Below are 113,463 nucleotides of genomic sequence, written 5' to 3' on the forward strand. Positions count from 1 at the left end.
TCAGCGTCAGCGGCGCAGTGCCCGTGATCGTGCCGTCGTTCGTGATCCCGTTCAGCCCCGTCAGCGAAACGCTCTGCCCGCCGTAATTCCACGTGCCGCCGACGTTCACGTACCCGGCCGTGATCGACAGATTGCCACCCTGGCTGATCGTCCCCTGCGACGGATCGAACGCCATGTTGACCGCGCTGATCCCCATGTTCCGTTGCGCGAGCAACTGTCCGCCCGCGTTGTAGAACGCGCCGTTCCCGCCATTGATCGTCAGCGACACGTCGCCGGTCGCACCGGTCGCGGCCTGCGGGTTGCCGGCAAAGACGATCCCGTTCTGGTTGTTCAGCGTACCGGTATTGACGTTGAGCGCGTTCACGGCCATCAGCGAGCCGCCGACGTTCGTCAGCGCGCCCCCGACGGTGACGTTGGTCGTCGTCCCGTTCACCAGCCCGGCGTTCGCAAAACTCGATGCATTGATCGTCGTCGTGCCGATCGACGCGAGCGACGCACCGGCCGCATTCGTGAGGTTCGGTGCAGACACATCGAGCGATCCGGCCAGCACGTTCGCGGCGTTATACAGCCCGTTCTGCGAAGTCAGCGTCGCGTTGCCGACGACGTTCACTGCCTTGCCGCCCGCCAGCGTGAGCTGGTTCGATGCCTGCGCGGTGAGCGCGCCGCCGACCGTCGCATTGCCGAGCGTCACGTTCGAGCCGTTCACCTGCAGGTTCTGCGATGCGACGAGCGAAGCATTGCCGGCATCGACCGTCCCCTGCGCGGAAACGGTCACGTTCTTCGACCCGACTGCCGAACCGCTCAGCGTGACGTTGCCGCCCGACACACCGAGTTGCCCCGCAACGATGCTGTTGCCGCTCAACGTGACGGTCTGCCCCGCATGCAACGTCGTATCGCCGTTCGACGACACGCCCGCGACCGACACGTTGCCGTTGATGCCGTTGACGTTGACAGTTCCCATCGATGCAGCACCGCCCGAGAGCGACACGTTGTTCGCAGCCTGAACCGTGACGTTGCCGCCCGACTGCAACAGCCCGCCGAACGTCACGCTGCCGGCATTCGACTTAGCCGATACGTCGCCGACCGCGGTGGTCGCACCGAACGACATGTCGCCGCCGGACACCGCCGTAAACTTCCCGGCCCCCTGAATCGCGCCGAGCGCAATGCCGCCGCCAGCATTGACGGCGATGTCCTTGCCGTACGTCAGCGCCGCGCCGCCGGCAATCGCACCGCCCGCGTTGATGCTCGCGGCCCCGAGGCCGAACAGCGCGCCGCCGAGCGTCATCGCGCCGCCCGACGTCAGTGCCGTGTCGCCGTTCACGAGCCCGCCGGAAAGCAGCGCCAGTCCACCGCCAGCATTTGCCCGGAAATTCCCGGTCGACACGACCGCCCCGCCGACGCCGAGATTGCCCGTCGTCGCGGTCAGCGCCGCATCGCCGTTCGAATTGATCGCGCCCGCGACACCGAGATCGCGTCCCGCGGTCACGCTCAGCGCGCCACCGCTCGACGCCGCACCGATGCCCGCGTCGCGCGCGGCCGTGATCGTCGTCGCGATGCCCGATGCCACCGCGCCGTTCACCATCACGTCGCCGGCGCCGTTGCGGCCCTGTGCCTGCAAACCGATTGCACCGCCCGCCTGCACCGAGCCGGCCGACAGATCGTTACCGGCGATCATCGCGAGATCGCCGTTGGTCCCGACGCTGCCCGCGACCGCGATACTGCCGCCCGCATTGACGGTCGCCTGCTGGGCGAACGCGATTGAGCCAGCGCTCACCGAGCCGCCGGCCGTCAACGTGCCGCTTTGCTGCGCGCCGATACCGCCAGTCAGCGTCATGTCGTGACCGGCGTTCAGCAATGCATTCCCGCCCGCGACGGCTTGTCCGGTGACCGCAATGTCCTGCACGGCACTGACGTTGAGGTTGCCCTGTGTCGTCAGGCTTGCCGCCGTCGCATTGCCGCTCAATGCGGTTATGCCGAGATTCCCCGCCGAATTGACCGCCGAAAGCGCGACACCGTGCGCCGCATTGATCGTCGCCGTGCCGCCGGTGTTGATTGCGCCCGCAACGGATACGTCATGTGCGGCTTGCAGCTGCATCGCTCCGAACGCGGTTGCCGCCCCGCCGATCGTCACGTCGCCGCCACCCGCACCGCCCTTCGCCGTTACGTCGAGATTGCCGCTGACGGCCTGAACCGTGCCGAGCCCCGCATGGTTCCCGCCCGTTACGTTGACGCTCGCGCCTTGCAGCGCGCCGGTCAGCGCCACGTCGTGCGCCGCGTCGAGGGCCGCCGCCTGCGCGAATGCCGCCGACCCCGCACCGCCGATGTCGCGCCCCGCGCTCAGCGCGCCGTCAAGTTGTCCCGCGAGTGCCCCGGTCAACGCGATATCGCGGCCGGCCTGCACGCGGGTCTGCTTCGCCACCGCGATCTGGCCGCCGAGCTGCGTATCGAGCCCGGACATGCTGTTGAACGCGCCCGCGGTCGTCGCGGAGCCGGTCAGCAGCACGCTGCCGTTCGTCGCGGTCGTGTTCAGATCTCCCCTCGACTCCACGCCGCCACTGACCGACACGTTGCGTTGCGCAGTCAATGCCAGCGCATCGCCGCTGCCGAGCGTGCCGCTGATCGACACGTCGCGCGCGCCCGTAATGCTCGCCGCGCCCTGCGCCGATGCCGCGCCGGTGATGCCCGCATCGCCTTCGCCGGCATTGCCGTTCGCGGTCAGCGTCAGCGTGGTGGACGACGACGCGTCGTGCAGCGATGCATTGTTCCCTCCGATCACCGTGATCGCAGCCGCCTGCATGCCGCCCGTCAGCGCGACGTCACGCTGCGCCGTATAGTTTGCGGTCGCAGCAAACGCCTGCTTGCCGCCGCCGTTGATGTCGCGGCCGGCCGTCACCGTGCCGTTCGCCTGTCCGACCATCGTGCCGTTCAGCGTGGCATCGCGGCCGGCCGTCAGCATCGCATCGCCGATCGCGCTGGTGCTCGCGCCCAGCGACAGGTCGAGGCCGGTCGCGATATCGAGCCTGGCGCCGCTGTTGATGCCGCCGGTTGCGTTGAGGCTGCCTTGCCGGGCAGCGAGCACTGTGTCGCCGACCGACTCGATCGCGCCGCCCACTGCGATGTTCCGCTGCGCGTTGACGCCGACCGTCGAACCGCTCGCGACCTTGCCGCCGATCGCAACGTCGTTCTGCGCGAACGCCGTGATCGCGCCCGCGGCGGCGACCGAACCGTCGATGCGCAGATCGCCTGCGCCCGTTGCGGTGTTCGTACCGTTCGCGCGCAGCGCGATCGTGCCGGTCGACTCGACGTTGTTCACGGCCGCATTGCCGGCCGCCGTCACGCTGACCGACTGCCCCTGGATCAGCCCTCGCTGCGCGACGTCGCGCCCGGCTTCGAGCGTCGCCTGCTGGCGGAACGTCAACGTGCCTGCACCGACGATGTCGCGCGCCGCATTGACGACGCCTTGTCCCTGTCCGGCCAGCGATCCGCTTACGTTGACGTCGCGTCCTGCCGCGAGCGTCGTGTCGCGCGACACGGTCGTGTTGCCGCCGAGGTTGATGTCACTGCCTGCCTGCGCGTCGAACGCGCCATTGCTCGCGATCGCACCGGTCGATCCGACACTGCCGCCCGTCGCCAGCAGCGACGTGTTGCCGGCCGACTGCAACGAACCGCTGATGTCGATATTGCGCGCGGCGGCGAGCACGACGTCCGCGCCGCCCGTCACCGCACCGGTCACGCTCAGGTCGTTCGCCGCGCCGAGCGCGAGCGTCGTTGCAGCCTGCACGTCGTGCAGCGTGGCCGATCCGCCGGCCGTCGTCCGCACGTTGCCGCCGCGCAGCGAACCGGTGAGATTCGTATCGCCGCCGGACCCGAGGTTCGCCGCGAGCCCGAACGCAACGGCGGCCGCACCGCCTATCGCGCCGCCGGCGTTCAGCGTGCCGTTGCCCTGCGCGACGACGGAGCCGTTCATCGTCAGGTCGCGTCCCGCGTTCACGGTCAGGTCGCCGAGCGACGACGTCGAATGCGTGCCCAGATCCACGGACTGCGCGGCGTTCACCGACAGATTGCCGCCCGACTGGATATTGCCGGTGCTCGTCAGTGAGCCGGCCGCATTCGTCAGCGCGACGTCGCCGTTCGACTGGACCGTCCCGCCGATCGACGTATTGCGGCCGCCACCGATGACCAGGCCGCTTGCCGTGCGCAACGTGCCATTGACGATCACGTCGCGCGCCGCGTCGATCGTCCCGCTCGTCAGCGAATTCACGTCGCCGCCGATCGAAACGTCGCCCGTGCGCGTCGCGAGCCGAAGCCCCGCGTTGGCCTGCACGTCGTTCAGCGCGATCGAACCGGCTGCCGTCATCGAGACGGCGCGCCCCTGGAACGCACCGGTCACGCCGATATCGCGCCCCGCGCTCAGCGTCGTGTCCTGCACGAAGCCGCTGGTGCCGCCAGCGACGATGTCGCGCGCGGCCGTGAGCGTCGCGACACCCTGCCCGGCCAACGCACCGCCGATCACGAGATCCCGGCCAGCCGTTGCGGTCACATCGCCCGTTACGGTCGTCGCGCCGGTCAGCGCGACGTCCTGCGCGCCCTGCGCCGTCAGCGCGCCCGCGCCGTTCAACGTGCCGGCCGACGTGACGCTGCCGCTCGCCGCCGTCATCGCGAGATCGCCGACGGCCTGCACGGTGCCGCTGCCGTTGACGATCACGTTGCGCTGCGCGGCAAGCGCGACCTGCGCGCCGCCTGCGAGCGTGCCGTTCACGACGACGTCGCGCGCCGCGTGCACGTCGGCCGCGCCGAGCGCCGCCGCGTTGCCGTTGAACGCGACGTCGCCGCCGCCGGCGCTGCCGTTTGCCGTCACGCCGAATGCGCCGCCCGACTGGACCGCCGCAAGGCTCGCGCTGTTGCCGGCGTCGACTTGCAGGCCATTGGCGAGCAGCTTGCCGGTCAGCGCAACGTCATGCGCGGCATTCAACGCGCCGTTCTGGCCGAACGCGATCGAACCGCTTCCCGTGATGTCGTTGCGTGCGCTCAGTGTCCCGTTGCGCTGGACGATCACGACACCCGATGCGTCGACGTTGCGCCCCGCGTCGACACGCGCGTCGGTCCCGACCATCAGCGAGCCGCCGACCGACGCATCGCGCGCGACATCGGCCGCGAACGTCGTTCCGCTCGCGAGCGAACCGCTCACGCTCAGGTCGCGCCCCGCGTGCACGCCGACCGCGTTCTGCGCGGTCGCCTGCGATGCGACGAGGGTGTCCTGTCCGGACGTCAGCGCCAGATTGCCGCCGCTCTTCACTGCCGCATGGGCGGCGACATTGCCCTGCGTGGCCGTCAACGCCAGATCGCCCGACGTCTGCAGCGCCGCGTTGACCGTCGCATCGCGTTGCGCGGTGACTTGTAGCGTGCCGCTGTTCGTCTGCCCGTTCACGTTGACGTCGCGGGCCGCCTGCACGGTGGTTGCGCCGGTTACGACCGACGTGCCGTTCAGGTTCACGTCGCCCGTGCCGTTCGTGCCGCGCGCGACAACCGACAACGCACCGCCGCCCTGTACGTCGCCGAGCGCCACATTCGTGCCGCCTGCGATCGTCATGTCGCCGCTCGATTGCGCGTTCGCGACGTTCACGTTACCGCCGGCCGAAACGGCAAGCTTGCCGCCCGACTGGATCGTGCCGGTCGACGTCACGTCGCCGTTCGCATCGATCGCATAGCCGCCGACCCCGATGTGTGCGCCGGTCATCGACACATTGCCGGTGCTATGAACCGTCGCCTGCCGCTGCGCGGCCGAACCGGCAACCGACACGTCGCCGTTCGCCGACAGCAGCAGGTCGCCCGCATTCGCGGCAAGCTGCGCGTCGGCACGCACGCCCATCCCTGCCGCGGTGCCGATCACCTGGATCTGGCCGGCCGTCATCGCGCCGAATGCGGTCGCGTCGATCGCGAGCGAACGGTTCGCGCCGCCGTTCGCGGCATTGATCGCCGCGGCGGAATTGTCCGAGCCGTTCGATGCCGTACCGTACGTGGTGCCGTATGCGTCCACGACGGACGGCGTCACGAACTGTCGTCCAGCGATCGCGTTGATGCGCGTGCCCGCATAGAGCGGGGCATTGATGCCGATCGTCTCGCCGATCAGGTCGATCGTGCCGACGGTCCCCTCGATTCCCGCGCCCGGCCCGTTGACGCCGGCATTGCCCTCGATTTGCAGGTGACCGCCGGTCACGTTGTAGCCGAGCGCCTTCGCGTTCGCGAAGTCGGTCGCGCTGCCGCCGACGCCACTGAGGAACTGCGGCGCGCCGGTCGACAACGTCACGCCGATCGTGTTGGTAAAGCCAGTGCCGCGCGTCGTGATCCCGTTCGGGTTCGCGATCACGACGGCCGCGGGTGCGCCGAACACTTCGAGCGGGCCGTTCAGCAAGCTCGCGTACGCATTGCCCGTCGACGTGACCTGGTTGACGATCACGCTCGCCGTGCGGCCGTTCAGGTTCGGGTTGGCCTGCACGTTGCCGCCCGTCAGCGACGTGCCCGACATCAGGCTGTTGTTCAGAATCAGCCCGACCGGATCGATATTGAATTGCTGATACTGATTCAGAGAAATGCCGGCCGCGTTCGGCGCGGTGATATTGACGATCGGCACGCCGCCGCCGGCGCCGGTCGACTGCGTGATGGCGGGCTGAAACGAGATCGGCGCCGTCGGATCGGTAATCGGCGCGGCAGCCGCAAGCTGCATCGAGAATCGCACGCGCAGCGACGCGAAATCGAGCAGCCGCTGCCATGCGTCGTCGTCGACACGGCGATTGCCCGCGCCGAGCACGCCGGCCGCATCGCGGCACTGCTCGACGGTGACCGTAATCGGGCCGATGAACATCGTCAGCGCAACGAGCGCGCTGGTCGCGCGCTGCCACCAGCGGTACGAACCCGCGACCTGTGCAACCGCGAGGAAACGCGGCGCACATGCCGCCGATCGCGCACGCGCACCGATTCGCGCCGCACCGGCGGCGGCAAGCTGCTGCAAGGTCTTACGCTTGGACGTGTTCATCTTCTGTTGTTCGCTTCGTTTTATGACTTGCGCCGTGCGCCATCGGCCGGCCGACCGTGGCGCCGCGCGATGCCGGGATTTCCCCGCCCGGCATCGCATGCGTGTTCGCCGGGCCGTTGCCCGACGCTGCTACCTGCTACCTGCTACCTGCTACTTGCTGCCTACTGCTGAATCCGCGCGTTGCGAATCAGGTCCGCGACCATCTGCGCGGTCGCCTTCTCCATCGCGACCTGCTCGAGTTGCTGTCGCAGCGTGTCCTTCGCCTGATCGAACGTCGGCACCTGCGTCGGCCGCTTGTCGTCGGCACGCAGGATCCAGTACGCGTCACCGACCTGCACAGGCTCGCGCGTCAGACCGCCCTGCGGCAGCTTCACGAGCGCTTCGGCGAGCGGCTGCGGCCAGTTTTGCGTATGACCCGCTTCGATCGGCGTCTTGAACGAGATCCAGTTGAGCGCGCCGCCCTGCGCTGCGGCAGGCCCCTTGCTGAACTGCTGCGCGAGCTGGCCGAAGTCCTCGCCCTTCTTGAGTCGCGCAATGATCTGTTTCGCGGTGTCGGCGTCGTTGACCGCGATCACGCTCGGCTTGTATTCGTTTTCGCCGAGTGTCGCGACGACCGCGTCGTAGCGCGCCCTGACGTCCGCTTCCGCGACGGGTGCCGGCTTGACCTGATCGCGCAGGTACGCCTGCGTCATCGCCAGCGCCTTCGCCTGCTCGACCGCGGCAACGACCTGCGGTTTCGTGTCGTAATGCTGCTTCAGCGCCGCCTGGCGAAACAGCTCGCGCGCAATCAGCTGATTCTTCAGCGCCGCGCGCAGCGCGGGCGTATCGGGCGCCTTCGACATGCGCACGGCTTCGTCGATTTGCGCCTGCGCGATCGGCACGCCGTTCACGCTCGCGACCGCGCCGGCGGGCATTGCGGCGGCCGCGTCGACGGGTTTCTTCTCCGCCTTGTTCAGTGCGTACGCTTGCTGTGCCGCAGCGCCGCAAAGCGCCGCAGTGGCGAGCGCGATGCCGATCTTGCGAACAAGGGCGGAAAGGTTCGATTGCATCGCGACCGTGCGGCCGCTCGACAGGCGATTCATGAGGTTCTCCATCAGTCTGACCAGTTGAGTGTTGCCAGCAGCACGGTAGCCTTCTTGCCGAGCGCCGCCGGTTGCGCGAGCGCTTGCCCGACCAGCACTTCGGCCGACACCGTCCCGCTTTTCAGGCGCCATTGCGCGCGCGCGCCGACACCCGTTCCGACGAGCGTCGGCCAGCCGCCCTGCGCGTTCAGGTGCGTCTTGCCGCCGTCGAGAAACACGTACGGCTCGATGCGTGCGTCATGCCACGCGGGCACGTTCTGCCACGCACATTCGTTGCGCGCGAACACGCCGCTGTCGCCCGCGATCCCGCCCTCGGTAAACCCGCGGACCGAGCTCATGCCGCCGAGAAAGATCTGCTCGTTGCCGAACAGCGCGACGCGGCTGTACTGCGCGCGCAGCGTGCCGCGATAGGCCCACGCGGATCCCGCGAGATTGCCGAGCGCAAACTGCAGCGTGCCGGTCGCGTCAAGCTTCGTGAACTGGCTGTGCGCATCGTCGATGCCGATGTCCGATGCGTCGTGGCTGGCCGCAAGCCAGGGCAAGCCCTGCGATACGCCGACATCCCAGGTCGCGGCCGCGCCCTGGTCGCGCATGACGAACCGGGACAACCCGTTCAGCGCGACGCGCAGCACCGTCAGGTTCTGCGGCGACAGCGGGATGCCGTTGACGTCGCGCTCCGTGCGCAGCTTGTTGAGCGTCACGTCGACGCTCAGGCGCCCGCGCGGCGAGCGCACGAGCACGTCGTTCCAGCCGAGCATCTGGCTGAACGTGCGCCCCGCGAGCAGCGCGACGTCGCCGATCGTCTGCTGGTACTCGGACATCGACGCCGTATAGCTGAAGGTCTGATACCCGTACGGCACCGCCGCGGAAAACACGAGCGCGTTCGTGTCCGTCGTCCCGACGTAGCTGAACGACAGCGACTCCTGCAACCCGATCACGTTGTCGGCTTCGATGCCGGCCCGATAGCGCGTCGTGCCGGTCTGCGAGCTGCCGTAGTTGTCGATGCCGAAGTCGTAATGCAGACGATCGCCGTAGCGGTTCGAAATCGCGACGATCGAATCGCCCGGCGCTTCGCCCGGCAGGATCCGGATTTCCGCCTGATTGCGCCGCAGCCGGTTGATCTGGTCGACACCCTGTTCGAGATCGGGCAGGCGCAGCAGGTCGCCCGGCGCGCTCGCAAACGCCCATGCCGTGCCGGCTTCGGTCAGCAGGCCGCCGCCACGCACCTCGTACCACTTCTCGTCCGGATCGCGCGGCCGCAGCGGCTTGCCGTTCAGCGTCAACGCAGCCACGTGGCCCGGGACGAGGTTGATCTTCAGAGCGCCGGATGCGAGGTTCTGCGGCCCGAGGTATGCACGCGTCGTGATATAGCCGCGCGCAATGAACGCTTCGGTCAGCCGGCGCAGCAGCAGGTTGATCCGGTTGCGCCCGAGTTGCCTGCCGATGAACGGCGCCGCGATACGGTCCAGTTCGGGCTGCCCGAGGATCGTGTCGCCGGCGAATTCGATCCGCTCGATCAGGAACGTCGGCGCGACGTCCGGCAGCGTGTCGACGTCGGCGCCCGGCGGCAGGTCGGGCATCGCCGGCTGCTCGGGCAACGCGATCTGCGCGGGCGGCTGCGCGATCTCGTCGCGGCGCTGCCGGTCGCGCTGCTCCTGGAGCAGACGCTGCGCGGGGTCCTGTTCCGCACGCGGCACCGCGAAGCCGGGCGGCAGCGCGCCAAGGCCCGGCACCGGGCCGGCCGGCGGCACGCCCGCGAGCTGCGCGTGCGCGCCAGGCGACGCCGCGCCGATCGTCAGCGCAAACGTTGCGGCAATGCGGTGCGGCACGCGCAACATCACAGACCGAACCACGACACGAGGCCCATGTGATTGCCGTTGCCGATCGTCACGAGATCGCGATGCGGCGGCCGAATCGTCACCATGCCGCCTGCCGCCAGCACGCCTTCGGGCGCGCTGTACGCGCCGCCGTCGATGTCGGCCTCGCCGGTCAGACGCACCTTGCCGGTTCCGCCCGTGAAGAGGCCGCCGGAATCGGCGGCATAGATGGCCGCCCAGCGATTACCGAACCATGCCTTCAGGTCGTGGTTGCGGTTGACGACCGTGTAACCGGGTACGCCCTGCGCAAGGGTTTTCGGTGCATCGAGCGTCAATGCGCCGAGCGCCAGCACCGTTCCACCGGTGTTCGTGATCTGCGTACCGGCTTTCAGCAGGATGTCGGCATTGGCTTCGATCACGCCGCCGAACGCCTGCACGCTCGACGACGCGCTCGCGCGGCAGAACACGAAGCACGCGCGCCGGTACGATGCCTGTCCCGTGAAGATCGCTTGAGCCAGGATGCGGTCGCGCGCGGCGATGTCGATGGCGCCGCCGTTCGACAGGATCGATCCGCCGATATTCGTCACGTTCGCGGCGCGCACGGTCACGTTCCCCGCGTCGGCCGTGATGTAGGCGAGTTTCGATGCGTCGGCCAGTGCCCCGTAGTCGACGCTGAAGCCGTCGCTGCGATGCCGGAAGAACAGGAAGCGGCTGCCCTGTTCGGAGAATCCGACCACCGCGCCGTTCTGCACGCCGGTGCTGTGGTCGACGATGTTCTGCAGGTCGCCGCCCGCGTCGATGCTGACGTTCCGGTTCGACAGGATCCGCGCATTCTGATTGACGATATCGGCGCCTGCGGTCAGCGACACGTCGCCCTTCACGCCGAACAGGATGCCGATCCGCGTCTGCGGCGTCGATTGGTTCAGAATGCGGCCGGCCGCGCTCAGCGTCACCGCGCCCGCCGAATCGGCATCCGCGTCGATCGCGGCCTGCCCCTGCACGAGCGAGCCGACATTCACGATGTCCGCCGTGCTCTTGAGCACCACGCCGCTTTGCGACGAGGCGACGGTCGAGCCTGCCATCGCATCGTCGGGGTTCAGTGCGATCCCCGCGCCGTTCAGCTTCACGCTGCCGGACGCCATCAGGCTGCTGCCGGTCAGCGCGATCGCATCGGCCGCGGACAGGCTTGCGTGGCCGCCGTTCGCCTTTATTTCGGTGTCGGTCAGCGTAATGCCGCCCTGCACGGCAACGTCGAGATCGCGCGCGACGTCGATCTTCGCGTGCGACATCTCGACGTTGCCGTTTGAAGTCAGCGTGAAGTCACCGAGCGACGCGTTCATCGCGCCGGCACTGCGCACGCCCGGTCCGCGATCCGTGACGATCAGTTGCACGCGCCCACTTGTCACGCTGCCCGCAGCGGTGATGTCGATCGCATAGGACGATCCGGTTTCCGGGTTCGTCGTCGCAGTGCGCGCGAGCCAGTCGTTGGCGTTGTCGGTCGGCGACAGCCCCGTGTTCAGCTCGACCCGGCTGCGGCCGGCCAGCAGGCGCACGCCGGCCGTCGCCGACGAAAACGTGTTGTCGATCGCGCCGTCCACGATGATGTTCTTCGCGATCAGATCCAGCCCGATCAGCGCGCCGGCCAGGCCGCCCGGACCGACGACGATCGTGCCGGTCGACGTATCGAGCACGACGTTGCGCTGAATCACGCCGGGCGCGATCTGCAGATCGTTGAAGGTCACGTTGCCGGTGGACAGCGCGACGTGCCCCGTATTGACGAACGAGCCGCCGTTGACAGTGATGCCGTTCGGATTGGCCAGCACGACGTTCGCACGCGGCCCCGCCACGGCGATCTCGCCTTCGATCAGGCTCCGGTTCGTGCTCGTCACCTGGTTGACGATCGTGCGCGCGTTGATGCCGACGTTGTTCAGCGTGGCGCCGGCGGCCGTCACGTTGAACGACGAATACGTGTTGCTCGATACGCCGGCGACCGCCGGTGCAAGATTGACGAGCTGCCGGCCGTTCGGCGCAATCGACACGCTCGTGGGCGTGCCGCCGTCCGGGACGATCCCCGCGGCGGCGGCGCAATGCGGCAGCAGTCCTGCCGCGGCAAGGCAAAGACACAGCACGCGCCGGCCCCCGATGCCTGCGCGCCCCATCGAATCGGTGCATCCCATTCTGATCCTGCGCACGGCTTCGCCGGCCGTGCGCCCTCGGTTGTCTGGTCGTGTGGTTGTACTGCTTTAGTAATACTTTTGTGAGCTACCGAGGAAGGGTAACGGCGACGCCGCGATTTTCTTTAGGGCGCTTTATCGAATAATTTCTCCAATCGCTTCGCCGCCGACATTACAAATATATTTCACGCCGAGGCACAATGCAGGCGTTCCGCTCAAGCACGCCATCATGATTTCTGCATCGAACCCGTCTCTCACCGTCATCCACCTGAACGGCCCGATCAACAGCGGCAAGACGACGATCGGCAGCGCACTCGCACGCGCGCTGCCCGTTGCGCGCTTCATCGACGGCGACGATCACGATGCGCCCGACGACGCACCGTTCGACGTGCAGTGGGCGATCGCGCTGAAGCGTCTCGTCACGCAAATCACGCAGGCGCGCGAGCGCCATCTGGTGATCGCCTATCCGATCGGCGACGCGGAATTCGAACGGCTGCGCGCCGCCTGCGACGCACGCGATGCGCGGTTGTTCGTCGTGACGCTCGCGCCGCCCGAAGCGGTCGCGGCTTCGAATCGCGGCACGCGCGCACTGACGGATTGGGAGCGGCAGCGTATCGCCGAGATGTATCGGGAAGGGTATGCGGCGCGGCCATTCAGCCAGATGGTGCTGGATACGTCCGACGCGACGCCCGACGCATGTGCGGCGCGCATCGCGCAGCACGTCGCGGCGACGGCGTCGTAACGCCTGCGTCTGCCTGCCCCCTCAAGCCAACACGCGAACGGCTCGTGGCGACTGGCACGATCAAGACCTTCACGACGGATTCGAGCTTCGACGGCGAGCGCTTCTGCTTCAAGGCGAGCGACTACGACTGGACGGCTGTGTCCGGTTCTCTGCCGACGACGCCCGGCACCGTCGTGAAGTTCCATGCGCTGACGCTGACGCACGGCTGATCGCGCGTCACGACGCAGTGCGCCGGACGGGCACGCGATGCACGCCTGCCCGGCGAGATCTCATTTTTTCGGCAAATCCGTCGGGCGCAAAGGTGGCGATGCAGACGGCGGCATCATCCGGCCGATGTCGATGATCTGCTTCTGGATATCCGCGCTGCGCGTCGACAGTTCGTATTTGAAGTAACCGAACAGGCCAAGCAGGATGACCGACAGCACTGTCACCGTGATCCACACCGGAAACTCGAAAAACGACATGCGCTGCCTCTGTTCGTGAGATGTTCCGTTCGGTGACAGCGCCTGAGGCACATGCTCCCGGCCCCGCATGATCTCGTTGTAAACGCGCTGGCGTACGGCGAAATGCTGTCGGGTCATACCGCGATACTGTCCTTCGAACCCGAGACTCAGCACGCGGTAAATCACCTCCAGCAGATCGCGATGCTCATCCGGCTCCTGCATCAACCGGCCGATAAGCAGATAAATTTTCGTCCCGCCCTTGCTGTCTTCCAGAAGCGTTGACGCGAGGCTCTGCCCGGCCCATTCCCCCGCAATCCGGACATCCCGGCCCCAAGCCGACTTCATCACGGCTTCGTCCAGTGCCGTGCACAGGCAGTAACGCGCACCGATCATGTGATCGCGACGGACATTGGCCTGCGTACACAAGCGGTCGAATATATCGATCTCGTCTAACAGCAGTTCTCGCAAACGGATGGCCGAAGTATGTGACGTATCTTCCGGTATATCGGGAATGTCGCCCTGCGCTCTCAGCAGCACGCGTGCCGCTTCGAGCAGCGGGTTCCCGGCTTCTTTCACGGCGACAAGCCGCGCATCGAAACTGGATCCTTCGGCTGAATTCGGTCGAACGACTGTTTGTGCATCGCTCAATTCGTCAACTCCGTTGCATATATAAAGCTGTCCCATGCCGACATGGCGACCATCTCTCCTTGAACGGCAAAAAATGCCATCGCTCAAACGCCGGACCGTCTTGCCTGTGCACGGAAAAAGCCAACGCATCAGACGATGCTCGAAATCAGGTGGCAACCGCACGCTCCCAAGTGGCCGTGCCGTGCGACAGGAACACCTGCGTCCGTCGTTTCAGGATCGCCCTCGATAATCACGTTCGGTTGCACCTGCGGATGCAGTGGGCATTCGATTCTGTCGCCCACGCGCGCGACGGGTATGCCCTCGTAGCTCATATTCTCCGACGCAGTGACCACCCTACCGCCGTGATCGGTCGAATCGCCCAAACGAATGAAGTTGCTCATGTCGATCTCATTGAAGCTTCCAGCCCGTATTCGGAATCCAGCGCACGAAGCGGGCTCGTCAGTGCAAATCTGCCCGCTTATTCGGTACGCAGGTACCAAATCGCCGCGTCCTGCTCAGTCGTTTCCGGTCCCGGCATCGGGTCACCCAGCTTGACGTGAATCCGTTCCTTGATAAACGGACTGAACCATTCGCCTTCCCGCGGGCACGGTTGGCCGGGCAACGCACGGAGCACCGTGCCGCGCGGCGGTTCGGCAGGCGGTTGAGGTTCCAACTCAACAGATGGCTGCGCAGCATATTCGTCGACGGTGGTATCGACGTTATTGAACTCGATCTGATCCGGGGATGGCGGCCAAATCCCCGGCGCGTCGAAACGCTGCGACCATAGTTCGCTCGTGCGTCCGTTGAAATGAATTGCACCGGTCATCGAACCGATGTGGAAACTGCGCATGGGCGTCAGACGCATTGGCTTAATAGTGTCGCTGACGAGCTTGTACAGCGGCGGAATACCGTCGGGCACCGGCCCCAGCATCGGTTGCTCACCCGCTTGTAACACGTACGTTCGCCCCGCCTTCCATATCTGGATGCCCGGTGTCGTTTCCAGCGTCTGCCACTGCTCGCGGGTTATGATCGCCGGATACTCCTTATCGAACATCGTCAGCCAGTTTGCGCCCTTGAGGTGTCGCTGAAGGTGATCACCCAGCGAAAAGGTCCCATCAACGATGTCAAGGCCGAAATACCGCTGCTGTACATCAAACTCACCTGACAAAGACTCGAAACTGTCTTGTGGCAACAGCGATGCCAGACCGGCAGTGCCATGCCACGGCCTTAGTTGTTCACAACAGAACCGGATAAAATCGGTGAACAATTTCGGATTGCCGTCCGGACCATACACGACCTCCACCGGCATCGCGAAATTCATCCATGAGAGCGGATTACGCACCTTGATCTGCCATTGCCGAATAGTCAAAACCGCCATATAGCAATCACTCGCCTCATAAACTGATCGCCCTCCAGAAATTTGCCACTCAAGTAGATCGTCCACATCCATTGTCGCGATGTAATCCCGCATCGCAGGCACTCCGTTATCCGGACCGATCTGAATTGCACGGCGGCTGATGTCTTCGTTGGGTTTGACCCACGCGAGGCGCGAGCCGAACAGTTCCTCAAATCGCTCGAAGCAGCGCGCCACCGCAAGCCGCGTTTCACGCGTTTCGCCGTGCCAGAAATAGAACGTGCCTGACAGGCCCACGCAAAGCTTGATCATGTCGCAGTCATCTGCCGTGTAGATCAAGTCGTCGCGATACTTCTGATACTGGGTCCAGATGTCCATACGTCTTGCTCAGCTATGTCCGACTATTGCGTGCGCAGATACCACGTCACGGCACCGTGCACTGTCGTTTCTGGCCCAGGCATCGGCTCTCCCTGTTTGACGAAGACCTTGTCCTTGACGAAGGGGCTAAACCATTCGCCTTCCCGCGGACAGGGTTCGCCCGGCAGCGCGCGCAGCACGACAGTGCGCGGCGGCTCGGCAGGCGGTTGAGGTTCCAACTCAACAGATGGCTGCGCAGCATATTCGTCGATGGTGGTATCGACGTTATTGAACTCGATCTGATCCGGGTATGGCGGCCAAATGCCCGGCGCGTCGAAACGCTGAGACCAAAGCTCACTTGTGCGTCCATTGAAATGAATTGCACCGGTCATCGAACCAGTATGAAAGCTGCGCATCGGGGTTAGTCGCATTGGCTTGATGACGTCGCTCACAACCTTGTACAGCGGTGGAATGCCGTCAGGTACTGGCCCCAGGGTCGGCTGATCTCCTGCCTGTAATACATACGTCCGCCCGGCCTTCCATATCTGGATGCCCGGTGTCATTTCCAACGCCTTCCATTGCTCGCGGGTTATGGTGGCCGGAAATTCCTTGTCGAACATCGTCAGCCAATTTGCCCCCTTCAACACTCGCTGAAGGTGAGCGCATAGATAGAAACCAGTTGCAGCCGTATCTAGTCCGTAGTACCGCTGCTGTAAATCGAATTCAGCAGGCAACGAGTCGAATCTGTCCTGCGGTAGCAGCGACGCAAATCCAGCGATACCATGCCATGGCCGGAGTTGTTCGCAGCAGAATCGGATAAAGTCGGTAAACAGCTGCGGCTTGCCTGTCGGCCCATAAACGGCCTCGATCGGCATTGCGAAACTAAGCCACGACAACGGGTTACGAACTTTGATTTCCCACTGGCGTGTCGTGAGGGCAACCATGTAACAATCGCTTGCCTCATTCACGGAGCACCCTCCAGAGATTTCCCACTCCAGTTGATCGTCCGCATCCATTGTCGCGATGTAATCCCGCATCGCGGGCACTCCGTTATCCTGGCCGATCCGAATTGCGCGACGGCTGATGTCTTCGTTGGGTTTGACCCACGCGAGGCGCGAGCCGAACAGTTCCTCAAATCGCTCGAAGCAGCGCGCCACTGCCAGCCGGGTTTCCTGTGTCTCGCCATGCCAGAAATAGAACGTGCCAGACAGGCCCACGCACGCCTTGATTGTGTCGCCATCGTCCGACGTATAGATCAGGTCGTTGCGGTATTTCTGATACTGGGTCCAGATGTCCATTTTTTCGATCCCTTCGTTGACCTTCACTGTGCTGCCGCCGTGGCCGCTCCACCGACCGCCAAAAGAACCAGCAGCGGTGGCCCTGCCGTCACCGCGACATACGCGACGGCCAGGCCGCCTATGATCGTCGCACCAGTTTTGAGTACATCAGCTAGCGTAGTGGGTTCGGGGTACTTTGATCCCAGCATGACGCCTCTGTCTACCTCTACGTTGTGTCGGCGGATGCTCGACAAACGACGGCTCAAGTCAGGTGCCGTCAATTTCTCTGGCAAAGTCTTCGTAGCCGGATCCTTCTCAGGTTCCTCACATGTCTTACATGCGCATTGAGACGGTGACAATAGCTTGAGGCGATCCTCGTCGCCAACAATGGAGATATATGCTTGTTCTTGACCAATCTGCCACGAATCACCCGGGAACTTGATCTCGACGACGAATTCGACGTTACGTTGACTGAGGTCGAAATCGCGCATGTTCTTCACGATCACGACATCGGGAATACGCAGCAATCCCTTTTGCGCCCGGCCTGTCAGCTTCGCCAGATCAATCGCCCCCTCCAACGCTTTCGTATCGACACCCAGCGGAAATTGCAGAGGTTGGTTTTTCTTGAGCGAGGCCATGATCGGCGACGGCGGATTGTTCACCATGTTGTAGCCCACCTCGCCTTTGTACTTCCACACCTGCTCTTTGCTATCGCAGTCGTTCCGAATACTCACGGTTACACAGCGCTGCTTGAGCTTGCGGCCCCTACTGGAAATGACCGGCTCGCAGTCGCACCTGCAAATGCGCTGGCACAGATAGGTTGTATCGTCCGGCGGCAACACCGGAATCGTCTTGCCGCGTGCCGTTGGCAACGTGCGTGAATTGCCGATTGTTCTATACGTCGGTCCAGCCATGATTCAGATGCCTGTTATTGAAGGGTGAACGCGTCAAACAGCGTTATCGAGCACATCTCGATACGGGATGTGATAGGTATCGGGTTCGTGCTTCGGCACCGATGTCGTGACCTGCACGTCGCGGCTGGTCGGCGCCAGCACTTCAGCACTCCGCCCCGATCTATCGGCAACACCTTCAACGATTCGCCCACCGCCCGCATCCAGCCGATACGGAAAGTGCTCCACAGGTTTGCCGGTCGCATGATCCACGAACGTCACCCATTCGCTCGTCATTTCACCGGTCGGCAAATCGGGAAGCGGCAGGCGCATGGAATCGGCGGATGCCTTATCCCACTTCGCGCACTTCTCGAGGATTTGTCCGGTCGTGCCACTCACAATGCCGGATGGCGTCATGTGGATATACGAGCCACCGACGCCGATCCAGATTTCCTTGGCCGCATTGAGCACGAGCTTTCCTTCCGTGCTGGTGATCGCGACGTCCTTCAGCGCAGCCAGCGACATTGCATCGCTCTGTGCCTCGACCTCGACCTTGCCCGCCGCCGCAACGAGCTTCAGCCCCAGACGGGCGGCAAAGAAGGAAAGCGCGCCACGCACGGCGACCAGCATCGACCTTCCAGCCGACACGCTCAGATCACGGCCAGCCGTGACGGCATGGTCCTTCATGCTGGCCTGATGAGTGCTCTCAGCCGCAGTGGTCACAATGCCGGCCGCGCTTGCCTGCACCAGATTCGGTCTTGTCATCTCCGGGAACGCGTTTTCCGCCGATACCGCATCACCCAGAACTTCGTCGTTCTGTTCCTTGATGCCGCTGGTAACGTCGTGCTGGCTCAACTCCATGGTTTGCGCTTCGTGCCGCTGCGCCAATTGAGACAAGTCCGCGTGCTGCATATGTGCCTGCGACAATCGCTGAACCGTCTCGGCCATGTCCTTGACCGGCCGATCCGCTCCTTCCCGCGCTTCCGTCGTGATCAGCATGCCCTGGTTCGCACGCACTACGCCCCAAGCCATCGTCGCAAGCTCGAACCCTTCGCCGCGCTCCTGCCGTCGACCTTGCCTTCCTTCGATGCGAGTGTTGTAGCCCAGCACGAGCCGCGATTGCGCATGGTCGCTGGTCACCTGAACCTGCAACTTCTGCGGCGTGTCATCCGCCACCACCTGATTCGCCTGACTGCCCGTCAGGCCCATGCTGCGCCAGCCCATCAACGCCTGGTTCTCCGGCAATTCCCACGGCGGCTGGTTGAACTGGTTGACCTGACGATCCGATACATATGGCTTGTCCGCATCGCCTTCGTGATAACTCACCGTGACTTCTTGCCCGATGCGGGGCAGCGCCACAAAACCGAAACCGTTCCCCTGCCACGGGGACGATACTCGCACCCAGCAACTCGAGTTTTCGTTGCGCTCGCCAACGCGGTCCCAGATGAACTGAATCTTCACGCGCGCGTAGCCGTCGACCCACAGCGGTTGATCCACTGGCCCCACCACCACTGCTGTTTCAGGCCCACAGGGCGGCTTTCGCTTCGGTCGGTTCCGGAAGAATGCGTTGGCCGGCTGCACCACGAAATCCGTCGCGCACTGATAGGCGGCGCCGCCCGAATGCTCGTCGTTATTGCGAATGTCGGTCGCTGCCGCAACCACCAGATATTCGACGATTGCCCGCTGCTGCGGGTGGCCTTCGACGTGGAAGGTGTGCCCCGTCGCGAGTCCGCGCAGGTTGCCGCGCCCCTTTGCACGCAGGCTCCGGCAACGCTCCGCATCCGCTCGCACGCCTGCCAGATGCAGCGCTTCCCGCGCGTAATCGTTCGGCGCTCCGGACAGCCCCATCGTGCCGGACAACGGCTGCGAATAATCGCCCCACGCATAGTGCTCTGCATTGCTGAACGGAATTTCGCTGTATCGATCGACAACGCTGGATAGTGTGGCGCGAGAGCGTGTCGGATCGTAGTCGATCAGGCGGACCGATCCTGCCGTCAGCAAGCGTGACACCTTCAGCCTGTGGATGTGCTCCTCGTCGATGCGTGCGCCATCAGGCGCACGGTAGAGAATCGTGTCGTACATGTTCTCGTGCGGCTGGTGGGCCCCTGGCGAATCGCAGAGAACCAGCGTCGAGCCATCCATGAAGTAATAGATGCCCCACTCACGCCACAGCCGAGTCAGGAATTTGAAATCCGATTCCCACAACTGCCGCACATAATCGCGTTTCGGATAGACGCCTCTCAGGACGCCGGCCCCCAGCCTCGACTCGTACTTGAATGGATAAGCGCTCGAACCGAGAATCGCCTCCGTGATCTCGACGACATTACGGTTCTGGAAGATGCGATTCTCGCGGTTAAGCGTAGCCAGCCACAACCAAGGTCGCACGCGCATCTCGTAGTACGCGCATCGATCGTCTTCGCCGGTAAAAATCACTTCGGTAACCAGGCCGACGATTTCGCGCTTGCCAGCGCCAAGATTGCCCAGCCCAGCGCCGCCGGCAACGCCAGGCTTAAACGTTCCCTTGCCGTCAAACTCGATCGACACCACGATCTCGGTCCCGATCAGCTTGTCCGGCTCGATCCGCTCGCGCGCCTCAAAGACAGGCAGTGCGGGCGAATTCAACGTCTTGAGTTCCAATGAATATTCATAGAGCTTGCCGAGCGCTTCCCTTCCATGAAGCCTCATCGGCAGAAGGATCGGCTGTCCAGCCAATTGGGGCAGCGCGGCGCCCGAGATCGTCACGACACGGGACTGCGTTGGTAAATACATGGATTCCTCGTCTCGACAACCGCGCCTCAGCCCGGCCTCTCATTCAGCGCCTCGCGAGGCTGCATAGTCGCTGAAACGAGAAGCAAGCCCCCTTCCCATCGCGCTGGCCAACCTCCGGAAGTCAATGGTTACGAACAGTCAAAGCAATTTCCAGCGCTGTCGTCAAAATACCGATCGCATCGAAAGATCGAGACACGCCGACAGGAAAGGGGATGTCTCGCATCGCACCGACACGAATAGCGCATCTCGCACGTGACGTATCCAGCAATACGAGCGGACGACGTCACGATTCCGATGAGCGAGCGAATGGTATCTCCAACAGCCATCTCAAAAAATGCCTGGCAAAACTGCGAGGTCGGATCGTAATCCTGAAGAGTTCAGTTATTTTTTGAGATAAATATCCCGCTCGCGGATACAGCCCACTACAGCCGATCCGTCGACGCCATCCCGTTTCGGAACACTTTTCCCGGGGTCGGTTCAGCGCTTCGCGATCGCGAACTTGATGCCGTGCTCGGGCCACACGCGGAAGTTTCGGATGGAATCACAGCCGCCGATCGGCGTAGAGGATCTCGAGCTTTCGAGAGATCGCGTCGACTGCTCGCGGTTCGCGTGAGCTGGCGGACTGAAAAGTGGAGCGGTATCGCCGCGATGGTTTGCGAGGGTTTGTGTCGCGGACGTTCAGCGATCGTTTCGTCGATACGTCGAAAACGACGGCGGACGCATGAACGCCGGACATCGCGCAAAGCATCGCGGCGCGGGACTCATGGCAGCGATACCGGAGCGAACAAAGCACCGCCAACAGCCGGACCAGTCTGCTCGAAGGCCGGCGGGCGAGCCGAATGCGTCGGCGGTGTCAACGCCCACGTGCCATCCGCACTCCTTCATGGGGGCTAGGCGATCTGCAGTATCAAGGGTGATGCCGCACGCCCGGCACGACCGCTTCCCTCGCCCCCTTCCGGCTCAGCATCAGCGTGACGACCGCCGACACCGCGAGCGTGCCCGCCACGACGTAGAGCCCGGCCGCATACCCGCCCGTCGCGTGCTTGAGCCAGCCGATCGCGAACGGCCCGACGAACCCGCCGAGATTACCGATCGAGTTGATCATCGCGATCCCCGCGGCCGCGCCGGCGCCCGACAGGAACGCGCTCGGCATCGCCCACAGCGGCGCCTTCGCGGCACTGATCCCGATGTTGACGACGACCAGCGCGAGCACGGTCAGGAGCGCGGTGCTCGCCTGCCCCGCGAACACGAAGCCGATGCACGCGAGCACGCACGGAATCACGACGTGCCACGTGCGCTCGCCGGTGCGATCCGAATGCCGTGCCCACACGATCATCGCGACGACGGCGGCGATGCTCGGGATGCCGGTCAGCAGGCCCGTCTGCAGCGCGGTGAAACCGAACTGCTGGACCATCAGCGGCGCCCACAGCCCGAGCGTATAGAGCCCGGCCGACGTGCCGAAGTAGATCAGCGCGAGCGCCAGCACGCGCGGATCGCGCAGCGCCTGCCACGCGCCGGCCGTATGCCCGGCATGCGTGTGGCGCACGTCCGCTTCGGCCTTCAGCTTCGCGATCAGCCAGTCGCGCTCGTCCGGCCGCAGCCACGCGGCCTTCGACGGCGAATCGGTCAGGCACTTCAGCACGACGAAGCCGAGCGCGATCGCCGGCAGCGCTTCGACGATGTACAGCATCTGCCAGTCGGCGAGCCCGAACATCGGCGGCATCTGCATGATCGCGCCCGACAGCGGCGAGCCGATCGCGGTCGAGATCGGCGCGGCCGCCATGAACCACGCGGCGGCCACCGCGCGCTGCTTCGTGGGGAACCACAGGCTGAGATACAGGATGATGCCGGGGAAGAACCCGGCTTCGGCCACGCCGAGCAGGAAGCGCAGCACGTAGAAGCTCGTCGGCCCGGCCGCGAACGCGGACACCGCCGACACGAGGCCCCACGTGATCATCACGCGCGCGATCCAGATGCGCGCGCCGACGCGATGGAGGATCAGGTTGGACGGTACTTCGAACAGGAAGTAGCCGATGAAGAACAGGCCGCCGCCGAACCCGAACGCGGTCGGCGACAGGCCGATCGCCTTGTTCATCGTCATCGCGGCAAAGCCGACGTTGACGCGATCGAGAAAGCTGACGAAATAAAGCAGCATCACGAACGGAATGATGCGCCACATCAGTTTCCGCGCGACGCGGGTTTCCAGATCCGTTTGCATGTGTCTCCTCCTTCGAGGTCGAGCCGTGCTCTGTCGGTGAATACTCGCCGGCGCCACGACGAAGCGCGCGGGTCGGCGCCCGGCTCGCGTCGGACGCGCGAGTCACGGGCATAAAAAACGGTAGGACGACGAACGGGTAGCGGCCGGCTACCGGTTGCCGGTTGCGCATGCGCGCCGCCGCTACGTTGCGGCGCGCATGCACAGCGCCGCGTCGATCGTCAGGCCGCGACCGCCGCGTTCGCGACGCGCTCGCACACGGCCGCCGTCACCTGCGCGGTCGTCGCGCTGCCGCCGAGGTCGCGCGTATGCAGCGACGGGTCGGCCGTCACGGCCTCGATCGCCTGCATCACGCGCGCGGCGGCTTCCGTTTCGCCGAGATGCTCGAGCAGCATCACGACCGACCAGAACGTGCCGACCGGATTCGCGAGCCCCTGCCCCATGATGTCGAACGCGGAGCCGTGGATCGGCTCGAACATCGACGGATAACGACGCTCAGGATCGATGTTGCCGGTCGGCGCGATGCCGAGGCTGCCGGCGAGCGCGGCGGCGAGATCGCTGAGGATGTCCGCGTGCAGGTTGGTCGCGACGATCGTGTCGAGCGACGCCGGCCGGTTGACCATGCGCGCGGTCGCCGCGTCGACGAGCTCCTTGTCCCACGTGACGTCGGGGAATTCCTGCGCGATCTGTTTCGCGATCTCGTCCCACATCACCATTGCGTGCCGCTGCGCGTTGCTCTTCGTGATCACGGTCAGCAGCTTGCGCGGACGCGACTGCGCGAGCCGGAACGCGAAGCGCATGATGCGTTCGACGCCGGCGCGCGTGAGGATCGACACGTCGGTCGAGGCTTCGATCGGATGGCCTTGGTGCACGCGGCCTCCGACGCCCGCGTATTCGCCCTCCGAGTTCTCGCGCACGATCACCCAGTTCAGGTCGTCCGGCCCGCAGCGCTTCAGCGGCGCGTCGATGCCGGGCAGGATGCGCGTCGGGCGCACGTTCGCGTACTGGTCGAAGCCCTGGCAGATCTTCAGGCGCAGCCCCCACAGCGTCACGTGATCGGGCACGTCGGGGTCGCCAGCCGAGCCGAACAGGATCGCGTCCTTGCCGCGCAGCGCGTCGAGGCCATCGGCCGGCATCATCGCGCCGTGCTGGCGGTAGTAATCGGCGCCCCAGTCGAAATCCTCGAACTCGAACGCGAAACGATCGCAGCCGCGGGCCAGCGCTTCCAGCACCTGCTTGCCGGCCGGCACCACTTCCTTGCCGATGCCGTCGCCGGGAATCGTTGCGATACGGTAGGTCTTCATGCGGACATCCTCGATTGATCGTGAGCGTGAACGCACTTTACCGAACCAGGAGTGCAGGAACCGGCGCTAGAATCAAAGCATCTTTAACTTCAATTCACGAATCCCATCATGGCGGATACCGTTCAGCCGGCCGATCTCGGCTTCTTCTCGACGCTGGCCGCGTCGGGCAGCCTGAGCGCGGCCGCGCGCGAACTCGGGCTGACCGCGGCGGCCGTCAGCAAGCGGCTCACGCAGATGGAGCGGCGCGCGGGCGTGACGCTCGTCAACCGCACGACGCGGCGGATGATGCTGACGCCCGAAGGCGACGTGTATCTCGACTACGCGCGCCGGATCCTCGACCAGATGGACGAACTCGGCGAGCTGCTCGGCAGCGCGAAGCAGCGCCCGAAGGGGCTGCTGCGCGTGAACGCGACGCTCGGTTTCGGGCGCAGCCACGTCGGCCCCGCGATCTCGCGCTTCGTCGCGCGCTATCCGGAAGTGTCGGTGCAGCTGCAGTTGTCGGTGATGCCGCCGCCGCTGACCGACGACGCGTTCGACGTGTGCATCCGCTTCGGCGAGCCGCCCGACACGCGCGTCGTCGCGCGGCGGCTCGCGCCGAACCGCCGGCTGCTATGCGCGGCGCCCGCGTATCTCGCGCGGCACGGCACGCCCGGCACGCCGCACGACCTGACGCGGCACAACTGCATCGGCATCCGGCAGGGCGACGAAGGTTACGGGATCTGGCGCCTGACGAGCGGGCGCGGCGCGGCACGCCAGACGGAAGCCGTGCGGATCAACGGCAACCTGACGACGAACGACGGCGAGATCGCCGTGAAGTGGGCGCTCGACGGGCACGGAATCCTGATGCGCGCCGAATGGGACCTCCGCGACTATCTCGCCGACGGCCGCCTCGTGGTCGTGCTGCCCGACCACGAAACACCGGGCGCCGATATCTATGCGGTGTACGCGCAACGTCACCAGATGTCCGCTCGGATTCGCGCGTTCGTCGATTTTCTGGCGGACGAGTTGGGGCGGTTGAGGACGGTGTAGGGAAAACCGCACGGATCGTGCAAGCCACCGTCGCTACATGCGTCCGGCACGGACAACGCTCGATGGCCGAATCGCTCTGCACCTGGTCACGCTTCGCTCCGAATGCGCCCGGGCTTGCCTCGCCCGGGCGGACATCAAAAGGTAAATATTCTGGCGAAACATCGCAAATAATCGCCAGAATATTTACATCTGAATGCACCAGACTTCACCCTGCGACGCGACTCGCGCTTCCCGCCCGGGAGCAGGAGCGCATGGCCGGCGCGTTCCATCTCGCGAACGATTGATCGCCCTTCGTTCATCGCCCCTCCTTCACGCCATCGCCACCTGACTACCCTCGCGATCGTTCATCTCGATGGCTTCCGGCACCGGCTGTCGCGCCATGCCCCCCGCGACGACCACCCCCTCCCGGTCCTGCGCAAACCGCTCGGCGATCCAGTCGACGAACGCACGCACGCCGGGCGACACATGCGGGCGCTTCACGTAGACGGCCGACACGGCGACCGCATCGGGCCGCCATTGCGGCAGCACTTCCCGCAAGCGCCCCGCGTCAATGAGCGGCTGCGCGACGACACGCGGCGGCTGGGTCAGCCCAAGGCCGGCCACGCCGCACGCGAGATACGCGTGCTCGTCGTCCACGCTGACGATGGCGTCAAGCCGGACCTTGCGTACCGCGCCATCCACCGTGAAATCGAGTTCGGCCGTGCGCTGACCGAAAACGGACACCACGCCGACCGCGCGATGCGCGGCGAGATCGTCGAGCGTGCGCGGGACGCCGTGGCGGTCGAGATAGGCAGGGCTCGCGCACGTCACGCGCTCGAGCATGCCAAGCCGGCGCGCGACGAGCGACGAATCGGGTAGCGCGCCAAGCCGGATGCTGCAGTCGACCGCGTCGCCGACCATGTCGGCCGCGCGCCCGGACACGCCGAGCATCAGCACGAGATCGGGATGCCGCGCATGAAATTCGCCGAGCGCCGGCAGCACGATCGCGCCCGCCACCGATCCCGGCAATTCGACGCGCAGCGGCCCGCTCGGATGCAGCGCGGCGCCGCGGATGCTGGCCTCGAGTTCGTCAACGTCCGCCGTGATGCGCAGGCAGCGCCGGTAATACGCGTCGCCTTCGGGCGTCGCCCGCAGCGCACGCGTCGTGCGCACCAGCAGCGGCATGCCGAGCGCCGCTTCGAGCTCCTGCACGGTCCGCGTCGCGGTCGCGCGCGAAATGCCGAGCGCCTGCGCCGCGCGCGTAAAGCTGTTCATTTCGACGATGCGCGTGAAGATGCGCATCGCGCGGATCGGATTGTCCACCGGACACCCCTGCGTGGTTGCAGCATGCCGCGGCGCGCATTCGTGCGCCGTGCATGCATGTCGAGGAAAGCCGCGCCGCCGGCGCAGCAGCCGGTTCAGCCGTTCGCGGCCGCGGCGCCGCGCGCCGGTTCGTCGAGCAGCCGTTGCGCCAGCGCGAGTGCATCGTCGCGGGTCGCCGCCGCGTTCAACGGATAGCCCCAGACTTTCTCGAACGCACCCGAGAACGCGTCGAGCGCCACGCGCCGCGCCGCGTCGGGCTCGATCGCGATCATCGCGGGGATCCATTCGCGCGATTGCACGCGGTTGGCCTTGCTCCACTTCGCGAGTTGCTTACGCAGTTCGTGATCGCCGGCGCCGCGATTGTCGCCGGACGGCGCATCGTCGGTCAGGAAAACGAAGCGTTCGCGGCGCGCCAGCAACGCGTCGAGTTCGGCGAGCAGGTGGGCGGGGTCGGTGTGCGTCGAGCCGCTGTAACGCAACCAGACAAACGGGAATTCAGTCGTGACGATCTGCATGTCGGCCTCCAGATGAGAACGATTCTCATTTTATGGGTCGAGGCCGACCGCGTCATTTTTCATCCCGGCCAACTGCTTTCTCATTTCGGCCAAACGTGCGCACAGCGGCCGTTCAGCGTTGCCGGTCGGTCAGGAATTGCGTTGGCGACTTGCCCGTCGCCTTGCGGAACATCGTCACGAAGCTGCTCGCGCTCTCGTAGCCGAGATCGATCGCGATCTGGTGCACGCGGCGGCCGGTCGTCATCATCCGCAGCGACAGCGCGACGTGCAGCCGCCGGCGCCAGTCGCCGAGGCTCATCCCGAGCTCCTTCGTCGCGAGCCGCGTCAGGCTGCGCTCGCTGATGCCCGCGCACCGCGCGAGTTCGGGCAGCGACGACTTGTCGGCCGGATCGTCGAGCAGATGGTCGATCAGCTTGCGCAGCCGGCGGTCGGTCGGCATCGGCAGGTACAGGTCCTCGATCGGCGCCGCGACGAGTTCGTCGAGCAGCGTCGCCATCAGCCGCCCTTGCGGACCGTCGACGTCGTACAGGTTCGGGAAGCTCGCCGCCTTCAGCAGCAGTTCGCGCAGCAGCGGCGACATCGACAGCGTGCAGCAGTGCGCGGGCAAATCCAGCGCGGCATCGGGTTCGACCAGCACCGCATAGAAGGTCGCGCCGGCCGAGCCGCGCGCCGCATGCGGGACGTCGCCCGGAATCCACACGGTGCATTGCGGCGGTGCGCTCCACACGCCGCCGTCGATCTCGCAATAGATGACGCCGCTCAGCGTGTAGAGCAACTGCGCCTGGCGATGACTGTGCCGCTCCAGCCGCCACTCGGGCTCGACGACCGAGCCGCCGAACACGACGAGCGGACGCGGCACGTGGTAGACGTCGGCGTCCGCGGCGGGATCGGTGGTCGGTGGAAGCTTGCGCATGAAACGGTAGGCGGTGGAGGAAGCGGACGCCGTGCCCGCGCGTCGTTTCGTGCTTATACCAGAAAGGCAGCAGCGCAGCCGGGCGGTTCGCGGGATGCGTCGGCAGACGCGCGCCGAACCGAATACAATGCGCCGATCCCCCGCCACCGTGCCAACCTGCCGGAGCCGCCATGTTCGACCTGACCACGCTGACCACCTTCACGGCCGTCGTTCTGGGCCTGTTCCTGATCCCCGGCCCCGCCGTGCTGCTCGTGCTGAGCCGCACCGTGCAGGGCGGGCGCAAGACCGGCATCCTGACCGGCCTCGGCGTCGCGAGCGGCGACTTCGTGCATACGCTGTTCGCGGCGGTCGGGCTGTCCGCACTGCTGATGACGTCGGCGCTCGCATTCAACGTCGTGAAGCTGGTCGGCGCCGCATACCTGATCTATCTCGGCGTGCGCGCGCTGCTCGACAAACCGTCCGATCCGTCGCTGCCGACGGTGTCGCCCGTCACGCCGCTCAACGCGTACCTGCAGGCGATTCCCGCCGAAGTGCTGAATCCGAAGACCGCGCTGTTCTTCCTCGCGTTCATGCCGCAGTTCGTGCATCCGGAACGCGGCTCGACGTTCGTGCAGTTCGCGGTGCTCGGGCTGATCTTCGTCGTCCTCAGTTCGCTCTATACGTCGCTGATCGCATGCTCGATCCGCCCGCTCGGCCGCATCGTGAAGCGGCTCACGTGGCTCACGCGCTGGCAGGGGAAGATCATCGGCTCGATCTTCATCGCGCTCGGGCTGCGCGTGGCCGTGCAGCAGCGCTGATGCACGCGGCCGCATGACGTCCCGCGCGGCGCCCGCCGGCGAAGCCCTCTACACCGACCCGCGCCTCGTCGCGATCTACGACCTGTTCAACGCGGGCGATCGCGACTTCGCGTTCTACGCATCCGTGATCGGCGCCGCGCGGCAACGCATCCTCGATCTCGGCTGCGGCACCGGCTCGTTCGCGCGCCGGCTCGCGACGGCCGGGCACGACGTCGTCGCGATCGATCCCGCGCCGGCGATGATCGATTACGCACGGCGCCAGCCGGGCGCCGACGCGGTACGCTGGATCGCCTGCGATCTGGTCGGCCTGCCGCCCGGCGCGCCGTTCGATGCGGTCGTGATGACCGGGCACGCATTCCAGTGCCTGCTGACCAACGACGAAATCGACGCGACGTTGCACGGCGTGCGGCACGTGCTCGCCGACGGCGGCCGTTTCCTGTTCGACACCCGCAACCCGTGCGTCGAGCCGTGGCGCGCCTGGACGCCGGAGCATTCGACATGCAGCGTCGAATCTCGCGAATCAGGTGGCGTCGATCTCCATCATGCGGTGCGCGCGGTGGACGGCGCGATCGTGACGTTCGACACGTACTACCGTTTCCGTCGCGACGACATGTTGCTGAAGAACACGAGCCGGTTGCGTTTCATCGCGCAGCCCGAACTGCAGGCACGCGTGGCGGCCGCCGGATTCGCGTCGGCCGACTGGTTCGGCGACTGGCAACGCGCGCCGTTCGATGCTGCAACCAGCGCGGAGATCATCGCGATCTGCCGCGCGTGAGTGCGCGTTCGATTACGTCAGCCCGCAACGGGCAGCGTATCCACCGCATACGCATGCCGGAGCGTGCGGCCCGATAATCCGATACTGGAGGCTCACCATGCCCTTCCCGCTTCATCCCGCGCAGGTTCGCGCGCTGCTCGAATGCTATCTGCGCGCGAAGGACCTGAACCGGCCTGCGCTGATCGCCGACTGCTTCGCGGCCGATGCCGAGCTGAGCTTTTCGCTCGCGAACGACGACATCGATTTTCCGCCGCGCGTGACGGGCACGGCGGCCATTGCGCGCACGCTGGTCGAGGAATTCGGCGAGCGGTTCGAGCGGTGCCGGACCTATTACGTCTGCACGGAACCGGCCGTCGACGAACACGGCGAAAGCGGAATGCCGTGGCTCGTCGTGATGCGGCAGAAGGACAACGGTGCGCTACGGATCGGGCACGGCACGTATCGCTGGCAGTTCGCGTGCGATGGCCAAGGCGTTGCGCGGGTTGCCGCGCTGCACATTCATATCGCGCGGATGGATACGATCGACGACCCGCAGTCGGTGAAACTCGATGCGCTGCACGCGGCGTTCGGGTATCCGTGGCTGCCGGTGCAGGCGTTCGCGCGCGGGCTGGCGGATGTTGCCGCGGCGCAGCCGGAATGGGCGTTCCTCGCGCCGTTCCGGGAGGCGGCAGCGGCGTGACCGAACCCGCCCGCGTGCTTGCGGGGCCGTTCGGCTCCGCGCGGCATCCGCGCCGCCGCGCTCACCGCGCCACGTCGAGCGCCAGCCGCACCCCCTCCCAATCCAACCCGAACCGCGCGAGATACTTGCGCAGCCGGTCCGCATCGTTCGGCTGCTTCTTGCTCTGCCGCGACACCGCGAACAGCGTGCGTCCGGCTTCCGACAGGCTCGCCGACACGCGGCACACGTCGAGCACGCGTTCGAGCTGCGCGCGATCGAACAGGTCGAGTTCCGCCGCACGCGCACCGAACACCGCATCGACCCACGTATCGGACGCGCCCGCGCCGCCCGGCGGCGACCACGTGCGCGCCAGCCGCTCAACCTCCTGCTCGGCAAGTTCCTCGGTGATCCGTCCCGCATCGGCCAGCGTCGCCATCCGCGTGACCGACGCCGACAACTCGCGGAAGTTACCGGCCCACGCCGCGCGCGGCGACGCGGCAAACGCGAGATAACGCCGCTTCGCCTCGACGTTGAACCGCACCTGCTCGCCCTGCTCGCGGCCGAAACGGTCGAGCTCGAATTCGAGGTTCGGCTCGATGTCCTCGCGACGCTCGGCGAGCCCCGGCAGTTCGTACGTCCACAGATTGATCCGCGCATAGAGATCCTCACGGAACGTGCCGGCCGCCACCATCAGCCGCAGGTCGCGGTGCGTGCCCGCGATCAGCTCGAAATCGCTGGCCACCTCGACGTCCGCGCCAACCGGCAGGAAGCGCTTTTCCTCGATCGCCTTCAGCAGCATCGCCTGTTCGTCGAGCCCGAGTTCGCCGATCTCGTCGAGAAACAGCAGGCCGCCATCCGCCGCGCGCAGCAGCCCCGTGCGTGCCGACTGCGCGCCCGTGAACGCGCCCTTCACGTGGCCGAACAGTGTCGACATCGCCGCGTCGCCGCGCAGCGTCGCGCAGTTGATCTCGATGAACGGCCCCGCGAGCCGATGGCGGCCGCGCTTCAGCTCGTACACGCGCTTGGCGAGAAACGACTTGCCGGCGCCCGTCGGCCCGACGAGCAGCATCGGCGCGCGCGAGCGCACGGCCACACGCTCCAGTTGCTCGATCAACGCATTGAAGCGCGCGTTGCGCGTCGCGATGCCGGCCTTCAGGAACGACACCGTTTCGTCGCGTTCGCGCGTGAAGCGCTGCGCGATCCGGTTGTAGCGCGACAGGTCGAGATCGATCACCGACACCGTGCCCGGCCCGCTCGGCCCTTCGTCGGTCCGCTGCGGCGGCCCCGTCTGCACGAGGCGCGCGGGCAGGTAGCGCGCTTCCGCCAGCAGGAACCAGCAGATCTGAGCGACGTGCGTGCCGGTCGTGATGTGGATCAGGTAATCCTCGTGTTCGAGGTCGAACGGATAGGCGCGCGCGTAGTCGTGCAGCGTCGCATAGACCTCCTCGAAATCCCACGGGTCGTGGATCGTGAGCGGCGTGAGCCGCACGTCGGTGCGCGGCGACAGGTGCGCGAGATCGTCCCGCACCTGGTTGGCGAGGCGCGTGTAGCTCGGCGGATGCAGCAACTCGAGCCGGTCGATCGGCAGGTCGGGCTGCTCGCACAACGAGATCGTCGGCCGCCATTTGCGGTAGCGGCGCGGCGCGCGCCCGCCCTGGTCGAGCACGGTGCCGAGAAAGCCGATTGCGACTGTCTTTCGCATGTTTATCTCATCGGATAAGAAGCGATCCGATTGTATCGGATTTTCTTGATCCATCCAGGCAGGCAAGGCCGACGCGAACCAATTCGGCGCAGGCAATTCCCCTTTAATTTCAATGAACTGGAAATTTCTTCGGGCACTGAACTCCCCGCTGGCACGCTCCTCGCTAAATAGAAAGCGCCGGATGTCCCGCTGGCCCGCGAGCCAGGGTTCACAAAGCCCTGCTGGTGCGCCGCCGCCGAACCTCGTTCGTCGCGGCAGCGCATGCCGCCATGGACAGACGAAGGCAAAGGGGCGCGCACTGGAGCCTCGCCTGGGTTCGAATCCCGGGGCGCCCACCGTTCGGTAGCTCATTCGGGTAGAGCAGCCGGCGAAAGCCGGTGTGTAGCGGGTTCGAATCCCGCTCGAACACTGTCCGCAACGACAGTCTCTTGATGGAAGCAGTACCCGCCGGTGCGGGCCGCGAGGCCCGCCGCGCGTCGGACCGGTCATGGTTCCGCGCGATCGGCCAGGCGGCCGGACGGCCCGCGCGAACGCACACGACGACGCGATGCAGGATGCGTCGCCGTGCCGCGCCCGCGCCGGCCCCCGCGCCGCCCGCCCGATTGCGTCGCACCGCGATCCGCACGATGCGCGTCACCCGGCGGTCATTGAAGAAAAGGACAAGAATATGTGGAAGCGTCATGTAGTGAAAAAGAACGAACGCGCGCTGCTGATGAGCGAGGGCGATTTCGTGAAGGTGCTGGAACCGGGCGTGTTCAAGGCCTTCGATCCGTTCAATCGCCTGTCGGTGCAGACCGCGCGTCTCGACACGCCGCTCGCCGACCAGGCGCTGGCCGACTACTTGCGTCACGACGCGCAGGACGTGCTCGCGCACTATTTCGTCGCGATGGATCTGGCCGACGACGAAGCGGGCCTGCGCTATGAAGACGACGTGCTCGTCGAGATCCTGGCGCCAGGCACGCGCCGGCTGTACTGGCGCGGCCCGATCGTGCATCGTCTCGAACGCGTCGATCTCGCGCAGCACAGCATGCTGCCGGCCGCGCTCGTGAAGCGCATCGTGCAACCGGCGCTGCGTGCGCGCGGCGTGGCGGGCCTGACGGGCGTGCTGCTGGCGCAGGTGCCGGCGTATCACGTCGGCGTGCTGAAGATCGACGGCAAGATCGAACGATTGCTGGAAGCAGGTGTATCGGCGTTCTGGCGCTTCAACCGCGACGTCGCGGTCGAACTCGTCGACCTGCGCGTGCAGGCGCTCGAAGTCGGCGGACAGGAAATCCTGACGCGCGACAAGGTCGCGCTGCGGCTGAACCTGTCGGCGACGTGGTGCTATGCGGACGTGCTGCATGCGTTCGGCCAGTTGCAGAAGCCGGTCGAGCACCTGTATCGCGAGCTGCAGTTCGCACTGCGTGCGGCCGTCGGTACGCGCTCGCTCGACGAGCTGCTGGAAGACAAGCAGTCAATCGACGAGGTCGTGATCGCACAGGTGCGTGCGCGCCTCGAAAACTCGGGCGTGGACATGCGCAGCGTCGGCGTGAAGGATATCGTGCTGCCGGGCGACATGAAGACGATCCTCGCGCAGGTGGTCGAAGCCGAAAAAGCCGCGCAGGCGAACGTGATTCGCCGCCGCGAGGAAACGGCGGCGACGCGTTCGCTGCTGAACACCGCGAAGGTGATGGAAGAAAACCCGACCGCGCTGCGGCTCAAGGAGCTGGAAACGCTCGAGCGCGTCGCGGAACGGATCGACCGCATCTCGGTGTTCGGCGGTCTCGACCAGGTGCTGAACGGACTCGTCAGCATCAAGGGCGCTTAGGGTATGAAACGGCGCGGCGCATGTGTGCATGTGTACCGCGCCGGGCAAATGAATGAATGGTGAAGCAAATGACTGACATGGATTATCAGGTGATGGAACTGGCGAACGGCAAGCCGGTGAAGATGTGGACGCAAGGTGTCGCCGTCGAGGACGAAGCGCGCGCGCAACTGCGCAACACCGCGCAGATGCCGTTCATCTTCCGCCACGTCGCGGTGATGCCGGACGTCCACCTCGGCAAGGGCTCGACGATCGGCAGCGTGATTCCGACGAAGGGCGCGATCATTCCGGCCGCGGTCGGCGTCGACATCGGCTGCGGGATGATGGCCACGCGCACGACGCTGACGGCGTCCGACCTGCCGGACTCGCTCGCCGGGCTGCGCAGCGCGATCGAACGCGCGGTGCCGCACGGCCGCGCGCCGGGCCGCCGCGATCCGGGCGCGTGGGGCGATCGCACGTCGGCCGCCGTGACCGAATCGTGGAAATCGCTGCTGCCGGGTTTCCAGCGAATCGTCGACAAGTATCCGAAGCTGGAAAAGACGAACCACTACGCGCATCTCGGCACGCTCGGCACCGGCAATCACTTCATCGAAGTGTGCGTCGATGAAGCGGACCACGTGTGGTTCATGCTGCACAGCGGCTCGCGCGGCGTCGGCAACGCGATCGGCAGCCTGTTCATCGAACTCGCGCAGGCCGACATGCGGCAGCACATCGCGAACCTGCCGGACCGCAACCTCGCGTATTTCACCGAGGGCAGCCGGCACTTCGACGATTACGTCGAAGCGGTCGGCTGGGCGCAGGACTACGCGCGGCGCAACCGGCAGGCGATGATGGACGCGGTGATCGGCGCGGCGCGCGGCGTGATCGGCAAGCCGTTCGCGGTCGACGAGCACGCGGTGAACTGCCACCACAACTACGTGCAGCGCGAACGCCACTTCGGCGAAGACGTGCTCGTGACGCGCAAGGGCGCGGTATCCGCGCAGAAGGGGCAGCTCGGGATCATTCCGGGTTCGATGGGTGCGAAGAGCTTCATCGTGCGCGGGCTCGGCAACCCGGAAAGCTTCTGCTCGTGCAGCCACGGCGCGGGCCGGACGATGAGCCGCACCGAAGCGAAGCGCCGCTTCACGGCCGACGACCAGGCGAAGGCGACGCAAGGCGTCGAATGCCGGAAGGACGCGGGTGTCGTCGACGAGATTCCGATGGCCTACAAGGACATCGACGCGGTGATGGCCGCCCAGCGCAGCCTCGTCGAAGTGGTGCATACGCTGCGCCAGGTGGTGTGCGTGAAAGGATAGCGCGGCGCGCGATCCACGCGCTCGTCGAGACGATGCTCGCCGATGCCGAACACGATCGCGAATACAAGCGGCCGTGGGGCGACGTGGCGATGCTCGACACGTTCCTGCGCGACGTGGTCGACGGTCGATGAAAGACGAACGGCGCGATGCCTGTGGGCATCGCGCCGTTTGCACGTCCGCACGCGCCCAGCCGCTGCCGGTGAGCAACGTGCGTGCCCGCATACCACGTGTCGTCGCGTCCGCCGCCATCCGTTGCGGCGGTATACTTGATCCGTTCTGCAAAGCCCACCGCGTCATACGCCGCTGCACTCCATGTGCACCGCTTGCCGACGATGCGCCTGCAGCGCCGACGTCTTCCGCCCGCCCGTTCACAGCCGATACGAACCGTCATGTCGCACCGCCTTTCGCTCGCCCTCGCCGCCCTCCTCGCCGCTTCCTCGCTCGCCGCGCAGGCACGCCCGCTCGCGCGGCCGCCGGTCGAGCGCGACTTCAAGAGCTGGTCGGTCGTCTGCGACAACGGCAACCGCTGCATTGCCGAAAGCCACGCCGACGATATCGACGATGCGCGCACCAATCTCATCCTGCGCGTGACGCGCGATGCCGGCCCCGATGCGCAACCGTCGCTCGACATCTTCGCGTCGGCGCCACTGGATCTGCGCACGGCACGCACCGATGGCCGCCCGTTCGATGCGATGCCGGCCCAATGGCATGCGTTCGGCGACAAGCCGGACAATGACGACGCGCACCCGTTCCGGATCCGGACGAGCGATCCGGCAACGGTTGCCGCGTGGCTCGCCGCGTCGCGCAATGCACAACTGCTGAGCTTCGGCGATCCGGCGTCGGCGCAAACGCCGCGCACGCCGCTGTCGGGATTGAATGCGGCGCTGCTGCTGATCGACGACACGCAGGGCCGCGTCGGCACGGTCACGGCGCTGCTGCGCCCCGGCAACCGGCCCGCTTCGTCGGTGCCGGCCGCGCCGGCACTGCCGCCCGCCGTCGTTCCGGCGCCGCCCGTCGCCGGCCTGTCGGCCGCCGAACAGCGCCCGCTCGTCGATGCCGTGCTCGCGAAGTTCGGCACCGACGTGAAGCAATGCGCGGCCGATGTCGAAGACGAAATGTCGGCCGGCGATCGCAGGAAGGCGTCGCGCGCCGTGGCGATCTCGGCCGACGAGGCGCTCGTCGCGATCCCGTGCCAGACCAGCAGCCTGTATAACCACACCGACCTGTGGTACCGCGTGCGACGGTCGGCGCCGTATGCGCCGATGGCGATGAACTTCGGCGAGAACGCGAACGCGGGTCTCGATTCGGCGTCGTTCGCGAACGAACTGACCGACGCCGGCTACGATCCCGCCAGCGCGATGCTGTCGAGCAAGGTCCGCTTGCGCAGCGCCGGCGATTGCGGCTCGACCGCGTCGTGGATCTTCGACGGCCGGCGCTTCCTGCTCGCCGACATCGCGACGCACGGCACCTGCAACGGCCTGTTCCAGGATCAATGGCCACGCCTGTATCGCCGGGCCGACGCGACGGGAAAGCGCTGACGCGCGTGGCGCGCCACCGTCACGTCACTCGCCGACGATCGAGATCGAGAACCCGTCCCAGCCCTTCTGCCCGACCGTCTGCACGGCCGTCGTCGTGAGCTTCGGCTCGGCCGCGAGACGCGCGAAGCCTTCCCGCACGCCGACCACATCGGGCTCGCGATTGTCCGGATCGGCCACGCGCCCGCCGCGCACGACGTTGTCGACCACGATCACCGTGCCGGGCCGCGACAGCTTCAGCGCCGCGTCGAGATAGACCGGATTGTTGTCCTTGTCCGCATCGATGAAGATGAAATCAAACGGCGCGCCACCCGCATCGACGAGCCGCGCGAGGCTGTCCTTCGCGCTGCCGACGATCACCGACACGACCTCAGCAAACCCGGCGCGCGCGATATTCCGCGTCGCGACCTTCGCATGCTCGGGGTTCAGTTCGAGCGTCACGAGCGTGCCGCCCGGCGGCAACGCGCGCGCGAGCCAGATCGTGCTGTAGCCGCCGAGCGTGCCGACCTCCAGGATGCGCCGCGCGCCGCGTATCGTCGCGAGCAGTTGCAGCAGCTTGCCCTGGTTCGGCGCGACGTTGATCGCGGGCAGCCCGGCCGCGTTACTGACCGCCAGCGCGGCATCGAGCGCATCGTCGGACGGCACGAGCGTCGCGGAAAAATACGCATCCATCCGGTTCCACTGGTCCTGATCCATCGCGCGCCTCCTGTCTGCGGAAAACCGTATTCTATGCGCGGCATCCCCATAAGCAACACACCATTCGGTCTAAGGACAGCAGCACACGTGCTCCTATAATCGCTCGACATCACAACAACAGCTCGCGACGCACCCGGCATCGACGACGCACCGGAAACTGTCGCCGGCCGAGCTCGCGAAGGCCGGCGTGAAGGAGGAAACGGTGCGGCTGTCGATCGGCATCGAGCATATCGACGACCTGCTCGCCGATCTCGACCAGGCGCTCGCGCAGCTTTGACCGGAACGGGCGCGCCGGCTACCGCGTCGTCGCGCCCGCCGGATACGTGTCGACGATGCGCGTGCCGTTGACGGGCGAGACGCCCTCGTTGCGCAACGCGGTCCACAAGTCGATCGCATGCTCGCGCGATTTGCGGCTGCCGTCGTCGGTCAGCACGTTCAGCGCGATCACTTCGTCGCGTGTCGTCAGTTGCAGTTGTTCCTTCAACTTGCGCGACTGATGCGACGCGCTACGAACATCGCCCAGCACGATCCGCTTCTCCGCGACATTCGGCTCGCCGCCCGTGTCGGCCGGCACGAACGTCAGCCGGCCGTTGTCGACCTCGCATTGTCCGCGCATGAATGTCGCGCTCCACTCGCCTGACGGCACGGCCGCGAACTCGCAGCGCATCCGCTCGTTCGCGCGGCGGCCAGCGTCGTGCACCGACGCATGCGACAGCGCCCGTTCCGGCCAGCCGGCCGCCATCGCGGCCGTCGACATCAAACAGACAGCCAGCATGATTCCTGTTGCGATAGTTCGCATGGCATGCTCCTTTTCATATGGAAAACCGGCCGAGCAGCGGCGTCGCAGCCGGCCGCGAATGAACGATCAACGCACCGCGAAGCGGTTGTCGTGCGCATCGACCGCCGGTGCGTTCTCGCCGCGGCGAACCGTCGATCGATGGATTTCCTGATTGCGCGCGACGGCGGCCGGGCTCGCCGGGCAGTCGTGATTCGGGCTCGGGATCACGCCGTCGTGCCGCGCGCGCATCAATTCCCGACGCACTTCCTGCCGGGTCTTCGCCTGCGCGGCCACGGTCTGCGAGGAGGCCGCGATCGACAGCGCGGCAACGGTCATCGCGATCATCGGTCGCGGATTGTTCATGTTGTTCGCTCCTTGCCGGGAATCCGTGACAGGAGCCTTCACTTTGATCCGGCGGCGGTGCGGCATCGTGATCCAGGCATGACGGTTTCGTCATGGTTCGTGCATGTACTGCGTCGCAATACGAATGAAATTCGTCTTGAACAACGGCGCAGGCGCCGATCGGCTCCTATGGCTACGGCGGAACGCGCACGCAAGGCATCGTCAATCCCGGGTTGCGCCATCGATTCTGATCGCGGCGGCGGCACGCTCGCGCCTGCGTGACAAAAATTTCATGTTCCGATCAGGTTCACGATGCGTCGTTTCGCTACGATCGGAACGGTAACGGGCCATGCCCGTTCCCATCCACGCAGCGGGTCGCTGTCGCACGGCACGATCACGCGTTAGGCCCGGACTCATCGAGTACCGGGCCTTTTTTTTGATCGCGACGCAGACGATCACGGCGCTGGATTGCGTTGCGGAAACAAACACGGATGCGTCTTCACGTACAGGTTCGGATTGCCGCAGCGGTGCCCGGCATAGTCGATCTGCTCGCCGGGCATGAGGTCGACCGGCACCGGCTTGCGCGCGGCGGCCGGCGCGGTCGTTCCGGTGTCGGAACGTGGCGATGCGCAGCCTGCGAGAAACGGGACGATCAGGACTGCGATCGACGATAGGCGAATGGCGGGACGATGCAATTTCCGGTCCGAAATGAAAGTCTTAACATGACCGCCCGCTTTCGATTCTGCTGTCGCGAACGGCGCGAATGCCGTCGGCCGCGCGGGCCATCGGCAGGCTTCATGTTCCGCTTCCCGCTCATCGCGCTCATGACGCGAACATGACGATTGCGTCACGTCGATCGAGCGCGTACGGCGCGCCGCCGCGTCACGCAATCTGACGTTTTTTTCATCTCCCGATCACGGTGGCGCATGGCTGCTTTCGCATACTGGGTCCATGGTTCGCCACCCGGCGACCCTGATCAAGGAGAGAGCTCAATGAAAACGGCAAAACTCGCAGCACTGTTCGTCACCGCCACGCTGTCGCTCGGCATGGCCACGCAGGCCGCATTCGCGCAAACGCAAACGCAGGGCAAGACCCGCGCACAAGTCGTCAACGAACTGAAGCAGGCGCAGCACGACGGCATCGTGCCGACGAGCAAGACGCAATACCCGCCGACCAGCGAGATCGTCGCGCGCAACAAGGAGCTTCACGGGATTTCGGTGCATGGCGGCGAGAAGAAGCCACAGGCCGACAATCACGACAACCTGGCGACGCGCTGATGCCGCTCGGGCGTGCGACCGCGGGCACCGTGCCGCTCGCAAACGCCTTGCGGCGAACGTGCGGGCGTGCCCGCCCGCGATGTCAGGTGCGAATGACGGCCGGCCGCGTCGGCTCGGCCGGCCGTCGCGGAAAGCGCAGCCAGAACGTCGTGCGCCGGCCGGGATCGCTGTCGACGCCGCATTCGCCGCCGTGGTTGTCCATGATCGACCGGACGATCGCGAGGCCGAGCCCCGTCCCCGACGCCGAATTGTGCCGCGACGGATCGACGCGATAGAAGCGCTCGAAGATCCGCCCGACATGTTCCGCGGCAATGCCGGGCCCCGTATCCGACACGGCGATCGTCGTCGCACCGCCCTGCTCCACGCAGTCGATCGTGACGACGCTGCCGCGCGGCGCGTAGGCGAGCGCATTGGACAGCAGGTTGCTCAACGCGCGCTGGTACAGCGTGAGATCCGCATCGACCCACGCGTGACCGTCGACCTTCACCGACACACCCGCATCCTCCGCGAGCGGCTCGTAGTAGCCGGCGACACGCCCGGCCTCTTCCGCCGCATTCAGGCGCCGCACGTCGATCGACGTGCCGGCCTGTTCCGAGCGCGCGAGAAACAGCATGTCCTCGATCATTCGCGACAGCCGCTGATACTCGTCGATGCTCGACTCGATCACGTTCCGGTATTCATCCGCGCTGCGCGGCTGCGACAGCACGACCTGTGCGGCCGCCTGCAGGTTCGTGAGCGGCGTGCGCATATCGTGCGCGAGATTCGACGAGAACTGGCTCAGCCGCGTGAACGATTCGCTCAGCCGTGCGAGCATCCCGTTGAACGCATGTTCGAGTTCCTTCAGCTCGCCTGACGTATCTAGCTCCGGCAGCGGATGCGCAAGCCGGCTCGTCGACATCTGCTCGGCGCGCGCCGCGAAACGCCGCAGCGGGCTCAGCCCGAGCGCCGCGATGCCATACGCGATCGCGGCCGCGAGCACCACGCCGAACACCTCGATCACGACGATCGTATAAGCATGCGTACGCAACAGCAGCACGTCGGCGCTGCGGTCGTACTGCACCGCGACGCGTACCACCGGTGCGCCCGCGCCGGCGAGCGGCACGGTCGTCACCAGATACTGGTGCCGCGCGCCGGGCGGCGCGACGCCGACCGGCACGCGCCCCGCGTCCAGCGACAGCAGCGTCGCGTACGGGCGGAATCCTGGCGTGCCGACGAGGCGCGTGCCCGACGCATCGTAGATCGCGAGATCCATGTTCGGATGGCCGTGCAGCTGGTCGATCCAGATGTCGGTGTTGCGGGCGACGTCGGCCGTCGTGCGCGCTTCGGCCAGATGCGTGCCCAGCGCGGCGGAAATGCCGGCCATCTGTTCGGCCGCCGTCGTTTCGACGCGGTTGCTCAGCGCTTCGTAAAGCGCGACGCCGCTCGACGCGAGGATCACCGACGTCGACAGGACGATCAGCGCGGTCAGGCGGCCGCGCAGCGTGCGCGGCAGCAGGCGCGCGATCATGCGGCCGCGCCGCCGCGCGCTTCGAGCACGTAGCCCATCCCGCGCACGGTGTGGATCAGCTTCGGTTCGTATGCGTCGTCGATCTTCGAACGCAGCCGCCGGATCGCCGAATCGACGACGTTCGTGTCGCTGTTGAAGTTCATGTCCCATACCTGCGATGCGATCGTCGCGCGCGGCAGGATCTCGCCCTCGCGGCGCATCAGCAGCCACAGCAGCGCGAATTCCTTCGCGGTCAGCAGGATCGTGTCGCCCTGCCGCGTGGCCTTGCGGCGCGTCAGGTCGAGTTCGAGATCGGCCACGCGCAGGGTGTTCGAATCGCGCGGCTGGCCGCGCCGCAGGATCGACTTGATGCGCGCGGTGAGTTCGACGAAGTCGAACGGCTTCGCGAGATAGTCGTCGGCACCGAGTTCGAGCCCCTTCACGCGATCGCCGACGTCGTCGCGCGCAGTCAGGAACAGCACGGGCGTCGACTTGCTGCGCCGCAGGTTCTGCAGCAGCGTCCAGCCGTCCTGCCCCGGCAGCATCACGTCGAGCACGAGCAGGTCGTATTCCTCGGTCTCGGCCTGGTGCTGGCCCGTGATGCCGTCCTCGATCCAGTCGACGACATAACCGGCCTCCGTCAGGCCCTTGCGCAGATAGGCGCCCGTCTTCGGCTCATCCTCGACAATCAGAATTCGCATTACGCATTACCCTTGAAGAAACCCAGCCGGCGCAGCAAACCGGCGCCGACCCCGCCGCCGAAGCTGTCCAAAAGCGCGGCGCGCCACGACACCGCATGGCTGACGCGGTACAGCACGGGCAGCACCAGCAGCGTCAGCGCCGTGGACGACAGGATACCGCCGATCACGACCGTCGCAAGCGGGCGCTGCACCTCGGCGCCGGTGCCGGTTGCGAACGCCATCGGCAGGAAACCGAGCGACGCGACGAGCGCGGTCATCAGCACCGGCCGCAACCGCGTGAGCGCGCCTTCGCGCACGGCGGCGTCGAGCGGCACCCCTTCGTCGCGCAGGTTGCGGATGAACGAGATCATCACGAGCCCGTTGAGCACGGCGACGCCGGACAGCGCGATGAAGCCGACCGCCGCCGTGATCGACAGCGGGATCCCGCGCAGCCACAGCGACACGACGCCGCCGCTCAGCGCGAACGGAATGCCGGTGAATACGAGCAGGCCGTCCTTCACGTTGTTGAACATCACGAACAGCAGCACGAACACCATGAACAGCGCGAGCGGCACGACGAGCTTCAGGCGCTCGCTCGCGCTTTGCAGCTGCTCGAACTGGCCGCCCCACGACACCCAGTAGCCGGCCGGCACGCGCACGTCCTGCCGCAACTGCTCGCGCGCATCGGCGACGAACGAGCCGACGTCGCGGCCGCGCACGTTCGCGCTGACGACCACGCGCCGCTTGCCGTCCTCGCGGCTGATCTGGTTCGGGCCCGGCGCGACGTCGATCGTCGCGAGCTCCGCGAGCGGCACGTACGGCGCCGCCGCGAGCGGCGCGCTGGCACCGGCCGCCGGCGCGGGCAGCGCGATCGGCAGCCGCTTGATCGCCTCGATGTCCGAGCGCAGCTCGTCGGGCAGCCGCACGACGATGTCGAAGCGGCGGTCGCCCTGGAACAGCGTGCCGGCCTTCTGCCCGCCGACGGCCGCGGCCACCGTGTCCTGCAGGTCGGCGACGCTCACGCCGTAGCGTGCGAGCTTGTCGCGGTCGAGGTTGACGGTCAGCACGGGCAGGCCCGTCGTCTGCTCGACCTTCACCTCCGATGCGCCCGGTACCTTCTGCAGCGCGGCCGCGATCTGCTCGCCGGTCTGGTTCAGCACGGCCATGTCGTCGCCGAAGATCTTCACGGCCACGTCGCTGCGCACGCCCGAGATCAGCTCGTTGAAGCGCAGCTGGATCGGCTGCGAGAACTCGTACGCGTTGCCCGGCAACTCGGCGAGCGCTTCCTCGATCTCGCGCACGAGCGTGTCGCGCGGCTTCTTCGGGTCGGGCCACCTGTCCGTCGGCTTCAGCATGATGTAACCGTCCGACAGGTTCGGCGGCATCGGGTCGGCCGCGATCTCGGCCGTGCCGGTGCGCGCGAACACGCGCTCGATCTCGGGGAAACGCGCCTTCAGCGTCTTCTCGATCGACTTCTGCATCTCGACCGACTGCGACAGGCTCGTGCCGGGAATCCGCAGCGCGGCGACCGCCAGATCGCCTTCGTCGAGGCTCGGGATGAATTCGCTGCCGAGCCGCGTCGCGAGCCCGAGCGTGACGAGCACGATCGCACCCGCGCCGAGCATCACGCGCACCGGGCGCGTCATGAACGCGGCGAGCACCGGTTCGTACGCGCGCCGCGCCCAGCCCATCAGCCGGTTCTCCTTCTCCTCGACCCGCTCGCCGATGAACAGCGCGACGGCCGCCGGAATGAACGTGACAGTCAGCACCATCGCGGCCGCGAGCGCCATCACGACGGTAATGGCCATCGGGTGGAACATCTTGCCTTCGACGCCGGTCAGCGCAAAGATCGGCAGGTACACGACCATGATGATCAGTTGTCCGAAGATCAGCGCGCGGCGCGCTTCCTGCGACGCGCCGAACACTTCGGCGAAGCGCTCGTCGCGCGTGAGCGGCCGCTCGGCCGCCGCCTGCGCATGCGCGAGCCGCCGCACGCAGTTCTCGACGATCACCACCGCGCCGTCGACGATGATCCCGAAGTCGAGCGCGCCGAGGCTCATCAGGTTCGCGCTCACCTTCGCGTTGACCATGCCGGTGAAGGTCATCAGCATCGACAGCGGAATCACGAGCGCGGTGATCAGCGCCGCGCGGATGTTGCCGAGGAACAGGAACAGCACGGCGATCACGAGGATCGCGCCTTCGAGCAGGTTCTTCTTCACCGTCGCGACGGCCTTCTCGACGAGCACCGTGCGGTCGTACACGGGAATCGCCTTCACGCCGGCAGGCAGCGTGCGGTTCACGTCCTCCATCTTTGCCGCGACGGCCTTCGCGACCGTCCGGCTGTTCTCGCCCATCAGCATGAAGACCGTGCCGAGCACGACCTCCTCGCCGTCCGACGTCGCGGCGCCGGTGCGCAGCTCGCGGCCGATGTCGACCAGCCCGACGTCCTTCATCCGCACCGGCACGCCGCCGACGTTGGTCAGCACGATGTTCGCGATGTCGTCGACGGTGCGCGCCTGGCCCGGCACGCGCACGAGATACTGTTCGCCGCGCTTTTCGATGTAGCCGGCGCCGACGTTGTCGTTGTTGCGTTCGAGCGCGCGCACGACGTCGGCGAGCGTCAGCCCGTACGACATCAGCTTCGCCGGGTTCGGCGCGACACGGTATTCCTTCACGTAGCCGCCGATCGAGTTGACCTCGGTCACGCCGCGCACGTTCCTGAGCTGCGGCCGCACGACCCAGTCCTGCAGTTCGCGCAGGTCGGCCGCCGTATAGCGCGTGCCGTCGGGCTTGCGCGCGGCCGCGTCGGCTTCGACGGTCCACAGGTAGATTTCGCCGAGGCCTGTCGACGTCGGCCCCATCGCGGGTGCGATGCCGGCCGGCAGCTTGTCCTTCGCTTCCTGGATGCGCTCGTTGACGAGTTGCCGCGCGAAGTAGATGTCGGTGCCGTCCTTGAAGATCACGGTGACCTGCGACAGCCCGTAGCGCGAGATCGAGCGCGTCTGCTCGAGGCCCGGCAGCCCGGCCATCACGGTCTCGATCGGGTAGGTGATGCGCTGCTCGGCCTCGAGCGGCGAATAACCGGGCACGGCCGTGTTGATCTGGACCTGCACGTTCGTGATGTCGGGCACCGCGTCGATCGGCAGCTTCTGGTAGCTGAAGACGCCCAGCGCGGCCACGGCCGCGATCGCCAGCATCACGAGCCAGCGGTGCGCAATCGCAAAGCGGATCAGGCGCTCAAACATGGCGGGATTCCTTGAAACGGGGAACGGTCGCCCTCACCGGACGAGCCGCGCGACCGGTCACTCGACGGGTCGCAAATCGAGCCGCATATCGGGCCGCATAGCGGGTCGAAAATCGTGCAATGGCACGCGCGTGACGCTCATTCATGTTCCGCGCTCCCCTTGCCGAGCTCGGCCTTCAGCACGAAGCTGTTCGACGCCGCGTATTCCTGCCCGGGCTTGAGCCCCTTCAGCACTTCGGTCGCGCGTTCGTCGCGCCGCCCTGTTTCGACCGCCTGCGCGACGAACCCCTTCGGCGAGCGCACGAACACGGAAGGTGCGCCGTCGACATCCTGCAGCGCGTCGCTCGCGACCGCGAGCGGCACGCCCTGCCTGCCCGCGTCGACCGACACGTTCACGAACATGCCCGGCCGCCACACGCCGTCCGGGTTCGGCAGCACGACGCGCGCCGGCGCGGTGCGCGTCTGTTCGCCGAGCAGCGAGCCCACATACGCGATCGGGCCGCTCGAACGCGATTCGAACGCGGTCGCGCTGACGGTCGCATCGCGGCCCACGCGCACATCGTTCAGCCGCTGCGCCGGCACGGCCATCTCGGCCCAGACCGTCGACAGGTCGGAGATCACGAACATGCTCGCATCGGCGGCGATCGCCTCGCCGGGCGTCGCATGCTTCTCGACGATCGTGCCCGCGAACGGTGCGCGCAGCTCGTAGCGGTTCAGCGCGCCCGCGCCCGCCGGCGCGTTCAGCGCGGCGAGTTTCTGCCGCGCGTTCTGCACGGCGATCTCGGCCTCGCGCAACTGCACCTGTGCCTGCTGGTAGTCCTGTTCCGCCGAGATGCGCTCCTGCCACAGCGTGCGTTCGCGCTCGTAGGTTGCGCGCGCACCCGACAGCCGGCGCTCGGCCGTCAGCAGTTCGCTGCGCCGGTCCGCGAGATCGGTGCTCGCGATCACGGCCAGCACCTGCCCCTTCGCGACGTTCTGCCCGAGCGAAACCGATACCTGCTCGACGATGCCGGCCACGCGCGGCACGACGTGCGCGGTGCGATCCTCGTTGAACTTGATCTCGCCCGGCAACTGGAACGGCGTCGCGATCTGCGCGGGGCCGGCCTTCGCGAGCCCGATCTTCGAGGTCGCCAGTTGCGCGTCGGTCAGCGCGATCGCGCCGTCGGCGCGCGCGAACGGGAACGACGCCGCGTCGCCGCCCGCCTTGACGTCGATCGTCGCATCGAACACGTGCGGCTTGGCGATCGACAGCGCGGACACGAACTTCTGGCCGGCCGCGTCGAAACGCAGCGGTTCATGCGTGCGGTCGTAGCGGACCAGCGTGCCGGACACGGTCACGCCCTTGTCGGCCGGCTTGCCGTCGACGAACGGATAGACGACGAGCCGCGCGTCGCCGGGCTTTTCCGTCATGACGATCTCGACGGACAGCCTGCCGCGCTTCAGCACGACACCGCCGCGCTCGCCGACAGCTTCGGCGGATGAAGCGGTTTCGGCAGCGGCCGACGCGGCCGCGCCGTTGCCGCCGTTGTTGCGCGTGACGCCGAGTGCGCCGATGACGATTCCGGCACTGCCGAGCACGACCGCCGCGATGATCAGGATTCTGCTGCGTGACATGGTGATCCTTCCGGTAAAAGAGGCGTCTGTTGCGCTATTGCGTGACCGGCTCGGGCAGTGCAAGCGGCGCGAGCGGCGTACCGACGAGCCGGCCGATGTCGGCGCGGGCCGTATGGGCATCGGCGAGCGCGCGCACGTATTGCGACTGGCCCTGGAACAGCGTGCGCTGCGCGTCGAGCACGTCGAGGAAGCTGAACTTCCCGAGCTCGTAGCCGCGCGACATCGCATCGAGCGCGAGGCGCGCGGCGGGCAGGATGTCGGCCTTCAACCGCTGCGCTTCCTGCGCAGCGGCTTCGAAACTCGTGTACGCCTGCGTGAGGTCAAGCCGCAAGCGCGTGCGCTCGCGATCGAGATCGGCGTTCGCCCGCTCGGCCTTGTGCGTCGCCTCGAGCAGCGCGCCCTTGTTCGTGTTGAACAGCGGAATCGGGATCGACACGCCGACCACCGCCTGGTTGTCCGGCACGCCGCCCGTGGTCACGTGCTTCACGCCGGCACTGATCGTCACGTCCGGAATGCGCCGCGCGCGTTCGAGCGACACGGCCGCGTTCGAGCGCAGCATCTCGGCGCGCGCGATCCGCGCGAGCGGCGCGTCGTCGAGCTGCGCGGTCAGCGCGGACAGCGGCTCGACCGGCGGCACGGTTTCGAGATCGCCGAGCACCGCAAGCCGGCCGTCGCGCGCTTCGCCCATCACCGCGTTCAGCTTCTCGCGCGCGACCTCGACACGGCCGCGCGCGGTCACGACTTCGATCTGCACGCCGGCCGCCGCCACGTGTGCCTTGGTCGCCTCGACCGGCGACACCTTGCCGGCCTGTGCACGGCGGCTCGCGAGATCCGCGGAGCGCGCGGCGATCGCGGCCGATTCCTCGGTCACCTGAAACTGGCGCTGCGCGGCGAGCAGCCCGTAGAACGCGGCAATCACGTCGGCGCGCACGACGGCGCCCTGCTCGTCGAGCGATGCATTGGCCGCTTCCCTGCCGTACGACGCGACATCGAGCCGCGCGCTTCGCTTGCCGCCGAGTTCGATCGTCTGGTTGATCATCGCGGTCGACGTGCGTTCGGCGCGACGAAACCCCTCCTGCAGGAACGACACTTCGGGATTGGGGCGCGCGCCGGCCTGCATCAGCGCGCCGGCCGACGCATCGACGTCCGCGCGCGCGCCGCGCAGCGCCGGATTGTTCCGGGCCGCGACCGACAGCGCGTCGGAAAGCGTCAACGAGGTGGAAGGGAGGGCGTCGGGTGCCGGTGCGCCGATCGGCGCGGCGCTGCCGGAGGCAGCCGGGGCCGGCCCCGGCGACAGCGACGGCTGCGCATGAGCCGTCGCAGCCATCGCGAAGACGACGGCCACGGCGAGGTTGAACTTGAGCATGTTCGGTTCTGCGGTAACGGTTCGCGACCGATGCTACGGTCCGGCCGCAGTGCGAACATGAGGCGAAGATGATATTTCCGTCATGTTCGGCGCGTGGTACTCGCGGAATCAACGGGCATATCTGCCCAGATAGCCACCTGCACACAACGTCTAAACGCTCGCGTGCGATCCGATGATGTCGTCACATTTCATCGGACTCGTCGCGTCGCTTTCGAACATTCAATTCGGTCCCGCCAGAATCACAAAAAATAATTTTCCATTCCAAAATTTCGAACAAGTTCTATGGACATCTTCACTTGAAAAGATGACCGTTCAAGGTTGCGGGAACGCGAACGTAATCATGCCGCTTCATGACCCCAGGTTGGGCGGCACCCTTGAAAATCCACCTGGCGATCATTTAAGGCAATGAACAATTTCACGGATCACAACGCGTACGAATTTGAGTCTGACGAAGACAATGAATGGTTTCTCGTTCACTCCGGGGCCGTCACCAACACGAATCCGGGATCGATGGTTCATGTTTACATCAACACAACACCTATTTGCCCCAACCTGACCAACAGGGAATTCAGAATTATGGTGGCGAGACTACTTAAATGGTCCATAATTCTAGTTGAGAGAAGGATCACAGATCTGAAAAGGTATGACGAAATAACCAAAGAAAGAATGATCCATTGGTTCAATAGATGCGACAACAATACACGGCAATATCTTATCAGTGGCTTCTCACGACACCTTTCCGTTCTTAAAACGCTAACGCCACACCACTTCGTTCGAAGCGATCCGAGTCTCGACAGAATGCTAGGTTGCGTCCCGAATATGAACGACATTGAAAACGAGGCCGCTCATGTCTGCGGACCCAACACGGAGCGCAGGCTTGTAAGTCTTGCCATGAAATTTTGCACCGGTTTGCGCGATCAGAATATGTTCGGAGATTCTCGCCTATCCACACTCATTCACGAAGTAACACATTTCGCCGACACCTTCGGCAGCAGCGACTCTCGATACGGGCTCGACCCTACAGCGACCGCATGGGCAAGAGCCAATCCTGACCTCGCATTGAGAAATGCGGATACACTCACCGGATTCGTGATCTACGGTGAAGATTTATTTGCAGAGTAAGGAGCCGAATTCAGCATGAACATCTCGATTGCGGCATCATCGTCTATTTTTTCAGCTCTATTCCTTTTCTCCACAAATTCCATAGCAGAATGCCAGGGGTCACAAAATTTGCCATCTCGACAATTTTTTGTGCCTTTTTCACCAAACAGTCACGAAATCAGTGAATCCGAGCAAATACGAATCGAGCAATGGGTGTCGGAAATCAACTCAAAGCACCCAATTCAAAAATGGATCGATATAATCGGCAGCGCGTCCAAAAATGAAAGTACCCCCGATCAACTTGCAACGAAACGTGCCTCCGTGGTGGCAAAGGCCGTCATAGAGGATGGCCTGATAAACGCACCACTTCAGATAAAAACGCAAATTTATCCAGCCAGCAGCACAACCGAATCAACATCGGAAACCCGTGAGGTCACCGTTCAGGTAAGTCCCGGCTGCCTCAACAACTGCTGTACGGGCCGTTGATATGAAGTTGGCTCATTTATCGCCGCCGCGCTTACGTTGAGCTGCCCATCTCCAACGCTCGCGTGCGACGGTCCATCGAATCTATCCGGACGACATTTCGATGTTCGATTCAATAATGATTCGAGCGACATATCAACCGCCGCGCGGGTGAAGCTATCAGGGTGCTCTCAAGACTCAAACGATCCCGTGCTTCGCGCGCCGGCGCTGCACAAGCCAGTCGAGCAATTGCCGCCCATCGCGTTCACCGAACCACCGCGCGTGCCCGATCAGGTAACCGTCGTACGCGATATCGACGATCGCCGGCGCATCGATGATGCAGCCGAAATACGCGACTTCCGACAGCGCGAACTCCGTATGCACGATCGGCAGCAGCGCGACCAGCGCCGCATAGGCGTCGTCGCTCAGCGGTTCGAGCGATTCGTAGCCGTCGAGCAGCGCGTCGATCTGTTCGTATTCGACGCGCCGCGCGTCGGCCGGCGCCATCCAGTCGACCGTATTGCGCTCGATCGCGAGCGCGAGGTCCATCACCGCGCAGGTGCGATCCGACAGCCCGAAATCGAGCACCGTCCGCACCTGCGCACCGGGCCCCGCATCGGTCCACAGCAGGTTCGACGCATGCCAGTCGCCGTGCGTCCACAGCGGCGGCAACGCTGGCAGCAGCGGCACGAGGCGCGCGTGATACGGGCCGATCGCGTCGGCAATGTCGCCGCGCCAGTCGCGCGCGCCGAGTGCGCGCACGAGCAGCGGCTGCGCCTCGACCCAGCGTTCGAGCGCGCCCGCCAGATCGGCCGACGACAGCACGCGGAAACTCGACAGCAGCGTGCGGACAGGCCGCGTGGGCGCGTCGTAGCCGGCCGACGCGCGATGCAGTTCGGCCAGCGCGCGGCCGGCCGCGTACGCATGCGACGGATGCGCGAACGGCTGCCACGACATCACGCCGCGATACGGGTCGACGCCGGGCGCGAGCACATGCACCTCGTACGTCCAGTCGCCGGATGCGAACGCGGTCGCGCCGTCGCGACCGGCGAGCACGTCGACCACGGGCATGCCGCGTTCGCGCAGATGCGCGATGAAGCGATGCTCTTCCTCGAGCCCCTCGACATCGCGCAGGCTCGCGTGATGACGCTTGACGAACAGCCCACGCCCGTCCGCCATCCGCACGAGCACGGCCGCCGCGAACTGCCGCGGGCTGTGCCACGTCAACCGGGCCGGCTCGCCGGCACCGTCGATCCGCGCGAGCACCGCCGCGACCTCGTCATGCGTCATCAACGGCCAATCGCGTTCGGCCTGCTCGCCGTCGACGCCGAATTGCGGCGGCGCGACGTCGCGCGATACTGGCCCGTCCGGCTCGAGTGGGAATGACATGAACGACGTTGCTCCGTAGTTGAATCGATGCGTGAATCAGCGCGCGCCGCCGCCCGACGCGAGCGCGCCGCCGGCCGCCGCGCGCAGCGCCGCAGCCGTCCGGCTCCAGTCGCGCCAGCCGATGACGGCGAGCCCGATGAACAGCGCATAGAGTCCGGCCGTCAGATACAGCTCCTTGAACACGAACATCCCGACGTACACGACGTTCACGACGATCCACAGCCCCCACGACGCGATGTAGCGCCGCGCGGTCCAGTATTGCGCGACGAGGCTGAACGCGGTCAGCGACGCATCGACGAACGGCAGCGCCGCATCGGTCCAGCGCGCCATCATGCCGCCGAGCAGCGCGCTGCCGACGACGGCCGCGATCAGGTCGGGCAGCATCTGCCGCGGCCGCACGCCCGTGACGGGCGCCACGTCGCCGGCCGGCGCCGCGCCGCCGTCGGCTTCGCTCGCGCGCTGCGCGAGCCAGCGCTGCCAGCCGTACACCTGCAGCACCGCGAACGCGCCCTGCAGCAGCATGTCCGAGTACAGCTTCGCGTCGAAGAAGATCCAGCCGTACAGCGCGACCGACGCGAGCCCGACCGGCCAGCACAGCATGCGCCGCTTCGCGGTCAGCCAGATCGCGAGCGCGCTGACGATCACGCCGGCGATTTCGAGTGGGGACATCGTCTGTGCTCTCCTGGGTAGCTGCCGGGGCCGCGCGTCACGCGGCCGGTTCCGGACGATCAGAAATCATAGGTCAACGACACGCGCGCGGTGCGCGGCGCACCCGGGAACAGGTACGCATCGCCCTGCTGCTCGCCCGCGTCGCGCCAGTAGAACTTGTTGAACAGATTGTCCACCGATACGCGCAGCACCGTGCGATGACCGCCGATCTTCGTCGTATAGCGTGCGCCGAGATTGAACACGAACCACGACGGCACGCGCGCGGTGCCTTCCTCGTTCGCGTTGCGGGCCGCACTGTACTCGACGCCGCCGAGCACGTTCAGGCCCGCGACGCCCGGCACCGCATAGTCCGCATACAGCGACGCGCGCAGCGCGGGCACGTTGATGATCTGGTGCCCTTCGTAAGCCGGCGAACCCGAATCGACCGCACGGGCGCGGATCGCCGCGACGCTGGCCGTCAGCGCGAGGCGCTCGGTCATGCGCCCGGCCGCGCCGAGCTCGATCCCCTGGTGCCGCTGCGTGCCGCGCTGCACGAACGTGTAGGTCGTGCCCGATGCGTCCGGGTCGGCGAACTGGAACGGCTTGCTGATCGAGAACACGGCGGCCGTGAGGCTCAGCCGGTCGAGCCAGTCGTATTTCGCGCCGACCTCGATCTGGTGCGATTCGACGGGCGGCAGGAACGCATACGCGTTGGTCGCGCGCACCGGCGCCTGGTCGCCTAGCGACAGCGCCTTGCTGTACGACGCGTACAGCGACAGCACGTTCACCGGCTTGTAGACGAGCGCGACCTGCGGCAGGAACACGGAGCGGTCGGTGCGCGTATCCGCGCCGTCGAGGCTGCTCCAGCTGCGCTGGCGCAGCAGCACTTCCTTGCCGCCCGCGAGCACCTGCCAGTGTTCGCCGATGCTGATGCGGTCGAGCCCGAACACGCCGTACTGCCACGCGTCGAGGCGCGGATACGACGGGCCCGGCGAATTCGGCGACGGCGCGAAGGCCACGTCGGGCCCGTAGATGTTCTCGCTGCCCACGTAGTCGTACACGGCGTCGGCCATGTGCACGACGCGGCGCTGCACGCTCACGCCGAGCGTCAGTTCGTGCCGCAGCGGCCCCGTCGCGAACTTGCCCGTCGTGACCGCGCGCAGATCGTCGTTGCGCCGGTATTCGCCGGGGCTGCGGAAATCGTATACGTCGTAGTCGCCGTTCGCGCCGAAGAAAAACGGCGACGTCGCGCCGGCCGCGCAGCTCGCCGCGTATGAACAGCCGTACGCGAACGCGCTGTTGTCGTCGATCATCGTGCGGCTGCGGCCCGCGGCGATGTATGCGTTCCAGTCGTCGTTGAACCGGTAGTCGAAGCGCGCGTTCAGGTTCAGCGCGTCGGTCGTCACCGGTTTCGCCCATGGCTGCGTGCCGAGCGCCTTCGACGTCGTCTTGACCGACGGCACGACGGTGCCGCCGAGCAACTGGTAGCCGGGCGCGGAACGCTGGATCCACTGCTGGAATTCAGCGTTGAGCTGCAGGCTCGCACGCGGGCTGATGTCCCAGTCGGCGGCGATCGAGCCGAACGTGCGCCGCCCGTTCGTGCCGTCGATATACGAGTGCATGTTCTCCTTCGCGGCATTGATCCGGAAGCCGAACTGATGGTCGGGGCCGAAGCGGCGGCCGAGATCGACGGCCGCCGACGTCGAGCCGCGGCTATCGACGCCGCCCGTCACGCTCGCGACGTTCGCGGAGCGCTTCGTCACGAAGTTGATCACGCCGCCGGGCGCGACGACACCGCTGTCGATGCCGGCAAGCCCCTTCAGGATCTCGACGCGCTCCTTGTTCTCGAGCGGCACGTTCTGCTCGCCGGACACCGTCAGCCCGTCGATCCGGATCGCGCTCGCGAGATCGACCGGAAAACCGCGGATCGCGAAGCCTTCGAAATAGCCGACCGGTGCATAGTCGTTGACGACCGATGCGTCGTTGCGCACGACGTCGCTGAGCCGCTTCGCCTGCTGGTCGTCGAGCTGCGCGCGCGTGACGACGCTCACCGACGCCGGCGTGTCGCGCAGCGGCGTGTCGTCGAGCCCCGCGACCGACGCGTTGCGCACGCGAAACGCATTGCCGCGCTCGCCGCTCACCGTGATCGTCGGCAGCGTCGCGCTGCCGGCCGCATCGGCGTCCGGTGCCGGCGCGTCGCCCTGGGCTGCGGCAGCCTGCGCCGCGAAAAGCGCGATGCCGAGACCGACTCCGAGCCCGACCTTCGCGCGCCGCCGCCGTACAGGCGACGCTGTTGTTTTATTCACCGTCATTGTTCTGGATGGAAAACTCGCCACTCGACCCTGTCGAAACACGTTACGAAGCTGCAAAGCACACGCTCGCGGACGAATCTTCACCCGCGGCGCATCCGGCCGGCACGACATTCATCGGACGAATCGGACGAGACGGCACGCATGCGTGCCGGTCGATCGATCGGGAAGACGCAGGATGGGACATCGGATTCGGGTGACGCACCGGGAGCCGACGCAGCCGTCGACGGGTTCGTCGGGTGCCTGTCGGGCGGCCGGCGGCCTCGCGCGGTCATGTCATGCGGGGGACGCTTCGAATGCCGCGGTGCGGGCGTCGGGCAGTTGTGCGCGCCGTTCGTCGGAACGGCGGCCAACCCGTCGCACGCGACAGCGCGGCGTGGCGCGCATTTTACCCCGGGCGGGGATCAAGGCCGTGGAATCGGGCGGAACGGGAGGCGGGAAAGAACGGGAATGGGGAAACGCAATTCGTGCCACATGGCAACGGCGGCGATGTGGCAGCGATGCCCGGCGCGCACGGCAACCTCGAAGACCGGCGCGATCATGCGCCGGTCATGCGGCCGGAAACCGAAGCGGGAATGATCTCCCGCTCGCCATTCACGCGCCGCTCAGAACCCCTGCATCGTCACGGTCGGATCGACGACCAGATGCACGACGCCGTAGATGACCGCGCCGACGAGCAGCGCGAGCAGGATCGCCACGAACGGCAGCAGCGTGAAGTTGACGTTCGCGAGATCGGCTGCGTGCGCCTTGCTGTTGCGTACGCCGAAGAAACTCCACAGGACCAGCTTGATCATGCCGAGCAGTTTCATGATGCGCTCCTTTCATCGAATCGGTTGACGCTATCGTCGATCCGACCGGCATCCGAAAAAAGAAGCAGTTGCGCGCGCTTTTCGCGCAGCAGGCCGTCTGCGGCCGCATGTCGCAGGCGCGTCAGCGGTCGAGCACGAGCGATTCCGTGGCGCGTTGCGCGGGCCGCGCGACGCACAGCAGCGCGCAGCCGGGTTCGACCGCCGCATCGGGCGTTTGCTCGTAGTCGACCGCGCCGGACAGCACGCGCGTCGCGCACGTGCCGCACGAACCGGAGCGGCATTCGGACGGCACGGCGACGCGCTGCCCTTCCGCGAATTCGAGCAGCGTGCCGTCGGCGGGCGTCCATGCGGCTTCGCGCCCGGTGCGCCGGAACACGACCGGCACGCTCGCCGCCGGCGCGCCTGCCGTGCCTGCCGCTCGGGTCACGCTGCGCGCCACGCTCGACGGCCCGAACGCCTCGAAGCGGATGCGTTCGTCCGGCACGTTCAGCGCGCGCAGCCCGTCGTACAGATCGCGCATGAACGCCGACGGCCCGCACAGGTAGAAGTCGTAGTCGTCGAACGGCAGGATCCGCTTCAGTTGCGCGATGTCGATGCGGCCGGCCCGCGCTGCCATGTCGCCGTGCGGACGGCTGTCGAACCAGTGCAGCGACAGCCGTGCATCGGCCGCCGCGATGCGCGCCAGTTCCGCCGAAAACGGCCGGTCGGCCGCTTCGCGCGCGCCGTGCACGAACACCACGCGGCGCGACGGCGCGGCGTCGGCCAGCGCGCGGCGCAGTATCGCGATCATCGGCGTGATGCCGATGCCGGCCGATACGAGCACGGCCGGGCGCGGGCTCGCGAGATCGAACGTGAAGCGGCCGCGCGGCATCTGCGCGTCGAGCGTCATGCCCGCCTGTGCGTGATCGTGCAGCCATGCCGACATGCGCCCTTCGCGCTTCACCGTGATCCGGTAATGCGCGCCGCCCGGTGCATCGGAAAGCGTGTAGCTGCGAATCAACGGTGCATCGCTGGACGGCAACGCAACACGCAGCGTCAAATGCTGCCCGGCGTCATATGCGGGCAACGCGCCGCCGTCCACCGATTCGAAATGGAACGAACGGATCGAGCGCGCTTCGTCGACGATCTTCGCGATGCGCAGCGATCGCCATGCGGGTGCCAATTGGTGTGCCGATGCGGACGGCACCGGCGCGACCGTCGCTGTCACCGCTCCACCCGCGGCCGCCGCCATCGCAGCGAACTGCGGCGCGCGCTCGACCGCCGACCACCGGAACGGCAGCACCGCGCGCATGCGCCGCACCTCCCGCACATGGAACCGCACGACACGCTGCGCGCCGTCGAACGACGCGACGAGCGGCCCGTCCCACACGATCTCGGCGCGCGCGGCGACATACAGCAGGTCGCCGCTGTCGAAATCGACGAACAGCAGCCCCGCGCGCGGATCGTGCTGCAGGTTGCCGAGCGTGTTGAAGAAACGGTTGCCGCTGAAATCCGGCGTCGTCAGCGTGTGCGCATCGTCGACGCGCACGAAGCCCGGCATCCCGCCGCGATGCGACACGTCCGCGCCGCGCGCGGCGCCCGCGTCCGCCGACGTGTTCGCGCTCGCGACGAAGAACGTATCGGCCTGCGCGAGCAGCGCGCGATCCGCATCGCTCAGCCGGTCCGATACGTCGGGCTCGACCGGTGCATCGCCGTCGCGCGCGACGAACGTCGGCGTGCGGCCCTGGATGTACTTCGCGCAGTTGCCGAAGCTCTGCTCGACCGCGATCGTCAGCGCATCGCCGTCGACCGCACGCACCATGCCATTGACGCGATTGCGCCGGCGCGTATCGAATTCGATCCCGAGCCCGCCGAGCGGCGCGCCCGGCTGCCACGCGCCGGCCAGCGGATCGCCCGGCAGCGCGGGCGCCGCGATGCGCAGCGTGCGCGCATCCGGCGACGCGACGAACCCCGGTGCGCCGGCCCGCAGCGTCGCCCACGGCTGGCCGTGCGCATCGACGCCGCCGAGCACGAAGAACGGCAGCTGCGCGAAAAACGTCCGGTGCTGGTCCGGCATGAAGCGCCGGATTCCGCGCCGGCCGGCCGCGCCCGCGGCTTCCGTTACGCCCGCGCGCTGCTGCACGGCGAGTTCGCCCGCGTGAAACGGCGCGGCGTCGAGTTCCCAGCCCGGTACGGCGGCGGTCGGAGCATTCATCGCGTTCTCCTGAACAGGCGCGGCTTCGGTTGGCGTTATGCGGCGAGCAGACCCGCGCGCGTCGTCGGCATGCCGACGAAACCCGGCAGCGCCTCGACGCGTGCCAGCCATGCGCGCACGTGCGGATACGGTTCGAGCGATACGCCGCCTTCCGGCGCGTGCGCGATGTACGTGTATGCGGCGATGTCCGCGATCGTCGGCTGCGCGCCGGCGGCGTACGGCTTGCCGGCCAGTTCGCGGTCGATCACGTCGAGCAGCTTCGCGGCCGTGCGCTTGGCCGCTTCCTGGTCGAGCGGCGCGCCGAACACGGTCACGAGCCGTGCCGCGGCAGGCCCCGTCGCGATCGGCCCGGCCGCGTACGACAGCCAGCGCTGCACGACCGCCGCGCCGGCTGGATCGTCGGGCAGCCAGTGCGCGTCGCCGTAGCGCTTAGCGAGATACACGAGGATCGCGTTCGAATCGGCGAGCACGGTGCCGCCGTCGTCGATCACCGGCACCTGCCCGAGCGGATTGAGCGCGAGGAACGCCGGTTCGCGCTGCGCGCCGGCCGCGAGATCGACGTCGATGGTCTCGGACGGCAGGCCGAGCAGCGACAGGAACAACCGGACACGATGCGCGTGCCCGGACAACGGGAACGAATAGACGCGAATCGGGGCGACGGGCTCACCAGCGACGGGCCTACCGGCGACGGGCTTGTTGGCGACGGACATGGAAAACACTCCGTAATCTCGCGTCGCCGGGAATCGGCGACGAACGGCCCCAGAGTAGCGCTCGCGGTTCGCGGCCAGAAGACGGATAATCGCTGAAACATTATCCGCTTTCATAGGACAATCGACGATGGCCGATCTGCGCGACGTGAACCTGAACCGGCTGGCGATCTTCGTCGCGGTGGTCGATGCCGGCTCGCTGACGGCCGCGGCCGAGCGGCTCGGCCTCGCGAAGACGGTCGTCAGCACGCACATGCAGCGCCTGGAATCCGAGGTCGGCGCGAACCTGCTGGTGCGCACGACGCGGCGACTGAGCGTGACCGACGCGGGGCGTACGTTCTACGACGCGTGCCGCGCCATCGTGCGCGCCACCGAAGCCGCGCTCGACGCGGTGTCGTCCGACGCGGGACCGCTGCGCGGCACGCTGCGCGTGAGCGTGCCGATCGACTACGGCGCGCAGGTCGTCGCGCCGGCCGTCGTCGCGTTGCGCGACGCGCATCCGGGGCTCGACGTCGAGCTGGTCGCGAACGACCGCGTCGTCGATCTCGTCGCGGACAACCTCGACGTCGCGATCCGCATCGGCCGCCTCGCCGATTCGAACTATCGCGCGGTGCAGCTCGGCACGTACGAGAAATGGCTGGTCGCGAGCCCCGCGTTCGTCGCGCGCTACGGGCTGCCGCGCGATACGGATGCGCTTGCCGCGCTGCCGTTCGTGATGCTGTCGACGCTGCCGCGCCCGCACACGTTCGAACTCGACAACGCGCGCGGCGGCAGCGTGTCGGTGCGCTGCGTCGCGCCGGTCGTGTCGAACACCGCAACGGCATGCCGCGCGATCGTGCTCGCGGGCGGCGGCTTCGGGCTGCTGACGGATTTCTCGACCGCCGACGACGTCGCGGCCGGCAGGCTCGTGCGGCTGCTGCCCGCGTGGCGCTCGGCGCCGGCCGGGATTCATGCGGTGTATCCGTCGACGCGGCTGCCTTCGCCGAAGGTGCGGGCGTTCATCGATGCGATGAAGCAAAGGATCGGCGAGACGCCGCCGGCGGCGCCGGTACGCTCGACACGATCGAAACGAGCCGCAGGCTGAATCCGGATCGCCGCACGTTTTTGCCCCGCCTCCAATCCCCTTTCCCCGCGGCTTTCCCGCCCCGAACAAATACGCCCTTTTATTCCCCCAAAAAAAATAGCGTATTGCTTTGCAAATTTTCTACTAACCTTATTCCCGGTAATACGCCAATTCGCGTTTACCGAAACGTTTCAATTCTCCGCTTTATTCAATCAAACAAGGAGTCTGGAAATGCAAACCGCCGCAATTTCATGGGGAACCACGCCGTCGATTCGTGTCTACACGGCCAACGGCAACAAGATCACCGAACGCTGCTACGACGGGTCGAACTGGTACACGGGCGCGTTCAACCAGGCGGGCGACAACGTGTCCGCCACGTGCTGGCTGGTCGGGAGCGCCGTTCACATCCGCGTGTACGCGACGAGCGGCGGCACGACGACCGAGTATTGCTGGGATGGTGACGGCTGGACCCGGGGCGGATACACGGGTTCCTGATCAATCGTGCCTGGGGCGCGAAGGATTTCGCGCCACGATCGGCGCAATGTGAGCTGTTTTTTGCGTTGCGCCGCTTTTTTATTCGCTCCACATTGCTTTCATCAATTCATCGCCGCACGAATACGGAATCAAAAACAATGACGATTTTTTGACAATCAGTAACCACCCGAAAACCGATCGCCTTTTAATTATTAAAAAGACGATTAAATCGCGAAAATCAGCACGACGCCCGGTGCGCCGTGTGATTACCGCGTTCGTTTCATTTTCAGCCTGCAATTTGCCGGGGGTAACAGGAACGGTGCGATGCCATCCGGTTAGCCAATCTCCCGCAATGTCCCCAGCAACACCTTCCTGCAACTCGCGACCATCTGCGCTTCCGGATCGCGATAGTCGGTGAGCAGCCACGCCGCGCCGACGTTCGTCATCGCGCCGACGAGCGCGAGCCCGATCAGCCGCTGCTCGGTGCGCTCCGCGGGCGTCGCCGCTTCGCGCGGCGCGCCGATCGCCATGATCAGCTTGCCGAAGTCGATCAGCATGCGCTGGTACGTCATGTCGGTATCCGCGCTCACGCCCATCACCTCGAGCAGCAGCACGCGCGCCGCGCATGGATCGCGCAGGAACGCGAAGAACGCGGCGAGCCCCGCGTCGACGCTCTCGCGCAGATCGCCGCCGCGCGCGGCGACCGCCTGCGCGACCGCGTCATGCAGCTGCTCCGCGTGATGCAGGTAGGTGCAGCGCAGCAAATCGTCGGTGCTGTCGAACGCCGCATAGAAATAGCGATCGTTCAGCTTCGCTTCCTGGCAGATCGACCGCACGGTCGCCTTGCGAAACCCGACCGTGCCGAACACGCGCGTCGCCGCGCGGATCAGCGCATCGCGCCGCTCGGCGGCACGCACCTCGGGCGCCACGCCGCCGTACGACCGGCCCCGTTTTTTCGTTTCGAGTGCTTTCTCCATTCCGCTATTTGACATCAGGACACCCTAAAACTAAAGTGGTGACGACCAACACCACAATAGACGCGCCGCCGGCACAGTACCAGCGGAGCGGGAGGAGCAACGGATGAACGGGTTTTCCGGCAAGGTCGCCGCGATCACGGGCGCCGGTTCGGGCATGGGTCGCAGCCTCGCGGTCGAGCTCGCGCGGCGCGGCTGCGAGGTCGCGCGGCAGATCCTCGCGGGCGTCGAGCGCCATGTGCGCCGCGCCCGTGCACGCAACCTTCGCCCGAAGGAAGCCCCCGTGGGAGAACGCGCCCACGCCCCGGCCGCATGCCCGACCACGCCGACCAAGGACCCCGCATGACCTCGACGACGACCGCCCGGCGCGACGCGCCGCCCGCCCCCGGCGCCCGCCATGACCGTGGCGACGGCAACGACCTCGACGTGCTGATCGTCGGCGCCGGCCTGTCCGGCATCGGCGCCGCGTATCACCTGAAGCAGCGCTGCCCGCATGCGAGCGTCGCGATCGTCGAGGCGCGCGACGCGATCGGCGGCACCTGGGATCTGTTCCGCTATCCGGGCGTCCGTTCGGATTCCGACATGTTCACGCTCGGCTACAGCTTCCGCCCGTGGCACAGCGACAAGGCGATCTCCGACGGCCAGACGATCCTCGACTACATCCGCGACACCGCGCGCACGTACGGGATCGACAAGACGATCCGCTACGGCCAGAAGGTCGTCGCGGCCGACTGGGACTCGAATCGCGCGCGCTGGACGGTGCGCATCGAGCGCACGCGCGACGGCGCGACCGACACGCTCGTCTACACCTGCCGCTTCCTGTTCATGTGCAGCGGCTATTACGACTACGACGCCGGCTACCTGCCCGACTGGCCCGGCATGGACACGTTCGAGGGCAAACTCGTGCATCCGCAGCACTGGCCGAAGGATCTGACCTACGCGAACCGGCGCGTCGTCGTGATCGGCAGCGGCGCGACGGCCGTCACGCTCGTGCCGTCGATGGCGGCCGACGCGCGGCACGTGACGATGCTGCAGCGCTCGCCGACCTACATCGTGTCGCTGCCCGCGCGCGACAGGATCGCGAACGCGCTGCGCCGCGTGCTGCCGTCGCGGCTCGCGCACCGGCTCGTGCGCGTGAAGAACGTGCTGCTGACGATGTACCTGTACAACGTGTCGCGCCGCAAGCCCGACCAGACGAAGAAGTTCATCATCCGCGCGGCCAGCAGGCAGCTCGGCCCCGGCTTCGACGTCGAGAAGCACCTGACGCCGCGCTACATGCCGTGGGACCAGCGCGTGTGCCTCGTGCCGAACGGCGACCTGTTCAAGTCGATCCGCGCGGGCCGCGCGTCGATCGTCACCGACGAGATCGAGCGCTTCACGCCGACCGGCATCACGCTGAAGAGCGGCCAGCAGCTCGACGCGGACGTGATCGTCACCGCGACCGGGCTGAAGGTGAAGCTGCTCGGCGGCGCGCGCGTCACGGTCGACGGCCGCACGGTCGACCTGCCGGAGACCGTGTCGTACAAGGGAATGATGTACAGCGACGTGCCGAACCTCGCGTCGTCGTTCGGCTACACGAATGCATCGTGGACGCTGAAGGCCGAGCTGATCGCGCGCTACGTGTGCCGGCTGCTCAACCACATGCGCGCGAACGGCTACGACACGTGCGTGCCGCGGCTCGGCGCCGGCGATCTCGGCGACGTGCCGGCCGTCAACCTGAGCTCGGGCTACATCCAGCGCGCGGCCGGCATCCTGCCGAAGCAGGGCCATCGCAAACCGTGGAAATTCCATCAGAACTACGTGCTCGATCTCGCATCGCTGAAGTTCAGCGCACTCGCCGATTCGGCGATGCATTTCGAACGCCGCGCGAAAACCGGCCCGGCTGCGACAGCGCCGGTTGCCGAACCCGCACTCGAAACCCGCTGAGGCCGACATGACCCCTACGCTCCATCTGATCCAGAACGTGCTGCTCGGCGTCGTCGCGGTGCTCGCCGCGCTCGCGCTGTTTTCCGGCTACGTCGCCAGCCGCGTGACGCGCGCGTTCCCGCCCGAAGGCCGCTTCGTCGACATCGGCGGCGACCGCATCCACTACGTCGAATACGGCAACGGGCCGCCGATCGTGTTCGTTCACGGGCTCGCGGGGCAACTGCGCAACTTCGCGTACCTGCCGCTCGCGCGGCTCGCGCAGCGGCATCGCGTGATCCTCATCGACCGGCCCGGCGCCGGCCGCTCGACCCGCGGCGCGGGCTCGCAGGCGAACGTGTTCGCGCAGGCGCGCATGGTCGCCGCGTTCATCGACGCGCTGCGGCTCGACAAGCCCGTGCTGGTCGGCCATTCGCTCGGCGGCGCGATCGCGCTCGCGGTCGGCCTCAACCATCCGGACCGCGTGAGCCGGCTCGCGCTGATCGCGCCGCTGTCGCACGAGCAATCCGAGCCGCCGGCGCCGTTCCGGCCGCTGATGCTGCCGTCGCCGCTGGTGCGCCGCTTCGTGTCGTGGACCTTCGCAATCCCGCTGACGATCCTGACCGGTCGCAACGCCGTGCGCCAGGTGTTCGCGCCGGAAGACGTGCCGCGCGACTTCCCCACCAAGGGCGGCGGGCTGCTCGGGATGCGGCCGCATGTGTTCTACGCGACCGCGACCGACCTGCTGTCGGCGCCCGTCGACCTGCCCGCGATGGTGCGCCGCTACGCGGAGCTCGCGCTGCCGGTCGACGTGCTGTACGGCCGCGCCGATCCGATCCTGAACTGGCGCGAGCACGGCGACGCGCTCGCGAAGAAATCGGCGCGCGTGCGGCTGAAGGTCGTCGACGGCGGACACATGCTGCCGGTCACGATTCCGGATGCGACGGCCGACTGGCTGCTCGAAGTCGCCGCCGCGCCGGCCGACGCCGTCGCACGAGCTGCGCGTATCGAGTCCTGAGCGGGAACGACGCGGGGCCTGATTCAGTGCCGTGCAGCCGGTGCTGCGACGGAATCAGGCTTCGTCGTCGGGCACCGACAGCCCGAGCTCCGCGATCACCTCGCGCGCGTTGCGGAATGCCTCGACCGCGGCCGGCGCGCCCGCGTACAGCGCGCTGTGCAGCAGCACCTCGCGGATCTCGACGAGGCTCGCGCCGTTATTGAGCGCGCCGCGAATGTGACCCTTCAGTTCCGTGCCGCGGCCGAGCGCCGCCAGCATCGCGCAGGTGCACAGGCTGCGCGTCTTCAGGTCGATCCCGCCCCGGTGCCACGTGCTGCCCCAAGCGTGTTCGTTCAGCCAGTCCTGCAACGGCCGCGAAAATCCGTCGAGGTCGCGCATCGCGCGCTCGACGAACGCCTCGCCCATCACGTCGATCCGCCGCGCCTTGCCGTATTCCCTGTCCTGTTCGCTCATGTCGGTGTCCTGGGTGAAGTCGTGGTCGTGGTCGTGGCCGCGGCGGCGTCGCCGGCAGCCGGGAGATTTCGCGCCATGTTCACGGGGCCGGCGCGTTTCGTCAAAGATGCGGCCCTCGGTTCGCGGCTGTTCGAGGCTGTTCGCGTGACGGGCGGTCGAACGCTACGTAACATCCGGCCGCGCGTTACGGCTGCTTACGGGAACATCGCCACCGCCGCATCCATGCACGGTGCGTGCCCGTCGCGCGAAACCGCCATTCCTCCGTTTAAATCGCGTTGATATTCCCGATTCCTGCAACAAAGCGCGACGCCGTTTCGATAAATCCGTCATGGCGCGGAATTTGCAGTGGAGGCTTGGACACACTTCCAATGTCGAGGCCTACATGCACAATATCTTCAAGAAGACGACGGTAACGATGGCCGTCTCGTCGCTGCTCGCGCTGTACGGTTGTGGCTCGGTCGATGGACCGACGACCCCGCCGACGATCAAGACGAGCACGTCGGGGACGGGCGGCACTTCGGGGACGTCCGGTACGTCGGGCGGCGGTTCGTCGGGGACGTCGGGTGGCGGGAGTTCGGGTACGTCGGGTACTTCGGGTACTTCGGGTACTTCGGGTACGTCGGGTACGTCGGGTACGTCGGGTACTTCGGGTACTTCGGGTACTTCGGGTACTTCGGGTACTTCGGGTACTTCGGGTACTTCGGGCACTTCGGGTACGTCGGGCACCTCGGGCACCTCGGGTACTTCCGGTACCTCGGGTACTTCCGGCACCTCGGGCACTTCCGGTACCTCGGGCACCTCCGGCACCTCGGGTACTTCCGGCACCTCGGGTACTTCCGGCACCTCGGGCACCTCCGGCACGTCGGGCACCTCCGGCACGTCGGGCACTTCCGGTACCTCGGGCACTTCCGGCACTTCCGGCACTTCCGGCACCTCGGGCACCTCGGGCACCTCGGGCACCTCGGGCACTTCGGGCACTTCGGGCACTTCCGGCACCTCGGGTACTTCCGGCACGTCGGGCACTTCCGGTACCTCGGGCACCTCCGGCACGTCGGGCACTTCCGGTACATCGGGCACCTCCGGCACCTCGGGTACTTCCGGTACGTCGGGCACTTCCGGCACCTCGGGCACTTCCGGCACTTCGGGCACTTCCGGCACCTCGGGCACTTCCGGCACCAGCGTCACCCCGCTCGGCAACGTCCTCCAGCAATCCGGCAACCTCGTGACGGCACTCGGCACGACGGTCGCGAACGGTGGCGCGCAGATCGGCGGCGTGCAGATCCCCGGCACGAACCCGACGACGGCCACCAGCGTCGGCAACGCGGTCACGAGCCTCGGCAACGGCGTGCAGTCGCTCGGCAACGGTGTCGCTGCCGGCCTCGGCTCGATCGGCGTGTCGCCGAACCCGCTCGGCCCGACGCTCACGTCGACCACCGGCCTGCTGACCGGCGCCGGCGGCGCGGTCAACAACCTCGGCAACGCAGTGACGAGCCTCGGCACCGGTCCGCTGTCGCCGCTCGCGCCGGCGACGACCCTGGTCGGCAATCTCGTCAACACGGTCGGCACTGCGGTCAACTCGACCGCATCGGCGCTGAATACCGCGCTGAACAGCGCGCCGGTCCAGCAGCTCGAGACGCAGCTCGGCAGCGTGATCAACCCGATCACGAACACGCTGACCGGCGGCGTCACGACGCCTGGCGCCACGCAGACGCTCGGCGGCGCAACCATGCTCGGCGCCCCGCTCAGCGGACTGCTGAGCACGCTCGGCAGCGGCCTCGGCCTCGCCGGTTCGCAGATCGGCAGCGCGACCGGCAACCCGGTCGGCACGAGCGCCGGCAACGGCGTGTCCCAGCTCGGCAACACGGTGGCGTCGGCGGGCGGCCTGCTGTCCAGCGGCAGCTCCAGCAGCGGCACCAACCCGCTCGCCCCGATTACCGGTCTGCTCGGTACGCTGACGGGCGGGCTCGGCGGCGGCAGCAGCTCCAGCGGTACGGGTGGTACCGGCGGCACCAGCGGCACCAGCGGCGGCCCGCTTGCGCCGGTCACCGGCCTGCTCGGCACCGTGACCGGCGCGCTCGGCGGCCTCGGTTCGAGCGGCACGAGCGGTACCGGCGGCACGAGCGGCACCGGTGGCTCGGGCGTCGGCGGCCTGCTGGCGCCGGTCACCAACCTCGTCAACGCGCTGACGCCGCTGGGCGCAAGCCTCACCGGCACGGTCACGACGCCGGGAGGCAACGTGACGGGCACCGTCGGCGGCCTGCTGACGAGCGGCCCGGTCGGCACGCTGACGGGCGCGCTGACGACGCCGGCCGGCTCGGCGGGCGCCAACGGTACGGTGAGCCCCGGCGTCGCAACCGGCACGGCGACGACACCGGCCGGCAGCGGCACCGTGGCGGCCCTGACCGGCAGCTCGAACGGCGGTACCGCGGGCGGTGCAGCCAGCCTGCTGTCGCCGGTCACGAACCTGCTCGGCGGTCTGCTGGGCGGCGGCACCAAGAAGTAAGCAGTAACGCTTCACGCATCAGAACCACAGGCCAATGGCCGGGCGCGCATCGATACAAAGCCCGGCCGACGGCCGGCGTCACCCGCCAAGCGGGGGCGCCGGCCGTCATCCCGACGAGGATCCGATCATGAATTCCACGCTCGACGGCATCGCCGCGGTCCAGGACCGCCCGCCCCGTTCCGCCACGCCCTTCCGCGCCGGCCTGCTCGGCATCGCGGCCGGGCTCCTCGCGCTGTGGTTCACGCGCGACCAGCCGGCCCTCGACGCCGCGACGCGCGCAATCATCGCAAGCCTCGCGATCATCGGTACGATCGCGCTGCACGAAATCCTCATCTCGCGCGTCTACCTGCGCCCGAGCGCCGGGCTGTCACGCCAGGCCGTGCGGCCGCTCGGCCTCGCGCGCGTCGCGACGCGGCTCGGCGCGCTCACGTCGATCTATGCGGGCATCGGGATGCTGTACTGGCTGCTGCCCGAATATCACGGCGATTTCTACCGGCCGTTCTGGTCGCTGCTGCGCGCGCTCGCGCCGTACGTGATCGTCGCCGCGCCGTTCTATTTCATGTGGATGGACCGCCATCAGCGCGAAACCGACGACGCGTACCTGCTGTGGGGCCGCTTCCTGTTCCGCCGCGAGCGGCCCGCAAGCTGGCAGCCGGTGCGCGAGATGCTCGCCGGCTGGGGCGTGAAGACGTTCTTCCTGCCGCTGATGACCGTCTACCTGTCGAAGGACGCCGACCATCTGACCGCGTCGCTCGCGCACGCGATGAACGCGCCGATGTCGCTCGCGACGTTCTCGTTCCTGTACGACCTGTCGTTCACGATGGACCTGATGTTCGGCACCGTCGGCTACCTGTGCACGTTCCGCATCCTCGACAGTCACGTGCGCACAGTCGAGCCGACGGCGCTCGGCTGGGGTGCCGCGCTGATCTGCTATCAACCGTTCTGGTCGCTGATCTCGATCCACTACATCCGCTACGAAGGCTCGCTGTTCTGGGACAACTGGCTGCTGTCCGCGCCGACGCTGCGCGTGATCTGGGGCGCCGTGATCATCCTGCTGCTGATGACCTACGCGCTGTCGACGATCTCGTTCGGGCTGCGCTTCTCGAACCTCACCAACCGCGGGATCATCACGTCGGGCCCGTACCGCTTCACGAAGCATCCGGCGTACATCACGAAGAACCTGTCGTACTGGATGGTGTCGGTGCCGTTCGTCGAGCCGCTCGGCTGGCAGGTCGGGCTCATGCACTGCGCCGCGCTCGTCGCGGTCAACCTGATCTATTACCTGCGCGCTAAAACGGAAGAACGCCACCTGATGCGCGATCCGGACTATCGTGCGTACGTCGAATGGATCGCGCAGCACGGGTTGTTTGCGCGGATCAGGAAGGCGTTCGGGGTGCAGCAGCCGGCGTGACGCGTCGGCCGGCGGCGGGGGCGGCGATGCGTCGGTCCGGCCGACGATGCACACGCCGCCGGCTCATCCGCGCCTGCGCTTCAATACGGCGATTGCGGCGAGGCACGCCGCCGGCATGCCGAAGCAGAATGCCGCCAGCGGCCACGGCGTATCGCCCGGCAGCACCAGAGTGGCGAGCGTGCCGACACCGCCAACGATCAGACTCTGGATGCAGTAATACAGCGCGACCGCCATTCCCGCGGCATCGTCGAAATCCCGAAGCGCCCCGTTCGCAGTCACCGACGACATCAGGACGATGCCAACCGCGACAATCCACATCGGCATCACGAAGGCAATGAACGACGGCGCCATCAGGATGGTGCATGCGGCCAGCACGATTGCGCCCGTCATCATGACGCCGGCTCCCCGGACAAAGCAGCCCCGAATGCCCCAGTTCGACACGAACCATCGCGCAAAGCGCGCGGCAATGATCATCACGATCGCGACGGTGGCAAAAGCTGCACTGAATTCGGTGCGGGAAAAACCGGCATGACCGATGAGCACACGCGGCGCGATCGAGAAGAACACGAAAAACGCGCCCATCGCGGCTCCGAAGCCGAGCGCGTGGATCTGGAAGGACAGGTTGCGCACGATCGACGCAACGGGCTGCCGTAGCCTACCCGCCGCCGGTGGCCGCGTTTCGTGCCATCGCAACCACGCGCGGCCGAATGCCACGCACCCCGCCACGCCGAGGGTCACGAAGATCGCGCGCCATCCGAAGCCGCGTGCAATGCCCGCGCCGAGCATCGGCCCGAGCGCCGGCACGCATGCGAGGATCGCGCCGAACTGACTGTAGATCGTGCTGCCTTCCGGACGGTCGGCATAGACATCGCGAACCGTCGCAAAGGTCGCCACGAGGGCAGCGGAGGCGCCAAGCGCCTGCAGCATGCGCAGCACGACGAACTCGACACCGCCGCTCGTCGTCGCGAGCGCCAGGGAGGCTGCCGAGAAAAGCAGCGCGCCGCCCAAAAGCACCGGCCGCCGTCCGAAACGATCCGACAGCGGGCCGAACACCAACTGACCCAAGCCAAGAAAGACCATGTACGCGCTCAGCGTCAACTGAACCATGGCGGGCGACGTATGCAACGCCGACGGCATCTCCGGGATCACCGGCAGATACACATCCATCGCCAACGACGCGAGAAGATCGAAAGGAACCATCAGCAGCAATGCCGACGGCAACGAGTAGGCCCATGCGGGCGCAGATTGATTGGGCATGACAAAGCCTCCGCTCGGAAAAGGAGATCCGGCGGCAATCTGCCTGCTGAGTCATCGACGAGAGGAGATCGCCGCAACAACCGGGTGAAGAAGGTTGCTGCGGCTTAGCGATCCGTAGACGGGCCCGCTCCCATGGTGAGATCCTTGTGGGGTTCGTTTGCCGTGAAGTGTATGCGATTTCGCGGCACCACCGCGCGACGCAGCCGGAAACCGTGGCGCGGCACGATCGCCGACATCCGCAGCGAGTCGCGCGGCATCGGCTCACGCATCCGTTGCGGCCAATTGTCGCGAAACGCCGCGATTCCCCGCTTTTTGTCGCGTTTCTCCGCCGGTCCGATTGCCCGCCCCCGGCACCTCGCGTATGGTGCTGGCCGTCCGCGCTCGAACCGTCGCCCGGACACCCGACCGTCGTCCCGCACGACGGCCGTGCGGGCCGTGCCCGCCGCTCACCGTCTCCGCGATGCCGCCCGCCGGCACCGCGCATTGATGAGGATAGAGGCGTGATCCACAAAGTCCTGATCCTGTTCGCACTCTGCATCGCGGGCCTCGCCGCGATCGCCGCCGGTTTCCAGCACATCCCCAGCTGATTCGCGGCCCCGGCTCGCTTCGCCGAGCCCGGGGGCCGCCCCCATTCCCTTTCCCTTGTTGCGACGAACCTCTTTCTCGAACCGCCCGGGACGGGCGACCTTTGCCATGCGCATCGACGTACAGCATTCCCAGCACGACATCGACGATGAACTCGACACGCTCCACGCACGCCTCCACCAGCCGGGCCATCGCCTGCACGGCCTGCCGGCCGTCGCGCTCGGCCGCTCGGGCCTGATCGTCCGCCACCGCGAAGCGGACGGCGAATACTTCCTGTATGTCGAAGATCCGGCCGCGCGCCAGCTCGCCGGCTACACGGTGTTCAACCGCCTTCCCGAAATCCCGCGCCGCGCCGACCGCTACCTGCGCGCACCGCATACGCGGCTGCGCGGCTCGGCGCAACGCAAGGGCCTTGCGACGACGCTGTATCGCTGGGGGCTCGACGCGGGCCTGTGCCTGATCAGCGGCGCGCGCCAGTCGGTCGGCGCCGCGCAGCTGTGGACGGCGCTCGCGCAGCATTACCGGCATGGCTTCGTCGATGTCGAAGGCCGCGCGCTGCGTTATCTCGGCGACACCGTTCCTGACGACGTGCACGGCGCGCTGCATACGCGGCGGCTGTTGCTCGGCAACGGGTGGGCGATGACGGAATTCGCGCGGGCGGCCGGGATGAGCGACGCCGAACCGGTTCGCTGCGATTCCGCGACAATACTCAACGGGGCAGCGCAGGCCGCGTCACGCGCGTAGCGTCGGCGACACGCACCACGCCGCCCGAACGCCGATGCGATAATCCGTCCGGTCCGCGCGACGCGGCAGCGCACCACGCCAACCGAAACGCTCATCGATGACCACCGATCCCCGAACCGACACCGACCGCCGCATCAACATCGTCGCCCTGTGCGGCAGCCTCCGGTCGCAGTCGTACAACGCCGCGCTGCTCGATGCAGCCGCGCTCGTCGCGCCGCGCGGCATGCGCATCGCGCGCTTCGATCGCCTCGGCGAATTCCCGCTGTTCAACCCCGATACCGAATATCCGTCGCCGGCCGCCGTGCGCGACCTGATCGATCGCCTGAATGCGGCCGACGGTGTGTTGATCGCGAGCCCGGAATACGCACACGGCGTGACCGGCGTGATGAAGAACGCGCTGGACTGGGTCGTCGGGTGCGAGGCGGTCGTCTACATGCCGGTCGCGGTGCTGAATGCGTCGCCGCGCGCGACGCACGCGGACGCGGCGCTGCGGGAAACGCTGTCGGTGATGTCGGCACGCATCGTCGAGCGCGCGTCGATCACGCTGCCGATCCTCGGAAGCCAGCTCGATGCGGCGGGCATCGCCGCGCATCCGCCGTTCGCGTCGGCGCTGGCCGATGCATTGCACGCGCTCGGCGCGGCAATTGCCGAAGGCGCGCCGCCGGGCTGACGTTGCGCATCCGCAAACGCATCGCAGTCCAGACGAATCGGACATTGCGCCCGTCGACAGGCGCAATGTCCTGCCCGGATCATCGTCCGCGATAGATCGGCCTGTCGGCGGCAATCGAGCCCGATTCGCTCGCGGTCGGCGACATCGTCCCGTATCCGCTCGTATCGGCAGCCGACGTACCCGTCGAACCGATCTTCGTCAGCGCTTCCGCCAGTTTCGCCGGATAGTGCGGGTCTTCGCCGGTCTGACGGTAGCCGGCCGCGTGCAGTGCGGCCAGTTCGGCCGTGACCTCCGCGCGCGTCACGGTGGACTGCGGCGCGGCCCAGGCGGAAACGGAAGCGGTCGCGGCAACGGTCGCGAGAACATACAGAGCAAGCTTGTTCATGTGAACTCTCCTTGGCATCGACGACGTTGTCGACAGAGAGTGAGTCGATCCGCGAGCGCAAAGATGACACCCGCCGACGGAATTTATTCGACGTCGTGTCGCCATGCCGCGCCGTGCCACGACCAGGCGTCGTGCCCGATGTGAACGTGAAAACCGATCGGCTGTCAGATTTCGCCGGCTCGCGCGACTACACGCATGTGGCCATGCGCCACCGCCTGTTCTCGTTCAAAGGGTCCGACATGAAAACCAGAATCTGGATACCGATCGCGTCGCATCTCGCGACGGGTCTCGTTGCATTCGCCGCGGGCATCTACGTGCTTCCGATCCTGACGGCATCGGAGGGCGCAAGCGCCGTCGAACTGCAAGTGGCCGCCGAAAACACGCGACATACCGGTCGCTTCGAACGCGATCTGCCGGGAAGCGATCCGCTGCACTGGGCAGACGGCAAGCTGACGATCACCGATTCGTCGATTGCCTTCGAAGGCGACGTCGCACCGGGGCCCGACTACAAGATCTATCTCGTGCCGGAATTCGTCGACACCAAGGCGTCGTTCCTCGCGATCAAGGCGCGTGCCGCGCGCGTGGGCGACCTGAAGACTTTCGGCAATTTCGTCGTGCCGCTTCCCGCCGACGTGAATCCCGCGCAATACACGTCGGTCGTGATCTGGTGCGAACGCTTTTCGAAATTCATCAGCGCGGCCCGGTATCAAAGCGCAGCGACGTCGGGCCAGGTGTCGATGTAACCGGCTCCGGCTGCAACGCTGCGTGGTCGCGTGCTACCGGCTCTTGCCGCGCGCGCCCTTCTTCACCGCCTTCGCGCGCGGCGCTTCCTTCTCGGGCTGCGCGCCGCCGCCGGCGAGATCCTCGAGCCACGCGAGCGCATCGACGTACGACAGGAACTGCTGCAGATATTCCGGCGACAGCTCGCGCATCGTCGACAGCGACCGGTGCACGAGGCTGTTCGAATTGAGCGGCCCCGCATTGCGCGGCACCTGGTCGAGCGACTGGCGGTACTGCTGTTCCGTGCGGACTTTCGACCACATCGTGCGGAAGTAGTCGATCAGCTCGGGATCGAGCCCGCGCCGGTCGGCCTGCGCATCGCGCGCGAGCCGTTCGACGAGTTCCGCAATCGCGCCGCGTACGGGCGCACCGGCCGTGGCTTGCGCATTGTCGCGCGCGGCCTTCGCTTCATCGGCCCGAGCGACGACCTCCGCGAAGCCGTCGATCAACGCTGCCAGCCGCGCGTCGAGCAGCCCGCGAGCGTCGCCGTCGAGCACGGCCGCGCGCCGTTCGAGCGCGTCGATCCGGTGAAAGCGCACGGGATCGAGCCGGTCGGCGCCCTGCTCGCGCCATGCGTCGAGCGTCGCGCGGGCGGGCGTCGCGTCGTCCGTCACTTCGCCTTCCCTCCGTTCGATGCGCTCTTGCGCGGCACCGGCGCGATCTCCACGCGGCGGTTCTTCGCGCGGCCTTCATCGTCCGCATTCGAGCTGACCGGCTGTTCGGATCCGAACGCAGCCGCGAACACCGATGCCGCCGGCACGCCGGCGTCGATCATCGCACGCGTGACCGTCAATGCGCGCTTGGCCGACAGCTCCCAGTTGTCCGCGAACTGACGATTGCCGGCATGCACCTGCTGGTCGTCGGCAAAGCCGCTGATCATCAGGATCTCGTCGCGTGTCTTCAGATAGGCGGCCAGCGGCGCGGCCAGCGTCTTCAGCAGGTCGCGGCCCGCGGGCTGCAACTGGTCGGAGTTCAGCGCGAACAGCACGTTGCCGCTGATGCCGATGCGCCCGTTCACGAGCGTCACGCGGCCGGCCGCGAGCGGCCCGGCGAGCGCCTGTTCGAGCGACTTGCGCTGCTGCGCTTCGAGCTGGCGCGCACGCACGGCTTCCTCGAGCTTCGACGTGAGCTGAAGCTGCATGCCGATCACGCCGACGAGGATCAGCACGAACGCGCCGAGCAGCACCGACATCAGGTCGGCGAACGCGGGCCACACCGGCGCGGATGGCGCGCCGCCGTCGATTTCGTCGTGCATGCGTTACGCTCCGACAGGCGCCCGCCGGCCGGCGAGCTGCTGCAAGTCTTCGACGATCTGCTTCTGCGACATCATGCTCAGGTCGATCACCTCGCGCGCCTGCGCGACGTAGTACTCGAGCTGCTCGTCGCTGCGCGCGAGCGATTTCTCGAGCGCGACCTCGATGCGCTGCAGATGGGTCAGCAGCTTGTCGTTCGACTCGCCGAACACCTGCACGGCCATCCCGAACGCATCGCCGAGGCTCGCGACCTCGACTGCGCCCGCGGTGACCTGCGCGGCCACCGAATCGAGCTTGCGCGTTTCGGCATCGACGGTGTCGTTGAAGCGCGCGCCGACGCGGTCGAGCAGGTCGGCCGACGTGCTGACGAGCGCATCGATCGCGGCGCGCTGTTCGGTCGACGCGTGATTGACCGCGCCGAGCAGCGTTTCGAGCGTCGCGAGCAGGCGGCTGCGCTCCTCGAGCGTCGCGGTATCGCGCACCATGCTGTCGGACAGGCGCTGGCGCAGCTCGGCGACGACGTCGGCCGCGGCCTTCGGCGCCTCCGACGCAGCCTGCACGAGGCGCGCGATCTCGTTGATCGTGTCGCTCGCATGCACCTGCGCCTGCGCGGTGATGTCGTTCGCGGTGCGGGCCAGCGTGTCGCAGATGTCCTGCTGGCGCGTCGCGGCCTGCGCGCTCGTCTGCGCCCATTCGTCGCGCAGCGCGGCCGCCATCGCGGCGAGCGAATCGTTCCATGCGGCGAGGCGCTGTTCGTCGCGTGCGGCGAGTTGCGCTTGCAGGCCTGTGTGCGAATCGCGGATCGTCGTCAGCAGTTCGTTCGAGCGTTGTTCGAACGTGGCGGCCTGCGTGGTGAGGTCGCGCGTCGTTTGTGCGAGCGCATCGCAGATTTCCTGCTGACGGCCTGCGCTGTGTACGCCTGCGCGTTGCCATTCGTCGCCGAGCTTCGTCGCCATCGCGGCCAGCGAGTCGTTCCAGGCAGACAGGCGTTCTTCGTCGCGTGCGGCGAGCTGCGTTTGCAGGCCTGTGTGCGAATCGCGGATCGTCGACAGCAGTTCGTTCGAGCGTTGTTCGAAGGTCGAAGCCTGCACGGTGAGATCGCGTGTCGTTTGCGCGAGCGCATCGCAGATTTCCTGCTGACGGCCTGCGCTGTGCACGCCTGCGCGCTGCCATTCGTCGCCAAGCTTCGTCGCCATCGCGGCCAGCGAGTCGTTCCACGCGGACAGGCGTTCTTCGTCGCGTGCGGCGAGTTGCGATTGCAGGCCCGTGTGCGAATCGCGAATCGTCGACAACAGTTCGTTCGAGCGTTGCTCGAAGGTCGAAGCCTGCACGGTGAGATCGCGCGTCGTTTGCGCAAGCGCATCGCAGATTTCCTGCTGACGACCTGCGCTGTGCACGCCTGCGCGCTGCCATTCGTCGCCAAGCTTCGCGGCCATCGCGGCCAGCGAGTCGTTCCACGCGGACAGGCGTGCTTCGTCGCGTGCGGCGAGTTGCGATTGCAGGCCCGTGTGCGAATCGCGGATCGTCGTCAGCAGTTCGTTCGAGCGTTGTTCGAAGGTCGAAGCCTGCGTGGTGAGATCGCGCGTCGTCTGCGCAAGCGCATCGCAGATTTCCTGCTGACGGCCTGCGCTATGCACGCCCGCGCGCTGCCATTCGTCGCCGAGCTTCGCGGCCATCGCGGCCAGCGAGTCTTTCCACGCGGCGAGGCGCTGTTCGTCGCGCGCGGCCAGTTCGGTCTGCAGCCCCGCGTGCGACTCGCGCATCGCGGCGAGCGTCGCGCCCGAATGCCGCTCGAACGTCGCGGCCGCTTCGCCCAGCGCGCGCGCGTGCTGGCCGGCCAGCGTCTCGCCGACCTGCTCCTGGCGCGACAGCGCTTCGCGCCATGCGTCCGACAGGCGGCCTTCGGTCGATTCGAGGCGCGTCGCGACGCCGTCGAGCAGGTCCGTCGAACGCTGCGCGAACGTGTCGGTGAACTGGCCGAGCGTCGTCTGCAGTTGCTGCGCGACGGCGTCGCCCGCGCGGCGCTGTTCGTCGAGCGCGCGGTTCCAGACGGCCGTCACGTTGCCGGTGGTCTTCTCGAAGCCGTCCGTCAGCCCGTCGAGCTGGCGCTGCACGGCGCCCGTCACGGTGTCGCGCAGCGCGGCCATCTCCTGCGCGAGCCCCGTCATCGTCGCCGCGACGACCGGCTGCAGCGCGGCGCCGGCCACGCGCGCGCTCTCAGCGGCGCTTTCCTTCAGCGCGTCGCCGACGTTCGACGCGAGGCCCGCATACGCGCGCTCGGTCCGGTCGAAAAACGCCTGCTGGCTTTCGAGCTGGCGATCGTGCAGCGCGACGCTGCGCGCCTCGAGCGTCGTCATCATCGTCTGCAGCCGGTCGACCAGCGCCGGCATCACGTCGGCCTGGCGCTGCAGCAGCCGGAACGATTCGTCGCGCTGGTGCGCGGACGAATGCACGCGCAGCGTCGTCGCGATCTTCGCGTCGAGCTGCTGCGCTACGTCGATCCGCTCGCGGCGCACGAGCGCGGACAGCAGCCCGAGCATCGCGGACGTCGCGACACCGGCGATCGACGTGCCGAACGCGAAGCCGAGACCCTTCACCGGCGCGATCAGCGATGTGCGGATCGCGTCGAGATCGGTCGCGCTTTCGAGCGCGGCGCCCGTGCCCTTCAGCGTCACGACCATCCCGAGCAGCGTGCCGAGCATGCCGAGCAGCACCAGCAGGCCGACCAGATACGGCGTGAGCGCCGGGCCCGGCAGCGCGACGCGCGCGCCTTCGACACGCGCACGCACCGCGCCGCGCAGGCCCGGGTGCAGCGTGTCGAGCCACGCGTCGAGCTTCGCCGGCGGCTCGGCCAGGCCCACGACCGCGCGCGACAGCGTGGCGGTCGCCTGCCGGTAGCGCAGCAGTTCCCATGCGCCAGCGACGTAGCACGCGCCGATCAGCAGCGTGACGGCGGTCGCCAGCGGGTTCGACGCGACATAGCCGACGCCGATCCAGCCCACTGCGAGCAGACCGGCGACGAAGACAACGAGATCAATGCGAATTCTGGACATAGAGCGTGTTGATTAGCAGGTGCGAAGGGCCGCGAGCAGCCCGTCTACCGTTTGAAACCGGACTTCGAGTTCGGCGAGCAGGATGCTCTGCATTTCGTCTCGAAACGTGTCGAGCCATGCGCCGGGCACGATCGCCGCGACGGCCGTGCCGTCGGCAACCGCGCCGTCATCGGCCGCTTCGGCCGGCTCGGCTGCAGCAGCGGATTCGGCATCGGCCAGCGCCTGCCGTTCCGCGTCGCGCAACCGCCCGAAGCGCGTGCCGAGCAGCGCGGGCACGGCCGACAGCAGGCTGCGCTCGCGCACGCCGAGCACGCGCTCCATGATCGTGTCGAGCGTCGCGAGCCGCGCCATCCCGGGCGAACGCGCGGCGAGCGCGACCCGCAGGCGGCCGCGCAACTGGCCGATCGCCGTTTCCATCTCCTGCTGCAGGGACAGATAACGCTGGCGGAAGTCCGCGAAATCGGCCGTGTCGGCGGCCGGCGGCGGCATGTCGCCGGGCCGGCGCCGCGTACGCGGACGGTTGGTGGCCGTGATCGCCTGCGCGAGATCGTGGCGCACGCGCGCGCAGTCGCGCTCCGCGTCGTAGCCGCGCACGCCGGCCGCGACGCCCAGCGGGCTCGTGCTCAACGCGGACGACAGCGTGATCGCGTCGGTCCAGCCGAGCCACTGGCTCAGCCGGTCGGACAGCGTCTGCCGGGATTCCGCGACGTCGGCATCGGCCAGGCGCGCGAGCAGCCGGACGAGGGTCGGACCGCTCAATGCCGGGCGCGGAGGAGCTTGCACCATGCTGCAAACCGTCAAAAAAGGCAGCAGTTTACACGTCGTCGGGAGGTCGACCGTCAGAATCGGGGAAGCGGCGCCGGCCGGCGCACCGGGCGACACACGCTGACGCCCGTCGCGCAAGGCTCCGCGGGCGATGGCGGGTAGCGGGGACCACCGTCGTCGGCGGCTCGGCGAGCCGCTGGGATCGGGGCACCGGGCGCATCGCCCGGTGTGTCATGAGGAAGAAGAACGCGTTTCCGGAAGCGTGCCGCGCGGTTCGAGCAGTTCGCGCCGGCGGCCGACCATGGGAATGGCCGGCCGCCATGCGATGCAGAGCGGGGACGGAAGCCGTCAGATCCCCGCTTTCGGTGCATTCAGGATCAGCCGCAGCCCGAGCAGCGTGATCGCGCCGGCCGCGATGCGGTCGACCCACTTCTTCGCGCGCAGGTAGAGCTCGCGCGGCCGGCGCGTGGAAAAGCACAGCGCGACGATCGTGTACCAGCCGAATTCGACGCCGAACACGAGCGGCGGCAGCGCAAGGTAGCACCACAGCGGCGGATGCTGCGGGAGCAGCGCCGCGAAGATGCTGCCGTACCAGATCGCCGTCTTCGGGTTGCTGAGCTGGGTCGTGAGGCCCGTCCAGAACGACTTGCGCGCGCTGCCGCCGGCCACAGCCTGCGGGTCGTCCATCGCGATCGGCCGGTCGGCGCCGCGCCAGATCTTCGACGCCATGTAGATCAGGTACGCGCCGCCCGCGATCTTCAGGCCCACATACAGCCATTCGACGGCCTGCAGCAGCGTATAGAGCCCGGCCAGCGCGACGCCGCCGAACACGATGCCGCCCATGCCCATGCCGAGCGCGGTGGCGAGCCCGTCGCGGCGCGACAGTCCGATCGAATTGCGGGCAACCAGCACGAAGCTCGGGCCCGGAATCATCGCGCCTAGCCACAGCGCGGCCAGGATCGCGAGTACGGCAGCCGATGCGGTCATCGAAATCTCCTTGGTCAGCGACGCCGATGCGCCGGCGCCTGCGTGTCGTTTCCGACGGTCGAGCTGCCGATTCTGGCACGCTTCGCGCGTGACCGAAAGCGGCCGCGCGCTGCTATGCTGGCCCTCTTTCCCGTCATCCCGCGCCGACGCCCATGATCGAGATCCGTGCCGCCCGTTATCCCGACGATGCCCGTGTCGCCCTTCGCCTTCAATCCAGTGCCGGACACCGGGTTTTCCGGGCGGGATCCGCGATCGGCACGACAACACGCCGGGCCCTCGTCCCGCTGCTCGCCGCACTCTCGTTCAACGCATGGGCCGACGCACTGCCGAAGTCGATCGCCACGCAACTGCCGCCCGGCTACCAGCCGCTGCTCGCGCAAGCCGGGCCCGATCTCGACAACGGGCTGCACAGCTTTCTGGTCGTCGTGCATCGCTCGACCGACACGCGCGAGCAGCCGTCGCCGCGCCCGCTGCTGATCTACGAGGAACTGCCCGACCACGCGTTCCGGCTCGCCGCGCGCAACGACCAGGTCGTCCTGCGCGCGAACGAAGGCGGCCAGTGCGATCCGTTCGATCCCGAAGACGCCGGCGACAACGGCCTGTCGGTGAAAGGCCGCTATTTCACCGTGCAGAACTTTGTCGCGTGCGGACAGCACTGGAGCGACTACGTGACGTTCCGCTACGACCCGCGCACGCATGGCTGGGTATTTTCGAACCGGATCGTCACGGAATCGTTTCCGCTCGACGACAAACCCGACCACGTCACCGTCACGCGCGCCGACTCGCACCGGCCGATCACGTTCGGTCAATGGAAACGCAGGGACTAAAGCGACCGGCGCAACGCGCTGCGACCGGTTGCGCCGCGCGCCGGCCGCCTCGTCCCCGCACCGGCGCGTGGCCCGTCTGTCGCGCTCCCCGCGTCGCCCGCCCTTCCAGTTCTCGCGAGCACACGCCAACAGGACTACCATAAGGCGCTCGCCGTCGCGCGACCGTGCGCCGCCGCCGCACGCGGCTCGCCCGCACGCCTTCCCTCGTTGCACCCACGCAGGAGGACGTCATGACGCAACACTTCGATGCAATCGTCATCGGCACCGGGCAAGCCGGCCCGCCGCTCGCCGCGCGGCTGTCCGCCGCCGGGATGAAAGTCGCGATCGTCGAACGCGGCCGCTTCGGCGGCACCTGCGTGAACACCGGCTGCATTCCGACCAAGACGCTGATCGCGAGCGCATACGCCGCGCAACTCGCGCGGCGCGCCGCCGAATACGGCGTGTCGGTCGGCGGCGCCGTCACCGTCGACATGAAAGCCGTGAAGGCGCGCAAGGACCAGATCTCCGGCCGCTCGAACCATGGCGTCGAACAATGGGTGCGCGGCCTCGCGAACACGACCGTGTTTCAGGGTCACGCCCGATTCGAGCGCGCCGACGCGGTGCGCGTGGGCGACGAACTGCTCGAAGCGGAACGCATCTTCATCAACGTCGGCGGACGCGCACAAGTGCCGGCGATGCCGGGCCTCGACTCGGTGCCATACCTCACCAACTCGACGATGATGGACGTCGACTTCCTGCCCGAGCATCTCGTGATCGTCGGCGGCAGCTACGTCGGGCTCGAATTCGGCCAGATGTACCGCCGCTTCGGGTCGAAGGTCACGATCGTCGAGAAGGGCTCGCGCCTGATCCGCCGCGAGGACGACGACGTGTCTCAAGCCGTGCGCGAGATCCTCGAAAACGAAGGAATCGACGTGCAGCTCGACGCGAACTGCCTGAGCGCGCGGCGCGACGGCGACGGCATCGCGGTCGGCCTCGACTGCGCGGGCGGCAGCCGCGAGGTCGAGGGCTCGCATCTGCTGCTCGCGGTCGGCCGCGTGCCGAACACCGACGATCTCGGGCTCGATCGCGCGGGTGTCGCGACCGACGCGCGCGGCTATATCGACGTCGACGAGCAGTTGCGCACGAACGTGCCCGGCATCTGGGCGCTCGGCGATTGCAACGGGCGCGGCGCGTTCACGCACACGGCGTACAACGACTACGAGATCGTCGCGGCCAACCTGCTCGACGGCGATCCGCGCAAGGTGTCCGACCGCATCGCGGCTTACGCGATGTATATCGATCCGCCGCTCGGCCGCGTCGGCATGACGCTCGCGGAAGCGAAGCAGACGGGCCGCAGGCTGCTCGTCGGCACGCGCCCGATGACGCGCGTCGGCCGCGCGGTCGAAAAAGGCGAAAGCCAGGGTTTCATGAAAGTGATCGTCGACGCGGACAGCCACGCGATCCTCGGCGCGTCGATCCTCGGCGTGACGGGCGACGAGGTCGTGCACGAGATGCTCGACGTGATGGCCGCGGGCGCGCCGTACACGACGATCAGCCGCGCGATGCACATCCATCCGACCGTGTCGGAACTCGTGCCGACGCTGCTGCAGGATCTGCATCCGGTCGAATGACGCGCGACGGGCGGCCGGCGGTGGGCGGCCGGCGGCGGGCAGCCTCCGCGAACCGCCCGCCCACAACGGCGCGCGTCGCCCGCTCAGCTTTCGAAATACCGCGGCCGGTCGATATCGGCAAGCAGCCCCGGCTGCGTCGGCGCCCAGTCGAGCGATGCACGCGTACGCTCGCTGGTTGCGGGCGCATCCATCCCCGCGAACATCGCAAACCAGCCGAAGTGCTCGCCCGCTTCCGCCGCCGATTTCGCGACGACCGGCACGTTCAGCCGCCGGCCGATCACCGCCGCGATGTCGCGGAACGGCACCCCCGTATCGTCGACCGCGTGATAGCGCGCCCCCGCCGCGCCGCGTTCGATCGCGAGCCGATAAACGCGTGCCGCGTCGAGCCGGTGCACGGCAGGCCAGCGATTGCCGCCATCGCCGAGATAGGCCGATGCGCCCTTCTCTCTCGCGATCGCGATCAGGCGCGGCACGAACGCGTGATCGCCGTCGCCGTGCACGGACGGCGGCAAGCGCACGACCGACGCATGCACGCCGCGCGCTTCGAGCGCGGCCGCAGTGGCTTCTGACATACGCGGATAGGTCGGCGACGCCGGCACGTGCGGATCGTCCTCGGTCGCCGCGCGGCCGGGCGCGACGAGCGCGAGGCCCGACGTGACGACGAGCGGCCGCGCCGAGCCCGCGAGCACCGCACCGATTGTCTCGATCGCACGTCGGTCGAGTTCGCAGTTCTGCGCGAAGCGCGAGAAGTCGTGATTGAATCCCGTGTGGATCACCGCATCGGCGACATCGGCACCGCGCGTCAGGCTGTCGAGATCCTCCAGCGACCCGCGATGGACATCGGCGCCTGCGGCCGCAACCGACGCGGCGGCCGCATCGGATCGTGCAAGCCCGAGCACCGAATGGCCGGCGGCAACGAGTTCGGCAACGACGGCGGAGCCGACGAATCCCGATGCTCCAGTGACAAAGACACGCATGTTCAGCACCTCCGGATGGAATGGACGATTACTATCTGTCGACGGCCGCTCGCGGTGAAGACGTGACGGTTTACCGGTAAACGAACTAACAGGCTATGGCAGACGCACCCGACAACCTGCTCGGCGCGTACCTTCGGGATCGCCGCGAGAAACTCGACCCGGCCGCGCTCGGCCTGCCGGTCGCGCGCCGCCGCACACCGGGCTTGCGGCGCGAGGAAGTCGCGCAGCGCGCGCACGTGAGCGCCGCGTGGTACACGTGGCTCGAACAGGGGCGTGGCGGTGCGCCGTCGGTCGACGTGCTGGACCGGCTCGCGAATGCGCTGCTGCTGAACGACGCCGAACGCGAGCACCTGTTCCTGATCGGCGTCGGCCATCCGCCCGAAGTGCGCTACCACGCGACCGACAGCGTGACGCCGCGCCTGCAGCACGTGCTCGATTCGCTCGAAGCGAGCCCCGCGATCGTGCGTTCGGCGACATGGGACGTCGTTGCATGGAACGACGCGGCGGCCGCGACGCTGACCGACTATGCAACGCTGCCGCCGGAGCGGCGCAACATCCTGCGGCTGATCTTCGTCGACCAGCGCGTGCGCGATGCGCAGTCGAACTGGCAACAGGTCGCGCGGTTTGCGGTGGGCGCGTTTCGCGCCGATATCGCACGCGGCGGCGCGACACAAACCGTGCAGGCCTTCGTCGACGAAATGCGTACGACGAGTGCGGAGTTCGATGCGCTGTGGCGCGACCACGATATCCGCGCGCATGAAGAAGGCACCAAGGAGATCCGCCATCCGGCCGTCGGGCGGATCGCGCTCGAATACTCGGCGTTCGCGGTAAACGGCCGGCCCGACCTGACGCTCGTGATTTTCACGCCGGAGACGGCCACCGATCGCGCGCGCATCCGGACACTGGTCGCGGCGCGCGAAAAAGCCGGCATGAAAAGGCAGACGCCGGGGACTAGTCCGAACAGGCGCGAAGCACCTCCCGATGCCCACACATAAGTAGGGAACTTCCCCATCTGGACCGTCCGGCAGCTATGCCATACTCCGCGCAACGTGCCGACGAGTGTGCGATTCCACCAAAATCATGTCAGCCCTGTTTCGCAGGAGGATAGGCAGCATCCTGGGATTGCTTGCAATCCTGATGGCGACGCTCGCGCCAACGATATCGCAAAGCCTTTCGTCCGAGCGGCAGTTCGACGCTGTCTCCGGGGCGTTCTGTACCGCGCAGAACGGCGCGGACGTTGCGGGTCCCGACCACGCATCGTTGCCCGAGAAGGCGGGCCACTGGCAGGCATGCGCGTATTGCGGCCTGCTTGCCGACATGCCCGCGTTGCTGGGCGGGACCTCGGGATTCGTGCCGATGGATTGGCCGATTCTTCGCACGTCGGCACCAGCGTTCCAGACACCCCATAACGTTTTCCACTTCGCAGCGGCCCAGCCGCGTGCGCCCCCGGTTTCATCCTGATCGAGTCAGCCCCGCGGCGATGCAGGTGTCATTGCATCGCCAGTCCTCGCGCGTCTTTTGACAGGCTCGCGAGCACATCAGCGCCTCTTACACGGATCGAACCATGCGCACCATCATTCCTGCACGCGGCAGCATGCCGATGCTTGCCGCCCTCATTGCTCCGGCGACTATCGCCATCCCGCTTCTGTTTCCATCGCTCGCATCGGCGCACGCGATTGCCGGCAACCGGGTTTTCCCGGCGACGATGGCGGTCGACGACCCCGGTGTCGGCGACGAAGTCAATCTCGAATTCGGCCACGTCAAATCGCTGACCGACGATGGCGACGAGCAGAACACCAACACGACGTCGCTCGAGTGGGACAAACTGATCACGCCCAGTTTCGCGCTTTCGGTGGTGGCAACCTACGTCAACGTCAACGCGCCGAATGGCGGGTCGGCCCGCGGATTCGACAACTTCGCGATCGGTGCCAAATACCGCTTCTACGTCAACGAAAAACACGAGTTCATGGCCTCCGTTGGTGCGGTCGCGGAACTGGGCGGCACCGGAGCGAGGTCGATCGCCGATCCGCACTCGGCGATCACGCCGACGCTATACGTCGGCAAGGGATTCGGCGATTTGCCGGATAGCCTGAAGTATCTGAAGCCGCTCGCGATCACCGGGACCATCGGTCCGCGCCTGACGATGAACAGCGCCGACCCGGATTCGTTGAGCTGGGGCGTCACCGTGCAATACAGCCTGCCGTATCTGCAGAATTTCGTGCAGGACGTGGGGCTCAAGGCACCGCTCAGCAACCTGATCCCGGTCGTCGAGTTCCCGATGAGCACCTGTACAGGCGGCCCCTGTTCGGGACATACGACCGGCAGCATCAATCCCGGCCTGCTCTGGCTCAACCGATGGGGCCAGTTTGGCGCCGAAGCGGTCATTCCTGTCAACCATGCAAGCGGCAAGGGCGTTGGCGTCCTGTTTCAGGCACACCTGTTTCTGGACGACGTGATGCCCCACTCGCTTGGCAAGCCATTTTTCGGCAAAGGGGAATAGCCATGCCGGCACTCAAGCGACTTCGTCACGGCTTGCGCGCAGCAGCCATCGCTACAGGTATCTTGATCGCGTCGATGGCATGCGCCCATGTGTTTCCGCAAAATCAGTCACCGTCGGCGGGAGCCGAAGTAGCGGCGCCTGCACGCGTGGCGATCGCGTTCGACGGGCCGCTCGAACCCGCGTTCAGTTCGCTGAACGTCAGCAATTCGAATGGTAAACAAGTGAATACTGCAAAGGCCGAAGTCGATTCGAACGACAGGAAGTCGATACATATCGCGCTGCCAACGTTGCCGCCCGACACATACACGGTGCATTGGGTCGCAGTCGCGTCGGACGGACATCGCACACACGGCGACTATTCGTTCAAGGTGAAGTAATGGACCTGGCGGTAAACGACCGGCCCGACCTGACGCTCGTGATTTTCACGCCGGAGACGGCTGCCGATCGCGCGCGCATCCGGACGCTGGTCGCGGCGCGCGAAAAAGCCGGCACGGAACAGGCGTCGGCCGCGTAACGATGCCCCCGCCACGCCCCATCGCAATCCGCACTTGCGGTGGCCGGTAGCGGCCGGCGGAAAACGGGAAGGGGCGTCGCGCATCAACGCGCGACGCCCCTTCTTCGTTTCCGGCAATCGGGACGTCGATGCAGGAAATTCTTCGCGGATTGCCTCGGGTGTCGCTTGACGACCCGAATCGGCCGAACCAGCCAGTCGGCTCCGGAACCATCGATGCGCCATGCGTGTCGGTTTTCGGTTTTCGGCAACGGGTACCCGTGCGGAACGTGCAGCCGCGACAATCGAACGCCTACCCTTCCGGACAAGGCGCCGCGCATGGCGCGATGTGGCCTTGGCGCAGGAGTTCGCTGGCGCGAGCGGCTCCCACCGCTTCGCTGAAACGGAAGCCTTGCGCACTCGTCGCCCGATTCGTCGCAGCCAGCAGCGCACGCTGTTGCTCGGTCTCCACGCCTTGGGCAATGACGCCGATCCCGATACTGTGCGCAAAGGTGACGATGGCACGTATCGTCGCCGCACTCTCGGGATCGCTGGTAGACCGGTGGATGAGGGATCGCGCGATCTTGAGATGGTTCACGCGATAAGCCTTGACATACTCAAATGACGCGTAATTGCTACCGAAATCGTCAATGGCAAGCTTCGCGCCGAGCGCATGCAGCTGCGGGAGTATGTCGCTTTGTGCCCACGACAGTCTGGCCAGAGTCGCCTCGGTCACGTCGAATTCCAGATCGGAGGGGGCGAGGCGCCACTTCGCGGCTGCTTCAGCGACATCGCGCACGAACGTTTGAGCACTCCAGAGCTCGAACAGAGACAGATTGATCGCGATCATCAGCGGGGCCACCCCCTCGTCGCGCCACGCTCTCATTTGCCGGCACGCCTGATCCAGCACCCAGCGCCCAAGCGCTGCCATGGTGCCGTCCCTCTCGGCGATCGGAATGAACACACCGGGGGCAATGAGGCCCCGCGTCGGGTGATGCCAGCGAACCAGCCCTTCCATTCCGAGAATGTTTCCGGAGGACAACTCGACCTCGGGTTGGTACTGGAGTTCCAGCTCGCCGCGATCCATCGCGCCTCTCAAGTCGTCGGCGAGTGCGACACGTTCGCGTACTTCCTGGTCGAGTTCGTCAGAATGAAAGCGGTACCGGTTGCCGCCCTGATGCTTCGCGCGTTGGAGCGCCAAATCGGCCTGCATCAGCATGGCGTCCGCTTCACTGTCGCCCGGGACGTAAGCACGGATGCCGATGCTCGCCGTAATCCGCACATCGTTGCCATCAAGCAGATAGGGAGCCGCCAGCGCCGCCTGGAGCTTCGCAGCCAGTGCCCCGGCGTCCGCCGGCTCGACCATCTCGCCCTGCAGCACGGCAAACGCATCGCCGCCCATCCGGGCAACCAGGTCGCTTTCCTGAGCGCAATTCCCGAGACGCTCCGCCACCTCCCGAAGCAACCGGTCGCCGATCGGATAACCCAGTCTGTCGTTGACCAGCCTGAAGCGGTCGAGCGCGACAAACAAGATCGCAAACGGCATGGTGCCGTGTCGGGCTGCGGCGAAAGCCTGGCGCACCCGCGCGAGGAAGCCGGCCCGATTCGCCAATCCCGTGAGCGCATCGGTGTGAGCGAGCCGCGCGATCTTTTCCTCCGCCGCCTTGCGCTCGGCAATGTCGATGATGATCCCTTCGACTTCGATTAGCCGTCCATCCTTGTCGCGGACCGGAACATAGCGATTCTCGACACAACGGTAAGCGCCGTCGCCAGTGCGCAAGCGGAACTCGATCGAGACCCCTTCGGTGTCCTTGTCCAATACTCGCGCCAGTGCCGCATCGACTTTGGCCTGGTCGTCCGGGGCGACAAGCTCGTTGGCCCAGACTGGCGAAGCGAGCAAGGCAGCGCGGTCGTGGCCGAACCTGGCGATGTCATGCGATATGTAGATGAGCGGAAACGACGGCACGCCGCGCAGACGGTAAAGGATGACCGGACTGTTCTGGACGATGATGTTGGCTTCGGCAAGCGCATCGATTCTTTCCTCGACGACCTCTTCCAGGTCGCCCGTCTTGAAGGCCGCCTCTTTCGTCATCTGCCACTTCGTGGTCAGCACGCTGGCCGTCTGACGGACCTCGATGTTGTTCAATGGCTTCTTGAGAATGAGCAGCCGGTCGTCTGCACCCAGGCGCCTGGCCAGGGTGCCCCAAGGGGGATCGGAATGCGGGCTGCATAGGGCAAACTGCAGCTTCGGATCCACTTGCCAGAGTCGCTCGATGGTCTGAAAGCAGTCCCAACCGTGCAGCATGTGCGTGTCGACAAAGGCCATCGCATAGGGTTTGTTCTCCGCCAGCGCATGCACGACCCGCTCCAGCGCTTCCCGGCCCTGATAGGCGGAATCGATCTGAAACGCCGCGCGACCGGCTGGAACCTCGCCGAACAACGGCGCCTGGGTTGCGGCCAGCGCGGTTTCGCCTTCCAGTGGGCGAGCGAGAATCTTGCGGAAATTCTGGTGCGCCGCAACGTTGTCGTTGATCACGAGGACGCGACGATTGACCGGATCGCTCTGCGCGCTCACGCAGGACCCTTGACGGTGCCAGTGGTGGATCCAGGGCAACGATCCCGCCTTTGCAGGCGTCGTCGCACCGTGTCTGCCGGAGCGCACGCCCCTGGGCAGCCAGTGCGGTTCCATGTAAGCCCCGGCGTGAGGCCCAGACCGTGCCTCCCCCTGTCCGTGGTGAAGCCTAGATTGAAAACGCATGCCAGGTTCTCCCCGCAATCCCGCCAACGGTTGCCGCTGAATCGAACCGATCTCGAGTTGCGCCGACAAAAAGCGCCCGAGCACGTATAGGGACGCATCGATCCCGCCCAGCGCGATCGCATTCGCATCGAACCGATCGGCGGCGTGGGGTCGGTCGAAGCCTCCACGGTGACGGGTCGGGCCGCAGATACACGATTGCTTAGGACAGTTGGACGATTCCGGCCGCTCCACACTTGCAGCAACTTTGGTTCAATGCGTCAACGTCGACTCACCGCGGTACCCTGTATGTCGGGCCGCGTATGTGTTGGGTCAAACTCAGCCCCAAAGATTGGCCCAATTTCGTCAGACGATCGAAGTATAGTCGCGCGCATCGATCTGACAAACTTCAATGACCGGGAATCTCATTCGCGCTTGACGGCGAATCGAGGGTCGGACGCGGCATGGTCGGACAAGATTTACCACCGTCCGCTCCGGGAGCGACATGAGACGACCGCGGATAACGCGTCGGCCCTTATCTCGTCGGCCATCACGGAAAGTGGCGGATCGCTGACGCGGTCCGACCATACCGCGACCCGGCGGTGTGACCCCGAACACGTTGGGAGAGCACCCCAAACCGATGCAGACGCGTCCGTTGACTTGGCAGGCACCTCGTCGACGACCCACAGAATTCGAATTCAGGAAAACAGGTCAGTCAGCCTTAGACACGCACGCTCGACGCAGCCGATGGAAAATCTTCACGGCGCTCCGCCCATTTCAGGATCGCGTCCAGTGCCGGGCACAGCGCCTGCCCCCAATCGGTCAGGCGGTAATCCACCTTCGGCGGCACCTGGTGATAGACCGTGCGCGTCACGATGCCGTCCTCTTCGAGGCGGCGCAGCTGCTGGGCAAGCATCTTTTGCGTGATGCCTGGGATCAGCCTCTCGAGGTCCGAAAAGCGTCGCACCTGACCACCAAAAAGGTGAAACAGGATGACCAGCTTCCAGCGTCCTTCCAGCAGCTTGAATGCGGCTTCGACGTCGATCGCAGCGGTCGTGGGAGTGTAGGCTTTTCGGTTGGGCACGGCTTACTTACTTTTTAGTGCGTTCTTGCGATGTGGTAACTATAGCGCCATCATTGGGACACACAAGCGTGACGTTCAGGAAAAGTCCGATGAACATGACCCTGCCCCCGCCACTGGATGTCTATCTGAACGCGGAAGCGACCAGTGACACCGCTCCTCTCGCGAACTGCTTCGCTGCCGATGCCGTCGTGCGCGACGAGGGCCGCACTATCGAGGGGCTCGAAGCCATCCAGGCCTGGAAGAAGGACGCCAAAGCCAGGTACCAATACAACGTCGAGCCGTTGGACGTGTCCCAGGATGGCGCCGCCGTGACGATGCGCGCCAGACTCACCGGCGCCTTCCCCGGTAGCCCGGTCGAGCTGACCTACACGTTTGTTCTGGCCGGCGGCAAGATCGTGTCTCTGGAGATTCACTGATGAGCGCCGCACTCGAACTTCAGGGCCTGCGAGCGCTTGTCACAGGCGGGACCAAAGGAGTCGGTAAAGCCGTTGTCGCGCACCTTTGCGAGGCCGGCGCGAATGTCCTTGCGACGGCACGTTCGCGTCCCGATGACCTTTCCGAAGAAAGGTTCGTCGGTGCGGACATCACGACGGCCGAGGGCTGTAAAACCATTGTCGACGCCGTGCTCGAACGGCTCGGCGGCGTCGATATCATCGTGCACGTGGCGGGTGGCTCATCTGCGCCGGCGGGTGGCTTCAGGGTGCTCGACGACGACGAATGGAACAAGGCATTGAGCCTGAACCTGTTCCCGGCAGTGCGCATCGATCGCGCGCTGCTACCCTCGATGGTCGAGCAACGCTCGGGCGTCATCATCCACGTCACGTCAATCCAGCGGCAATTGCCGTTGCCGGAAGCCACGATTGCCTATGCCGCCGCCAAGGCTGCCCTGTCGAACTACAGCAAAGCCTTGTCCAAGGAAGTCGGTCCGAAAGGCGTTCGGGTCGTACGTGTCTCCCCGGGCTGGGTCGCAACGGATGCCGCCGAGAATCTCGTCGCCAGAATTGCCGAGCGGAACGGCATCGATACGGACGGCGCCCGGAAAGTCATCATGGATTCGCTCGGCGGCATTCCTCTTGGCCGGCCATGCTCTCCCCGGGAAGTGGCAGAACTCATCGGTTTCCTTGTCTCGGCACGCGCCAGCGCCATCACCGGCACCGAGTACGTCATCGACGGCGGAACCGTTCCGACTGCGTGATCTGAGCCGCTTGTCGGTGGACGTCGACGTGCTTGGCGTACGCGAAGCGCGTTTCGCAGGTAGCTGTTCGCGGTTCCCGTTCAGGCGCTGATGTGCCCGCCCAACGAACCTCTGCTTTTCTGCAGCACGGCCACCCGTGATCGGCCGGGCATTATTCACCGGCGGCGTCGCACCTGGACGTCAGGTCACACAGCAGGTCACGCTTCGTCGGCCATTCGCGATGCCCTGGAATGGCGGACGGCAAGCTCTGAGCGCGATCAGCGAGCGTCTCATGTCGAGTCGGGAGCGGTGAGCCCCGCCAACGTTGTGTATGAGCGGTCCAATACACATTGATCACCACAACGACCCGGCGAAAAAAGCAGCCCGACCGCGATACCGGTTTCCCACGACAAGCAAATGCCACGCAAGACGCAAGTGCGTGTAGATTAGAACGTCGCTGCGACCCGCCACCGTGTCTTCGAATCGGTCGCCATCCGAGTCAGTCCTGAAGTTGCACAGGAGCCGGCATGAACACGAAGCACAGCAAGAAAGGGCATCTCGAAGCCGCGGCGTCACACCACGAGCAAGCCGCGCGATATCACCGCGAGGCGTCGCGGCATTTCGAGGACGGCAAGGACTTTGCCCACGCCGCACATCAGGCGATGATGGCCCATGGTCACACGTTGCATGCGATCGATCAGGCGCACGATGCCGGCGCGCACGGCGCCAATACGCCACCCACAACGCCATCATCGATCGGCTCGGGCGCAAGTGCCGCGGACGTGGCAAAACTTCATGCCGCGGCCGTCGAGCTTCACACGCAAGCGGCGCAACACATGCGCCACGCCGTCAAACTCTTCGAGCAGGATCGGAGCGCGGCCACCCACGACGCACAGCTGGCGCTCGCCCTCGCACTGCGTGCGTTGTCCCACGGCAACGAAGCAGCCAGGCTATTCGTCAAGCTCGCTGTCAGTGCCGCTGCGTGAAACGAGGTTGGTTACCTCTTGTTCGGGTTTCGCGGGTATTCAGCGTGACTCGCTACCCGTTTGCGCACGCCGCCCGGCACCAGGTTGCCGCGCGGACCCACGGTCGTGGGCCTCCCGTACCGATCCGCGCATGGCCGGGTATCGTGCAATCGAGCGTGCCGCTCGCGACTAGGCCGTTCGTTCCAGCAGATCCGTTGCGAAAGACTTCGCATGCGCTACGGCCTCTTGCGGGTTCGGGAACACACCGAGCTGCTCCCAGTGCTCTTCGGCCGCGTACGTTCCTTTCACGCCGAGTGCCCGCTGAACGCGCAATTGCGCGGCGTATCTGCCATCCTCCAGTGGTCGGGCCGTCGCAATGACCTTGTGCGGAAGATCGGATCTTTCAGGTTGTACCAACTCGACAGGACCGCCAGCAACGCCAATATCCTTCAACTCGTTCCTGGCGTTGCAGTCCGGGCAGTAGAAGCACCACCCTTCGTCCTCGTGTTTGGACCTGACCTGCCCGCGAGCCAGTACGGCACGACATTCAACGTTTTCGCAGATGAACGGCATAGCAGTCTCCGGAGTTGTTTGGGAGAAATCCTAGCATGTCCGCCGACGGCCAACCATCGGCATTGTTGCGTTGCCCGACGCTGACGAAACCCTCACGTGCGAGCCTGCGAGGCCGCCTCTTCCACCGACCATCGTCATGCACGCATCGGCCGCATTCGCGAAGCACGTCACGCGATACGCCGGCATGTTCATCGACATCATGTGCGATGCGGAACAGGTCGACGAGGATGACGTCGGCGAGCTTGCCGGCTTCGAGCGGACCGACTTCGCGATCGATCGACAGCGCCTTCGCCGCATCGATCAGCCCGGGCACCGGGCAGCGCCCGATGATCGACGTGACGCCGCTATACGGTTTTCCCGGATAGCCCGTGCATCGGCCGCCGCAACGCGGCATCGAACGGGTTGGTGCGCGGCCCGATCGCGTCGGCCTGGCGCCGCAGCAGTTCGACGACCATCGGCATCCGGTCGTCGCCGAGCCGCGACGCGAGCGTGCCGACGCTCAGCGCGCCGACCGGATAACCGGTGCGATCGAGGATCGGCACCGCGACGCCGGCCATCCCGTCGAGCACGCCGCTGTTGCGGCCCGCGTAGCCGAGCTGCCGCACGCGTTCGATCTCGGTGCGCAGGTACACCTCGTCGAGCACGCCGTAGCCGCGAATGCGCGGCACGTTGAAGCGGATCACTTCCTCGCGTTCGGCTTCGGGCAGGAACGCGAGGATCGCGAGGCTGCCCTGCCCGACGCCGAGCGCAATGCGCCCGCCGATGTCGCCGGTAAACGAGCGGATCGGGAACGGCCCTTCGCACAGGTCGAGACACACCGCGTCGAAGCCGCTCTTCACGAGCAGGAAGATCGTCTCGCCGAGGCTCGCGCACAGCCGCAGCAGCGCGGGACGGCACAGCGTGCGCATGCTGCTCGGGTTGCCGGCCAGCGCGGCGAGCGCGAAGAAATCGACGCTCAGCCGGTACAGCTTCGACTGCTCGTCCTGCTCGACCATCCCTTCGGCGATCAGCGATTGCAGGATCCGGTGCGCGGTGCCCTGCGTGAGGCCGACGGCCTTCGCGAGATGCGTGACGCGCACGCCGTCCTGCTGCATGCCGGCCAGCGCACGCAGGATCGCGAACGCGCGCTGCAGCATGCCGGTGCCCGGCACGCCGGCCGGATCGGCTTCGTCGTCGGCGCCGGGCGCGCGCGCGGCGGGCGTGCCGGGCATTCCGGACGAAAGGGGTTCCTGCATGCCGGCTCTCCTCGACGATTTCATTGAACGGAATACGGTAGCCGCCATTGTCGTCCGGCCGAAATTCCACGGGCATCCGGGTGTGCACGGGATTGACGCGCGCGTTTCGCGGCCCGGCCACCCTTCATCCATCGGAACGATTTGCGCGCGATACGTCGATCCGTTCCGTTCACCGGAATTTTTTCGAAATTCATCCCGTTCAGCAGAATTCGAAATTGACGCTCCGAAATATGGCTGGCTAGAGTCCGCGTCATCGGCGCACCGGCTACGCGGTGTGCGAACCCGGAGCTCCCCATGTCGTTTCTCACGCTTACGGATCTGACGAAAACCTTCGGCGAGCTCACCGCCGTCGCCGACGTCAACCTGTCGGTCGAACAAGGCGAATTCGTGTCGCTGCTCGGGCCGTCGGGCTGCGGCAAGACCACCACGCTGCAGATGATCGCCGGCTTCGTCGACGTCACGCGCGGCCGCATCGCGCTCGACGGGCAGGACATCACGCACCTGAAGCCGAACCACCGCGGGCTCGGCATCGTGTTCCAGAGCTATGCGCTGTTTCCGCACATGAGCGTCGCGGAGAACGTCGGCTTCGGCCTCGACATGCGCGGCGTCGACAAGGCCGAGCGCGCGGAGCGCATCCGCGCGGCGCTCGCGCTCGTGCGCCTCGATACGCTCGCGCACCGCTTTCCGCGCGAGCTGTCGGGCGGCCAGCGGCAGCGCGTCGCGATCGCGCGCGCGGTCGTGATCGAGCCGCCGGTGCTGCTGCTCGACGAACCGATGTCGAACCTCGACGCGAAGCTGCGCGAGGACATGCAGTTCGAACTGCGCGCGATCCAGCGCAAGATCGGCACGACGACGATCATGGTCACGCACGATCAATCGGAAGCACTGTCGATCAGCGATCGCGTGGTCGTGATGGAAGCCGGCCGCGTCACGCAGATCGACACGCCGTACCAGGCCTACGAGCGCCCGGAGAACCGCTTCGTGTCGCAGTTCATCGGCAAGGCGAACCTGCTGCCCGGCACCGTCGTCGCGCACGACGGCGACGCGATCCGCATCGACCTCGGGCACGACCTCGCCGAAACCGGGCGCACCGCGCACCTGCCGCCGCGCGAGCGCGACATGCGCGTCGGCGATGCGGTGTCGGTCTGCATCCGTCCCGAGAAGCTGCGGCTGTGCGCGCCCGATGCGGGCCGCTTCGCCGCGACCGTCACGAGCCGCTTCTTCCTCGGCAGCCAGTGGCTGTACCGCGTCGACAGCGCGCTCGGCGAAGTGCTCGTGTGCTGCCAGAACGAAGGCGCGGAGCCGCTCGCGGAAGGCGCGCCGGTCGGCATCGACTGGCACAGCGACGCGGTGCGCGTGATGCGCCGGGAGGCCTGAATGCGACAGCCCTCCCGCCCGCTGCCCGCCGACGGCGCGCCGGCCCTCGCCGTCGCCCGCCGTGCGCCGCGTACGTCGGTGCGCGCAACGTGGCGCGCGCATGCGCCGCTGTGGCTGATGTGCGCGCCCGCGTTCGTGCTGTTCGCCGCGCTCGTGCTCGTGCCGCTCGCGATGACGTTCGTGCTGACGTTCTACCGCTACGACCCGGCCACCGGGCCGATCGCCGCGCTCCAGTTCGGCAACTACGCGGAAGTGCTCGGCTCGTCGTACTTCCACACGATCTTCGCGCGCACGTTCGGCATCGCTGCGCTGACGACCGCGATCTGCGTCGCGATCGGCACGCCGGAAGCGTACGTGCTGTCGAAAATGCGCGACCCGTGGCGCTCGCTGTTCCTGCTCGCCATCCTCGCGCCGCTGCTCGTGTCGGTGGTCGTGCGCGCGTTCGGCTGGAGCATGCTGCTGAACACGAGCGGGCTCGTGAACCAGGCGCTCGGGCTCGCCGGCCTCGGGCCGTACAAGCTCGAATACACGACCTTCGCGATCGTGATCGCGCTGGTGCACGTGATGCTGCCGTTCATGGTGATTCCGGTGTGGACCGCACTGCAGCGGCTCGATCCGCAGACCGAGCACGCGGCGCTGTCGCTCGGCGCGTCGCCGTTCACGACGCTGCGCCGCATCGTGCTGCCGCAGCTGATGCCGGGCGTGCTGTCGGGCAGCCTGATGGTGTTCGGACTATCGGCGAGCGCGTTCGCGATTCCGGGCCTGCTCGGCGGACGCCGGCTGAAGGTCGCGGCCACGGCCGTCTACGACGAATTCCTCGGCTCGCTGAACTGGCCGCTCGGCGCGACGATCGCGGTGCTGCTGCTGGTCGCGAACCTCGTCGTGATGCTCACCTACTACCGCGTGCTCGAACGCCGCTACGCACGCAGCCTCGGAGGCGCATCCCGATGAGAAAGAACGGCCCCTTCGCCCTCGCGTTCCACACGCTCGTGATGCTGTTCGTGCTCGCGCCGCTCGCGATCGTCGTGCTGGTCGCGTTCACGCCCGACGAAACGCTGACGCTGCCGACCCACGGGCTGTCGCTGCGCTGGTTCCGCGCGATCCTCGACTATCCCGACTTCGTCACCGCGTTCTTCAACAGCCTGAAGCTCGCGTTCGCGTCGGCGACGCTGTCGCTCGCGATCGGTTTGCCGGCGGGCCTTGCGATCGGCCGCGCGGCGTTTCCCGGCCGCGCGTTCCTGAACGGGCTGCTGCTGTCGCCGCTGGTGATCCCCGGCCTCGTGCTCGGCATCGCGCTGCTGCGCTTCTTCGCGCTGATCGGCGCGACCGGCTCGTTCGCGTGGCTCGTGCTCGCGCACATGATCGTCATCACGCCGTTCGTGATGCGGCTCGTGCTCGCGTCCGTCGCAGGCCTCGACCGCAGCATCGAGCAGGCCGCGTGCTCGCTCGGCGCGGACCCGTGGACGACGTTGCGCCGCATCACGCTGCCGATGATCGTGCCCGGCATCACGGGCGGCTGGCTGCTCGCGTTCATCAACAGCTTCGACGAGCTGACGATGTCGATCTTCGTCACGTCGCCGCAGACGGTCACGCTGCCCGTGCGCATGTACATGTACGCGACCGAATCGATCGACCCGATGATGGCGTCGGTGTCAGCGCTCGTCATCTTCATCACCGCCGGCGCGATGCTGCTGCTCGATCGCGTGTACGGCCTGAACCGCATCCTGATCGGTCAACACTGATGTCGACTCCCGTTTCCCGCTCCAAAAACGATCCGGCCGACGGCGCGCAGTTCGTGCGCGTCGCCGAACGCGAGCGCGCCGCCGTTGCGTTCACGCTCGACGGCCGCCCCGCGCACGCGCTCGCCGGCGACACCGTGCTCACCGCGATCCTCGTCGCGCAGCGCCGCGTGCGCGTCAGCGAATTCAGCGGCCAGCCGCGCGCGGGTTTCTGCCTGATCGGCGCATGCCAGGACTGCTGGGTGCGCACCGAGGCCGGCGCGCGCGTGCGCGCATGCTCGACGCCGATCGTCGAAGGCATGCGGATTCTCACCGCCGTTCAACCGGCCGCGACCGGAGACACGCAATGAGCGACGCACTGCAACCGGTCATTGTCGGCGCGGGGCCGGCCGGCGTGCGCGCGGCCGAGGCGCTGGTCGACGCGGGGCTGCGCCCTGTCGTGATCGACGAGAACGCGCGCTGGGGCGGGCAGATCTATCGTCAACCGCCAGTCGACGGCGGCTTCGCGCGCGGCAAGCGCACGCTGTACGGATTCGAAGCCGCGAAGGCCGACGCCGTGCACCGGACGATGGCCGCGCTGCTGCCGCACGTCGACTACCGGCCGAACACGCTCGCGTGGGCATGCGGCGCGGGCCGCGTCGATACGCTGCAGGACGGGCGCGAAATTACCGTGCCGTACTCGCACCTGATCGTCGCGAGCGGCGCGACCGACCGCATGCTGCCCGTGCCGGGCTGGACGCTCGCGGGTGTCTATACGCTCGGCGGCGCGCAGGTCGCGCTGAAGGCGCAGGGCTGCGCGATCGGCCGGCGCATCGTGTTCGCAGGCACGGGGCCGTTGCTTTATCTTGTCGCGTACCAGTATGCGAAAGCCGGCGCGCAGGTCGCGGCCGTGCTCGACACGAGCCCGCTGCGCCGCCAGGCCGCCGCCGCGCCCGCGCTGCTGCGCATGCCGTCGACCTTCGCGAAAGGGCTCTATTACATTGGCTGGCTGCGCGCGCATGGCGTCGCGATCGAAACGGGTATCACGCTCGAACGCGTGCTCGGCGAACAACATGTAACGGGGCTCGCGTGGCGCGCGGCCGGTGACGATGCGCAGCCGCGCGTGCTCGATTGCGACGCGCTCGGCCTCGGCTTCGGCCTGCGTTCGGAAACGCAGCTCGCCGATCTCGCCGGCTGCCGGTTCGGGTTCGATCCGGTCAACCGCGCATGGCTGCCCGAGCACGACGCGGCCGGCCGCACGTCGGTGCGCGGCATTTACGTCGCGGGCGACGGTGCGGGCATCGCGGGCGCCGACGCGGCCGAAGCGTCGGGCCGGCGCGCGGCGCTTGCGTTGCTCGACGATGCCGACATTGCGTTGCCATCGCCGTCCGGCAAGCCTGACGCGGCGACACTCGAACGCACGCTCGCCCGCATTGGCGCATTCCGCGCGAGCCTCGAAGCGGCATTCGCGCCGCCCGTCGAGCAGGCCGCGCGCTGCCCCGACGACACGATCGTGTGCCGCTGCGAGGAGATCGACGCGGGCACGCTGCGCCGCTGCATCCGTGGCGGCGCAGCGACCGAACTCAACCGGCTGAAAGCGTTGACGCGCGTCGGGATGGGCCGCTGCCAGGGGCGCATGTGCGGCGACGCGGCCGCACTCGTGCTGGCCGCCGAAACCGGCCGGCCACTCGCCGACGTCGGCCGGTTGCGCGCGCAACCGCCCGTGAAGCCGTTCCCGATCTCGGCCGCGCTCGCTGGCGACGACGTCGCGACGATTCCCGACGAGGCGCGCGATGAGTGAGAACCGGCATTACGACGTCGCGATCGTCGGCGGCGGCCTCGTCGGCGCATCGGCCGCGCTTGCACTGACGCTGCGCGGCCTGCGCGTCGGGCTGTTCGAGCGGCGCGACTGCGGCGCGCAGGCGAGCGGCGTGAACTACGGCGGCGTGCGCTGCCAGGGCCGCCCCGCCGAGCAATTGCCGCTCGCGCTGCGCGCGCGGCGCATCTGGGATCGCCTGCCCGAGCTGATCGGCATCGACGGCGAATTCGTCGTATCGGGGCACTTGCGGCTCGCGCGCAGCGACGCCGATCTCGACGCGCTCGACGCGTACGCCGCGCTTGCCGGCGAGCACGGCCTGCCGCTGCGGGTGATGCGCGGCGACGCGTTCCGCCGCCGTTATCCGTGGCTCGGCCGCGCGGCGCTCGGCGGCTCGCTGTGCGAAACCGACGGCCATGCAAACCCGCGCCTCGTGTCGCCCGCGTTCGCACGCGCGGCCCGCGCGGCGGGCGCGGACGTGTTCGAGCACACGCCGGTCGACGACGTCCGGCACGACGGCACGCGCTTCCACATTCACGCGGGTGGCCGCGCATGCACCGCGACGTGGCTGATCAATTCGGCCGGCGCATGGGCGAACACGATCGCCGAGCGCTTCGGCGAAGCCGTGCCGATGGAGCCGATCTACCCGAACATGTGGGTGACCGAACCGCTGCCGCCGTTCATCGCGCACAACCTCGGCGTGTACGGCGGCGGCGTGTACGCGCGGCAGGTCGCGCGCGGCAATTGCGTGATCGGCGGCGGGCGCGGCCGCGGCGACGGCGAATTCGGCCAGCCTTCGGTCGATACGACGCGCGCGGTGATGCGCGACGCGTGCACGCTGCTGCCCGCGCTGCGCGACGCGCTGCTGATCCGCACGTGGAGCGGCGTCGAAGGCTGCACGCCCGACCACAACCCGATCATCGGCGCGAGCCGCACGACGCCGAACCTGCTGCATGCGTTCGGTTTTTCCGGCGGCGGATTCCTGCTCGCGCCCGGTGTCGGCGACGTGCTCGCCGATCTCGTGACGATCGGCGAAACCGCCACGCCACTCGATGCATTCTCGATCGGCCGCTTCTTCCGCCAAGCCGCGCCGACCGCCCCTTTCCCCCAAGAGGAGACCTCTCGATGAAACTGCTCGGTACGATCGCGGCTTCAGCCGCACTCTGCATCGCGGGCGCCAGCGCGCCCGCGTTCGCGCAAACGAAGACGATCTACATCGGCATGAACGGCGGGCCGATGGAAAAGGCCTATACGAGCCAGGTGCTGCCCGAGTTCGAGAAGGCGAACAACGTGAAGGTCGTCGTCGTGCCCGGCACGTCGTCGGACGTGCTCGCGAAGCTGCTTGCGAACCGCAACAAGCCGCAGATCCACGTCGCGTTCCTCGACGACGGCGTGATGGCGCGTGCAGTCAGTCTCGGCGTGTGCCAGAAGCTCGACGATTCGCCGGTGCTGAAGGAGCTGTACCCGTTCGCGCGGATGAAGGACGACGTCGGCGCGGGCGTGCAGCTCGGCATGACCGGCATCGCGTACAACAAGAAGCTGTTCGCGGAGAAAGGCTGGGCGCCGCCGACGTCGTGGATGGATTTCGCCGATCCGAAATTCAAGGGCAAGGTCGTGTTCCAGTCGGCGTCGAGCAGTACGTTCGGGCTGCACGGCTTCCTCGCGATCAACCGGCTGCTCGGCGGCAGCGAGCAGAACGTCGAGCCCGGCTTCAGCAAGTGGGCGAGCATGGTCGGGCCGAACGTCGTCGAGTACATCCCGAACTCGGCGAAGATCTCCGAGATGGTGCAGACCGGCGAAGCCGGCCTGTTCCCGCTCACGCCGACGGGCGTCGGCGACCTGCAGGACAAGGGCATTCCGGTCGCGTATGCAACCCCGAAGGAAGGCCCGGTGCTGCTGCTCGTCGACCTGTGCGTGGTCGCGAACAATCCCGATCCGCAGCTTGCGCAGAAGCTCGCGCAGTTCCTGCTGTCCGCGCCCGCGCAGACGAAGGCCGCCGAGGCCGGCAAGCAGATCCCGACCAACCGTCTCGCGAAGATGCCCGCCGCGATGCAGCAGAGCCTCGGCAATGTCGACGACCTGGTGCGCAAGGTGACGGTGGTCGACTGGACCGCGATCAACGCGCGCCGCGCGCAGTGGGATACGCGTTGGAACCGGCAGATCGAGCGGTGACCTTCGCCTGACTACGCGGCGGCCCGCAACGCGCGCTGCCCGGCCGCGAGCGCGGCGCCCGCGAACAGCGTCAGCGCCGAATACACGAGCCCGCGCGCGAGCCCCGCGCTGTCCGACACCCAGCCGATCGCGACGGGCCCGGCGATCTGACCGAACGCGAAGACCGTCGTGAACGCGCTGATCCCTTTCGCCCAACCGTCGGGCGGCAGGTTGTGCCGAACGAACGCGGTCGTCGATGCGACGGCCGACAGGAACGTCGCGCCGAACAGCACGCCCGACGCGAACGCGGCGGCCGGATGCACGAACATCGCGGGCATCAGCGTCGCGATGCCGAGCAGCGCGTTGAGCACGGCCAGCGCCTGGCCGCCGCGCATCCGGTCGAGCAAGCGCGACCACAATCGCGCCGAGACGACGGTCGCGACGCCGAGCATCACGTAGAACGCCGATACCACCGTGCCGCTCATCCCCGCGCCGCGCAGCAGCGCGACGATGAACGTCATGTAGCCGATATAACCGACGCCGAACAGGCCGTAGCCGGCCAGCGCGAGCGCGAAGCGGGCGGGGCTCGCGGTGACGGCCTCCAGCGCGCTGGCGCGCGGCGCGGCGTGTACCGCATGCTCGCGCTCGATACGACGCGCGGCCGACACGGCCACCGCCGAGAACAGCACGCACGCGAACGCGAGCGCAAACCATGCGGGCTGCCAGCCGTGCGTGCCATGCGTAAGCGTGGCCGGTACGAGCAGCGACGACGCGACGATGCCCCACCCCGTGCCGCCGTAATAGAGACCGAGCAGCAGCCCTGCATCGCGCGGCGACGCCGACGCGAGCCGCGCGGCCAGCACGCCGCCGCTGATGAAGATCAGTGCGCTGCCGACGCCCGTCGCGAGTCGTTGCACGAGCAGCGCGTGCATGTTCGACGTGAACCCGCACGCGGCCATCAGCAACGCGGTCAGCGCGCAGCCGGCCGCGAGCAGCGTGCCCGCGCGCCAGCGCCGCGACAGCAACGGAAACGCGAGCGCGCCGATCAGGTAGCCGGCCGCGTTTGCCGTATTCAGCGCGCCGGCCTGCGCGAACGTCCAGCCGAGATCGGCCTTCATCGGCGGCAGCAGCAACGCATACGAAAAGCGCGCGAGGCCGAGCGCGATCGCGCTGCCGAGCGACAGGCAGATCGCGAGCCGCCACGCGGCCATGCGGTCGGGGTCGGTCGCGCCGGCATCCGGCCGCGACGGGCCGGCACGCTCCGGTTGCAGCGCTGTGGGCATCGGGTTTGCCTCCATCGTTGTTCGAGTCGTGCCGCCGGGGCAGCGGCGCGCGCGGCCGTGGCCGTCGCGCAAGATCGCCAGATGGTGCCAGAAAACCGGCGGCGCCGTCGCGTCCGGCCAGGCGCGCGGTTGCCGTGCGCGATCGTCTTTCATTAATGACGCAATTCGAAATGATCGGCGCTATTGCATTTCCGATTTAAAAAATTGCCGAAATCATTTAACCGGCCGCGATCCCGATAATTGGGAAATCAGGTCGATCCCATTATTCGACTTATCTGTCTTTTTCCCGCATCGCCTGCCGGAATTTCCGGTGTTTAGCAGACTTTTGCTAAAAATCCTGCTACGCATTGCATTCGCAAATTCGTCAGACTAATATCGACGCCACTCGCCCGGCATTCACGAAATACCGGACGGGGAACGGCAATCTTTTAGCCGTGCGCTTTCATGTTGAATCACTCATGTTCACCACAGGAGAATTGACATGCAGGAAACCCAGCAGATTGAATTGCTCGACTGGATGCAGGAAGACACGCACCCCGAGGCCGTCGACATGATGGTCGAGGACGCCGTGGTGCCGTTCGGCACCGCGCTCTGGCCGGTCTGAGCGGGCCACCCGTTCTCGCGGAAGGGCCGCGGCCCTTCCGCCGCTTCCGGAGACACGCATGCTGAACCTGCACCGCGCACTCGGCTTTCACCCCGCGCTGCGCGACAAGCTTGCGCGCGGCGAGTCGGGAAAACTGCTGGTCGGCCACGACACCCGCAACCGCGACATCGCGTTGCGCGCATTTGCCGCCCTGCCCGATTCGCTCGACGCGACCACCCTCTGCCTCGAAACCACCCCGCCCGCCGACATCGCCGCCGCGCTCGATCGCGCCGACCTGTTCGTGCTGCTGTACGACTCGTCGTGCCTGCCGACGCCGTCGCCGAGCGGGCCGCCGTTCCTCGCGGCGATCCGCCCCGCGATCGTCGAGCACTGGGGCAAGTCGGTACTGTTCAAGGATTACGGCCCGCATCTCGACGAAGCATTCGCCGAATCGCTCGACGACATCGCGGCACGCAACGGCCGGCTGATCGACGCGGCCGCGCGCGCATCGCAGATCCGCTTCATCGACGAAGCCGGCAACACGCTGACCGGCTCGCTCGCGCCGGATCAGAAATGGACGAGCGTGGACGGAATGGGCAATCTCGACGTCGTGCCCGGCGAGATCGCGACGCACGTCACCGACCTGAACGGCTCGGTCGTGTTCAGCGGCACGTTTCTCGGCACCGTGCCGTTCGCGATCAAGTACAAGGTGGTCGAGCGGCTCGCGACGCTGCATGTCGAAAGCAGCACGATCGTCGATTTCGACAGCGACGACGCGGGCTTCCGGCGCGACTTCTCGACCTATCTCGACCGGCACGCGAATCACCGGCGGATCGAGGAATTCGGCATCGGCACGAACCTCGGGATCCGCGGGCTGTACGGCCGCAATGCAGGATTCGAGGAACGCCATCCGGGCCTGCATCTCGGGCTCGGCGGCGGCGAAAACGGCAGCCACCACCTCGACCTGATCTTCGCGCGCGGCACGCTCGCGCTCGACGAGCGGATCGTGTTCGACGGCGCATTCGCCGTCTGACGAAGCGGCTGCGTGTTCAGGCTTCGGCGGCCGCCGCGTCGCCGAGCCACTTGAACATCACGAAGCAATCGACGAACCCGAGCCGCGCGTGACGGTACGCGCGCGGCAGGCGGCCGACGATCTCGAATCCCAGCTTCTGCCACAGCGCGACCGCAACCTCGTTCGTCGCGACCACCGAGTTGAACTGCATCGCGAGAAAACCGCGCTCGCGCGCGACCTGCTGCGAGTGCTCGCACATCAGGCGCGCGACGCCGCGGCCGCGCGCCGCGTCGCTCACCATGTAGCCGCAGTTGCACACGTGATTGCCGGGCCCGGCCGCGTTCGCCTTCAGGTAGTACGAACCGAGCAGCACGCCGTCCTCTTCGGCGATCCATGTGCAGAGCGGCGCGTCGAGCCATAGTGCGCGCGCTGCCTCGGGCGTCGGCGCGGGATCGAATGCATAGGTTTCCTGAGCGGCGACGATGGCGCGGTAGGTCGGCCAGAAGCGCGGAAAATCGTCCTCGGTCATCGGGCGAAGCGTGATCATGCGGGTTCTCTCGTGAAGTGATGGTCGACTGGAATGCAATCGATCGTACCGCGAATCATCGACGACCGCCGTCCCGCAGCACGCCGCTGCGATACGCGCGCGGCGGCATGCCGTACCGGCGCCTGAATGCCCGCGGGAAACCCGACAGGCCGCCGAGGCCGGGCCGCTCGGCCGCTTCGGCGCGACAGGCGCGCCGGCGCCGGCCGTCGCGCGCGGCGGATCTGTCGGCGCGCAGGTCACGCGATGCGCCTGCGTCGGTGGCTTTGCCGTTCGCGTCATTGCGTCCCGACACTCCGCGCGCGACGCGCCGTCATCACGCCATCGACACCGACCATTCGGCCGAATCGCCGCCGTACGCACCGGATGAAAGAATGATCGTCGTCCGGGAAGCAGGCTTCGCTGCCTGAAACCCCGAACCATGCGCTTCGGCCGCAACGCCGGGGCTTGGCCAGCCGTCTCGAACCGGCGATCCGCAGCGTGCATCGCCCCCGTTCAGGCCGCCTGTGCTCACCACCCGTGGCAGCCCGCGCGATCGCCTCGTTTCCAATACCCTTTTTGTAGCTTATAAGTTACAATGCTATCCAAGTTCGAACTGCTTCGCTATCAGCGCGACGACGGTCGCGAGCCTTTCACCGAATGGCTGAACGCCGTGCGCGACAAGCTCGCCCAAGCACGGATTCGCGAACGCCTGCGCCGCGTGCAGACGGGCAACTTCGGCGATTGCGAGCCTGTCGGCGAAGGCGTGATCGAACTGCGCATCCATGTCGGTGCCGGCTATCGCGTGTACTTCGGCCGGCACGGCGGTGCACTGGTGCTGCTGCTATCCGGCGGCGACAAGGGCAGTCAGCCCGACGACATCAGGCGCGCAAAGGAACACTGGTCGAACTGGAAACGGAGGCAAATATGAACAAGCTCAAAGGCGTGGTATCGCACCACGACGCGGAAGTCGCCGAACTCGGCGCCGATCGCGAACTCGCGGTGGCCTATCTGCGCGTCGCAATGGAATCGCTCGACGATCCCGACAACCGCGCGGCCGGCCTGCTCGCGCTGCGCACGGTCGCGGAAGCGTACGGCGGGCTCGGCGCCGTCGCGGCCGAAGCCGGCATCAGCCGCGAATCGCTGTATCGCACGCTGTCCCCCAACGGCAACCCGACGCTGAAAACCCTGCTCGCGGTGCTCAAGACGGTCGGCCTGCGCCTGTCCGTCGTCCCCGCGCAGCCGGCGCACGCGTAAGCGGCCGCCTGCCCGCTCACGGCCTGACCATCCACACCAGCAGCACCCCGGCCGGCGCGGCATTCATCCCCGCCGGCGGATGCTCGATCGTCGGCTCGACCGCCAGCGCCTGCGCGATCGCCGCCGCATCGTCGATCGGCGTCGTCCGCACGATCGTCATCAGCCGCGCCGGCCGGTGCAGCGTCTCGCGATACAGTGCGCCGTACCACAGCGGCCGCGTGCCGAGCGCATCCTGCAGCACGTACGGATAACGCCACAGCCGCAGCACGACACGGCTTTCCGGGTGGCCCGGATCGACGCGGACGAACACGCGGCGCGTGCTCTCGCCGTGCGTGTAGCGCGGCAGCACCGGCAGCGTGTCGGCCGGCGCCTGCGGCAACAGCCAGCGTAGCGCGGTGGCGGGCGACCACGGCGTCGCGCGCTGCCAGCCGGCCTGCGCGAGATGGCGATCGAGCGTGTCCGACGTCGCGCTCCATTGCAGCGGCAGATATTCCTCGCGATCGCCGCCGATCTCGGTGCGCCGCGTCGGCACGCGCTGCCACCCGCCGCGCATCCACTGATCGACGGTCATCGCAACCACGTCGCCGACATGCGGGCGCGCCGCGCGGTCGAGCTGCCATTGCGCGGGAACCGTCCATACGCCGGCCGTCGCGAGCACCACGACCACCGCGACGAGCGCGCCCCTCGGCTGCACATGCTCGTGCACGCGCCAGTAAGCATAAGCGCCGGCGAGCACCGCGAACCACGCCAGCCCGAGGCTCCAGCCGCCGAGCAGACCCGACAGCCATGTGTCGCCGACGTACAGCCGCGCGAAGCCGCCGAGCACGATCCACAGCACGACGGCCGTCACGACCGGGATGCGCCGCCGCGCGGGCCCGTCGCGCGCCAGCACCCAGCCGAGGCCGCTGCTCGCGAGAATCGCGAACGCGGCATCGGCATCGGGCAGCGGCACGTGCAGTGCGCCGGGCGGCAGGCTCGCGGGCGTCGCGCCGGGCACGCCCGCGCCGAACACCGGCACGAGCACGACGGCGATGCCGATCGTCGCGAGCCACCACGCGGACGTCAGCCAGCAGCGATGAATCATCAGCCAGACGAGAAACGCGGCCGCGACGATCAGCCCCGTATCGTGCCCGTGCAGCACCGCGAGCGCGCTCATCGCGGCATCGACGGGCGGCGTGCGCAGGTTCTGCAGGAACGCGTATAACGCGATGTCCGCCTGCATCAGCGGATCGTTCGCGACGACATCCTGCACGAGCCCCGCGAACAGCCACACGCAGCCGACGAACAGCAGCGCGAGCACCGGCACCGCGCCCGGCAGGCGGCGCACGCGCGCGATCGTGTCGTGCAGCCGCGCGCCGAACCGCGGCCAGCGGCGCGCACCGGCGTGCACGACTTCGACGAGCGCACGATGCAGCAGCGGCCAGCCGCGCCGCAACGCGACGCGCACGCCGATCCACACCAGCGCGACCAGCGCGGCGACGACCGCCAGGATCGCGGCGACCCGCACGCTGATCGCCGCGGCCAGGACGGCCGATGCGCCGAACAGGATGCCCGGCGCCACATGCACGGGCGCCCACACGAGTGCCGATATCACGTTGACCGGATAGAACGACCGGCGCGGCAGCGTCGCGCAGCCGACGACGACCGGGACGACCGCGCGCACCGGCGCGAGGAAGCGCGCGAGCACGATGCTCTTGATGCCGTGACGCAGCACGAACTCCTCGCCGCGGGCGTAAGCGGCCGCGTAGCCGAAGCGCGCCCACGCGTTGCGGATCACCCCGCCATAGTGCCGCCCGAGCTCGTAGCTGATCCCGTCGCCGACCACGGCGCCGACGGCCGCGACGCCGATCGTCGTCCACCCGTCGAGCGCGCCCGCGCCGATCAGCGCGCCGGCCGCGAACATCACGGCACCGGCCGGCACGACCGTGCCGACCAGCGCGATCGCCTCGGCGCAGGCGGTCAAGAACACGATCGCCAGCACGAGCAGCGGATGCGCGCCGATCGCGCCGATCCACGCGTGGATCGTGCCGCTCATCGCGCGCTCCCGAACGGTGCGGCCCGGTGTGCGAACATCGGGCCGGCAGTGGCGTGGGGAACGTTCATCGCGAGGTGCGCGCGGTCGCGCCGGCGTCGGAGGTCAATCGAACTCGTACTGCCGCGCATCGGCCTCGAGCGGCGCGTCGTGGTATCCGACCGTCGCGATCTCGTGCAGATAGCGCGCGAGAAACGCGCCGATCGACCCGGCGGCCTCGAATTGATGCACGTGACGGAATTCGTGGGTCAGCAGGCGGCGCGTGTCTTGCCCGCGCAGCACGTACACCGCATGGCCGAGCGTGAGCCCGATCGTCCCCGGCGACAGCAGCCCCGTGTCGCGTGCGATCGCGGCCAGCGAAGGCGTTTCGGGGAACGGCATGCGGTCGACGATCACGACGCGGATCCGCTCCGGCTGCGCAACGCCCACGGTGCGCGCGTCGTCGGCCTGCGCCGGCGTCAGCGGCGCGCCCTGCGCGATCCCGCGCGCCGCCTCCGCTTCGGCCCATGCGACGGCGGCAGGCAGTGCGGACGGAAGGATATCGGCAAGGTCGATCATCGCGGCGCTCCTCGGTTGGCGCAGTGGCATCGGGCACCAGTTTAGTCCCGAATCGGGGCCGTTCGCGGGGCCGTTCGCGGGGCCGTTCGCGTGACGCCGCGCAGGTCCGCCCCGGGCGCATCAGCCATCAGGGAATACCCTATTCCACAAGCGGTCCACGCCGCTCCCTTTCCGTCGATTACTTCGGTTCAGTACACATTCCGGGGTCGGATATCTCGAAAGTTTCCCGGATGTGTACCGTTTTGGGATTCGGCGGAATATATTGATCGGAAGAACAGTCGCGGCGGCAACCGGACGGCAGGGTCCGCGGCGTCATCCCGAAGAGGGTCGCTCGATGATCAGGGTAATTCTGGCTGACGATCACGCAGTCATGCGGGACGGACTGCGTCATATCCTGGAGATGGCCGGCGGTTTCGAAATCGTCGGCGAGGCGAGCGACGGCCCGGCCACGCTCGCGCTGGCCGAGCGCAGCACCGCCGACGTGTTGCTGCTCGACCTGTCGATGCCCGCGCCGACCGGCATCGAGCTGATCCGGCTGGTCAAGAGCCACGCGCCGTCGCTGCGCACGCTCGTGCTGACGATGCATGCCGAGGCGCAGTACGCGGCGCGCGCGTTCAAGGCCGGCGCAGTCGGTTACCTGACCAAGGACAGCGCGACCGCCGAGCTCGTCGAGGCCGTCGGCAAGGTCGCGGCGGGCGGCGTCTACGTGAGCCCGTCGGCGGCCGAAAGCCTCGCGCGCACGCTGCGCACGCCAGCCCAAACGCTGCCGCACGAACGGCTGTCCGCGCGCGAGCTCGACGTGATGCGCCGCATCGTCGCGGGCCAGACCGTCACGCAGATCGCATCCGAACTCGCGCTGAGTGCGAAGACGGTCAGCACGTACAAGACGCGGATCCTCGAGAAGATGGAACTGCCGCACGAAGCCGCGCTGGTCCGCTACGCGATGCGCCACGATCTCGACCCCGGCGTCGACGACGCATGACGACCACCCTCCACTTACCGCCTGCCCCCGCGGACGACGCCGATCCGGACGCGTCGCGCCTGTTCATGTCGTCGCTGCCGCCCGGCCGGCGCGAGCGGCGGCTCGCGATCGCGACCGTGCTCGTGTCGGCCGTGATCTTCGCCACGCTCGCGCCGTTTGCGGGCATGCCGCTCGCGCCGGGCCGGGCGTTCATCCCCGTGTACCAGTCGGCGATCGTCGTCAACGACATGGTGACGGCCGGCCTCCTGCTCGGCCAGTACGCGATCCTGCGCGAAAAATCGCTGCTCGCGCTCGCGGGCGGCTACCTGTTCACGGGCTTCATGGCCGGCACGCACATGCTGACCTTCCCGGGGCTGTTCGCGCCGACGGGCCTGCTCGGCGCCGGCGAACAGACCACGGCCTGGCTGTACCTGTTCTGGCACGGCGGCTTCCCGCTCGCGGTGGCCGCCTATGCGCTGCTGCGCGCGGCGGCGCGCACGCGCCCGATCCCGGCCCCGCAGCGCCGCGCGGCGATTCCGGTGGTGCTCTGCATCGCCGCGGCGGTCGCCGCGACGGCCGCGCTCGCGGTGCTCGCGACCGCCGGCCACGACCTGCTGCCGCGCATCATGCACGGCAACCGGATGGCCGCGACGATGACGAACGCGATCACGGTCGTCTGGGGGCTGAACCTGGTTGCGCTGATGCTGATGTGGCGGCAGCGGCGCCATCATTCCGTGCTCGACCTGTGGGTGATGACCGTGCTCGTTGCCTGGCTGTTCGACATCGCGCTGTCGTCGATGCTCAATCACGGGCGCTTCGATCTCGGCTTCTACGCGGGCCGCGCGTACGGCCTCGTCGCGTCCGGCGTCGTGCTGTTCGCGATGCTGTTCGAGAACGGCCGGCTGCATGCGCAGACGGTGCGCGCGCTGGCCGGCGCGCGCTACCAGCATCTGCTCGTCGCGCAGAAGAGCGCGCAGTTGAACGAGGCGAACGAACAGCTCGAACAGCGCGTCGCCGCGCGCACCGCGCAACTGAGCGTATCGAACCGCGACCTGCGGCGCGAAGTCGAGGAGCGCGTGCGCGCGGAGCGGGCGCTGCAGGCGTCACGCGAGGAACTGCGCGAGATCGCCACGATCAGCGCGACCGCGCGCGAGGCCGAGCAGCGCCGCATCGCCCGCGAACTGCACGACGAACTCGCGCAGACGCTCGCGGCGCTGACGAACGATCTCGAATGGCTGATCGACCGCGTGCCGCAGGACGACGCGACGCTGGCGCGCAAGATCGCGGCGATGCACACGATGGCACGCGGCGCGGTGGCCGCGACGCGGCGCATCGCGTCGGACCTGCGCCCGCTGATGCTCGACGATCTCGGCTTCGCGGCGGCGATGCAATGGCTCGTGGAGGATTTCCGGCACCGTCACGGGATCGCGTGCGCGCTGCATGTCGATCCGCCCGAGTTGCAGCTCGACGAGCCGTATGCGACGGCCGTGTTCCGCATCGCGCAGGAAGCGCTCGCGAACGTCGCGCGGCACGCGGCCGCGTCGCATGCGGATGTCGAGCTCGTGCACGGCGACGATGCGATCGCGCTGACGATTCGCGACGACGGCGCGGGGTTCGATCCCGGCGCGCCGCGCAAGTCGAGCTCGTTCGGGCTGGTCGGCTTGCGCGAGCGTGCGTACCTCGTCGGCGGCACGCTGCAGATCACGACGACGCTCGGCGAAGGTACGACGGTCGAGGTGGAGATTCCGCTGTCGCATCCGCAGGCGGCGGTTGCGCATGGGGGAGATGAGGCTTCGCGCGGGTAGGCGGTCGAATGCGGTGGCGCCGCGACGCTGACGCGGTCAGTGGTAATCGTCTTCTCGTTGATGGCGGACGGCGAGGATCGTGACTTGCGTCCGCGATGCATGGATCGCCATCCCAATGGCTTACCCGAGCGCTCTTGTCGCCCGTGCCGCTTTCAGCATGCGCTCGAGTTCAGCCTGGACGTTTGCAGCATCGATGTATTCGCCGGTCCGCCGCGCCTCGTCGCGTGATGCGAGACCACGCGCGACAAACTCGCGCTGCACGCGTCGGCGCGCAACGCGAGCGCGCAACGCCGATTCGATGAACGCGGAGAGCGTCTCGTTTTTCGCCAGAACGGATTCAGCGGCTTCAAGCAATTGCGGATCGATCCGGAACGCGGGCTTCGTCGCAGAATTCATTGCATTCCCCACGTGTGTCAATGGATCGCACGGTAGCACACCGGCACGCTCCAGGAGCGTGAACCGGTTGGAGCAGCCACGAATCCATGCGCGTCACACCCGCGCCGCCACCATCCCCCGCTCCGAGCGCGTCCACGCGACCAGCGCGCCGATCCCGAGCAGCGCGAGGCACACGATCGGCACGATCATCGGCCCGAACGCGGTGCCCGTCACCTTGCCCGCGAACGGCATCAGGTTCTGGCTGAAGAAACCGCCGAGGTTGCCGATCGAGTTGATCGCCGCGACGCTCGCCGCCGCCCGCGCGCCGGTGAAATAACGCGGCGGCATCGACCAGAAGCACGGATACAGCAGCGGGATGCATGCGCCGCCGAGCACGAGCGCGATGAAGCGCAGCGGCGTCGACGGCAGCACGAGGCTCAGCAGGAAGCCGAGCGCGCCGAGCGCCGCGACGATCGCGATCGTGCGCAGGATGCTCTTCGCGCGGCGCAGCTTCGCCGGCAGCCACAGCAGCAGCAGCACCGCGAGCGCCCACGGCAGCATGCTCAGGAAACCGTTCGCGCTGCTCGACACGCCGAACGATTTCACGAGCGTCGGCAGCCAGTACGTGACGCCGTACAACGACGTCGACATCAGCATGTAGGTCGCCGCGAACAGCATCACGCGCGGATCGAGCAGCGCCTTCCACGGCTGCCCGTGCTCGGCCTGCGCGGGCTTCTCGCGCTCCAGCGCGGCCGCGACGATCTGCTTCTCGCGCTCGTCGAGGAACGGCGCCTCGCGAAACGACGCGGGCAGCACGCGGAACACGACGATCGCGACGATCACGGCCGGGATGCCCGTTGCAATGAACACCCACTGCCAGCCCGCCAGCCCCCACACGCCGTTCAGGCTCAGCAGCACGCCGCCGACCAGCGAGCCGAGCATGTTCGCGAGCGCGCTGCCGAGCGTGAAGATGCCGAGCACCTTTGCGCGGTAGCTCTGCGGAAACCACAGCGTCAGGTAGTAGATCACGCCCGGATAGAAGCCGGCCTCGGCGATGCCGAGCAGGAAGCGCAGCGAGCAGAACGCGGGCATCGACGTCGTGAAGCCCATCAGCACGGTGATGAGGCCCCACGTCAGCATGATCCGCGCGAGCCATACGCGCGCGCCGTAGCGATGCAGCGCGAGCGTGCTCGGCACCTCGAACAGCAGGTAGCCGATGAAGAACAGCGACGACGCGAGCCCGAACGCGGCCTCCGTCATCCCGAGGCTGTGCACCATCTGCAGCTTCGCGAAGCCGACGTTCTGCCGGTCGATGAACGCGATCAGGAACATCACGACGAGGATGGGCAGCAGGCGCCGCGCCACCTTCGACATGGTGCGCTGTTCTTCGGCGGACGCGGGGTCCAGGGTTTCGGTAGCGTTCACTACGGGCTCCTTACGTGAATCGGTTGCGTGTCGGTTGAGTCGGCGCCGCGCGCAACGAAGGCGCGGGCGCGCAATGTTTCGATGAATATCGTTTGTGAGCGGCCGGCGGCGCTCAGCCCGACCGGTAGTCGTCGAGCATCGGCGCGAACATCTCGTGCCATGCGCGCGGCTTCGCCTTGATCGTGCCGGCCAGGTACAGGAATTCGACGTAGTCCATCAGCTGGTTCGGCCGCACCGAAAAGCGCGTGTCGGGTGCGGCGAGCATCCGCATCACGTCGTCGTGCGACACGCCGACGCCCGACGACGACGCATAAAGCGCGGCCGCCGCGCGCGGATCCTGCGCGATCAGGCGGTTCGCTTCGTCGAGCGCGCCGAGAAACGCGGCGGCCAGCGCGGGCTCCGTATCGACGAGCCGCTTCGGCGCGAACACGACGTCGAGCGTCAGCGGGCCGAGCACGTCGACCGAGTTCACGACGCGGTGGATGCCCGGCTGCCGCAACTCGAGCGTCGAGAACGGCGGCGACGTGAAGTGCGCGGTGACGCCGTTCTCGCGGCGGATCAGCGCCTGCATCGCCTGCGGATGCGGCAGGTTCACGGTGATCGAATCGAGCTGCGCGAAATGCTTCGGACCGAGCTGCCGGCTCGCGACCATCTGCAGCACGACGGCCGACAACGACGTGCGGATGCCAGGCACCGCGATCCGGTCGGACGGCGTGAAGTCGCGCAGCGACATGAGGCCCGGACGGTTCGCGTTCAGCGACAGCGACGTGGTCGACAGCCCGCTGATGCCGATCACCTCGACATTCGGAATGCCGCGCGCCCGCGCCCACAGCTCGATGAAGCCCGGCGCGCCGGCGCCCGCGAAATCGAGCGTGCCGGCCATCATCGCGTCGTTGACGGAATTGCCGCCGTCGAGCAGCACCCAGTCGACCGCGACGTCGCGCACGCCATGCCGTGCCGCGTGCCGCTCGAACAGCCGCTGCTTCTCCATCACGAGCAGCGGCAGGTACAGTACGCCATAGCCCTTCGAGATCCGCACGGTGCGCGGCTTCGCGCGCACGAGCGCCGGTGCGGCGAGCGCGCCGAGCCCGGCGGCGATCAATGCGCGGCGGCGCGGCGACGTCGTCATGCGCGTGCCGCCTTGCGACCGGCGGCAAACGGCCACGCGAGGGCCGGCGGCGCGCTGCGGCGCGCGTGCGTCGTGCCCGTGACTTGCTGCATGTTGCCGTCTCCTTGAATATTTCTGGTATTAATGCCGTCCTTGCATGCTGCTTCCGGCTCGACACAGGTTATCGACCGAGTCTGAGAAAATGCTGACATCCCGGCCCCGGGAAAACCCCTAACCCACCCACCTGCAAAACGGCACCATGCGCATTCTCGTCGTGGAGGACGATGCCGAAATCGGCGCGGCGATCCGCAGCCGCCTGGCGCGGCTCGGCCACGCGGTCGATCTCGAAACCGACGGCGCGACCGCGAACGGGCTGCTGCGCGTCGAGCGCTTCGACCTCGTCGTGCTCGACGCGAACCTGCCCGGCATGGACGGGTTCGCGGTGCTGCGCAACCTGCGCGCGTCGGGCGGCACGACGCCCGTGCTGCTCGTCACGGCGCGCTCGGCGATCGACGACCGCGTGAGCGGCCTCGGCCTCGGCGCCGACGACTATCTGGTGAAGCCGTTCGACTACCGCGAGCTCGATGCGCGCGTGCAGGCGCTCCTGCGTCGCAACAGCGGCCATGCGAACGACGTGCTGACGCTCGGCGGCCTCGTGATCGACCGCAGCAGCCGCCTCGCCGAGCTCGACGGCCAGCCGCTGTCGCTGTCGCGCCAGGAATTCGCGCTGCTCGAAATCCTCGCGAGCCGACCGCAGCGCATCTTCTCGAAGGAAGAGCTGCTGAACCAGTTGTTCAGCTTCGGCAACGAGCCGACCGCGAACGCGGTCGAGCAGTACGTGACGCGCGTGCGCAGAAAGCTGCAGGGCAGCTCGGTCGAGATCCGCACCGCGCGCGGGATGGGGTATCAGATTGCCGCGCATTGACTGGTTCCCGAAGACGCTGTTCGGACGCACGCTGCTCTTCATCGCGCTCGTCGTCGCGACCGGCGCGCTCGCGCTCGCGGCGATCGCGCGCTACTACGCGGGCGTCGCGGCCGAACGCGCGTACGACCAGCTGCTCGCCGGCGCGTCGATCCAGGTCGCGGAAAACCTCTACGTGCAAGGCGGCGTGCTCGCACTGAATCCGCCGGTGGCCGCGCTGTCGACGCTGTCGCGCTACGACCTCGTCTACTACAAGGTCGTCGATTCGCGCGGCATCGTCGTGGCCGGCTACAACGATCTCGCGAGCCCCGCGACGCTCGCCGCCGCGAAACAGGGCCCCGCGTTCGCGAACGCCGTCTACCAGGGGCACCGCATCCGCACCGCGACCATCGCGCGCTACATGCCCGAGGAAAGCACGCCGGGCTGGGCGCTCGTGACCGTTGCGCAAACCACCAACGCGCGCCAGCAGCTCACGAACGACATGAGCATCAAGGTGTGGACGCTGATCCTGCTGATGAGCGTGCTCGCGATCGGCGCGAGCGGCCTCGCGATCCGGCGCGGCCTGCGCCCGCTCGCGCAGATCGGCACCATCATCGCCGC

At 67.1% G+C, this 113,463-nt stretch carries 99 protein-coding genes, 1 tRNA gene and 4 pseudogenes (2 of these 104 cut by a window edge); 50 read left to right on the forward strand and 54 right to left on the reverse strand.

What is annotated here, in order from left to right:
• From AC3WLY_RS00745 to AC3WLY_RS00760, 4 genes are all read right to left on the reverse strand, one after another.
• On the reverse strand, positions 1–7,033 hold the 5' portion of the coding sequence (locus AC3WLY_RS00745) for a two-partner secretion domain-containing protein (RefSeq protein ID WP_492308415.1). It extends 4,856 nt beyond the left edge of the window; 7,033 of the gene's 11,889 nt are visible here — the first part of the coding sequence; it begins with the start codon at positions 7,031–7,033; its stop codon lies off the left edge, out of view.
• 161 nt (positions 7,034–7,194) lie between these two features.
• Positions 7,195–8,115 carry a peptidylprolyl isomerase gene (locus AC3WLY_RS00750; RefSeq protein WP_492308414.1) on the reverse strand — a complete coding sequence of 307 codons (921 nt, stop codon included), beginning with the start codon at positions 8,113–8,115 and terminating at the stop codon, positions 7,195–7,197.
• 11 nt (positions 8,116–8,126) lie between these two features.
• Positions 8,127–9,953, reverse strand: a complete 1,827-nt coding sequence (locus AC3WLY_RS00755; RefSeq protein WP_492308413.1) for a ShlB/FhaC/HecB family hemolysin secretion/activation protein — start codon at positions 9,951–9,953, stop codon at positions 8,127–8,129.
• On the reverse strand, positions 9,953–12,109 hold the full coding sequence (locus AC3WLY_RS00760) for a two-partner secretion domain-containing protein (RefSeq protein WP_492308412.1): 2,157 nt from the start codon (positions 12,107–12,109) through the stop codon (positions 9,953–9,955). Before AC3WLY_RS00760 ends, AC3WLY_RS00755 begins: the two co-directional genes overlap by 1 nt.
• A 226-nt stretch (positions 12,110–12,335) precedes the next feature.
• On the opposite strand from AC3WLY_RS00760, the gene AC3WLY_RS00765 reads away from it, so the two are divergent.
• Both AC3WLY_RS00765 and AC3WLY_RS00770 read left to right on the forward strand, forming a co-directional pair.
• The gene (locus AC3WLY_RS00765; protein ID WP_492308411.1) at positions 12,336–12,848 is read left to right on the forward strand and encodes a shikimate kinase; all 513 of its coding nucleotides are present in this window, start codon (positions 12,336–12,338) and stop codon (positions 12,846–12,848) included.
• Positions 12,849–12,892: 44 nt separating this feature from the next.
• Entirely contained in the window at positions 12,893–13,057 is a 165-nt protein-coding gene (locus AC3WLY_RS00770) for a hypothetical protein (protein ID WP_310131429.1), read from the forward strand.
• Positions 13,058–13,117: 60 nt separating this feature from the next.
• Here the strand turns inward: AC3WLY_RS00770 and icmH are convergent, their stop codons facing one another.
• From icmH to AC3WLY_RS00810, 8 genes are all read right to left on the reverse strand, one after another.
• Complete coding sequence (gene icmH, locus AC3WLY_RS00775) at positions 13,118–13,939, reverse strand: type IVB secretion system protein IcmH/DotU (RefSeq protein WP_492308410.1); 822 nt, start codon at positions 13,937–13,939, stop codon at positions 13,118–13,120.
• Between the two features lie 128 nt (positions 13,940–14,067).
• Entirely contained in the window at positions 14,068–14,319 is a 252-nt protein-coding gene (locus AC3WLY_RS00780) for a PAAR domain-containing protein (protein ID WP_492308409.1), read from the reverse strand.
• Positions 14,320–14,396: 77 nt separating this feature from the next.
• On the reverse strand, positions 14,397–15,650 hold the full coding sequence (locus AC3WLY_RS00785) for a type VI immunity family protein (protein WP_492308408.1): 1,254 nt from the start codon (positions 15,648–15,650) through the stop codon (positions 14,397–14,399).
• 23 nt (positions 15,651–15,673) lie between these two features.
• On the reverse strand, positions 15,674–16,954 hold the full coding sequence (locus AC3WLY_RS00790) for a type VI immunity family protein (protein ID WP_492308407.1): 1,281 nt from the start codon (positions 16,952–16,954) through the stop codon (positions 15,674–15,676).
• A complete protein-coding gene (locus tag AC3WLY_RS00795) occupies positions 16,951–17,820 on the reverse strand; it encodes a VRR-NUC domain-containing protein (protein WP_492308406.1) in 870 nt (289 codons plus the stop codon). Before AC3WLY_RS00795 ends, AC3WLY_RS00790 begins: the two co-directional genes overlap by 4 nt.
• Positions 17,821–17,853: 33 nt before the next feature.
• On the reverse strand, positions 17,854–20,565 hold the full coding sequence (locus AC3WLY_RS00800) for a type VI secretion system Vgr family protein (protein WP_492308405.1): 2,712 nt from the start codon (positions 20,563–20,565) through the stop codon (positions 17,854–17,856).
• A 907-nt stretch (positions 20,566–21,472) separates the two neighbouring features.
• On the reverse strand, positions 21,473–22,783 hold the full coding sequence (locus AC3WLY_RS00805; protein WP_492308404.1) for an MFS transporter: 1,311 nt from the start codon (positions 22,781–22,783) through the stop codon (positions 21,473–21,475).
• Positions 22,784–23,001: 218 nt separating this feature from the next.
• Positions 23,002–24,084 carry a tartrate dehydrogenase gene (locus tag AC3WLY_RS00810; RefSeq protein WP_492308403.1) on the reverse strand — a complete coding sequence of 361 codons (1,083 nt, stop codon included), beginning with the start codon at positions 24,082–24,084 and terminating at the stop codon, positions 23,002–23,004.
• 108 nt (positions 24,085–24,192) lie between these two features.
• Between AC3WLY_RS00810 and AC3WLY_RS00815 the strand changes: the two genes are divergently transcribed.
• Positions 24,193–25,113: a LysR substrate-binding domain-containing protein gene (locus tag AC3WLY_RS00815; protein WP_492308402.1), complete on the forward strand. Its 921-nt coding sequence runs from the start codon at positions 24,193–24,195 to the stop codon at positions 25,111–25,113.
• A 309-nt stretch (positions 25,114–25,422) separates the two neighbouring features.
• On the opposite strand, the gene AC3WLY_RS00820 is transcribed toward AC3WLY_RS00815, so the two are convergent.
• The 3 genes from AC3WLY_RS00820 to AC3WLY_RS00830 all read right to left on the reverse strand — a co-directional run bounded on the left by AC3WLY_RS00820 (position 25,423) and on the right by AC3WLY_RS00830 (position 27,843).
• Complete coding sequence (locus tag AC3WLY_RS00820) at positions 25,423–26,415, reverse strand: LysR family transcriptional regulator (protein WP_492308401.1); 993 nt, start codon at positions 26,413–26,415, stop codon at positions 25,423–25,425.
• Positions 26,416–26,510: 95 nt separating this feature from the next.
• Positions 26,511–26,930 (reverse strand): ATP--cob(I)alamin adenosyltransferase, encoded by a 420-nt coding sequence (locus AC3WLY_RS00825; RefSeq protein ID WP_492308400.1) that lies wholly within the window; start codon positions 26,928–26,930, stop codon positions 26,511–26,513.
• 112 nt (positions 26,931–27,042) lie between these two features.
• Positions 27,043–27,843, reverse strand: a complete 801-nt coding sequence (locus tag AC3WLY_RS00830; protein WP_175960574.1) for an AraC family transcriptional regulator — start codon at positions 27,841–27,843, stop codon at positions 27,043–27,045.
• Positions 27,844–28,013: 170 nt separating this feature from the next.
• On the opposite strand from AC3WLY_RS00830, the gene AC3WLY_RS00835 reads away from it, so the two are divergent.
• From AC3WLY_RS00835 to AC3WLY_RS00845, 3 genes are all read left to right on the forward strand, one after another.
• On the forward strand, positions 28,014–28,640 hold the full coding sequence (locus AC3WLY_RS00835; protein ID WP_175960576.1) for a LysE family translocator: 627 nt from the start codon (positions 28,014–28,016) through the stop codon (positions 28,638–28,640).
• Between the two features lie 13 nt (positions 28,641–28,653).
• On the forward strand, positions 28,654–29,415 hold the full coding sequence (locus tag AC3WLY_RS00840; protein ID WP_492308399.1) for a class I SAM-dependent methyltransferase: 762 nt from the start codon (positions 28,654–28,656) through the stop codon (positions 29,413–29,415).
• Positions 29,416–29,512: 97 nt separating this feature from the next.
• The gene (locus AC3WLY_RS00845; protein ID WP_425130199.1) at positions 29,513–30,094 is read left to right on the forward strand and encodes a nuclear transport factor 2 family protein; all 582 of its coding nucleotides are present in this window, start codon (positions 29,513–29,515) and stop codon (positions 30,092–30,094) included.
• A gap of 61 nt (positions 30,095–30,155) precedes the next feature.
• Here AC3WLY_RS00845 and rtcR read toward each other — a convergent pair whose 3' ends face one another.
• Positions 30,156–31,775 carry an RNA repair transcriptional activator RtcR gene (rtcR, locus tag AC3WLY_RS00850; RefSeq protein WP_492308398.1) on the reverse strand — a complete coding sequence of 540 codons (1,620 nt, stop codon included), beginning with the start codon at positions 31,773–31,775 and terminating at the stop codon, positions 30,156–30,158.
• 336 nt (positions 31,776–32,111) lie between these two features.
• Between rtcR and AC3WLY_RS00855 the strand changes: the two genes are divergently transcribed.
• The 5 genes and pseudogenes from AC3WLY_RS00855 to AC3WLY_RS00875 all read left to right on the forward strand — a co-directional run bounded on the left by AC3WLY_RS00855 (position 32,112) and on the right by AC3WLY_RS00875 (position 36,412).
• Positions 32,112–32,184 (forward strand) — tRNA-Phe (locus AC3WLY_RS00855).
• A 258-nt stretch (positions 32,185–32,442) separates the two neighbouring features.
• Positions 32,443–33,582: a slipin family protein gene (locus AC3WLY_RS00860; RefSeq protein WP_492308397.1), complete on the forward strand. Its 1,140-nt coding sequence runs from the start codon at positions 32,443–32,445 to the stop codon at positions 33,580–33,582.
• Between the two features lie 68 nt (positions 33,583–33,650).
• Entirely contained in the window at positions 33,651–34,874 is a 1,224-nt protein-coding gene (locus tag AC3WLY_RS00865) for an RtcB family protein (RefSeq protein ID WP_492308396.1), read from the forward strand.
• Between the two features lie 2 nt (positions 34,875–34,876).
• A pseudogene (locus tag AC3WLY_RS00870) lies at positions 34,877–35,005 on the forward strand (nucleotidyltransferase); the annotation flags it as partial.
• A 258-nt stretch (positions 35,006–35,263) separates the two neighbouring features.
• Positions 35,264–36,412 carry a DUF1176 domain-containing protein gene (locus AC3WLY_RS00875; protein ID WP_492308395.1) on the forward strand — a complete coding sequence of 383 codons (1,149 nt, stop codon included), beginning with the start codon at positions 35,264–35,266 and terminating at the stop codon, positions 36,410–36,412.
• A 24-nt stretch (positions 36,413–36,436) separates the two neighbouring features.
• On the opposite strand, the gene AC3WLY_RS00880 is transcribed toward AC3WLY_RS00875, so the two are convergent.
• Complete coding sequence (locus AC3WLY_RS00880; RefSeq protein ID WP_310131374.1) at positions 36,437–37,105, reverse strand: O-methyltransferase; 669 nt, start codon at positions 37,103–37,105, stop codon at positions 36,437–36,439.
• A gap of 115 nt (positions 37,106–37,220) precedes the next feature.
• On the opposite strand from AC3WLY_RS00880, the pseudogene AC3WLY_RS00885 reads away from it, so the two are divergent.
• Positions 37,221–37,382 (forward strand): annotated as a pseudogene (locus AC3WLY_RS00885) (PLP-dependent transferase); the annotation flags it as partial.
• A gap of 18 nt (positions 37,383–37,400) precedes the next feature.
• On the opposite strand, the gene AC3WLY_RS00890 reads toward AC3WLY_RS00885, so the two are convergent.
• The 3 genes from AC3WLY_RS00890 to AC3WLY_RS00900 form a co-directional block, all read right to left on the reverse strand.
• Positions 37,401–37,904, reverse strand: a complete 504-nt coding sequence (locus AC3WLY_RS00890; RefSeq protein WP_492308394.1) for a hypothetical protein — start codon at positions 37,902–37,904, stop codon at positions 37,401–37,403.
• A 66-nt stretch (positions 37,905–37,970) separates the two neighbouring features.
• Positions 37,971–38,246, reverse strand: a complete 276-nt coding sequence (locus tag AC3WLY_RS00895) for a DUF4148 domain-containing protein (protein ID WP_492308393.1) — start codon at positions 38,244–38,246, stop codon at positions 37,971–37,973.
• A gap of 434 nt (positions 38,247–38,680) precedes the next feature.
• Positions 38,681–39,076, reverse strand: coding sequence for a hypothetical protein (locus tag AC3WLY_RS00900; protein WP_492308392.1), 396 nt, complete (start codon positions 39,074–39,076; stop codon positions 38,681–38,683).
• A gap of 141 nt (positions 39,077–39,217) precedes the next feature.
• On the opposite strand from AC3WLY_RS00900, the gene AC3WLY_RS00905 reads away from it, so the two are divergent.
• A complete protein-coding gene (locus AC3WLY_RS00905) occupies positions 39,218–39,502 on the forward strand; it encodes a DUF4148 domain-containing protein (RefSeq protein WP_310131364.1) in 285 nt (94 codons plus the stop codon).
• Between the two features lie 82 nt (positions 39,503–39,584).
• On the opposite strand, the gene AC3WLY_RS00910 is transcribed toward AC3WLY_RS00905, so the two are convergent.
• From AC3WLY_RS00910 to AC3WLY_RS00930, 5 genes are all read right to left on the reverse strand, one after another.
• Positions 39,585–41,009 (reverse strand): heavy metal sensor histidine kinase, encoded by a 1,425-nt coding sequence (locus AC3WLY_RS00910; RefSeq protein WP_492308391.1) that lies wholly within the window; start codon positions 41,007–41,009, stop codon positions 39,585–39,587.
• The gene (gene irlR / locus AC3WLY_RS00915; RefSeq protein WP_175960597.1) at positions 41,006–41,689 is read right to left on the reverse strand and encodes a heavy metal response regulator transcription factor IrlR; all 684 of its coding nucleotides are present in this window, start codon (positions 41,687–41,689) and stop codon (positions 41,006–41,008) included. The genes AC3WLY_RS00910 and irlR overlap by 4 nt, the downstream gene beginning before the upstream one ends.
• On the reverse strand, positions 41,689–44,913 hold the full coding sequence (locus AC3WLY_RS00920; RefSeq protein ID WP_492308390.1) for an efflux RND transporter permease subunit: 3,225 nt from the start codon (positions 44,911–44,913) through the stop codon (positions 41,689–41,691). The genes irlR and AC3WLY_RS00920 overlap by 1 nt, the downstream gene beginning before the upstream one ends.
• A 137-nt stretch (positions 44,914–45,050) precedes the next feature.
• Positions 45,051–46,526 carry an efflux RND transporter periplasmic adaptor subunit gene (locus AC3WLY_RS00925; protein ID WP_492308389.1) on the reverse strand — a complete coding sequence of 492 codons (1,476 nt, stop codon included), beginning with the start codon at positions 46,524–46,526 and terminating at the stop codon, positions 45,051–45,053.
• A gap of 34 nt (positions 46,527–46,560) precedes the next feature.
• Positions 46,561–47,892 (reverse strand): TolC family protein, encoded by a 1,332-nt coding sequence (locus tag AC3WLY_RS00930; RefSeq protein WP_492308388.1) that lies wholly within the window; start codon positions 47,890–47,892, stop codon positions 46,561–46,563.
• Between the two features lie 666 nt (positions 47,893–48,558).
• On the opposite strand from AC3WLY_RS00930, the gene AC3WLY_RS00935 reads away from it, so the two are divergent.
• Both AC3WLY_RS00935 and AC3WLY_RS00940 read left to right on the forward strand, forming a co-directional pair.
• Positions 48,559–49,014, forward strand: coding sequence for a M35 family metallo-endopeptidase (locus AC3WLY_RS00935; RefSeq protein WP_492332641.1), 456 nt, complete (start codon positions 48,559–48,561; stop codon positions 49,012–49,014).
• 15 nt (positions 49,015–49,029) lie between these two features.
• Positions 49,030–49,479, forward strand: a complete 450-nt coding sequence (locus AC3WLY_RS00940) for an OmpA family protein (RefSeq protein ID WP_492308386.1) — start codon at positions 49,030–49,032, stop codon at positions 49,477–49,479.
• A gap of 174 nt (positions 49,480–49,653) precedes the next feature.
• Here AC3WLY_RS00940 and AC3WLY_RS00945 read toward each other — a convergent pair whose 3' ends face one another.
• The 6 genes from AC3WLY_RS00945 to AC3WLY_RS00970 all read right to left on the reverse strand — a co-directional run bounded on the left by AC3WLY_RS00945 (position 49,654) and on the right by AC3WLY_RS00970 (position 57,514).
• Entirely contained in the window at positions 49,654–50,844 is a 1,191-nt protein-coding gene (locus tag AC3WLY_RS00945; RefSeq protein ID WP_492308385.1) for a phosphotransferase enzyme family protein, read from the reverse strand.
• Between the two features lie 36 nt (positions 50,845–50,880).
• On the reverse strand, positions 50,881–51,513 hold the full coding sequence (gene pnuC / locus AC3WLY_RS00950) for a nicotinamide riboside transporter PnuC (protein ID WP_310131348.1): 633 nt from the start codon (positions 51,511–51,513) through the stop codon (positions 50,881–50,883).
• A 59-nt stretch (positions 51,514–51,572) separates the two neighbouring features.
• Positions 51,573–53,804 (reverse strand): TonB-dependent siderophore receptor, encoded by a 2,232-nt coding sequence (locus AC3WLY_RS00955; RefSeq protein WP_492308384.1) that lies wholly within the window; start codon positions 53,802–53,804, stop codon positions 51,573–51,575.
• A gap of 602 nt (positions 53,805–54,406) precedes the next feature.
• Complete coding sequence (locus AC3WLY_RS00960) at positions 54,407–54,610, reverse strand: DUF2970 domain-containing protein (protein ID WP_034182111.1); 204 nt, start codon at positions 54,608–54,610, stop codon at positions 54,407–54,409.
• Positions 54,611–54,731: 121 nt separating this feature from the next.
• Positions 54,732–56,804, reverse strand: coding sequence for a pyridoxamine 5'-phosphate oxidase family protein (locus AC3WLY_RS00965; protein ID WP_492308383.1), 2,073 nt, complete (start codon positions 56,802–56,804; stop codon positions 54,732–54,734).
• A gap of 35 nt (positions 56,805–56,839) precedes the next feature.
• Positions 56,840–57,514 (reverse strand): glutathione S-transferase family protein, encoded by a 675-nt coding sequence (locus tag AC3WLY_RS00970; protein ID WP_492308382.1) that lies wholly within the window; start codon positions 57,512–57,514, stop codon positions 56,840–56,842.
• A gap of 127 nt (positions 57,515–57,641) precedes the next feature.
• On the opposite strand from AC3WLY_RS00970, the gene AC3WLY_RS00975 reads away from it, so the two are divergent.
• Together AC3WLY_RS00975 and AC3WLY_RS00980 are read left to right on the forward strand one after the other, a co-directional pair.
• Entirely contained in the window at positions 57,642–58,595 is a 954-nt protein-coding gene (locus tag AC3WLY_RS00975; RefSeq protein ID WP_492308381.1) for a LysR family transcriptional regulator, read from the forward strand.
• Between the two features lie 210 nt (positions 58,596–58,805).
• Positions 58,806–59,069 (forward strand): fucose-binding lectin, encoded by a 264-nt coding sequence (locus AC3WLY_RS00980; RefSeq protein WP_175960616.1) that lies wholly within the window; start codon positions 58,806–58,808, stop codon positions 59,067–59,069.
• A 314-nt stretch (positions 59,070–59,383) separates the two neighbouring features.
• Here AC3WLY_RS00980 and AC3WLY_RS00985 read toward each other — a convergent pair whose 3' ends face one another.
• Positions 59,384–60,040 carry a TetR/AcrR family transcriptional regulator gene (locus AC3WLY_RS00985; RefSeq protein ID WP_175960618.1) on the reverse strand — a complete coding sequence of 219 codons (657 nt, stop codon included), beginning with the start codon at positions 60,038–60,040 and terminating at the stop codon, positions 59,384–59,386.
• A gap of 88 nt (positions 60,041–60,128) precedes the next feature.
• Between AC3WLY_RS00985 and AC3WLY_RS00990 the strand changes: the two are divergent.
• The 3 genes and pseudogenes from AC3WLY_RS00990 to AC3WLY_RS01000 all read left to right on the forward strand — a co-directional run.
• A pseudogene (locus tag AC3WLY_RS00990) lies at positions 60,129–60,230 on the forward strand (short-chain dehydrogenase); the annotation flags it as partial.
• Between the two features lie 134 nt (positions 60,231–60,364).
• Positions 60,365–61,948 carry a flavin-containing monooxygenase gene (locus tag AC3WLY_RS00995; RefSeq protein WP_492308380.1) on the forward strand — a complete coding sequence of 528 codons (1,584 nt, stop codon included), beginning with the start codon at positions 60,365–60,367 and terminating at the stop codon, positions 61,946–61,948.
• A gap of 7 nt (positions 61,949–61,955) precedes the next feature.
• Entirely contained in the window at positions 61,956–62,942 is a 987-nt protein-coding gene (locus AC3WLY_RS01000) for an alpha/beta fold hydrolase (RefSeq protein ID WP_492308379.1), read from the forward strand.
• 54 nt (positions 62,943–62,996) lie between these two features.
• On the opposite strand, the gene AC3WLY_RS01005 is transcribed toward AC3WLY_RS01000, so the two are convergent.
• The gene (locus AC3WLY_RS01005; RefSeq protein ID WP_175960624.1) at positions 62,997–63,395 is read right to left on the reverse strand and encodes a carboxymuconolactone decarboxylase family protein; all 399 of its coding nucleotides are present in this window, start codon (positions 63,393–63,395) and stop codon (positions 62,997–62,999) included.
• Positions 63,396–63,773: 378 nt separating this feature from the next.
• Positions 63,774–64,724, reverse strand: coding sequence for a highly repetitive protein (locus AC3WLY_RS01010; protein ID WP_492332634.1), 951 nt, complete (start codon positions 64,722–64,724; stop codon positions 63,774–63,776).
• Here AC3WLY_RS01010 and AC3WLY_RS01015 point away from each other — a divergent pair.
• Positions 64,618–65,898, forward strand: coding sequence for a collagen-like triple helix repeat-containing protein (locus AC3WLY_RS01015; RefSeq protein WP_492310095.1), 1,281 nt, complete (start codon positions 64,618–64,620; stop codon positions 65,896–65,898). The two genes, AC3WLY_RS01010 and AC3WLY_RS01015, sit on opposite strands and share 107 nt — an antisense overlap.
• 127 nt (positions 65,899–66,025) lie before the next feature.
• On the forward strand, positions 66,026–67,309 hold the full coding sequence (locus tag AC3WLY_RS01020) for an isoprenylcysteine carboxylmethyltransferase family protein (RefSeq protein ID WP_492310096.1): 1,284 nt from the start codon (positions 66,026–66,028) through the stop codon (positions 67,307–67,309).
• A gap of 63 nt (positions 67,310–67,372) precedes the next feature.
• Here the strand turns inward: AC3WLY_RS01020 and cml are convergent, their stop codons facing one another.
• Positions 67,373–68,566, reverse strand: coding sequence for a CmlA/FloR family chloramphenicol efflux MFS transporter (cml, locus tag AC3WLY_RS01025; protein ID WP_492310097.1), 1,194 nt, complete (start codon positions 68,564–68,566; stop codon positions 67,373–67,375).
• 693 nt (positions 68,567–69,259) lie between these two features.
• Here cml and AC3WLY_RS01030 point away from each other — a divergent pair.
• Both AC3WLY_RS01030 and AC3WLY_RS01035 read left to right on the forward strand, forming a co-directional pair.
• Positions 69,260–69,895, forward strand: a complete 636-nt coding sequence (locus AC3WLY_RS01030; protein WP_492310098.1) for a histone acetyltransferase — start codon at positions 69,260–69,262, stop codon at positions 69,893–69,895.
• 97 nt (positions 69,896–69,992) lie between these two features.
• On the forward strand, positions 69,993–70,565 hold the full coding sequence (locus AC3WLY_RS01035) for an NADPH-dependent FMN reductase (protein WP_492310099.1): 573 nt from the start codon (positions 69,993–69,995) through the stop codon (positions 70,563–70,565).
• 79 nt (positions 70,566–70,644) lie between these two features.
• Here AC3WLY_RS01035 and AC3WLY_RS01040 read toward each other — a convergent pair whose 3' ends face one another.
• Positions 70,645–70,950 carry a DUF4148 domain-containing protein gene (locus AC3WLY_RS01040; RefSeq protein ID WP_175960639.1) on the reverse strand — a complete coding sequence of 102 codons (306 nt, stop codon included), beginning with the start codon at positions 70,948–70,950 and terminating at the stop codon, positions 70,645–70,647.
• A 239-nt stretch (positions 70,951–71,189) separates the two neighbouring features.
• Between AC3WLY_RS01040 and AC3WLY_RS01045 the strand changes: the two genes are divergently transcribed.
• The gene (locus AC3WLY_RS01045) at positions 71,190–71,693 is read left to right on the forward strand and encodes a DM13 domain-containing protein (RefSeq protein WP_492310100.1); all 504 of its coding nucleotides are present in this window, start codon (positions 71,190–71,192) and stop codon (positions 71,691–71,693) included.
• Positions 71,694–71,726: 33 nt separating this feature from the next.
• Here the strand turns inward: AC3WLY_RS01045 and AC3WLY_RS01050 are convergent, their stop codons facing one another.
• From AC3WLY_RS01050 to AC3WLY_RS01070, 5 genes are all read right to left on the reverse strand, one after another.
• Positions 71,727–72,344 (reverse strand): DUF2894 domain-containing protein, encoded by a 618-nt coding sequence (locus tag AC3WLY_RS01050; RefSeq protein WP_492310101.1) that lies wholly within the window; start codon positions 72,342–72,344, stop codon positions 71,727–71,729.
• Entirely contained in the window at positions 72,341–72,985 is a 645-nt protein-coding gene (locus tag AC3WLY_RS01055; RefSeq protein WP_111019667.1) for an OmpA family protein, read from the reverse strand. Before AC3WLY_RS01055 ends, AC3WLY_RS01050 begins: the two co-directional genes overlap by 4 nt.
• 3 nt (positions 72,986–72,988) lie before the next feature.
• Positions 72,989–76,036, reverse strand: a complete 3,048-nt coding sequence (locus AC3WLY_RS01060) for a DUF802 domain-containing protein (RefSeq protein ID WP_492310102.1) — start codon at positions 76,034–76,036, stop codon at positions 72,989–72,991.
• A gap of 12 nt (positions 76,037–76,048) precedes the next feature.
• The gene (locus AC3WLY_RS01065) at positions 76,049–76,822 is read right to left on the reverse strand and encodes a DUF3348 domain-containing protein (RefSeq protein ID WP_492310103.1); all 774 of its coding nucleotides are present in this window, start codon (positions 76,820–76,822) and stop codon (positions 76,049–76,051) included.
• A 327-nt stretch (positions 76,823–77,149) separates the two neighbouring features.
• Positions 77,150–77,788 (reverse strand): LysE family translocator, encoded by a 639-nt coding sequence (locus AC3WLY_RS01070; protein WP_072442127.1) that lies wholly within the window; start codon positions 77,786–77,788, stop codon positions 77,150–77,152.
• Between the two features lie 152 nt (positions 77,789–77,940).
• On the opposite strand from AC3WLY_RS01070, the gene AC3WLY_RS01075 reads away from it, so the two are divergent.
• A complete protein-coding gene (locus AC3WLY_RS01075; protein WP_492310104.1) occupies positions 77,941–78,615 on the forward strand; it encodes a hypothetical protein in 675 nt (224 codons plus the stop codon).
• 230 nt (positions 78,616–78,845) lie between these two features.
• Positions 78,846–80,225, forward strand: coding sequence for an FAD-containing oxidoreductase (locus tag AC3WLY_RS01080; RefSeq protein WP_492310105.1), 1,380 nt, complete (start codon positions 78,846–78,848; stop codon positions 80,223–80,225).
• Between the two features lie 83 nt (positions 80,226–80,308).
• Here the strand turns inward: AC3WLY_RS01080 and AC3WLY_RS01085 are convergent, their stop codons facing one another.
• Complete coding sequence (locus AC3WLY_RS01085; RefSeq protein ID WP_425130169.1) at positions 80,309–81,202, reverse strand: SDR family oxidoreductase; 894 nt, start codon at positions 81,200–81,202, stop codon at positions 80,309–80,311.
• 95 nt (positions 81,203–81,297) lie between these two features.
• Between AC3WLY_RS01085 and AC3WLY_RS01090 the strand changes: the two genes are divergently transcribed.
• From AC3WLY_RS01090 to AC3WLY_RS01110, 5 genes and pseudogenes are all read left to right on the forward strand, one after another.
• Positions 81,298–82,197 (forward strand): MmyB family transcriptional regulator, encoded by a 900-nt coding sequence (locus AC3WLY_RS01090; protein WP_310131278.1) that lies wholly within the window; start codon positions 81,298–81,300, stop codon positions 82,195–82,197.
• Positions 82,198–82,282: 85 nt separating this feature from the next.
• On the forward strand, positions 82,283–82,663 hold the full coding sequence (locus AC3WLY_RS01095) for a DUF2946 domain-containing protein (protein WP_310131275.1): 381 nt from the start codon (positions 82,283–82,285) through the stop codon (positions 82,661–82,663).
• Between the two features lie 103 nt (positions 82,664–82,766).
• A complete protein-coding gene (locus tag AC3WLY_RS01100; protein WP_492310106.1) occupies positions 82,767–83,702 on the forward strand; it encodes a hypothetical protein in 936 nt (311 codons plus the stop codon).
• A 2-nt stretch (positions 83,703–83,704) separates the two neighbouring features.
• A complete protein-coding gene (locus tag AC3WLY_RS01105) occupies positions 83,705–84,079 on the forward strand; it encodes a copper resistance CopC family protein (protein ID WP_492310107.1) in 375 nt (124 codons plus the stop codon).
• A gap of 17 nt (positions 84,080–84,096) precedes the next feature.
• Positions 84,097–84,216 (forward strand): annotated as a pseudogene (locus tag AC3WLY_RS01110) (transcriptional regulator); the annotation flags it as partial.
• Between the two features lie 289 nt (positions 84,217–84,505).
• Here AC3WLY_RS01110 and AC3WLY_RS01115 read toward each other — a convergent pair.
• Positions 84,506–86,767, reverse strand: a complete 2,262-nt coding sequence (locus AC3WLY_RS01115; protein WP_492332635.1) for an EAL domain-containing protein — start codon at positions 86,765–86,767, stop codon at positions 84,506–84,508.
• 880 nt (positions 86,768–87,647) lie between these two features.
• Positions 87,648–88,010 carry a winged helix-turn-helix transcriptional regulator gene (locus AC3WLY_RS01120; RefSeq protein ID WP_279610703.1) on the reverse strand — a complete coding sequence of 121 codons (363 nt, stop codon included), beginning with the start codon at positions 88,008–88,010 and terminating at the stop codon, positions 87,648–87,650.
• A gap of 89 nt (positions 88,011–88,099) precedes the next feature.
• Between AC3WLY_RS01120 and AC3WLY_RS01125 the strand changes: the two genes are divergently transcribed.
• From AC3WLY_RS01125 to AC3WLY_RS01135, 3 genes are all read left to right on the forward strand, one after another.
• Positions 88,100–88,426, forward strand: a complete 327-nt coding sequence (locus AC3WLY_RS01125) for a nuclear transport factor 2 family protein (protein ID WP_425130164.1) — start codon at positions 88,100–88,102, stop codon at positions 88,424–88,426.
• A complete protein-coding gene (locus AC3WLY_RS01130) occupies positions 88,426–89,205 on the forward strand; it encodes an SDR family oxidoreductase (RefSeq protein ID WP_175960655.1) in 780 nt (259 codons plus the stop codon). The genes AC3WLY_RS01125 and AC3WLY_RS01130 overlap by 1 nt, the downstream gene beginning before the upstream one ends.
• 506 nt (positions 89,206–89,711) lie before the next feature.
• Positions 89,712–90,170, forward strand: a complete 459-nt coding sequence (locus tag AC3WLY_RS01135) for a hypothetical protein (RefSeq protein WP_425130162.1) — start codon at positions 89,712–89,714, stop codon at positions 90,168–90,170.
• 168 nt (positions 90,171–90,338) lie between these two features.
• On the opposite strand, the gene AC3WLY_RS01140 is transcribed toward AC3WLY_RS01135, so the two are convergent.
• The 3 genes from AC3WLY_RS01140 to AC3WLY_RS01150 are packed head-to-tail and all read right to left on the reverse strand — an operon-like array spanning position 90,339 to position 91,957.
• Entirely contained in the window at positions 90,339–90,722 is a 384-nt protein-coding gene (locus AC3WLY_RS01140) for a hypothetical protein (RefSeq protein ID WP_175960659.1), read from the reverse strand.
• On the reverse strand, positions 90,697–91,035 hold the full coding sequence (locus tag AC3WLY_RS01145) for a hypothetical protein (RefSeq protein WP_310131258.1): 339 nt from the start codon (positions 91,033–91,035) through the stop codon (positions 90,697–90,699). Before AC3WLY_RS01145 ends, AC3WLY_RS01140 begins: the two co-directional genes overlap by 26 nt.
• A 31-nt stretch (positions 91,036–91,066) precedes the next feature.
• The gene (locus AC3WLY_RS01150) at positions 91,067–91,957 is read right to left on the reverse strand and encodes an IclR family transcriptional regulator (RefSeq protein WP_310131256.1); all 891 of its coding nucleotides are present in this window, start codon (positions 91,955–91,957) and stop codon (positions 91,067–91,069) included.
• A gap of 294 nt (positions 91,958–92,251) precedes the next feature.
• On the opposite strand from AC3WLY_RS01150, the gene AC3WLY_RS01155 reads away from it, so the two are divergent.
• From AC3WLY_RS01155 to AC3WLY_RS01185, 7 genes are read left to right on the forward strand one after another with little or no spacing between them, the layout of a single operon-like run.
• The gene (locus AC3WLY_RS01155) at positions 92,252–93,334 is read left to right on the forward strand and encodes an ABC transporter ATP-binding protein (RefSeq protein ID WP_492310109.1); all 1,083 of its coding nucleotides are present in this window, start codon (positions 92,252–92,254) and stop codon (positions 93,332–93,334) included.
• Positions 93,335–94,285 (forward strand): ABC transporter permease, encoded by a 951-nt coding sequence (locus AC3WLY_RS01160; protein ID WP_034182084.1) that lies wholly within the window; start codon positions 93,335–93,337, stop codon positions 94,283–94,285.
• A complete protein-coding gene (locus AC3WLY_RS01165; protein WP_310131251.1) occupies positions 94,282–95,076 on the forward strand; it encodes an ABC transporter permease in 795 nt (264 codons plus the stop codon). The genes AC3WLY_RS01160 and AC3WLY_RS01165 overlap by 4 nt, the downstream gene beginning before the upstream one ends.
• Positions 95,076–95,423 carry a (2Fe-2S)-binding protein gene (locus AC3WLY_RS01170; RefSeq protein ID WP_175960668.1) on the forward strand — a complete coding sequence of 116 codons (348 nt, stop codon included), beginning with the start codon at positions 95,076–95,078 and terminating at the stop codon, positions 95,421–95,423. Before AC3WLY_RS01165 ends, AC3WLY_RS01170 begins: the two co-directional genes overlap by 1 nt.
• Complete coding sequence (locus AC3WLY_RS01175; protein ID WP_492310110.1) at positions 95,420–96,853, forward strand: FAD/NAD(P)-dependent oxidoreductase; 1,434 nt, start codon at positions 95,420–95,422, stop codon at positions 96,851–96,853. Before AC3WLY_RS01170 ends, AC3WLY_RS01175 begins: the two co-directional genes overlap by 4 nt.
• Entirely contained in the window at positions 96,846–97,997 is a 1,152-nt protein-coding gene (locus AC3WLY_RS01180) for an NAD(P)/FAD-dependent oxidoreductase (protein WP_492310111.1), read from the forward strand. Before AC3WLY_RS01175 ends, AC3WLY_RS01180 begins: the two co-directional genes overlap by 8 nt.
• Positions 97,994–99,040, forward strand: coding sequence for an ABC transporter substrate-binding protein (locus AC3WLY_RS01185; protein ID WP_492310112.1), 1,047 nt, complete (start codon positions 97,994–97,996; stop codon positions 99,038–99,040). The genes AC3WLY_RS01180 and AC3WLY_RS01185 overlap by 4 nt, the downstream gene beginning before the upstream one ends.
• An 11-nt stretch (positions 99,041–99,051) precedes the next feature.
• Here the strand turns inward: AC3WLY_RS01185 and AC3WLY_RS01190 are convergent, their stop codons facing one another.
• A complete protein-coding gene (locus AC3WLY_RS01190) occupies positions 99,052–100,302 on the reverse strand; it encodes a YbfB/YjiJ family MFS transporter (protein WP_492310113.1) in 1,251 nt (416 codons plus the stop codon).
• 481 nt (positions 100,303–100,783) lie between these two features.
• Here AC3WLY_RS01190 and AC3WLY_RS01195 point away from each other — a divergent pair, with 481 nt between their 5' ends.
• Both AC3WLY_RS01195 and AC3WLY_RS01200 read left to right on the forward strand, forming a co-directional pair.
• The gene (locus tag AC3WLY_RS01195) at positions 100,784–100,906 is read left to right on the forward strand and encodes a hypothetical protein (RefSeq protein ID WP_006479692.1); all 123 of its coding nucleotides are present in this window, start codon (positions 100,784–100,786) and stop codon (positions 100,904–100,906) included.
• A gap of 58 nt (positions 100,907–100,964) precedes the next feature.
• On the forward strand, positions 100,965–101,918 hold the full coding sequence (locus AC3WLY_RS01200) for a M29 family metallopeptidase (RefSeq protein ID WP_492310114.1): 954 nt from the start codon (positions 100,965–100,967) through the stop codon (positions 101,916–101,918).
• A 16-nt stretch (positions 101,919–101,934) separates the two neighbouring features.
• On the opposite strand, the gene AC3WLY_RS01205 is transcribed toward AC3WLY_RS01200, so the two are convergent.
• Entirely contained in the window at positions 101,935–102,444 is a 510-nt protein-coding gene (locus AC3WLY_RS01205) for a GNAT family N-acetyltransferase (protein ID WP_175960678.1), read from the reverse strand.
• Positions 102,445–103,018: 574 nt separating this feature from the next.
• On the opposite strand from AC3WLY_RS01205, the gene AC3WLY_RS01210 reads away from it, so the two are divergent.
• Together AC3WLY_RS01210 and AC3WLY_RS01215 are read left to right on the forward strand one after the other, a co-directional pair.
• The gene (locus tag AC3WLY_RS01210; protein ID WP_175960680.1) at positions 103,019–103,351 is read left to right on the forward strand and encodes a type II toxin-antitoxin system RelE/ParE family toxin; all 333 of its coding nucleotides are present in this window, start codon (positions 103,019–103,021) and stop codon (positions 103,349–103,351) included.
• Positions 103,348–103,677, forward strand: coding sequence for a helix-turn-helix domain-containing transcriptional regulator (locus tag AC3WLY_RS01215; RefSeq protein WP_175960682.1), 330 nt, complete (start codon positions 103,348–103,350; stop codon positions 103,675–103,677). Before AC3WLY_RS01210 ends, AC3WLY_RS01215 begins: the two co-directional genes overlap by 4 nt.
• Positions 103,678–103,693: 16 nt before the next feature.
• Here the strand turns inward: AC3WLY_RS01215 and AC3WLY_RS01220 are convergent, their stop codons facing one another.
• Positions 103,694–105,712, reverse strand: a complete 2,019-nt coding sequence (locus AC3WLY_RS01220) for a VTT domain-containing protein (protein WP_492310115.1) — start codon at positions 105,710–105,712, stop codon at positions 103,694–103,696.
• Positions 105,713–105,814: 102 nt separating this feature from the next.
• Entirely contained in the window at positions 105,815–106,267 is a 453-nt protein-coding gene (locus tag AC3WLY_RS01225) for a hypothetical protein (protein ID WP_492310116.1), read from the reverse strand.
• A 334-nt stretch (positions 106,268–106,601) separates the two neighbouring features.
• Between AC3WLY_RS01225 and AC3WLY_RS01230 the strand changes: the two genes are divergently transcribed.
• The gene (locus AC3WLY_RS01230) at positions 106,602–107,249 is read left to right on the forward strand and encodes a response regulator (protein ID WP_175960688.1); all 648 of its coding nucleotides are present in this window, start codon (positions 106,602–106,604) and stop codon (positions 107,247–107,249) included.
• Positions 107,246–109,033, forward strand: coding sequence for an MASE4 domain-containing protein (locus tag AC3WLY_RS01235; protein WP_492310117.1), 1,788 nt, complete (start codon positions 107,246–107,248; stop codon positions 109,031–109,033). The genes AC3WLY_RS01230 and AC3WLY_RS01235 overlap by 4 nt, the downstream gene beginning before the upstream one ends.
• A 120-nt stretch (positions 109,034–109,153) precedes the next feature.
• On the opposite strand, the gene AC3WLY_RS01240 is transcribed toward AC3WLY_RS01235, so the two are convergent.
• The 3 genes from AC3WLY_RS01240 to AC3WLY_RS01250 all read right to left on the reverse strand — a co-directional run bounded on the left by AC3WLY_RS01240 (position 109,154) and on the right by AC3WLY_RS01250 (position 111,962).
• Positions 109,154–109,429: a YlcI/YnfO family protein gene (locus tag AC3WLY_RS01240; RefSeq protein ID WP_492310118.1), complete on the reverse strand. Its 276-nt coding sequence runs from the start codon at positions 109,427–109,429 to the stop codon at positions 109,154–109,156.
• A gap of 93 nt (positions 109,430–109,522) precedes the next feature.
• The gene (locus AC3WLY_RS01245) at positions 109,523–110,833 is read right to left on the reverse strand and encodes an MFS transporter (RefSeq protein ID WP_492310119.1); all 1,311 of its coding nucleotides are present in this window, start codon (positions 110,831–110,833) and stop codon (positions 109,523–109,525) included.
• A gap of 112 nt (positions 110,834–110,945) precedes the next feature.
• On the reverse strand, positions 110,946–111,962 hold the full coding sequence (locus tag AC3WLY_RS01250) for an ABC transporter substrate-binding protein (protein WP_492310120.1): 1,017 nt from the start codon (positions 111,960–111,962) through the stop codon (positions 110,946–110,948).
• 238 nt (positions 111,963–112,200) lie between these two features.
• Here AC3WLY_RS01250 and AC3WLY_RS01255 point away from each other — a divergent pair, with 238 nt between their 5' ends.
• On the forward strand, positions 112,201–112,866 hold the full coding sequence (locus AC3WLY_RS01255) for a response regulator transcription factor (RefSeq protein ID WP_072442176.1): 666 nt from the start codon (positions 112,201–112,203) through the stop codon (positions 112,864–112,866).
• Positions 112,853–113,463: the 5' portion of a sensor histidine kinase gene (locus tag AC3WLY_RS01260; protein ID WP_492310121.1), read on the forward strand. Its footprint extends 811 nt past the window's final position; 611 of the gene's 1,422 nt are visible here — the first part of the coding sequence; it begins with the start codon at positions 112,853–112,855; the stop codon falls past the right edge of the window. Before AC3WLY_RS01255 ends, AC3WLY_RS01260 begins: the two co-directional genes overlap by 14 nt.

The organism is Burkholderia sp. FW306-1C-G01B, assembly GCF_058781685.1.

What these genes read in the sequence shown, in the direction of transcription:
- AC3WLY_RS01200 (WP_492310114.1), top strand. Translation starts at nt 100,965, where the DNA reads ATGCTGAACCTGCACCGCGCACTCGGCTTTCACCCCGCGCTGCGCGAC.
- AC3WLY_RS00890 (WP_492308394.1), bottom strand. Translation starts at nt 37,904, where the DNA reads ATGCGAACTATCGCAACAGGAATCATGCTGGCTGTCTGTTTGATGTCG.
- AC3WLY_RS00985 (WP_175960618.1), bottom strand. Translation starts at nt 60,040, where the DNA reads ATGTCAAATAGCGGAATGGAGAAAGCACTCGAAACGAAAAAACGGGGC.
- AC3WLY_RS00975 (WP_492308381.1), top strand. Translation starts at nt 57,642, where the DNA reads ATGGCCGATCTGCGCGACGTGAACCTGAACCGGCTGGCGATCTTCGTC.
- AC3WLY_RS00920 (WP_492308390.1), bottom strand. Translation starts at nt 44,913, where the DNA reads ATGTTTGAGCGCCTGATCCGCTTTGCGATTGCGCACCGCTGGCTCGTG.
- AC3WLY_RS00755 (WP_492308413.1), bottom strand. Translation starts at nt 9,953, where the DNA reads ATGTTGCGCGTGCCGCACCGCATTGCCGCAACGTTTGCGCTGACGATC.
- AC3WLY_RS00810 (WP_492308403.1), bottom strand. Translation starts at nt 24,084, where the DNA reads ATGAAGACCTACCGTATCGCAACGATTCCCGGCGACGGCATCGGCAAG.
- cml (WP_492310097.1), bottom strand. Translation starts at nt 68,566, where the DNA reads ATGCCCAATCAATCTGCGCCCGCATGGGCCTACTCGTTGCCGTCGGCA.
- AC3WLY_RS01225 (WP_492310116.1), bottom strand. Translation starts at nt 106,267, where the DNA reads ATGATCGACCTTGCCGATATCCTTCCGTCCGCACTGCCTGCCGCCGTC.
- AC3WLY_RS01105 (WP_492310107.1), top strand. Translation starts at nt 83,705, where the DNA reads ATGCCGGCACTCAAGCGACTTCGTCACGGCTTGCGCGCAGCAGCCATC.
- AC3WLY_RS01005 (WP_175960624.1), bottom strand. Translation starts at nt 63,395, where the DNA reads ATGAGCGAACAGGACAGGGAATACGGCAAGGCGCGGCGGATCGACGTG.
- AC3WLY_RS00995 (WP_492308380.1), top strand. Translation starts at nt 60,365, where the DNA reads ATGACCTCGACGACGACCGCCCGGCGCGACGCGCCGCCCGCCCCCGGC.
- AC3WLY_RS00845 (WP_425130199.1), top strand. Translation starts at nt 29,513, where the DNA reads ATGCCCTTCCCGCTTCATCCCGCGCAGGTTCGCGCGCTGCTCGAATGC.
- AC3WLY_RS01060 (WP_492310102.1), bottom strand. Translation starts at nt 76,036, where the DNA reads ATGTCCAGAATTCGCATTGATCTCGTTGTCTTCGTCGCCGGTCTGCTC.
- AC3WLY_RS00935 (WP_492332641.1), top strand. Translation starts at nt 48,559, where the DNA reads ATGATCCATTGGTTCAATAGATGCGACAACAATACACGGCAATATCTT.
- AC3WLY_RS00840 (WP_492308399.1), top strand. Translation starts at nt 28,654, where the DNA reads ATGACGTCCCGCGCGGCGCCCGCCGGCGAAGCCCTCTACACCGACCCG.
- AC3WLY_RS01215 (WP_175960682.1), top strand. Translation starts at nt 103,348, where the DNA reads ATGAACAAGCTCAAAGGCGTGGTATCGCACCACGACGCGGAAGTCGCC.
- AC3WLY_RS00830 (WP_175960574.1), bottom strand. Translation starts at nt 27,843, where the DNA reads ATGCGCAAGCTTCCACCGACCACCGATCCCGCCGCGGACGCCGACGTC.
- AC3WLY_RS00955 (WP_492308384.1), bottom strand. Translation starts at nt 53,804, where the DNA reads ATGACGGTGAATAAAACAACAGCGTCGCCTGTACGGCGGCGGCGCGCG.
- AC3WLY_RS01020 (WP_492310096.1), top strand. Translation starts at nt 66,026, where the DNA reads ATGAATTCCACGCTCGACGGCATCGCCGCGGTCCAGGACCGCCCGCCC.
- AC3WLY_RS00965 (WP_492308383.1), bottom strand. Translation starts at nt 56,804, where the DNA reads ATGAATGCTCCGACCGCCGCCGTACCGGGCTGGGAACTCGACGCCGCG.
- AC3WLY_RS01095 (WP_310131275.1), top strand. Translation starts at nt 82,283, where the DNA reads ATGTCAGCCCTGTTTCGCAGGAGGATAGGCAGCATCCTGGGATTGCTT.
- AC3WLY_RS00960 (WP_034182111.1), bottom strand. Translation starts at nt 54,610, where the DNA reads ATGAAACTGCTCGGCATGATCAAGCTGGTCCTGTGGAGTTTCTTCGGC.
- AC3WLY_RS01100 (WP_492310106.1), top strand. Translation starts at nt 82,767, where the DNA reads ATGCGCACCATCATTCCTGCACGCGGCAGCATGCCGATGCTTGCCGCC.
- AC3WLY_RS01230 (WP_175960688.1), top strand. Translation starts at nt 106,602, where the DNA reads ATGATCAGGGTAATTCTGGCTGACGATCACGCAGTCATGCGGGACGGA.
- AC3WLY_RS01070 (WP_072442127.1), bottom strand. Translation starts at nt 77,788, where the DNA reads ATGACCGCATCGGCTGCCGTACTCGCGATCCTGGCCGCGCTGTGGCTA.
- AC3WLY_RS01135 (WP_425130162.1), top strand. Translation starts at nt 89,712, where the DNA reads ATGAACACGAAGCACAGCAAGAAAGGGCATCTCGAAGCCGCGGCGTCA.
- AC3WLY_RS00970 (WP_492308382.1), bottom strand. Translation starts at nt 57,514, where the DNA reads ATGTCCGTCGCCAACAAGCCCGTCGCCGGTAGGCCCGTCGCTGGTGAG.
- AC3WLY_RS01160 (WP_034182084.1), top strand. Translation starts at nt 93,335, where the DNA reads ATGCGACAGCCCTCCCGCCCGCTGCCCGCCGACGGCGCGCCGGCCCTC.
- irlR (WP_175960597.1), bottom strand. Translation starts at nt 41,689, where the DNA reads ATGCGAATTCTGATTGTCGAGGATGAGCCGAAGACGGGCGCCTATCTG.
- AC3WLY_RS01185 (WP_492310112.1), top strand. Translation starts at nt 97,994, where the DNA reads ATGAAACTGCTCGGTACGATCGCGGCTTCAGCCGCACTCTGCATCGCG.
- AC3WLY_RS00865 (WP_492308396.1), top strand. Translation starts at nt 33,651, where the DNA reads ATGACTGACATGGATTATCAGGTGATGGAACTGGCGAACGGCAAGCCG.
- AC3WLY_RS01235 (WP_492310117.1), top strand. Translation starts at nt 107,246, where the DNA reads ATGACGACCACCCTCCACTTACCGCCTGCCCCCGCGGACGACGCCGAT.
- AC3WLY_RS01195 (WP_006479692.1), top strand. Translation starts at nt 100,784, where the DNA reads ATGCAGGAAACCCAGCAGATTGAATTGCTCGACTGGATGCAGGAAGAC.
- AC3WLY_RS00760 (WP_492308412.1), bottom strand. Translation starts at nt 12,109, where the DNA reads ATGGGATGCACCGATTCGATGGGGCGCGCAGGCATCGGGGGCCGGCGC.
- AC3WLY_RS01030 (WP_492310098.1), top strand. Translation starts at nt 69,260, where the DNA reads ATGCGCATCGACGTACAGCATTCCCAGCACGACATCGACGATGAACTC.
- AC3WLY_RS01085 (WP_425130169.1), bottom strand. Translation starts at nt 81,202, where the DNA reads ATGCGTGTCTTTGTCACTGGAGCATCGGGATTCGTCGGCTCCGCCGTC.
- AC3WLY_RS00940 (WP_492308386.1), top strand. Translation starts at nt 49,030, where the DNA reads ATGAACATCTCGATTGCGGCATCATCGTCTATTTTTTCAGCTCTATTC.
- AC3WLY_RS01035 (WP_492310099.1), top strand. Translation starts at nt 69,993, where the DNA reads ATGACCACCGATCCCCGAACCGACACCGACCGCCGCATCAACATCGTC.
- AC3WLY_RS00785 (WP_492308408.1), bottom strand. Translation starts at nt 15,650, where the DNA reads ATGGACATCTGGACCCAGTATCAGAAGTATCGCGACGACTTGATCTAC.
- AC3WLY_RS01140 (WP_175960659.1), bottom strand. Translation starts at nt 90,722, where the DNA reads ATGCCGTTCATCTGCGAAAACGTTGAATGTCGTGCCGTACTGGCTCGC.
- AC3WLY_RS00765 (WP_492308411.1), top strand. Translation starts at nt 12,336, where the DNA reads ATGATTTCTGCATCGAACCCGTCTCTCACCGTCATCCACCTGAACGGC.
- AC3WLY_RS01125 (WP_425130164.1), top strand. Translation starts at nt 88,100, where the DNA reads ATGAACATGACCCTGCCCCCGCCACTGGATGTCTATCTGAACGCGGAA.
- AC3WLY_RS01165 (WP_310131251.1), top strand. Translation starts at nt 94,282, where the DNA reads ATGAGAAAGAACGGCCCCTTCGCCCTCGCGTTCCACACGCTCGTGATG.
- AC3WLY_RS01205 (WP_175960678.1), bottom strand. Translation starts at nt 102,444, where the DNA reads ATGATCACGCTTCGCCCGATGACCGAGGACGATTTTCCGCGCTTCTGG.
- AC3WLY_RS00880 (WP_310131374.1), bottom strand. Translation starts at nt 37,105, where the DNA reads ATGGATCAGGACCAGTGGAACCGGATGGATGCGTATTTTTCCGCGACG.
- AC3WLY_RS01080 (WP_492310105.1), top strand. Translation starts at nt 78,846, where the DNA reads ATGACGCAACACTTCGATGCAATCGTCATCGGCACCGGGCAAGCCGGC.
- AC3WLY_RS00815 (WP_492308402.1), top strand. Translation starts at nt 24,193, where the DNA reads ATGGCGGATACCGTTCAGCCGGCCGATCTCGGCTTCTTCTCGACGCTG.
- AC3WLY_RS00780 (WP_492308409.1), bottom strand. Translation starts at nt 14,319, where the DNA reads ATGAGCAACTTCATTCGTTTGGGCGATTCGACCGATCACGGCGGTAGG.
- AC3WLY_RS01250 (WP_492310120.1), bottom strand. Translation starts at nt 111,962, where the DNA reads ATGACGACGTCGCCGCGCCGCCGCGCATTGATCGCCGCCGGGCTCGGC.
- AC3WLY_RS00860 (WP_492308397.1), top strand. Translation starts at nt 32,443, where the DNA reads ATGTGGAAGCGTCATGTAGTGAAAAAGAACGAACGCGCGCTGCTGATG.
- AC3WLY_RS01180 (WP_492310111.1), top strand. Translation starts at nt 96,846, where the DNA reads ATGAGTGAGAACCGGCATTACGACGTCGCGATCGTCGGCGGCGGCCTC.
- AC3WLY_RS01220 (WP_492310115.1), bottom strand. Translation starts at nt 105,712, where the DNA reads ATGAGCGGCACGATCCACGCGTGGATCGGCGCGATCGGCGCGCATCCG.
- AC3WLY_RS00930 (WP_492308388.1), bottom strand. Translation starts at nt 47,892, where the DNA reads ATGCTCAAGTTCAACCTCGCCGTGGCCGTCGTCTTCGCGATGGCTGCG.
- AC3WLY_RS00835 (WP_175960576.1), top strand. Translation starts at nt 28,014, where the DNA reads ATGTTCGACCTGACCACGCTGACCACCTTCACGGCCGTCGTTCTGGGC.
- AC3WLY_RS01150 (WP_310131256.1), bottom strand. Translation starts at nt 91,957, where the DNA reads ATGCAGGAACCCCTTTCGTCCGGAATGCCCGGCACGCCCGCCGCGCGC.
- AC3WLY_RS01175 (WP_492310110.1), top strand. Translation starts at nt 95,420, where the DNA reads ATGAGCGACGCACTGCAACCGGTCATTGTCGGCGCGGGGCCGGCCGGC.
- AC3WLY_RS00905 (WP_310131364.1), top strand. Translation starts at nt 39,218, where the DNA reads ATGAAAACGGCAAAACTCGCAGCACTGTTCGTCACCGCCACGCTGTCG.
- AC3WLY_RS01255 (WP_072442176.1), top strand. Translation starts at nt 112,201, where the DNA reads ATGCGCATTCTCGTCGTGGAGGACGATGCCGAAATCGGCGCGGCGATC.
- AC3WLY_RS01190 (WP_492310113.1), bottom strand. Translation starts at nt 100,302, where the DNA reads ATGCCCACAGCGCTGCAACCGGAGCGTGCCGGCCCGTCGCGGCCGGAT.
- AC3WLY_RS01155 (WP_492310109.1), top strand. Translation starts at nt 92,252, where the DNA reads ATGTCGTTTCTCACGCTTACGGATCTGACGAAAACCTTCGGCGAGCTC.
- AC3WLY_RS00945 (WP_492308385.1), bottom strand. Translation starts at nt 50,844, where the DNA reads ATGTCATTCCCACTCGAGCCGGACGGGCCAGTATCGCGCGACGTCGCG.
- AC3WLY_RS01090 (WP_310131278.1), top strand. Translation starts at nt 81,298, where the DNA reads ATGGCAGACGCACCCGACAACCTGCTCGGCGCGTACCTTCGGGATCGC.
- AC3WLY_RS01075 (WP_492310104.1), top strand. Translation starts at nt 77,941, where the DNA reads ATGATCGAGATCCGTGCCGCCCGTTATCCCGACGATGCCCGTGTCGCC.
- rtcR (WP_492308398.1), bottom strand. Translation starts at nt 31,775, where the DNA reads ATGCGAAAGACAGTCGCAATCGGCTTTCTCGGCACCGTGCTCGACCAG.
- AC3WLY_RS01240 (WP_492310118.1), bottom strand. Translation starts at nt 109,429, where the DNA reads ATGAATTCTGCGACGAAGCCCGCGTTCCGGATCGATCCGCAATTGCTT.
- AC3WLY_RS00910 (WP_492308391.1), bottom strand. Translation starts at nt 41,009, where the DNA reads ATGATCGCGCGCCTGCTGCCGCGCACGCTGCGCGGCCGCCTGACCGCG.
- AC3WLY_RS01045 (WP_492310100.1), top strand. Translation starts at nt 71,190, where the DNA reads ATGAAAACCAGAATCTGGATACCGATCGCGTCGCATCTCGCGACGGGT.
- AC3WLY_RS00895 (WP_492308393.1), bottom strand. Translation starts at nt 38,246, where the DNA reads ATGAACAATCCGCGACCGATGATCGCGATGACCGTTGCCGCGCTGTCG.
- AC3WLY_RS00875 (WP_492308395.1), top strand. Translation starts at nt 35,264, where the DNA reads ATGTCGCACCGCCTTTCGCTCGCCCTCGCCGCCCTCCTCGCCGCTTCC.
- AC3WLY_RS00800 (WP_492308405.1), bottom strand. Translation starts at nt 20,565, where the DNA reads ATGTATTTACCAACGCAGTCCCGTGTCGTGACGATCTCGGGCGCCGCG.
- AC3WLY_RS00805 (WP_492308404.1), bottom strand. Translation starts at nt 22,783, where the DNA reads ATGCAAACGGATCTGGAAACCCGCGTCGCGCGGAAACTGATGTGGCGC.
- AC3WLY_RS00795 (WP_492308406.1), bottom strand. Translation starts at nt 17,820, where the DNA reads ATGGCTGGACCGACGTATAGAACAATCGGCAATTCACGCACGTTGCCA.
- AC3WLY_RS00825 (WP_492308400.1), bottom strand. Translation starts at nt 26,930, where the DNA reads ATGCAGATCGTCACGACTGAATTCCCGTTTGTCTGGTTGCGTTACAGC.
- AC3WLY_RS01210 (WP_175960680.1), top strand. Translation starts at nt 103,019, where the DNA reads ATGCTATCCAAGTTCGAACTGCTTCGCTATCAGCGCGACGACGGTCGC.
- pnuC (WP_310131348.1), bottom strand. Translation starts at nt 51,513, where the DNA reads ATGTCCCCACTCGAAATCGCCGGCGTGATCGTCAGCGCGCTCGCGATC.
- AC3WLY_RS01130 (WP_175960655.1), top strand. Translation starts at nt 88,426, where the DNA reads ATGAGCGCCGCACTCGAACTTCAGGGCCTGCGAGCGCTTGTCACAGGC.
- AC3WLY_RS01040 (WP_175960639.1), bottom strand. Translation starts at nt 70,950, where the DNA reads ATGAACAAGCTTGCTCTGTATGTTCTCGCGACCGTTGCCGCGACCGCT.
- AC3WLY_RS00925 (WP_492308389.1), bottom strand. Translation starts at nt 46,526, where the DNA reads ATGTCACGCAGCAGAATCCTGATCATCGCGGCGGTCGTGCTCGGCAGT.
- AC3WLY_RS01000 (WP_492308379.1), top strand. Translation starts at nt 61,956, where the DNA reads ATGACCCCTACGCTCCATCTGATCCAGAACGTGCTGCTCGGCGTCGTC.
- AC3WLY_RS01170 (WP_175960668.1), top strand. Translation starts at nt 95,076, where the DNA reads ATGTCGACTCCCGTTTCCCGCTCCAAAAACGATCCGGCCGACGGCGCG.
- AC3WLY_RS00980 (WP_175960616.1), top strand. Translation starts at nt 58,806, where the DNA reads ATGCAAACCGCCGCAATTTCATGGGGAACCACGCCGTCGATTCGTGTC.
- AC3WLY_RS01065 (WP_492310103.1), bottom strand. Translation starts at nt 76,822, where the DNA reads ATGGTGCAAGCTCCTCCGCGCCCGGCATTGAGCGGTCCGACCCTCGTC.
- AC3WLY_RS01055 (WP_111019667.1), bottom strand. Translation starts at nt 72,985, where the DNA reads ATGCACGACGAAATCGACGGCGGCGCGCCATCCGCGCCGGTGTGGCCC.
- AC3WLY_RS00750 (WP_492308414.1), bottom strand. Translation starts at nt 8,115, where the DNA reads ATGAATCGCCTGTCGAGCGGCCGCACGGTCGCGATGCAATCGAACCTT.